At 73.0% G+C, this 109,323-nt stretch carries 106 protein-coding genes and 9 pseudogenes (2 of these 115 only partly in view); 54 read left to right on the forward strand and 61 right to left on the reverse strand.

The window, feature by feature from the left end; translation table 11 throughout:
- A protein-coding gene (gene rho / locus ACX25U_RS33635; RefSeq protein ID WP_454385656.1) for a transcription termination factor Rho crosses the window boundary here: on the reverse strand, window positions 1-26 show its 5' end (the start). The gene continues 1,234 nt to the left of window position 1, outside the view; only the first 26 of its 1,260 coding nucleotides appear in the window; its start codon is at window positions 24-26; the stop codon falls past the left edge of the window.
- 229 nt (window positions 27-255) lie between these two features.
- On the opposite strand from rho, the gene ACX25U_RS33640 reads away from it, so the two are divergent.
- Window positions 256-981: a class I SAM-dependent methyltransferase gene (locus ACX25U_RS33640; protein ID WP_454385658.1), complete on the forward strand. Its 726-nt coding sequence runs from the start codon at window positions 256-258 to the stop codon at window positions 979-981.
- Between the two features lie 31 nt (window positions 982-1,012).
- Here the strand turns inward: ACX25U_RS33640 and ACX25U_RS33645 are convergent.
- From ACX25U_RS33645 to ACX25U_RS33660, 4 genes and pseudogenes are all read right to left on the reverse strand, one after another.
- A pseudogene (locus ACX25U_RS33645) lies at window positions 1,013-1,796 on the reverse strand (winged helix-turn-helix domain-containing protein).
- A gap of 130 nt (window positions 1,797-1,926) precedes the next feature.
- A pseudogene (locus tag ACX25U_RS33650) lies at window positions 1,927-2,704 on the reverse strand (serine hydrolase domain-containing protein); the annotation flags it as partial.
- Window positions 2,705-2,773: 69 nt separating this feature from the next.
- Window positions 2,774-3,742 (reverse strand): acetylxylan esterase, encoded by a 969-nt coding sequence (locus ACX25U_RS33655; protein ID WP_454385660.1) that lies wholly within the window; start codon window positions 3,740-3,742, stop codon window positions 2,774-2,776.
- Between the two features lie 135 nt (window positions 3,743-3,877).
- Complete coding sequence (locus ACX25U_RS33660; RefSeq protein WP_454385662.1) at window positions 3,878-4,456, reverse strand: Rv1733c family protein; 579 nt, start codon at window positions 4,454-4,456, stop codon at window positions 3,878-3,880.
- 310 nt (window positions 4,457-4,766) lie between these two features.
- On the opposite strand from ACX25U_RS33660, the gene ACX25U_RS33665 reads away from it, so the two are divergent.
- Window positions 4,767-5,612, forward strand: coding sequence for a universal stress protein (locus tag ACX25U_RS33665; RefSeq protein WP_454385664.1), 846 nt, complete (start codon window positions 4,767-4,769; stop codon window positions 5,610-5,612).
- A 32-nt stretch (window positions 5,613-5,644) separates the two neighbouring features.
- Here ACX25U_RS33665 and ACX25U_RS33670 read toward each other — a convergent pair whose 3' ends face one another.
- Window positions 5,645-6,148 (reverse strand): MarR family winged helix-turn-helix transcriptional regulator, encoded by a 504-nt coding sequence (locus ACX25U_RS33670; protein WP_454385666.1) that lies wholly within the window; start codon window positions 6,146-6,148, stop codon window positions 5,645-5,647.
- A 312-nt stretch (window positions 6,149-6,460) separates the two neighbouring features.
- On the opposite strand from ACX25U_RS33670, the gene ACX25U_RS33675 reads away from it, so the two are divergent.
- Window positions 6,461-7,231, forward strand: coding sequence for a putative protein N(5)-glutamine methyltransferase (locus ACX25U_RS33675; protein ID WP_454385668.1), 771 nt, complete (start codon window positions 6,461-6,463; stop codon window positions 7,229-7,231).
- 685 nt (window positions 7,232-7,916) lie between these two features.
- Here the strand turns inward: ACX25U_RS33675 and ACX25U_RS33680 are convergent.
- Window positions 7,917-8,288, reverse strand: a complete 372-nt coding sequence (locus ACX25U_RS33680) for a hypothetical protein (protein WP_454385670.1) — start codon at window positions 8,286-8,288, stop codon at window positions 7,917-7,919.
- A 277-nt stretch (window positions 8,289-8,565) separates the two neighbouring features.
- Here ACX25U_RS33680 and ACX25U_RS33685 point away from each other — a divergent pair, with 277 nt between their 5' ends.
- The 3 genes from ACX25U_RS33685 (at window position 8,566) to ACX25U_RS33695 (ending at window position 13,446) form a co-directional block, all read left to right on the forward strand.
- Window positions 8,566-10,644 (forward strand): SpoIIE family protein phosphatase, encoded by a 2,079-nt coding sequence (locus ACX25U_RS33685; protein ID WP_454385672.1) that lies wholly within the window; start codon window positions 8,566-8,568, stop codon window positions 10,642-10,644.
- A 183-nt stretch (window positions 10,645-10,827) separates the two neighbouring features.
- A complete protein-coding gene (locus tag ACX25U_RS33690) occupies window positions 10,828-12,843 on the forward strand; it encodes an NADPH-dependent 2,4-dienoyl-CoA reductase (RefSeq protein ID WP_454385674.1) in 2,016 nt (671 codons plus the stop codon).
- 51 nt (window positions 12,844-12,894) lie between these two features.
- A complete protein-coding gene (locus ACX25U_RS33695) occupies window positions 12,895-13,446 on the forward strand; it encodes a PadR family transcriptional regulator (protein WP_454385676.1) in 552 nt (183 codons plus the stop codon).
- A 145-nt stretch (window positions 13,447-13,591) separates the two neighbouring features.
- Here ACX25U_RS33695 and ACX25U_RS33700 read toward each other — a convergent pair whose 3' ends face one another.
- Both ACX25U_RS33700 and ACX25U_RS33705 read right to left on the reverse strand, forming a co-directional pair.
- Window positions 13,592-14,134 carry a hypothetical protein gene (locus ACX25U_RS33700; protein ID WP_454385677.1) on the reverse strand — a complete coding sequence of 181 codons (543 nt, stop codon included), beginning with the start codon at window positions 14,132-14,134 and terminating at the stop codon, window positions 13,592-13,594.
- Window positions 14,135-14,278: 144 nt separating this feature from the next.
- Window positions 14,279-15,286: a fibronectin type III domain-containing protein gene (locus ACX25U_RS33705; protein ID WP_454385679.1), complete on the reverse strand. Its 1,008-nt coding sequence runs from the start codon at window positions 15,284-15,286 to the stop codon at window positions 14,279-14,281.
- A 407-nt stretch (window positions 15,287-15,693) separates the two neighbouring features.
- Here ACX25U_RS33705 and ACX25U_RS33710 point away from each other — a divergent pair, with 407 nt between their 5' ends.
- On the forward strand, window positions 15,694-16,491 hold the full coding sequence (locus tag ACX25U_RS33710; protein WP_454385681.1) for a glycoside hydrolase family 75 protein: 798 nt from the start codon (window positions 15,694-15,696) through the stop codon (window positions 16,489-16,491).
- Between the two features lie 33 nt (window positions 16,492-16,524).
- Here ACX25U_RS33710 and ACX25U_RS33715 read toward each other — a convergent pair whose 3' ends face one another.
- From ACX25U_RS33715 to ACX25U_RS33740, 6 genes are all read right to left on the reverse strand, one after another.
- Entirely contained in the window at window positions 16,525-16,950 is a 426-nt protein-coding gene (locus tag ACX25U_RS33715) for a PTS-dependent dihydroxyacetone kinase phosphotransferase subunit DhaM (RefSeq protein ID WP_454385683.1), read from the reverse strand.
- 1 nt (window position 16,951) lies between these two features.
- Window positions 16,952-17,557 carry a dihydroxyacetone kinase subunit DhaL gene (dhaL, locus tag ACX25U_RS33720; protein WP_454385685.1) on the reverse strand — a complete coding sequence of 202 codons (606 nt, stop codon included), beginning with the start codon at window positions 17,555-17,557 and terminating at the stop codon, window positions 16,952-16,954.
- Window positions 17,558-17,604: 47 nt separating this feature from the next.
- Window positions 17,605-18,597: a dihydroxyacetone kinase subunit DhaK gene (gene dhaK, locus ACX25U_RS33725; RefSeq protein WP_454385687.1), complete on the reverse strand. Its 993-nt coding sequence runs from the start codon at window positions 18,595-18,597 to the stop codon at window positions 17,605-17,607.
- Between the two features lie 269 nt (window positions 18,598-18,866).
- Window positions 18,867-19,103: a hypothetical protein gene (locus tag ACX25U_RS33730; protein WP_454394839.1), complete on the reverse strand. Its 237-nt coding sequence runs from the start codon at window positions 19,101-19,103 to the stop codon at window positions 18,867-18,869.
- Complete coding sequence (locus ACX25U_RS33735; RefSeq protein ID WP_454385689.1) at window positions 19,021-19,335, reverse strand: MgtC/SapB family protein; 315 nt, start codon at window positions 19,333-19,335, stop codon at window positions 19,021-19,023. Before ACX25U_RS33735 ends, ACX25U_RS33730 begins: the two co-directional genes overlap by 83 nt.
- Before the next feature lie 333 nt (window positions 19,336-19,668).
- Entirely contained in the window at window positions 19,669-20,346 is a 678-nt protein-coding gene (locus ACX25U_RS33740; RefSeq protein ID WP_454385691.1) for an HdeD family acid-resistance protein, read from the reverse strand.
- Window positions 20,347-20,829: 483 nt separating this feature from the next.
- Between ACX25U_RS33740 and ACX25U_RS33745 the strand changes: the two genes are divergently transcribed.
- The gene (locus ACX25U_RS33745; RefSeq protein ID WP_454385693.1) at window positions 20,830-21,057 is read left to right on the forward strand and encodes a hypothetical protein; all 228 of its coding nucleotides are present in this window, start codon (window positions 20,830-20,832) and stop codon (window positions 21,055-21,057) included.
- 116 nt (window positions 21,058-21,173) lie between these two features.
- Here the strand turns inward: ACX25U_RS33745 and ACX25U_RS33750 are convergent, their stop codons facing one another.
- The 5 genes and pseudogenes from ACX25U_RS33750 to ACX25U_RS33770 all read right to left on the reverse strand — a co-directional run.
- Window positions 21,174-22,358, reverse strand: coding sequence for a cytochrome P450 (locus ACX25U_RS33750; protein WP_454385695.1), 1,185 nt, complete (start codon window positions 22,356-22,358; stop codon window positions 21,174-21,176).
- A 42-nt stretch (window positions 22,359-22,400) separates the two neighbouring features.
- Complete coding sequence (locus tag ACX25U_RS33755; protein ID WP_454385697.1) at window positions 22,401-23,759, reverse strand: NAD(P)/FAD-dependent oxidoreductase; 1,359 nt, start codon at window positions 23,757-23,759, stop codon at window positions 22,401-22,403.
- Complete coding sequence (locus ACX25U_RS33760) at window positions 23,746-23,958, reverse strand: ferredoxin (protein WP_454385699.1); 213 nt, start codon at window positions 23,956-23,958, stop codon at window positions 23,746-23,748. The genes ACX25U_RS33755 and ACX25U_RS33760 overlap by 14 nt, the downstream gene beginning before the upstream one ends.
- A 99-nt stretch (window positions 23,959-24,057) precedes the next feature.
- A pseudogene (locus ACX25U_RS33765) lies at window positions 24,058-24,294 on the reverse strand (glycoside hydrolase family 15 protein); the annotation flags it as partial.
- 1,252 nt (window positions 24,295-25,546) lie between these two features.
- Window positions 25,547-26,100 (reverse strand): annotated as a pseudogene (locus tag ACX25U_RS33770) (aldo/keto reductase); the annotation flags it as partial.
- Window positions 26,101-26,230: 130 nt separating this feature from the next.
- On the opposite strand from ACX25U_RS33770, the gene ACX25U_RS33775 reads away from it, so the two are divergent.
- Window positions 26,231-26,755: a DUF4396 domain-containing protein gene (locus ACX25U_RS33775; RefSeq protein WP_454385701.1), complete on the forward strand. Its 525-nt coding sequence runs from the start codon at window positions 26,231-26,233 to the stop codon at window positions 26,753-26,755.
- Between the two features lie 153 nt (window positions 26,756-26,908).
- Here ACX25U_RS33775 and hpnR read toward each other — a convergent pair.
- The 3 genes and pseudogenes from hpnR to ACX25U_RS33790 all read right to left on the reverse strand — a co-directional run bounded on the left by hpnR (window position 26,909) and on the right by ACX25U_RS33790 (window position 31,218).
- A pseudogene (hpnR, locus tag ACX25U_RS33780) lies at window positions 26,909-28,393 on the reverse strand (hopanoid C-3 methylase HpnR).
- A gap of 417 nt (window positions 28,394-28,810) precedes the next feature.
- On the reverse strand, window positions 28,811-30,319 hold the full coding sequence (locus ACX25U_RS33785) for an MFS transporter (protein ID WP_454385703.1): 1,509 nt from the start codon (window positions 30,317-30,319) through the stop codon (window positions 28,811-28,813).
- The gene (locus ACX25U_RS33790; RefSeq protein ID WP_454385704.1) at window positions 30,316-31,218 is read right to left on the reverse strand and encodes a DMT family transporter; all 903 of its coding nucleotides are present in this window, start codon (window positions 31,216-31,218) and stop codon (window positions 30,316-30,318) included. The genes ACX25U_RS33785 and ACX25U_RS33790 overlap by 4 nt, the downstream gene beginning before the upstream one ends.
- Before the next feature lie 477 nt (window positions 31,219-31,695).
- On the opposite strand from ACX25U_RS33790, the gene ACX25U_RS33795 reads away from it, so the two are divergent.
- Entirely contained in the window at window positions 31,696-32,322 is a 627-nt protein-coding gene (locus ACX25U_RS33795; protein WP_454385706.1) for a hypothetical protein, read from the forward strand.
- An 80-nt stretch (window positions 32,323-32,402) separates the two neighbouring features.
- On the opposite strand, the gene ACX25U_RS33800 is transcribed toward ACX25U_RS33795, so the two are convergent.
- The gene (locus ACX25U_RS33800; protein WP_454394630.1) at window positions 32,403-32,753 is read right to left on the reverse strand and encodes an ArsR/SmtB family transcription factor; all 351 of its coding nucleotides are present in this window, start codon (window positions 32,751-32,753) and stop codon (window positions 32,403-32,405) included.
- Window positions 32,754-32,801: 48 nt separating this feature from the next.
- Window positions 32,802-34,568 carry a SulP family inorganic anion transporter gene (locus ACX25U_RS33805; protein WP_454385708.1) on the reverse strand — a complete coding sequence of 589 codons (1,767 nt, stop codon included), beginning with the start codon at window positions 34,566-34,568 and terminating at the stop codon, window positions 32,802-32,804.
- Window positions 34,569-34,767: 199 nt separating this feature from the next.
- On the opposite strand from ACX25U_RS33805, the gene ACX25U_RS33810 reads away from it, so the two are divergent.
- Window positions 34,768-36,501, forward strand: coding sequence for a sensor histidine kinase (locus ACX25U_RS33810; RefSeq protein WP_454385709.1), 1,734 nt, complete (start codon window positions 34,768-34,770; stop codon window positions 36,499-36,501).
- A 32-nt stretch (window positions 36,502-36,533) separates the two neighbouring features.
- Here the strand turns inward: ACX25U_RS33810 and ACX25U_RS33815 are convergent, their stop codons facing one another.
- Entirely contained in the window at window positions 36,534-36,986 is a 453-nt protein-coding gene (locus tag ACX25U_RS33815) for a universal stress protein (RefSeq protein WP_454385711.1), read from the reverse strand.
- 192 nt (window positions 36,987-37,178) lie between these two features.
- Here ACX25U_RS33815 and ACX25U_RS33820 point away from each other — a divergent pair, with 192 nt between their 5' ends.
- Together ACX25U_RS33820 and ACX25U_RS33825 are read left to right on the forward strand one after the other, a co-directional pair.
- Window positions 37,179-38,084, forward strand: coding sequence for a universal stress protein (locus tag ACX25U_RS33820; protein WP_454385713.1), 906 nt, complete (start codon window positions 37,179-37,181; stop codon window positions 38,082-38,084).
- 27 nt (window positions 38,085-38,111) lie between these two features.
- Window positions 38,112-38,276 (forward strand): annotated as a pseudogene (locus ACX25U_RS33825) (zinc-dependent alcohol dehydrogenase); the annotation flags it as partial.
- 87 nt (window positions 38,277-38,363) lie between these two features.
- Here ACX25U_RS33825 and ACX25U_RS33830 read toward each other — a convergent pair.
- Window positions 38,364-38,606 (reverse strand): STAS domain-containing protein, encoded by a 243-nt coding sequence (locus ACX25U_RS33830; RefSeq protein WP_454394632.1) that lies wholly within the window; start codon window positions 38,604-38,606, stop codon window positions 38,364-38,366.
- 472 nt (window positions 38,607-39,078) lie between these two features.
- On the opposite strand from ACX25U_RS33830, the gene ACX25U_RS33835 reads away from it, so the two are divergent.
- From ACX25U_RS33835 to ACX25U_RS33860, 6 genes are all read left to right on the forward strand, one after another.
- Window positions 39,079-40,149 carry a zinc-dependent alcohol dehydrogenase family protein gene (locus ACX25U_RS33835; RefSeq protein ID WP_454385715.1) on the forward strand — a complete coding sequence of 357 codons (1,071 nt, stop codon included), beginning with the start codon at window positions 39,079-39,081 and terminating at the stop codon, window positions 40,147-40,149.
- 122 nt (window positions 40,150-40,271) lie between these two features.
- Complete coding sequence (locus tag ACX25U_RS33840) at window positions 40,272-40,712, forward strand: pyridoxamine 5'-phosphate oxidase family protein (RefSeq protein WP_454385426.1); 441 nt, start codon at window positions 40,272-40,274, stop codon at window positions 40,710-40,712.
- A 29-nt stretch (window positions 40,713-40,741) separates the two neighbouring features.
- Window positions 40,742-41,431: a CBS domain-containing protein gene (locus ACX25U_RS33845; RefSeq protein ID WP_454385717.1), complete on the forward strand. Its 690-nt coding sequence runs from the start codon at window positions 40,742-40,744 to the stop codon at window positions 41,429-41,431.
- Window positions 41,432-41,713: 282 nt separating this feature from the next.
- A complete protein-coding gene (locus tag ACX25U_RS33850) occupies window positions 41,714-42,607 on the forward strand; it encodes a universal stress protein (protein ID WP_454385719.1) in 894 nt (297 codons plus the stop codon).
- A gap of 184 nt (window positions 42,608-42,791) precedes the next feature.
- Complete coding sequence (locus ACX25U_RS33855; RefSeq protein ID WP_454385721.1) at window positions 42,792-43,778, forward strand: Acg family FMN-binding oxidoreductase; 987 nt, start codon at window positions 42,792-42,794, stop codon at window positions 43,776-43,778.
- A gap of 71 nt (window positions 43,779-43,849) precedes the next feature.
- A complete protein-coding gene (locus tag ACX25U_RS33860) occupies window positions 43,850-44,326 on the forward strand; it encodes a hemerythrin domain-containing protein (RefSeq protein WP_454385723.1) in 477 nt (158 codons plus the stop codon).
- 10 nt (window positions 44,327-44,336) lie between these two features.
- On the opposite strand, the pseudogene ACX25U_RS33865 reads toward ACX25U_RS33860, so the two are convergent.
- Both ACX25U_RS33865 and ACX25U_RS33870 read right to left on the reverse strand, forming a co-directional pair.
- Window positions 44,337-44,828, reverse strand: a pseudogene (locus tag ACX25U_RS33865) (DUF1360 domain-containing protein).
- A gap of 72 nt (window positions 44,829-44,900) precedes the next feature.
- Entirely contained in the window at window positions 44,901-45,707 is an 807-nt protein-coding gene (locus ACX25U_RS33870; RefSeq protein WP_454385725.1) for a ribonuclease BN, read from the reverse strand.
- A 221-nt stretch (window positions 45,708-45,928) separates the two neighbouring features.
- On the opposite strand from ACX25U_RS33870, the gene ctaD reads away from it, so the two are divergent.
- Window positions 45,929-47,611, forward strand: coding sequence for an aa3-type cytochrome oxidase subunit I (gene ctaD, locus ACX25U_RS33875; RefSeq protein ID WP_454385727.1), 1,683 nt, complete (start codon window positions 45,929-45,931; stop codon window positions 47,609-47,611).
- Window positions 47,612-47,630: 19 nt separating this feature from the next.
- Window positions 47,631-48,131 carry an aa3-type cytochrome oxidase subunit IV gene (ctaF, locus tag ACX25U_RS33880; RefSeq protein WP_454385728.1) on the forward strand — a complete coding sequence of 167 codons (501 nt, stop codon included), beginning with the start codon at window positions 47,631-47,633 and terminating at the stop codon, window positions 48,129-48,131.
- Here the strand turns inward: ctaF and qcrB are convergent.
- From qcrB to ACX25U_RS33900, 4 genes are all read right to left on the reverse strand, one after another.
- On the reverse strand, window positions 48,065-49,675 hold the full coding sequence (gene qcrB / locus ACX25U_RS33885) for a cytochrome bc1 complex cytochrome b subunit (protein ID WP_454385730.1): 1,611 nt from the start codon (window positions 49,673-49,675) through the stop codon (window positions 48,065-48,067). The genes ctaF and qcrB overlap by 67 nt on opposite strands.
- Before the next feature lie 73 nt (window positions 49,676-49,748).
- Entirely contained in the window at window positions 49,749-50,099 is a 351-nt protein-coding gene (locus tag ACX25U_RS33890) for a hypothetical protein (RefSeq protein WP_454385732.1), read from the reverse strand.
- A gap of 47 nt (window positions 50,100-50,146) precedes the next feature.
- Window positions 50,147-50,515 (reverse strand): DUF6479 family protein, encoded by a 369-nt coding sequence (locus tag ACX25U_RS33895; RefSeq protein WP_454385734.1) that lies wholly within the window; start codon window positions 50,513-50,515, stop codon window positions 50,147-50,149.
- 38 nt (window positions 50,516-50,553) lie between these two features.
- A complete protein-coding gene (locus tag ACX25U_RS33900; protein ID WP_454385736.1) occupies window positions 50,554-50,958 on the reverse strand; it encodes a ChaB family protein in 405 nt (134 codons plus the stop codon).
- A gap of 122 nt (window positions 50,959-51,080) precedes the next feature.
- On the opposite strand from ACX25U_RS33900, the gene ACX25U_RS33905 reads away from it, so the two are divergent.
- From ACX25U_RS33905 to ACX25U_RS33925, 5 genes are all read left to right on the forward strand, one after another.
- Window positions 51,081-51,467: a ferredoxin gene (locus ACX25U_RS33905; RefSeq protein WP_454385738.1), complete on the forward strand. Its 387-nt coding sequence runs from the start codon at window positions 51,081-51,083 to the stop codon at window positions 51,465-51,467.
- A gap of 78 nt (window positions 51,468-51,545) precedes the next feature.
- On the forward strand, window positions 51,546-52,343 hold the full coding sequence (locus ACX25U_RS33910; protein WP_454394634.1) for an oxygenase MpaB family protein: 798 nt from the start codon (window positions 51,546-51,548) through the stop codon (window positions 52,341-52,343).
- A 130-nt stretch (window positions 52,344-52,473) separates the two neighbouring features.
- Window positions 52,474-54,705, forward strand: coding sequence for a tetratricopeptide repeat protein (locus ACX25U_RS33915; protein ID WP_454385740.1), 2,232 nt, complete (start codon window positions 52,474-52,476; stop codon window positions 54,703-54,705).
- 72 nt (window positions 54,706-54,777) lie between these two features.
- Entirely contained in the window at window positions 54,778-56,346 is a 1,569-nt protein-coding gene (locus ACX25U_RS33920; RefSeq protein WP_454385742.1) for a phytoene desaturase family protein, read from the forward strand.
- Between the two features lie 98 nt (window positions 56,347-56,444).
- Window positions 56,445-56,636 carry a DUF2795 domain-containing protein gene (locus ACX25U_RS33925; RefSeq protein ID WP_454385743.1) on the forward strand — a complete coding sequence of 64 codons (192 nt, stop codon included), beginning with the start codon at window positions 56,445-56,447 and terminating at the stop codon, window positions 56,634-56,636.
- Window positions 56,637-57,035: 399 nt separating this feature from the next.
- Here the strand turns inward: ACX25U_RS33925 and ACX25U_RS33930 are convergent, their stop codons facing one another.
- Window positions 57,036-58,838, reverse strand: a complete 1,803-nt coding sequence (locus ACX25U_RS33930; RefSeq protein WP_454385745.1) for a serine hydrolase — start codon at window positions 58,836-58,838, stop codon at window positions 57,036-57,038.
- Between the two features lie 199 nt (window positions 58,839-59,037).
- Between ACX25U_RS33930 and ACX25U_RS33935 the strand changes: the two genes are divergently transcribed.
- The 6 genes from ACX25U_RS33935 to ACX25U_RS33960 all read left to right on the forward strand — a co-directional run bounded on the left by ACX25U_RS33935 (window position 59,038) and on the right by ACX25U_RS33960 (window position 64,084).
- Window positions 59,038-60,537 (forward strand): acyl-CoA synthetase, encoded by a 1,500-nt coding sequence (locus tag ACX25U_RS33935; RefSeq protein ID WP_454385747.1) that lies wholly within the window; start codon window positions 59,038-59,040, stop codon window positions 60,535-60,537.
- A complete protein-coding gene (locus ACX25U_RS33940) occupies window positions 60,534-61,115 on the forward strand; it encodes a GNAT family N-acetyltransferase (protein WP_454385749.1) in 582 nt (193 codons plus the stop codon). Before ACX25U_RS33935 ends, ACX25U_RS33940 begins: the two co-directional genes overlap by 4 nt.
- 82 nt (window positions 61,116-61,197) lie before the next feature.
- The gene (locus ACX25U_RS33945) at window positions 61,198-62,055 is read left to right on the forward strand and encodes an alpha/beta fold hydrolase (protein WP_454385751.1); all 858 of its coding nucleotides are present in this window, start codon (window positions 61,198-61,200) and stop codon (window positions 62,053-62,055) included.
- A 111-nt stretch (window positions 62,056-62,166) separates the two neighbouring features.
- Window positions 62,167-62,409, forward strand: a complete 243-nt coding sequence (locus ACX25U_RS33950; RefSeq protein WP_454385753.1) for a DUF397 domain-containing protein — start codon at window positions 62,167-62,169, stop codon at window positions 62,407-62,409.
- 135 nt (window positions 62,410-62,544) lie between these two features.
- Window positions 62,545-63,447 (forward strand): universal stress protein, encoded by a 903-nt coding sequence (locus ACX25U_RS33955; protein ID WP_454385754.1) that lies wholly within the window; start codon window positions 62,545-62,547, stop codon window positions 63,445-63,447.
- A 139-nt stretch (window positions 63,448-63,586) separates the two neighbouring features.
- Window positions 63,587-64,084, forward strand: a complete 498-nt coding sequence (locus tag ACX25U_RS33960) for a hypothetical protein (protein ID WP_454385756.1) — start codon at window positions 63,587-63,589, stop codon at window positions 64,082-64,084.
- Window positions 64,085-64,144: 60 nt separating this feature from the next.
- Here the strand turns inward: ACX25U_RS33960 and ACX25U_RS33965 are convergent, their stop codons facing one another.
- Both ACX25U_RS33965 and ACX25U_RS33970 read right to left on the reverse strand, forming a co-directional pair.
- On the reverse strand, window positions 64,145-66,124 hold the full coding sequence (locus ACX25U_RS33965) for an N-acetylmuramoyl-L-alanine amidase (RefSeq protein ID WP_454385758.1): 1,980 nt from the start codon (window positions 66,122-66,124) through the stop codon (window positions 64,145-64,147).
- Window positions 66,125-66,412: 288 nt separating this feature from the next.
- Entirely contained in the window at window positions 66,413-67,531 is a 1,119-nt protein-coding gene (locus ACX25U_RS33970; RefSeq protein ID WP_454385760.1) for an aminoglycoside phosphotransferase family protein, read from the reverse strand.
- A gap of 235 nt (window positions 67,532-67,766) precedes the next feature.
- Here ACX25U_RS33970 and ACX25U_RS33975 point away from each other — a divergent pair, with 235 nt between their 5' ends.
- Window positions 67,767-69,260 (forward strand): DNA-binding protein NsdB, encoded by a 1,494-nt coding sequence (locus tag ACX25U_RS33975; protein ID WP_454385762.1) that lies wholly within the window; start codon window positions 67,767-67,769, stop codon window positions 69,258-69,260.
- Window positions 69,261-69,281: 21 nt separating this feature from the next.
- On the opposite strand, the gene ACX25U_RS33980 is transcribed toward ACX25U_RS33975, so the two are convergent.
- Window positions 69,282-70,691 (reverse strand): PP2C family protein-serine/threonine phosphatase, encoded by a 1,410-nt coding sequence (locus ACX25U_RS33980; RefSeq protein ID WP_454385764.1) that lies wholly within the window; start codon window positions 70,689-70,691, stop codon window positions 69,282-69,284.
- A gap of 401 nt (window positions 70,692-71,092) precedes the next feature.
- On the opposite strand from ACX25U_RS33980, the gene ACX25U_RS33985 reads away from it, so the two are divergent.
- Entirely contained in the window at window positions 71,093-71,506 is a 414-nt protein-coding gene (locus tag ACX25U_RS33985; RefSeq protein ID WP_454385766.1) for an SsgA family sporulation/cell division regulator, read from the forward strand.
- Window positions 71,507-71,519: 13 nt separating this feature from the next.
- Here the strand turns inward: ACX25U_RS33985 and ACX25U_RS33990 are convergent, their stop codons facing one another.
- On the reverse strand, window positions 71,520-72,620 hold the full coding sequence (locus ACX25U_RS33990) for a baeRF3 domain-containing protein (RefSeq protein WP_454385767.1): 1,101 nt from the start codon (window positions 72,618-72,620) through the stop codon (window positions 71,520-71,522).
- Window positions 72,621-72,723: 103 nt separating this feature from the next.
- Window positions 72,724-74,313, reverse strand: a complete 1,590-nt coding sequence (locus ACX25U_RS33995) for an alpha/beta hydrolase (RefSeq protein ID WP_454385769.1) — start codon at window positions 74,311-74,313, stop codon at window positions 72,724-72,726.
- Between the two features lie 266 nt (window positions 74,314-74,579).
- Here ACX25U_RS33995 and ACX25U_RS34000 point away from each other — a divergent pair, with 266 nt between their 5' ends.
- Both ACX25U_RS34000 and ACX25U_RS34005 read left to right on the forward strand, forming a co-directional pair.
- Window positions 74,580-75,305: a chaplin gene (locus ACX25U_RS34000; protein WP_454385771.1), complete on the forward strand. Its 726-nt coding sequence runs from the start codon at window positions 74,580-74,582 to the stop codon at window positions 75,303-75,305.
- Window positions 75,306-75,410: 105 nt separating this feature from the next.
- Window positions 75,411-76,187 (forward strand): GNAT family N-acetyltransferase, encoded by a 777-nt coding sequence (locus tag ACX25U_RS34005; protein ID WP_454385773.1) that lies wholly within the window; start codon window positions 75,411-75,413, stop codon window positions 76,185-76,187.
- A 45-nt stretch (window positions 76,188-76,232) separates the two neighbouring features.
- Here ACX25U_RS34005 and ACX25U_RS34010 read toward each other — a convergent pair whose 3' ends face one another.
- Window positions 76,233-76,499, reverse strand: a complete 267-nt coding sequence (locus ACX25U_RS34010; RefSeq protein ID WP_454385774.1) for a GlsB/YeaQ/YmgE family stress response membrane protein — start codon at window positions 76,497-76,499, stop codon at window positions 76,233-76,235.
- Between the two features lie 61 nt (window positions 76,500-76,560).
- Between ACX25U_RS34010 and ACX25U_RS34015 the strand changes: the two are divergent.
- Window positions 76,561-77,025 (forward strand): annotated as a pseudogene (locus ACX25U_RS34015) (SRPBCC family protein); the annotation flags it as partial.
- Between the two features lie 46 nt (window positions 77,026-77,071).
- Here the strand turns inward: ACX25U_RS34015 and ACX25U_RS34020 are convergent.
- The 3 genes and pseudogenes from ACX25U_RS34020 to ACX25U_RS34030 all read right to left on the reverse strand — a co-directional run.
- On the reverse strand, window positions 77,072-77,512 hold the full coding sequence (locus ACX25U_RS34020; RefSeq protein WP_454385776.1) for an SPW repeat protein: 441 nt from the start codon (window positions 77,510-77,512) through the stop codon (window positions 77,072-77,074).
- Between the two features lie 79 nt (window positions 77,513-77,591).
- The gene (locus ACX25U_RS34025) at window positions 77,592-77,822 is read right to left on the reverse strand and encodes a DUF2867 domain-containing protein (protein ID WP_454394636.1); all 231 of its coding nucleotides are present in this window, start codon (window positions 77,820-77,822) and stop codon (window positions 77,592-77,594) included.
- A pseudogene (locus ACX25U_RS34030) lies at window positions 77,796-78,283 on the reverse strand (NAD(P)H-binding protein); the annotation flags it as partial. The gene ACX25U_RS34025 and the pseudogene ACX25U_RS34030, both read right to left, overlap by 27 nt.
- A 179-nt stretch (window positions 78,284-78,462) precedes the next feature.
- Between ACX25U_RS34030 and ACX25U_RS34035 the strand changes: the two are divergent.
- Entirely contained in the window at window positions 78,463-78,630 is a 168-nt protein-coding gene (locus ACX25U_RS34035) for a hypothetical protein (RefSeq protein ID WP_454385778.1), read from the forward strand.
- Between the two features lie 282 nt (window positions 78,631-78,912).
- On the opposite strand, the gene ACX25U_RS34040 is transcribed toward ACX25U_RS34035, so the two are convergent.
- The gene (locus tag ACX25U_RS34040) at window positions 78,913-79,959 is read right to left on the reverse strand and encodes an acyl-CoA dehydrogenase family protein (protein WP_454385779.1); all 1,047 of its coding nucleotides are present in this window, start codon (window positions 79,957-79,959) and stop codon (window positions 78,913-78,915) included.
- Window positions 79,960-80,057: 98 nt separating this feature from the next.
- Here ACX25U_RS34040 and ACX25U_RS34045 point away from each other — a divergent pair, with 98 nt between their 5' ends.
- From ACX25U_RS34045 to ACX25U_RS34060, 4 genes are all read left to right on the forward strand, one after another.
- On the forward strand, window positions 80,058-80,414 hold the full coding sequence (locus ACX25U_RS34045; RefSeq protein ID WP_454385781.1) for a YciI family protein: 357 nt from the start codon (window positions 80,058-80,060) through the stop codon (window positions 80,412-80,414).
- 220 nt (window positions 80,415-80,634) lie between these two features.
- The gene (locus ACX25U_RS34050) at window positions 80,635-81,345 is read left to right on the forward strand and encodes a chitinase (RefSeq protein WP_454385783.1); all 711 of its coding nucleotides are present in this window, start codon (window positions 80,635-80,637) and stop codon (window positions 81,343-81,345) included.
- Between the two features lie 111 nt (window positions 81,346-81,456).
- Window positions 81,457-82,827, forward strand: a complete 1,371-nt coding sequence (locus ACX25U_RS34055) for an RICIN domain-containing protein (protein ID WP_454385785.1) — start codon at window positions 81,457-81,459, stop codon at window positions 82,825-82,827.
- A 44-nt stretch (window positions 82,828-82,871) separates the two neighbouring features.
- Complete coding sequence (locus tag ACX25U_RS34060) at window positions 82,872-83,780, forward strand: aldo/keto reductase (RefSeq protein WP_454385786.1); 909 nt, start codon at window positions 82,872-82,874, stop codon at window positions 83,778-83,780.
- A 45-nt stretch (window positions 83,781-83,825) separates the two neighbouring features.
- Here the strand turns inward: ACX25U_RS34060 and ACX25U_RS34065 are convergent, their stop codons facing one another.
- Window positions 83,826-84,533: a dienelactone hydrolase family protein gene (locus tag ACX25U_RS34065; protein WP_454394638.1), complete on the reverse strand. Its 708-nt coding sequence runs from the start codon at window positions 84,531-84,533 to the stop codon at window positions 83,826-83,828.
- Window positions 84,534-84,688: 155 nt separating this feature from the next.
- On the opposite strand from ACX25U_RS34065, the gene ACX25U_RS34070 reads away from it, so the two are divergent.
- From ACX25U_RS34070 to ACX25U_RS34085, 4 genes are all read left to right on the forward strand, one after another.
- Complete coding sequence (locus ACX25U_RS34070) at window positions 84,689-85,060, forward strand: BlaI/MecI/CopY family transcriptional regulator (protein ID WP_454385788.1); 372 nt, start codon at window positions 84,689-84,691, stop codon at window positions 85,058-85,060.
- Window positions 85,057-85,986 carry a M48 family metalloprotease gene (locus ACX25U_RS34075; protein ID WP_454385790.1) on the forward strand — a complete coding sequence of 310 codons (930 nt, stop codon included), beginning with the start codon at window positions 85,057-85,059 and terminating at the stop codon, window positions 85,984-85,986. The genes ACX25U_RS34070 and ACX25U_RS34075 overlap by 4 nt, the downstream gene beginning before the upstream one ends.
- 89 nt (window positions 85,987-86,075) lie before the next feature.
- Entirely contained in the window at window positions 86,076-86,471 is a 396-nt protein-coding gene (locus ACX25U_RS34080) for a VOC family protein (RefSeq protein WP_454385792.1), read from the forward strand.
- Between the two features lie 28 nt (window positions 86,472-86,499).
- Entirely contained in the window at window positions 86,500-87,588 is a 1,089-nt protein-coding gene (locus ACX25U_RS34085) for an adenosine deaminase (protein WP_454385793.1), read from the forward strand.
- Here the strand turns inward: ACX25U_RS34085 and ACX25U_RS34090 are convergent.
- Both ACX25U_RS34090 and ACX25U_RS34095 read right to left on the reverse strand, forming a co-directional pair.
- Window positions 87,552-88,067, reverse strand: a complete 516-nt coding sequence (locus ACX25U_RS34090; RefSeq protein ID WP_454385795.1) for a mycothiol transferase — start codon at window positions 88,065-88,067, stop codon at window positions 87,552-87,554. The two genes, ACX25U_RS34085 and ACX25U_RS34090, sit on opposite strands and share 37 nt — an antisense overlap.
- A gap of 27 nt (window positions 88,068-88,094) precedes the next feature.
- On the reverse strand, window positions 88,095-89,003 hold the full coding sequence (locus tag ACX25U_RS34095) for a LysR family transcriptional regulator (protein WP_454385796.1): 909 nt from the start codon (window positions 89,001-89,003) through the stop codon (window positions 88,095-88,097).
- Between the two features lie 128 nt (window positions 89,004-89,131).
- On the opposite strand from ACX25U_RS34095, the gene mgrA reads away from it, so the two are divergent.
- Together mgrA and ACX25U_RS34105 are read left to right on the forward strand one after the other, a co-directional pair.
- Window positions 89,132-90,124 carry an L-glyceraldehyde 3-phosphate reductase gene (gene mgrA, locus ACX25U_RS34100; RefSeq protein ID WP_454385798.1) on the forward strand — a complete coding sequence of 331 codons (993 nt, stop codon included), beginning with the start codon at window positions 89,132-89,134 and terminating at the stop codon, window positions 90,122-90,124.
- Window positions 90,125-90,392: 268 nt separating this feature from the next.
- A complete protein-coding gene (locus ACX25U_RS34105; RefSeq protein ID WP_454385800.1) occupies window positions 90,393-90,803 on the forward strand; it encodes a hypothetical protein in 411 nt (136 codons plus the stop codon).
- Between the two features lie 12 nt (window positions 90,804-90,815).
- Here ACX25U_RS34105 and ACX25U_RS34110 read toward each other — a convergent pair whose 3' ends face one another.
- Window positions 90,816-91,997: a streptophobe family protein gene (locus tag ACX25U_RS34110; protein WP_454394640.1), complete on the reverse strand. Its 1,182-nt coding sequence runs from the start codon at window positions 91,995-91,997 to the stop codon at window positions 90,816-90,818.
- 220 nt (window positions 91,998-92,217) lie between these two features.
- On the opposite strand from ACX25U_RS34110, the gene ACX25U_RS34115 reads away from it, so the two are divergent.
- Window positions 92,218-92,673, forward strand: coding sequence for an ATP-binding protein (locus ACX25U_RS34115; protein ID WP_454385801.1), 456 nt, complete (start codon window positions 92,218-92,220; stop codon window positions 92,671-92,673).
- A gap of 46 nt (window positions 92,674-92,719) precedes the next feature.
- Here the strand turns inward: ACX25U_RS34115 and ACX25U_RS34120 are convergent, their stop codons facing one another.
- On the reverse strand, window positions 92,720-93,604 hold the full coding sequence (locus ACX25U_RS34120) for an RNA polymerase sigma factor SigF (RefSeq protein ID WP_454394642.1): 885 nt from the start codon (window positions 93,602-93,604) through the stop codon (window positions 92,720-92,722).
- A gap of 344 nt (window positions 93,605-93,948) precedes the next feature.
- Between ACX25U_RS34120 and ACX25U_RS34125 the strand changes: the two genes are divergently transcribed.
- On the forward strand, window positions 93,949-94,356 hold the full coding sequence (locus tag ACX25U_RS34125) for a helix-turn-helix domain-containing protein (RefSeq protein ID WP_454385802.1): 408 nt from the start codon (window positions 93,949-93,951) through the stop codon (window positions 94,354-94,356).
- 36 nt (window positions 94,357-94,392) lie between these two features.
- On the opposite strand, the gene ACX25U_RS34130 is transcribed toward ACX25U_RS34125, so the two are convergent.
- Both ACX25U_RS34130 and ACX25U_RS34135 read right to left on the reverse strand, forming a co-directional pair.
- Window positions 94,393-94,995: a ClpP family protease gene (locus tag ACX25U_RS34130; protein ID WP_454385804.1), complete on the reverse strand. Its 603-nt coding sequence runs from the start codon at window positions 94,993-94,995 to the stop codon at window positions 94,393-94,395.
- Between the two features lies 1 nt (window position 94,996).
- Complete coding sequence (locus ACX25U_RS34135; RefSeq protein WP_454385805.1) at window positions 94,997-95,653, reverse strand: ATP-dependent Clp protease proteolytic subunit; 657 nt, start codon at window positions 95,651-95,653, stop codon at window positions 94,997-94,999.
- 255 nt (window positions 95,654-95,908) lie between these two features.
- On the opposite strand from ACX25U_RS34135, the gene ACX25U_RS34140 reads away from it, so the two are divergent.
- Window positions 95,909-96,391 (forward strand): VOC family protein, encoded by a 483-nt coding sequence (locus ACX25U_RS34140; protein WP_454385807.1) that lies wholly within the window; start codon window positions 95,909-95,911, stop codon window positions 96,389-96,391.
- 62 nt (window positions 96,392-96,453) lie between these two features.
- On the opposite strand, the gene ACX25U_RS34145 is transcribed toward ACX25U_RS34140, so the two are convergent.
- Window positions 96,454-97,461, reverse strand: coding sequence for a zinc-binding alcohol dehydrogenase family protein (locus ACX25U_RS34145; RefSeq protein WP_454394643.1), 1,008 nt, complete (start codon window positions 97,459-97,461; stop codon window positions 96,454-96,456).
- A gap of 134 nt (window positions 97,462-97,595) precedes the next feature.
- Here ACX25U_RS34145 and ACX25U_RS34150 point away from each other — a divergent pair, with 134 nt between their 5' ends.
- Window positions 97,596-98,306 carry a ribonuclease H family protein gene (locus ACX25U_RS34150; protein ID WP_454385809.1) on the forward strand — a complete coding sequence of 237 codons (711 nt, stop codon included), beginning with the start codon at window positions 97,596-97,598 and terminating at the stop codon, window positions 98,304-98,306.
- 197 nt (window positions 98,307-98,503) lie between these two features.
- Complete coding sequence (locus tag ACX25U_RS34155) at window positions 98,504-99,487, forward strand: aldo/keto reductase (RefSeq protein WP_454385811.1); 984 nt, start codon at window positions 98,504-98,506, stop codon at window positions 99,485-99,487.
- A gap of 27 nt (window positions 99,488-99,514) precedes the next feature.
- Here ACX25U_RS34155 and ACX25U_RS34160 read toward each other — a convergent pair whose 3' ends face one another.
- A complete protein-coding gene (locus ACX25U_RS34160) occupies window positions 99,515-99,865 on the reverse strand; it encodes a hypothetical protein (RefSeq protein WP_454385812.1) in 351 nt (116 codons plus the stop codon).
- Between the two features lie 164 nt (window positions 99,866-100,029).
- On the opposite strand from ACX25U_RS34160, the gene ACX25U_RS34165 reads away from it, so the two are divergent.
- Window positions 100,030-100,527 carry a DUF6328 family protein gene (locus ACX25U_RS34165; RefSeq protein ID WP_454385813.1) on the forward strand — a complete coding sequence of 166 codons (498 nt, stop codon included), beginning with the start codon at window positions 100,030-100,032 and terminating at the stop codon, window positions 100,525-100,527.
- Between the two features lie 33 nt (window positions 100,528-100,560).
- Here the strand turns inward: ACX25U_RS34165 and ACX25U_RS34170 are convergent, their stop codons facing one another.
- From ACX25U_RS34170 to ACX25U_RS34205, 8 genes are all read right to left on the reverse strand, one after another.
- Window positions 100,561-100,986 (reverse strand): SsgA family sporulation/cell division regulator, encoded by a 426-nt coding sequence (locus ACX25U_RS34170; RefSeq protein WP_454385815.1) that lies wholly within the window; start codon window positions 100,984-100,986, stop codon window positions 100,561-100,563.
- A gap of 106 nt (window positions 100,987-101,092) precedes the next feature.
- Window positions 101,093-102,064, reverse strand: a complete 972-nt coding sequence (locus ACX25U_RS34175; RefSeq protein ID WP_454385816.1) for an LLM class F420-dependent oxidoreductase — start codon at window positions 102,062-102,064, stop codon at window positions 101,093-101,095.
- A 41-nt stretch (window positions 102,065-102,105) separates the two neighbouring features.
- Complete coding sequence (locus ACX25U_RS34180) at window positions 102,106-103,704, reverse strand: serine/threonine protein kinase (RefSeq protein WP_454385817.1); 1,599 nt, start codon at window positions 103,702-103,704, stop codon at window positions 102,106-102,108.
- Window positions 103,705-104,102: 398 nt separating this feature from the next.
- Entirely contained in the window at window positions 104,103-105,062 is a 960-nt protein-coding gene (locus tag ACX25U_RS34185) for a threonine/serine dehydratase (RefSeq protein ID WP_454385818.1), read from the reverse strand.
- 119 nt (window positions 105,063-105,181) lie between these two features.
- A complete protein-coding gene (locus tag ACX25U_RS34190; protein WP_454385819.1) occupies window positions 105,182-106,219 on the reverse strand; it encodes a polyprenyl synthetase family protein in 1,038 nt (345 codons plus the stop codon).
- Complete coding sequence (locus ACX25U_RS34195; RefSeq protein WP_454385820.1) at window positions 106,216-107,280, reverse strand: tetratricopeptide repeat protein; 1,065 nt, start codon at window positions 107,278-107,280, stop codon at window positions 106,216-106,218. The genes ACX25U_RS34190 and ACX25U_RS34195 overlap by 4 nt, the downstream gene beginning before the upstream one ends.
- 166 nt (window positions 107,281-107,446) lie before the next feature.
- Window positions 107,447-108,124 carry an AIM24 family protein gene (locus tag ACX25U_RS34200; protein WP_454385821.1) on the reverse strand — a complete coding sequence of 226 codons (678 nt, stop codon included), beginning with the start codon at window positions 108,122-108,124 and terminating at the stop codon, window positions 107,447-107,449.
- Between the two features lie 38 nt (window positions 108,125-108,162).
- On the reverse strand, window positions 108,163-109,323 hold the 3' portion of the coding sequence (locus ACX25U_RS34205; protein ID WP_454385822.1) for a serine hydrolase domain-containing protein. It continues 75 nt past the right edge of the window; only the last 1,161 of its 1,236 coding nucleotides appear in the window; the start codon falls outside the window, past its right edge — the gene reads right to left on this strand; its stop codon occupies window positions 108,163-108,165.

The following is a 109,323-nucleotide window of genomic DNA, read 5'->3' on the forward strand; positions in this document are numbered from 1 at the left end:
GCGACGGGGAGGCGTGAGGTACGCATCCGAGGCGGCGGAAGACACCGGCCCGGCCACGGCGCGAAGCGCCGCTCACGAGGCAGTGGAAGAAACCGGCGCGCCGACCCGAACGGTGGGCGGCTGGGCGCACTGGAGAAGAACCGCACCGACGCCCGCGACGGGGCGTACACAGGTGCTCACTGCAGTGTACCACCCAGAGGGGCGCCGACGCTCCACCTGAACGGCCCTCGCCCACAGGTGTCTAAGCTGACACGGGTGTTCACTCCCGAAGGTCCCACCCTGCGTGAGCTCGCCGTTCAGGCGCTGTCCTCCGTCGAGCGCGGCTACGACCTGCTCGCGCCGAAGTTCGACCACACCCCGTTCCGGACGCCGGATTCGGTGCTGGACGCCGTCGCGTCGGCTCTGGAGAGGATGGGGCCGTTCAGGGACGGACTCGATCTGTGCTGCGGCACGGGTGCCGGTGCCGAGGTGCTGGCCCGGGTGTGCCGGGAGAGTGTCACGGGGGTGGACTTCAGCGCCGGGATGCTGGCCGTGGCCCAGGAGCGCGCACCGGTCGCGGGTCCTCGGCTCGGCTGGGTGCGCGGGGACGCCCGGGCGCTGCCCTTCGCCGCCGCGTTCGATCTGGTCGTCAGCTTCGGCGCGCTCGGGCACTTTCTGCCGGAGGAGCTGCCCGGGCTGTTCGACCGGGTTCACTCGGTGCTGCGGCCCGGCGGCCTGTTCGCCTTTCCGGTGTCCGCTCCGCCGAGCCCCCGCTCGACGGCGTTCTGGACGCTGCTCGGCTTCGACGCGGTGATGCGGGTGCGCAACGCCGTGTGGCGGCCGCCGTTCGTCATGTACTACCGCGCCTTCCGGTTCGGCGACGTGCGGCGGGAGCTGGAGCGGGCCGGCTTCCGGGTGGAGCTGTACGCGCTGGAGGAGTTCGGCCGGCGCGCCGACGGCAGCCCGCGGGCCCGGATGATCGCGGCCCGCAGGCTGCCCTGACGGCCCGGCCCTTCGCCCGAAGGGCAGCGGTTCAGACGGCCGCCGGCAGGGTGAACTCGTAGACGAGCGCGTCCTGTCCGGCGTCCGCGAGCAGGTCGGTGACCTCCAGGGAGCGTGCGTACTGGTCGTGGACGCGCCGGGTCACGCGTACGGAGGGGGCGTCCGCGAGCCGGGTGATCGTGTCGCGGTGGTGCAGGCTCAGCCCGGCCTGCCGCATCCAGTCGTAGGTCCGCCGCAGCTGAGCGGCGCCGGAGCTGTCGGCGCGGTCGCGGATGGGGGCCCCACGCCGTTGAGGCAGTGGGGGAGGGCCAGCTCCGCCACCTCGGCGAGGGCCACGGCGGAGAAGGATGTCACCGCCGTGCGCAGGCCGGTGCCGTCGGCCGCCACGGACTGCCGGCGGTGCACCAGGGTCGGCCGGTGCGGGGCGAGCCCCAGGGCCGTGACGTGTTCCTCCGGGGGCGCCTCCCAGGTCACCGTGGCCCGGTCGCGGGCGTCCGGGGCGGCGGCGCGGGCGCCGGCCGGGAAGGTCAGGCAGGAGGGCGCCTCGACCGGCGGCCCGGTCAGCGCGGCGTGGCTGCCCCGCCGGTCGGTGGCGACCAGTCCGTCACGGCGCAGCACCTCCAGCGCCTGCCGCACGGTCTCCCGGCTGGCCCGGAAGCGTGCGGCCAACTGCCGTTCGCCCGGCAGCCGTCCACCGGGCGAAATGGTGCCGTCGCGCAGCTCGCCGAGCAGTTCGGTGGCGATTCTCCGGTACAGCGGCCGTTCCTCGGTCGTCCCTTTCGTCGTCGGGTGCTCGTGGGGGTGGTGCGGGCCATGCCGCGCCTCCTGTTGGTGACGTAAGGTAGCCGCATGGACTCATTGCGCCACCACATCTAGCATTGGTCTAAACCAGCAGGGAAGGGCGGCCCGGCGGTTCGGCCGAAACCCGCCCGCCCCCATCACCGGTCACAGCGCGCTGTACAGAGCCTCCACCGGGGCCGTCTTCCGCGGATCGTCGGCGATATGAGGCCCCATCCGGTTCATCGCACAGCCCGGCGACACCCCTGCCTCCGGGTCCGCCGGTCCGCAGGAGCCGCCGGAGCCGTCGTGTCCGAAAGCCCGCGGGTTGGGGTCGTAGGAGCCGTTCGGGCCGCTGAGCCGCAGGCCGAGCCCGGCCTCGGTCTCCCGCTCGCACCCGGCGCCGAGCACCAGATCGCGGCAGCTGCCCGGCCCCTCGCGGACCCGCTCGGCCGCCTCGGGCGACAGCGTGCGGCGGCCGTCGTGCGTCCCGCGCCCGGCGAGGGCGCCGTACAGCGCGGCGACGGCCCGCGCGGTGCCGTGACCGTTCGCGGCGGGGATCTCGGCGGCCCGCCGGCCGGGGGTGTTCGCCTGGGCGGCGCCCACGACCGGATCGGCCGGCGCCGCGATGGCCGCGGGCGCCAACCGGGCGAGGACGGCCGCCTGTTCGCTGCTCCTCGCGGCCGGCCGCGCACAGGTCGGCTCCCAGTCGTAGAGGTCGGCGAGCGAGTGCGGCTGACGCGGACCGGACAGCCCCGCCCGGTGCGACAGCAGGTGCCGGATCGGGACCTTCCCCTGCCCGCCGCGGCGAACTCCGGCCAGTACGCGGCGACCGGCGCGTCGAAGCCGGCAAGTCCCCGGTCGGCGAGGATGGGCGCGCCGCGTCGGCCCGGCCGCCCCGCAGGTCCACCACCGTCTCGCCGTCCACGGTGACGGCCGCCGCGGCGCGGTCCGGACCCCCTGAACATGCCGACTGGTCGGGCTGGAGGGAAGGCGCCCGGCGCGTCCGGCTCCCTCAGGCGTACGACCGCAGCCAGCGCAGCTTGACCGCCTCCTGGTAGGGGCCGCCGCCCTCGTGGTCGTTGAAGTCGTACACCTCGATCGTCTTGTCGCCGTGCGCCCAGGCGTTGAACGCCGCGAACACGGTGGAGGGCGGGCAGGTCTGGTCCTCCAGGGCCGCCGAGAACAGGGCCGGGGCGCGGCCGCGGGCGGCGAAGTGCACCCCGTCGAAGTACGACAGCGTGCGCAGCGTCTCCTCGGTGCGGCCGCGGTGGGTCCTGAGGTAGAGGCCGATCTCCCGGTACGGGTGGCGGTCGGTCAGCGTCGCCGCGCGCGGGTAGTCGCACAGGAACGGCACGTCCGGCGCGATCGCGACCAGGTCCGGCACCAGGCCGCCCACGGCGATCGTGATGCCGCCGCCCTGGCTCGCGCCGATCGCCGCGGTGCGGCCCGCGTCGGTCAACGGGTGCGAGCGCGCCGCCTCGACGGCCCGTACCGCGTCGGTGAACACCCGGCGGTAGTAGTAGTTCTCCGGCGCGTCCAGGCCACGGGTCATGAAGCCGGGGTACGCCGGCGCGCCGCCCACCGGGTCGGGGGTGCCGCCCCCGCCGCCCCAGGCGCTGCCCTGCCCGCGCGTGTCCATCACGAAGTGCGCCCGGCCCGTCGACGCCCACAGCAGGTGCTCGTGCGGCAGTCCGCGCCCGCCGCCGTAGCCGACGAACTCCACGACCAGCGGCAGCGGCGCGTCGACCTGGGCGGGCAGGGTCAGCCAGCCCTTGACCGGGTGGCCGCCGAACCCGGCGAAGGTCACGTCGTACACCTTCACCGTCGTCAGTCCCGTGTCCACCAGGTCGAACCGGGTGTCCGGATCGTGCTCGCGGGCTTCCTGAAGGGTCTTGGACCAGAAGGCGTCGAAGTCCTCCGGCTCGGCGGACGCGCTGCGGTACTCACGGAGTTCGTCGAGCGGAAGGTCGAACAGGGCCATCAACTACCGCCTTTGCGGAGAGACTGCGGACGAACAGACCGTACGGCTGCGGTCGAACGCTCCGCCAGAGCCTCTCGCCGGCGGTGGGCGCGTCCGAGTCCCCGGCCCCGGCACCTGTGTCACCGGCCGGCCGTGTCATGCCCGGCCGCGGGTCCACTGCGGGCCGGTGCGGGCCCATTCCCGCCCCCACTCCTCCATCCGGCGGCGCAGGCAGACCCTGCGGACGACGAAGCGGGTGAGGAGGACGGCGGTGGCGGCGACTGCCGCGGCACAGGCGCCCAAGGCGACGGTGTGCTGCCAGACCGTGGTCTCGTCCGGCGGCGCGGAAACCGCGTGGCCACGGGAGTCGACCCACACGGGGACGGTGTCACCGCGCCGTGTTCCGGTCGGCACGAGGGCCACGTCGGTGCGCGGCGCCCGGCCCGGCTCGGTCCAGCGGACCGTCACCGGACAGGTGTGCCGCCCGCCGTTTGGTACGGCGGGCGGCCTCTGGGGCGGCCGGCCGACGACCTCGGCGTGCACGCGGTGGCGGTCGGCACGCTGGGCCGTCTGGGCCGCGCGCGTCTCGTCGTGGGCCCACCGGGCGGTGAACGCCCCGAGCAGGGGCGCCCCCAGGAACAGCAGGACCGCGAAGAGCACCGCCGTCCACGTCTCCACGACGTCCGACCTGCGCCGCAGCGGATTGTGGCGCCGCCCGCGCACCCGGGTTCGCATGCCGACCTCCCTGTGAGCGTCCGAGCCGCTCTTCTACCCGCCGGCAGGCATCGCTCACCCGGCAGCCGACGGCGAGCGTGCGCCGGGTGACTGATCCGTAAGCCCTGTGGAACCCGTCCTCCACGCCGCCCGGCAGCGGGGCGGTCCCGCGCCCGGCACCACCGAGGAGCCCCATGACGAAGGACCCGGTCGCAGCGCGACACGCCGACCGTGGGGGAGTGGGCGTTCCCTGGCCAAGCCCCCGGGCCGGCCGCGGTGAAACAGGCCGGCGGGCGCGGGTGGCGGCCACCGGCGCCCGGAGGCGGTGGCCGTGAACCAGTGCACCCGCAGCGTCACCGCGGGCGTCGACGGCTCCCGGGCCGGGCAGGACGCCGCCGCCTGGGCCGCCCGCGAGGCCCGGCGCCGCGGACTGCCGCTGCGCCTGCTGTACGCCGGGGCGGACCTCGTCCTGGAGCGGGCCGCCGAGGAACTGGCGTGCGCGTACCCGCACGTGGAGATCATCGGCACCCGTGCGCGTGAACCCGCGGTCGCGGCGCTGCTCGCCGCGGCGGCCGAGACCGAGCTGCTGGTGCTGGGCACCCGGGGCTTCACCGGGTTCGCCGGGTTCCCGGTCGGCTCGGTCGCACTCGCCGCGGCGGCCCGCGCGCCCTGCCCGGTGGTACTGGTCCGCTCGGGGGAGCGGCCCGAGGACGAACGCGACCTCGTCCCCGGTACCCCGCCCGGCGAGACGCCCTACCTGCCCGTCGTGCTGGGCATCGACCTGGAGCGGCCGGCCGAGGCACTCGTCGGCCACGCCTTCCTCGCTGCCACCGCCCGCCCCGCCACGCTGCGCGTCGTGCACACCTGGACGCTGCCGTATCCGGACCAGGACGCACCGGCCGGACTCGCCTCCCCCGTGGAAACCGCCACCGAGGAGAAGACCCGCAAGCGCCTGCTCGCCGCGTGGCTGCGGCCGTGGCAGCGCAGGTTTCCCAAGGTCGCGGTCGAGATCGAGGTCGTCCTGGGCCGTCCCGTGCAGCAACTCCTCAAGACGTGCACCCGGGCCGGTCTGCTGGTCATCGGACGCGGCAGCGGCCCCGACCGGGGCCTGGGCGAGGTCGCCCACTCCCTGCTCCACCACGCCACCTGCCCGGTGGCAGTGGTCCCGCACGAGTGACCGTGGACGACGGGCGTGGTCACCGGGGTGCGTCAGGCGTTGTCCTGGTTCCGTCCGTGCCAGGCGTTGTAACGGGTGAGGTAGGCGGCGAAGCGCTGCAGGTCGTCCTCGGGCCAGTCCGCCAGACGCTCGCGGAAGGCCGCGCGGCGGCTCTCGGTGACCTGGGCGAGGATCCGCCGGCCGGCGGCCGTCAGGTGGAGCACCTGGACGCGGAGGTCGTCGGGGTCGGGGCGTCGCTCGATCAGGCCAACCCGTTCCAGGGCGGACACCTGCCGGCTGACCGTGGACTTGTCCAGCGCGTAGTGCGCGGCCAGGTCGGTGGCCCGGCAGCGGCCGCTCTCCTCCAGGTGCCCGAGCAGCGTGTACGACACCAGCGACAGCTCCGGGTGCATGCGTCCCGCCGAGGCCCGGGCCCGGCGGGCGAAGATCGTCATCTCGCGCTGGATGGTCTCGACGGCCGCGTCCTCGACGGCCGCGTCCTCGACGGTACGGTCCCGGATGGCACCGGTCTCGTGCGGCTCTGCGGCTGCGGTCACGGACACACCTCCCCTGCTCTCCTGGTTGCATAATACAACTGGATGCGGGAGGGGGCCGCCGAGGAGGGGGGCCGAAGAGACCGTCGGGGTCCGAAGAGACCGTCGGGGTCCGGACGTTGGGGTAGGGTGGCCCGCGGCCGTGGACGGTCCCGGTCGCAGGAAGCCGAGGAGGTGAGACCCATTACCGCAGTGTCAGGTCGGGTGCTCCCACCTCGAAACGGCGCGGATCGCCGTCGGTAGGTGACCGCGGGAGCGCCCTTCGGCTCCCGAAAGGTCTCGGCCTCCGTGCCCGTATCTCCCGTATCTCCCGCCTTGCCCTCGCGTGCCCAGGTCGTCGCCGCGCTGCGCGCCGCCGGCTGCGTATTCGCCGAGGAGGAAGCCGAGTTGCTCCTCGCCGGCGCCCGGGCACCGGACGAGCTCGCCGCCCTGGTGGACCGGCGCGTCGCCGGACTGCCCCTCGAACAGGTCCTGGGCTGGGCGGAGTTCCACGGCCTGCGGATCGCCGTGGAACCGGGCGTCTTCGTACCGCGGCGCCGGACCGAGTTCCTGGTCGACCAGGCGGTGGCCCAGGCTCCGGACGCGTCCGTCGTCGTGGACCTGTGCTGCGGCTCGGGCGCGGTGGGCGCGGCGCTGGCCGCCGCGCTCGGCCCGCTGGAACTGCACGCCGCCGACATCGACCCGGCCGCGGTGCGCTGCGCCCGGCGCAACGTCACCCTCGTGAACGGCGCGGTCCACACCGGCGACCTGTTCGCGGCGCTCCCCGGGAAACTGCGTGGCCGCATCGACATCCTCGCCGCCAACGTCCCCTACGTCCCCACCCGCGAGGTCGGCCTCCTCCCGCCCGAGGCCCGCGACCACGAATCGCTCGTCGCCCTCGACGGCGGCGCCGACGGCCTCGACGTCCTGCGCCGCGTAGCCGCCGAGGCCCCCGCCTGGCTCGCCCCCGGCGGCTGCCTCCTCGCCGAGACGAGTGAACGCCAGGCCCCGGAAGCCCTGGCCGTCTTCACTCGAGCCGGCCTGACGGCACGCCTGGCGGTCTCGGAGGACCTCTGCGCGAACGTCGTCGTGGGGACCAGGCGGTAGACCGCGCCGCAGAGGCGGTTCGAGGCCGTCGTGCCGCTTCCCGGCGGGCTGGGGCGGGGCAGCCGGGGGGTGCCGTCGGCCGAACCCCGGGCCGTGCCCGTGCCGGGCACCGGGACCGCCCGGCGACAGCGGCGCGGACGCTGAACCAGCGGTCGCGGCTCCCGAGCCGCCCGACCCCGCCGCACAGGCGACGGTGCCGCCCGGCGCCAGGACGACCGCCGCGGCCGTCGTCGGCGCGGCGACGCGGCGGTGCCGGGCCCGCCGTGCCGGGCCCGCCGTGCCGGGCCCGCCGTGCCGGGCCCGCCGTGCCGGGCCCGCCGTGCCGGGCCCGCCGTGCCGGGCCCGCCGTGCCGGGCCCGCCGTGCCGGGCCCGCCGTGCCGGGCTCCCGAGCGGGGCGCCCGGCGCGACGTCGCCCTCGACCCGCGCTGCCGGCAGGAGAGCCGCACCGCACCGCACCGCACCGGCCGTCCGGCGCGACGTCGCCCTCGACCCGCGCTGCCGGCAGGAGAGCCGCACCGCACCGCACCGGCCGTCCGGCGCAGCCGCAGAAGCGGCCGACGGCCGGCCGCTGCCTGTTCCCGCTCGCGGGCGGCGTGGGCCGGGTCGCCGCGCCGCGCTCCGCTTCGGCGGCGCCGGCCGCGTCACTCCGGTGGGCGGAGGGGCGGTGCCGAGCCGGGCGCGGCGTCAGCGGCTTTCCAGGCGTACGTGGAGTTCTCGTTCCTGGTCGCCGGAGGCCGTGCACAGGTCCTGGACGGTGAACAGGGAGTCCAGGGTCGTACGGAATCGGTCGATCGCCCAGTAGCCGCCCTGCACGTCGGCCGTGACGGACGCCCCGAGCCGGGTGGGGCCGCAGCCGGTCCCGTGGCCCTCGGCCACGTCGAAGGTTCCGAGCCACACCGTCGGGCGCACCTCGTGGTAGTCGCGGGGCACATCGTCCGCGCACCGGTCGGACGAGAAGCAGGCGCACAGGGCGTCGAACACGATCCGGGCGTCTTCCTTGGTGCATCCGCTCAGCTCCACCGAGACGGATTCGGGGTACGCTCGCTCGCTGTCCATCGTGATCGCTCCTCTCGTGGCCGCGCCGCGTACCGCACTCGGCGCTCCACCCCCGGTCCTCAGCAAAGCACCATCTCCCAGGAGAACACCACCGGCGGTCCCCCACACCTTGCGACGGCGGTCCGTCCGGCCGATTCGGCGGGACGGCTCCCGTTGTATTGAGGGAGGGTGGAAAGAGGCGACGGACCGTCGGAGAGGTGAGTGTGGGCGCGGTACAACAGGGTGAGTCGGCACCGGGGACGGCGGGCCGCGTGAACGGGCGAAGGCGGTGGGCGGGATGACTGCAGCGGGGGCTCCTCCGGCCGAGGGCGACGAGCCGGCGGGCGGGACCGTACGGCCCAGCGGGCTGCTCGACGTACTGGGCGTGGCCTCGGTGGTCCTCGACGCCCAGGGACGCATCGTGCTGTGGAGCCCCCAGGCCGCGGAACTCTTCGGCTACTCGGCGCAGGAGGCGCTGGGCCGGTACGCCGCCCAGCTGATGGTCCACGAGCAGCACCTCGACCTGGTCGTCAAGCTGTTCACCGACGTCCTGCGGACCGGCCAGGGCTGGGCCGGCGCCTTCCCCGTCCGGCACAAGGACGGCAGCACCCGACTGGTGGAGTTCCGCAACATGCGCCTCCTCGACGACCGCGGGGACGCCTACGCGCTGGGACTCGCCGCCGACCAGTCGACCGTACGGCGGCTGGAGCGGGACGTGGCGCTGTCCGCGCGGATCGTCTCGCAGTCCCCGATCGGGCTTGCCGTACTGGACAACCGACTGAGATACGTCTCGGTCAACCCGGCCCTGGAGCGGATCAACGGCATACCCGCCGAGCAGCACGTGGGCCGGACGGTCCGCGAGCTGCTGCCCGAGTGGGGCTGCGACGCCCTGGAGGCCGGCGCGCGCCGTGTGCTGGAGACCGGGCAGCCGCTGGTCGACCAGTCCATGGTCGGCCGGACCCCGGCCGACCCGGACGAGGACCACGCCTGGTCGTATTCGCTGTACCGGCTGGAGGACGCCGCCGGCGCGGTGCTGGGAGTGGCCGTGTCGGTCGTGGACATCACCGAGCAGTACCGGGCGGGCATCGCGGCGGAGACCGCGCGCCGGCGCCTGGCCCTCATCGCCGACGCCTCGGCCCGGATCGGCACCACCCTGGATCTGGACCGCACGGCCCGCGAGCTGGCCGACGTCGCCGTCCCCGAGCTGGCCGACGTGGCCGCGGTGGACCTGCTCGAGTCCGTTGCCGCGGGCCGCCGCAGCAGCCTCGGACCGGCCGAGCCGGCGGTGATCCGCGCCCTGGCCGTACGGGCGGACCACGCCGCGGACGCCCTGGAGGCGGCCGACCCGCCCGGTGAGACCGCCAGCTACGGCCCCGACCGCCTGGTCACGCGCTGTGTACGCACCGGGCGCCCGGTGCTGGTGGCGCAGGTCAAGGACGATGACCTGCCCGTGATCGCCCGCTCCCCGGAGGCCGCCGTGCTGCTGGGCCGCGCGGGCGTGCACTCGTATCTGGCCGTGCCGCTGATCGCGCGCGGCGAGGTGCTGGGCGCGCTGGACCTCAAACGCACCCGCAATCCGCGGCCGTTCAGCGCGGACGACGTCCTGCTGGCCCGGGAGCTGGCCGCCCGCGCGGCCGTGCAGATCGACAACGCCCGCTGGTACCAGAACGCCCGCGACACCGCCCTCACCCTGCAGCGCAGTTTGCTGCCCCGTCACCCGTCCGTCACCGGAGGACTCGAGGTCGCCTCCCGCTACCAGCCGGCGGGCGCCACCGTGGAGGTGGGCGGCGACTGGTTCGACGTGATCCCGCTGGAGGGCGACAAGACGGCGCTCGTCGTGGGCGACGTGATGGGCAGCGGCATCAGCGCGGCGGCCACGATGGGGCGGCTGCGCACCGCGACGAAGGCGCTGGCCTCGCTCGACCTCGATCCCGCGCAGCTGCTCGATCACCTCGACCGGATCACCGACGGCCTGGACCACTCCATCGCCACCTGTCTCTACGCCGTCCACGACCCGCACAAGGGGCAGTGCCGGATCGCCAACGCCGGGCACCTGCCTCCGGCCCGGATCCCCGTGGGCCGCGACCCGGAGCTGCTGGACCTGCCCACCGGGGTTCCACTGGGCGTGGGGGGCGTCGCGTTCTCCACCACGACGGTGGACCTGGAGCCCGGCGACCAGCTGGTGCTCTACACCGACGGGCTCGTCGAGACGCGCCGGGACTCGCTGGACGAGCGCCTGGCGATGCTGCTGACGCTGCTGGACGGCCCGCCGCGGCCCCTGGAGGAGCTGTGCGACCTCCTGCTGCGCACGCTGCACCAGCCGGACAACCACGACGACGTGGCCCTGCTCGTCGCCCGCGCGCAAGGGTTGCCGTAGCGCCGGCCGGCTCTTCGGCCACCGTCACCCGTTCCTCACCGGCCGCATTCCACCCGACGCCTGTCGCGCGCCTGCTCGCCGCTGCGGCGGGGAGCAGGGCGCGCGTTGTTTTGCAACTAGTTGCATAAAGCCCTTCGTGTCCTTTACAACTGAACAGGCACGACACCGCCTACGGAGGGGCCGATGAGCCGTTACCCGCATTTGCTGAGCCCGCTCGAGCTGGGGTTCACCACGTTGCCCAACCGCGTGCTCATGGGCTCCATGCACGTGGGCCTGGAGGAGGCCGAGCGGGGGTTCGAGCGGATGGCGGAGTTCTACGCCGCCCGGGCCCGCGGGGGAGTGGGGCTCATCGTCACCGGCGGTATCGCACCCAATGAGGAGGGGCGGCCGTACGAGGGCGGGGCGAAGCTCACCACCGAGGAGGAGGCCACGCGGCACGCGGTCGTGACCGAGGCCGTGCACCGCGAGGGCGGACGGATCGCCCTGCAGATCCTGCACTTCGGCCGCTACGCCTACCACCGCGACCTGGTCGCGCCCAGCCCCCTGAAGGCCCCCATCAGCCCCTTCGTCCCGCGCGAACTCACCGACGCCGACGTCGAGCGGACCATCGACGACTACGTCCGCACCGCCTGCCTCGCCCGCCGGGCCGGCTACGACGGCGTGGAGATCATGGGCTCCGAGGGCTACCTCGTCAACGAGTTCATCGCCGCGCAGACCAACCACCGCACCGACCGCTGGGGCGGCCCGTACGAGAACCGGATGCGCTTCCCGGTCGAGATCGTGCGCCGGGTGCGCGAGGCCGTCGGCGAGGACTTCATCGTCGTCTACCGGCTGTCCATGCTGGACCTCGTGCCCGGTGGCTCGACCCTGGACGAGGTCGTCACGCTCGCCAAAGCCGTCGAGGCCGCCGGGGCGACCATCATCAACACCGGCATCGGCTGGCACGAGGCCCGCATCCCCACCATCGCCACCTCCGTGCCGCGCGGCGCCTACGCGTTCGTCACCAGGAAGCTGATGGGCCAGGTCTCCGTCCCCCTCGTCACCACCAACCGCATCAACACCCCGGACGTGGCCGAGCGGTTGCTCGCCGACGGTTACGCCGACATGGTCTCCATGGCCCGCCCGATGCTCGCCGACCCGGACTTCGTCAACAAGGCCGCCGCCGGCCGCCCCGAGGCCATCAACACCTGCATCGGATGCAACCAGGCCTGCCTGGACCACACCTTCGGCGGACAGATCACCTCCTGCCTGGTCAACCCGCGCGCCTGCCACGAGACCGAACTGGTCCTGTCCCCGACCCGGCGGCGCAAGCGCGTCGCCGTCGTCGGCGCCGGGCCCGCCGGGCTCGCCTGTGCGGCCGGCGCCGCCGAACGCGGCCACCAGGTCACCCTGTTCGACGCCGCGAGCGAGATCGGCGGCCAGCTCGACGTCGCCCGCAAGGTCCCCGGCAAGCAGGAGTTCGACGAGACCCTGCGCTACTTCCGCCACCAGCTCGACGCGCACGGCGTCGACGTACGCCTGAACACCCGGGTGGACGTCGGCGACCTCGACGGCTACGACGAGGTCGTCGTCGCCACCGGCGTCACCCCCCGCACCCCCGAGATCCCCGGCATCGACCACCCGCGCGTCCTCGGCTACCTCGACGTGCTGCGGGACGGTGCCCCCGTCGGCGACCGGGTGGCGATCCTCGGTGCCGGCGGCATCGGCTTCGACGTGGCCGAGTACCTCACCGACAGCGGTGACAAGGCGAGCGAGGATCCGGCGACGTACTTCCGCCACTGGGGCGTCGACATGGACCACCGCTCGCCCGGCGGACTCGCCGTGCCCGAGCGGCCGGCACCGCCGCGCACCGTGCACCTGCTGCAGCGCAAGACCACCAAGGTCGGCGCCGGACTGGGCAAGACCACCGGCTGGATCCACCGCACCGAGCTCAAGCACCGCGGCGTCACCATGGTCCCGGGCGTCCGCTACGACCGCATCGACGACGCCGGGCTGCACATCACCGTCGACGGGGCGAGCACCGTCCTGGAGGTGGACACGATCGTGCTGTGCACCGGACAGGAGCCCAGGCGCGAGCTGTACGAGGAGCTTCTCGCCGCCGGGCGCCGTCCGCACCTCATCGGCGGGGCGGACGTGGCCGCCGAGCTGGACGCCAAGCGCGCCATCAAGCAGGGCACGGAGCTGGCGGCGGCCCTGTAGCCGAACTCCAAGGCGGCGGCGGGCGTACGGCCCGTCCCTAGGATGACCCCCATGTCACTCCCGCACGCGATCCTCACCGCCCTGCTCGAAAAGCCGTCGTCGGGGCTCGAGCTGACGCGCCGCTTCGACAAGTCCATCGGCTACTTCTGGTCGGCGACGCATCAGCAGATCTATCGCGAGCTGGGGAAACTGGAGGCGGACGGCCTGATCCGCACCCTGCCGTCCGAGCAGCCGGCCCGCGGGCAGAAGAAGAGCTACGAGGTCCTGCCAGCGGGCCGCGCCGAACTGGCCCGCTGGACCGCCGCCGCCCAGGAGCCGAAGCCGCACCGCGACGCCCTGCTGCTGCGGCTGCGCGCCGCGGCCGTGGTGGGCACCGCGGGTCTGGAGGCCGACCTCAGGCGTCATCTGGATCTGCACGAGCGGCAGTTGGCGGAGTACCGGGAGATCGAGCGGCGCGACTTCCCGCCCGGCGGGGACAGTCCGGAGGACCGGTTGCGGCATCTGGTGCTGCGAGCCGGTATCGACCTGGAGACCTTCTGGACCCAGTGGCTCCGGCACGCGCTGGAGGAGTTCCCCGAACTGCCCGGCCACGGGCCCCGGTGACGGCGGCCCGGCCGCTCAGAGCCTGTCGTCGAACTCCCGTCGTCCGCCCGAAGGTCGGGCCCGGCGGCGTCATGGGCCCCTGCTCGAAGAGCTCGGGGGAGCGTGCCAGACGCCGCCGGACGGGCGGGAGTTCGAGGACAGGCCCTCAGAGCCGATACGGCTTCGAACGTCGGCGCAGCGCCCAGCCCGTGGCGATCAGCGCGGCCCCGACCAGTGCCCCGCCCACCGCGAACGTGACGGGTCCGTAGTCCTTGGTGCCCCCTCCCAGACCGCCCGCCACACCACGGGGCGGCGCGGACGTGGCCGAGATCGTCGGGGGGGTGCGGACGGCGCCGGAGACGGCGATGGACTGGGTGCCCGCGGTGATGTTGTTGGAGCACACGACGATCACGGTGTAGCTGCCCGGGCTCACGCTCTGCCAGGCGGCGGTCTGGCTGGTCCTCGTCCCGGTCAGAGCCACCTGGCGCCCCTGGGTGAAGTTCGTCTGGCTGCTGGTGAGCAGCGAGGCCGTGCCCCAACTGCCGTCGACCTGGGTGCACGTGCTGGTCGTGACGGTCACGGTCGAGCCGCTGGCTCTGACGGAGATCCCCGGCGCGGCGGCGGCGGGCCCGGCGGCGAGACCGGCCGCGAGCGCGGCGGCGGCCGCCGTGACCGGGCCGGAGCGCAGGAGTGGCTGAGTGTGGCGCATGGGACCGTCCTCCGGCGGCACGGTCGGCGGACCATCCCGTGTGCCGCCGGAGATAGGGAATCGCCCGTGCTGCCTCGCAGCCAGCCAACCTCCCGCGCCCGTGCAAGGCACGCGGGACGCGTCCGTTCGGGTGACCCGCAGGCCCTACGGCTGCCCCGTTGTCACCGTCCGTTCGGGTGAGAAGCCGCCCCAGGTGCCGTCCGGCAGCATCGCCCGGATCCGCACCCGGTGGGTGACCCCGGCCTCGCGCCCGACGTAGAAGCTGTACGACGCCTTCTCGCGTGGGGCGGTGCCGCCCCAGACGAGGGAGGTGGCCGGCTGTCCGTCGAGCTGGACCTGGTACTGGGTCACCACCCCGTCGGTGCGCGGCGGAACCCAGCTCAGATCGAGGTAGTGGGAACCGTCCGCCCGGTGTGTCGTGGCACGGAAGGCGGAGGGCGCGGTGGCCCGGCCGTCGTCGGAGCCCGGCGCGGTGGTGAGCCGGACGGCGGCACTGGCGGGGGAGAGGTTGTCGGCGGCGTCGCGGGCCCGCACGGTGAAGGAGTAACGGGTGCCCGGCCGCAGGCCCGTGACCACGGTCGCCGTCTGGTTTCCGCCCACACTGTGGATCTTCGTGCCGGCCTGATGGACCTCGTAGGAGACCACGCCCCGGTCGTCCGTCGACGGCGACCAGGACAGCTGGACGGCCCGGCTGCCCACCGCCCGGCCGTGCGCGTCGAGCGGGCGGGACGGGGCCGAGCGGTCCGCGACGGCGGCCGGAGTCGTCGCCCGCACCGATCGGCTGCGCGGGCCGAGCCGGCCGTCGGTGTCCCGGGCCCGCACGGCGAAGGCGTACGTGGTCGAGGGGCTGAGCCGGGTGATGTCCACCATGTGCTCGGACGCCGGCACGTCCTTCACCTTCGTGGTGCCCCGGTACACCTCGTACCCGGCGACGCCCGAGGCCGCGGGCGCCGCGTTCCACATGACGTGCACGCTGGTCGCGCTCCCGGCCGCCGCGGTGACGCCGGTCGGCGCCCCGGGCATCCGGCCGCTCTCGCCGTCGTCGGCGACGCTCCGGCCGCAGGCGGCCAGCAGCACCGGCACGACGCACAAGGCCACGACACGCCCGAGTGCGCGGTGAGAGCGGGAAGCGGGGACGGGAACGCGTCGCACGAGGTGGGTCTCCCCTTTTCAGCAGCGGCGTAGACGACCCGGGCGCCGCACGGGCAATGGTCCGGACCAATATGGCGCCTCGACGGGGCCGCAGCAAGAGGGTCGCCGTCCAAGGGGGCTGCGGGACGTTACGTGTGCTGGAGCCTCTTCCGGGCCGAATTTCCCTGGAGCGCAGGGGAGTTCACGCTGCGGTGCGGATCGCTGCCGTCGTTGGTCCCGCGCCGGCACGGGCGATCGGGGGCCGGGCCGACCGCGGGTCGCGGTCCCCCGGCCGCCCGGAGGGCGTTACGGGCCATGCGTCGTCCGGTCACCTAACGTGGGGCGCGTGATCGAATTCATCACCTATGAGGTGACTGTCCGTAATGCCATCAATGTCGTCAATGTCCTCGAGGAGAGGGTTCCTCATCGTGCGTGCCAAGTCGCTGACCCTCGTCGCGGCGAGCAGCGTCCTGCTCGCTCCGACGACGCTGCCCGCCCCCGCCCCCACCGTGCCCCATCGCCCCCGCCAGGAGCCGGCGCCGGTGGCCCGGAGCGACGGCGCCGGCCCTGTCCGTGCCGCCGACCTGCTGGCCATGGTGCGGCGCTGCAGCCCGGTCTCCCGCGGCCGTTACCGGCTCGACGCCGGCGCGCCCGCCACCGTCCCGATCTGCGGGCTGCGCGGTGCCGTCTTCTGGAAGGCCGACATGGACATCGACTGCGACGGACGCCCCACCGCCCGCTGCAACCGCCGCACCGACCCGCACTTCTCTCCGGGCGCGGCTTATACGCAGTCCAACGGACGCCGCCTCAACGCCGAGCGGCTGCCGTACATCGTCCTGCCCGCCGCGAGCCGCATCTGGGACCACTGCGCCCACGGCGTGGGCGGGGGGTCGGTCGCGGCCGTCGTCTACGGGGACCGCGTGGAGTACGCGGTCGTGGGCGACATCGGGCCGCGCGACATCATCGGCGAGGCCTCGTACGCCACCGCCCGGCGCCTGGGCATCCCCGCCGACCCCAGCACCGGCGGCGTGGGCTCGGGCGTGACCTACATCGTCTTCAAGCACTCCCGGATCGACGCCATCGAGGACCACGCGGCCGCCGTGGCGACCGGCGAGCGGCTGGCGCGCCGGCTGCTCGCCGACCGGACGGGGCGGGAGGACGGCGAGACGGCACGGGAGGGCGACGGGACGGCGCAGGAGAGCGGCGAGACGGCGCAGGAGCGATGACCCGTGCCGCCGTCGTACGCCCCCGGCCGCCACTCACACCTTCCGGTAGCCGTATGCCTCCGTCGCCGCCGCCTCCACCGCGTCGAGGTCGGCTCCCGCCGCCGCCGTGACCACAGCGGCCACCGCGCCCTCCACGAACGGGGCGTCCAGCAGGCGGGTGTTGCCCGGCAGTTCGTCGCCCTCGGCGAGCAGCGTCTTCACGGTGAGCACCGCACTGCCGAGGTCGGTGAGGACGGCCACCCCGGCACCCCGGTCCACGGACGCGGCCGCCGCGGAGACCAGCTCGGCGCTGGTGCCCAGCCCGCCGCCCTCCCGGCCGCCGGCCGGAGCCACCGGCACCCCCGCGGCCCCGCCGGCCAGCCCCTTCGCCAGCTCGGCCACCGACGCCGCCACCTCGGCACTGTGCGAGACCAGCACGATCCCGACCGTCTTGTCGTCACTCGTCCTGCCGTCACTCATGTCAGGCCTCCACCGCGGCGGCTTCGGCGAGTGCCGCGACCAGCAGGGCGGACGACGTCGCACCCGGGTCCTGGTGCCCGATGCTGCGTTCGCCCAGATAGCTCGCCCGGCCCTTGCGGGCCTGCAGGGGCGTGGTCGCCTCGGCACCCTCCTCGGCGGCGGCACGCGCCGCCGCGAAGCCGTCACCGAGCGCGTCCACGGCCGGCACCAGCGCGTCCACCATGGTCTTGTCGCCCGGTGCCGCCCCGCCCAGCGTCATGACCCCGTCCACACCGGCCCTGAACGCCTCGGCCAGCTGTTCCTCGCTCACCTCGGCGGCGTCCCCGAGCGCCTTGCCGGTACGGCGCAGCAGCGTCCCGTACAGCGGCCCCGACGCACCGCCGACCGTCGAGATCAGCCGGCGCCCGGCGAGGACCAGGATCGCGCCGGGCGTGTCGGGCGCCTCCTTCTCCAACGTGGCCCGCACGGCCGTGAACCCGCGCTGCATATTGGTGCCGTGGTCGGCGTCCCCGATGGGCGAGTCGAGGGCGGTGAGCCGTTCCGCCTCGCGGTCCACGGACGCGGCGGTCGCCGTCATCCAACGGCGGAAGAAGTCGGCGTCGAGCACTGGATCTCCCTTGCGTGGTAGGTGGGGGTGGAGACGCTCTCCAGGGATCACATGCCCCAGCGCAGGCCCGGCGTACTCACGGGTGCGTCCCACAGGCGCAGCAGCTCCTCGTCGATCTGGCAGAGGGTGACCGAGGCACCCGCCATGTCCAGCGAGGTGACGTAGTCGCCCACCAGCGTGCGGGCGACGGCCACACCCCGCTCGGCGAGCACCCGGTGCACCTCGGCGTTGAAGCCGTACAGCTCGAGCAGCGGGGTCGCACCCATGCCGTTGACCAGCAGCAGCACGGGGTTGCTCGGGTGCAGGTCCTCCAGGATCGCGTGCACCGCGAAGTCGGCGATCTCGCTCGAGGTCATCATCGGCCGCCGCTCCCGGCCCGGCTCGCCGTGGATGCCGATGCCCAACTCCAGCTCCCCGGAGGGCAGATCGAAGGTGGGGCTGCCCTTGGCCGGGGTGGTGCACGCGCTCAGGGCGACGCCGAAGCTGCGGGAGTTCTCGTTGACCTGCCGGGCGATCGCCTCCACCCGCTCCAGCGGCTGCCCCTCGTCGGCCGCCGCGCCCGCGATCTTCTCCACGAACAGGGTCGCGCCGGTGCCGCGCCGCCCCGCCGTGTACAGGCTGTCGGTCACCGCCACGTCGTCGTTGACCAGGACCTTCGCCACCTGGATGCCCTCGTCCTCGGCGAGCTCGGCCGCCATGTCGAAGTTGAGCACGTCCCCGGTGTAGTTCTTCACGATGAACAGCACACCCGCCCCGCTGTCCACGGCCGCCGCGGCCCGCAGCATCTGGTCGGGCACCGGCGAGGTGAAGACCTCCCCCGGACAGGCCGCCGAGAGCATCCCGGGCCCCACGAACCCGCCGTGCAGCGGCTCGTGCCCCGACCCGCCGCCGGAGACGAGGGCGACCTTCCCGGCCACGGGCGCGTCCCGTCGTACCACCACCCGGTTCTCCACGTCGACCGTCAGCTCGGGATGGGCGGCCGCCATACCCCGCAGCGCGTCCGCGACCACGGTCTCGGCGACGTTGATGAGCATCTTCATCGATACCTCCTACGGAGCTTGGCGGGCAAGGATCCAGCCTGCGTTTTGGCTGGTCAGAATGCGTAAGGGCGGTTGTTGATGTTGGCGGTCCACGGCGGTCGAAAGCGGTCTCCGGCGGTACTGATGCCGACTGAACGCTGACTTGCTCGACGGGGCGTCAGGTGCATGGGGCGGGGACGCGGGGCGGCCGTAACGCTCCTATCGGCAGTATCGGCCTTGCGGCAGCGAAGGTCACGTGCGGCGACCACTCAGGCGAATGAGGGAACGGTTCAGTGACCGGAACCCGTGTCTTCCGACGTTCTCCCGGAAGTCCGGGCCAGTATCACTTCGTCGTCGTTGAACCGGTGTGCCCACCGCCGGCCGTCAAGCAATCGAAGCATCGACAGATGCCGGGTTTCCAGAGCCGGCAGCGCCAGGACGGTGTCAGGGACGGCCAGTGCGATCCTGCCCTGACCCGCGGCGGCTCCGATGCCTGCCGCTGCGAAGACCACTGCCGCGGTGGTCACACCGTGGACGACTTCTTCGCCCCCCCTGGCTCGGGCGGAACGTGAGCGCGGCTCCGAGGAAGCCGATCCCCGTGACCACCCCGGCCGGCGCGTTGGGCGCACCCCGCAACGCCAGGATCGCCACCAGGGCCGCCCCCACTCCGATGAGGGAGAAGGTCCGGTCGCCGGCCGATGATCCGCGCAGGTTGCGCTCGAAGCCGAGCGCATACGTCGAAAGGAAGGCCACCAGCACATGACCAGGGCGGGCAGGTCGGACATCATGCGATATCCAGGCGCGCCTACGCCCGAAACCAGGCCATCGCCTCGCAGGGGTGGCGTGGTGGCCTCTTCGGCCCGATCGGCCGGGAGACGGCGCAGCGGCTCATCGCGTGCGCGGGTCCAGGTCGCCGAGCTCCCTACCGACCTGTCCACCGCAGCCGCGACCGTGGCGGACGGCGGTGATGCCGAGCGGGCGGCGGACGCCGGAGCGATCGTTGCCCCGGCCTCAGCGCCGGCCGAGGTGTCCGCCCAGCCGGGCGAGCGGCCCTTCGCCGCTCGCCCGTGGCCGGCCGTCCGGCTCCGGCGATCAGTGCTGTGGGTGCGGACGGGAGTGGAACAGGGGTCGCCGCCGGGCGGCAGTGGCCGGAGCGAGACGGCCGACTTCGACGCGCATCCTGATGGCGCGGACCACCTCGGTCAGGCCCAGAACTATGGCCATGATGCCCACCACCAGGGTGAGTGCGGTGATCGAGGCGAACGGCGAGACGATCAGCACGATGCCCGCCAGAGCGCTGATGATCCCGAAGGCCACCTGCCAGCCCCGGGCCGGCATGTCCTGGGCGGAGGCCGCCGCAGCCGTCACCATGATGCCGCGCAGCAACCAGCTGAAGCCGATCCACAGGGCGAGCAGCAGGGTCGACTCAAGGACGCCCCGGAAGCAGATCAACCCCAGCAGGATGGAGAGCGCACCCGTGATGAAATGCAGCACCCGAAGATGCCGGGGCACGTGCGTGCCGAAGGCGCCGGCCAGCTCGAAGACACCGGTGACCAGCAGATAGACGCCGAAGAGCACGCCGACGACCCGCAGCGTCGGGCCCGGCCAGACCAGGGCGATGACGCCCAGGGCGGTGGTGGCCAGGCCCATGGTGAGCAGGATCTGCCAGCCCATGTTCGCCAGGACAGCCGTGCCTTCGGCCAGGGGATCGTCTTGTGGCTCGGTGCCGCGTGGGGGAGCGGGGCCCGAGGAACCGGAAGGGGATGTCATGACGTCGGCCTCCTTCCAGAAACAGCGTGGTCACGTCAGTACACGTCCATCGTCACCCGACCGGCCCCGTGTCGCTCGGCGGAGACGGGGATCGCGGCAGTGACCCGGTGCGGGAAGCGGTGGGTCCGTCCGCGAGTGCGGTAGGGGTTCTTCGTCGCGCGCGGGAAGTGCGGACGGCAGTCCGGCACGGCCGGGACCCGGCAGCTCCCATTCGGGCGTCGGGGGGACGGCGGCCACCGGACAGGGTGCATGGTGCGGAACCGCACGGGTGGCCGGGCCGAGGTGCCCATGCCGTCTGTGGGATCCGACGATCACAAGGTCCACGTCGGCTAAGGCACTCACGATCTCGCCGAGCGCTCGCCGGGGCGTGCGGCTCAGTGCACGCATGGCGGACTCGCACCCGGAGATCATGCGGATCTGCGCCACAGCGAGCTCGGCCGCACGTGCGCCGGCCACGGACCGGCTCCGCGCGCGAAGCGCGACGTGGAGAAGGACATGGCCTCGGGCCGCTTCACCCTGGTCGACCCGGTGATCGCCCTGGCGGTGCTGAACGGCAACCTGCCGGCGCTCCTGCAGTTGTGGTTCAGCCGGCCCGAGGCCGACAGCGACCAAGTCGCAGGCACAATGGCCGAGACGCTCCTGCACATGCTCGGCCTCTTTGCGGGCGAGGTCCGCGACCTCGCCCGGCGGATCCTTCCCGCTGCGGCCTGAAGCGGACCCCGCTGTCCCGCCGTACACACCGACCTGTCGGCGCCGGCTGCGCACGGGTTCTTGCAATCTGGTGGTCCGTCACTCCTGCCGGCTGTCCTGCGTGCCGCCAGACGGCCTCACAGTTGGACGGGCAGGTGGCGCGGCCCGCGGAGCATGGCGTTCTGCCGGTAGGGGGGCGGGTCCTGGACCAGGCGTGCCGTGCCGAGGTGGGGGAGCAGTGCGCCGAGGGCGGCGTGGGCCTCGATGCGGGCCAGTGGTGCGCCGTAGCACAGGTGGATGCCGCTGCCGAAGCCGAGGTGCTGGTTGTCCGGGCGGGTGGGGTCGAACCGGTCGGGCTCGTGGAACCGCATGGGGTCGCGGTTGCCCGAGGCCAGCACCAGGATGACGGATGCGCCTTGGTGGATCTTGGAGCCGGCGACGTCGATGTCGGCGTGCGGAATGCGCTCACGCATGTGGACCGGGGGTTCGTAGCGCAGCAGTTCCTCCACCGCTCGCGGCAGCAGGTCGGATTCGCGGCGCAGCAGGTCCAGATGCTCCGGATGGCGCAGGAGGGTGAGCACCCCGTTGGTGATCAGGTTGACCGTGGTCTCGTGTCCGGCGATGAGGAGCAGCACGGCGGTCTCGGCGAGTTCCTCCTGGGTGAGTCGCAGGGCGGGGTCCGGCTCGTTGACGAGGGCGGAGAGCATGTCGTCGCTCGGATTGTCACGGCGCTGCTCGGCGAGGTTCACCAGGTACCCGCCCATCTCGATCCGCGCCTGGTCGCCCGCCTTGCCGGTCTCGGTGGCGTCCGCGTCGGGCCTGACGTCGGCGGCTGTGACCAGAGCGTCGGACCAGGCCCGGAACAGCGGCTCGTCCTCGCGCGGCACGCCGAGCAGGCGGCAGATCACGGTGACGGGCAGTGGGTAGGCGAAGTCGTCGACGACGTCGATCTGCCGGCCCGCCTCGAAGGGCCCCATCAGCTCCTTGGTGATCCGGTCGATCTCACCGCGCATGGCGTCGACCCGGCCGGGGCTGTGCGGCGGGCCGAACGGCCGCATGGCCAGGGTGCGCAGCCTGTGGTGCTCGGGGTCGTCGAGCCGCAGGAACGGCGGCTTGTGGGTCACCTCGCCGCGAGTGCGGGGATCGGCACTCATCCGCGGATCGTGGAGCAGGGCGGCGATCTCGTGGTAGGTGCCGACCAGGTAGCCGCCGTCCGCCTGCCGCACCACGGGACCGGCCTCGCGGAGTTCCGCGTACACCGGGTAGGGGTTGGGGCGGTTGGCGTAGTCGGTGATCCGTGCCAGCAAGGTCTCGGAGTCCATGGTGGCTCCTCGTCGTTGGACGGGACGTGCGTCGGCCCGTGGCTACACCACGGTCAGTCGGCGGTCGGGGAGGTACCCGGTGAGCGCCACGGTGGGGCCGTGGGAGAGCCCCTTCGGATCCGGCACGTCGGACGGAATCGGGACGTCGGCCGCGATCGCACGGTCCTGCGCGCCGGGCGGGGGCGGGAACGGAGCGGCCGTCTCGATCAGGTGCCGGTAGTAGTCGAGCGACTTGGCCATGTCGACGGTGACCGCGGCGGTGACCCGGCCCTGGTAGCCGTAGACCATCGCCAGACGGCGTGCCTCCAGGGAGCCCTGGGCGATGACCACGTGGTCGGAGAAGGTGGGCACGCCCACGGACTTGATGTTGAGCCCGAACTGGGTCGACCAGAACGTCGGGATGGCCAGGTGCGGGCGTCGCAGGGGCCCCGGATTGACCATGTTGTGGGCCGCCACCTCGGCCTGCTCGACCGCGTTTCCCCAGTGTTCCAGGGAGAGCATCTGGTAGCCGAACAGCGGGTGGGGGAAGCGGGAGACGTCGCCGGCCACGAAGATGTCGTCGGTGACGATTCCGTACATGTTGAAGGCGCGGCATCCGGCGTCGCAGGCGATGCCGCGCGGGCCCGCCGCCAGTCCGGAGTCCGCGAGCCATTCGACGTTGCGGATCGCCCCCAGTGCCGCGACGCACACGTCGGCGTCGACGCGGCTGCCGTCGGACAGCTCCGCGCCGGTGAAACCGCCGTTCCCGCGCAGGGCGTTGACCGTCACCCCGGTGCGCAGGTCCACGCCGTGGTTGCGCTGCATGACGGCCGCGAGCTTCGACAGGGTGCCGCCGAGGGCGCCCACCAGGGGTGCGGGGCCGCGTTCGGTGACCGTGACGTCCAGCCCCAGTTCCCGGCAGGCCGAGGCGATCTCCGAGCCGGTGAAGCCGCCGCCGATCACCAGCACCCGCCGGGGCCCGGCGGCCATCCGCTCGGCCAGCCCCGCGGCGTCCTCGCGCGTGCGCAGGGTGAACACCCCGTCCAGGGCGGCCTCCTCCGGGTTGGGCCAGGGCCGCGCGCGTGTCCCGGTGGCGATCAGCAGCCGGTCGTACGGCAGCGACTCGCCGTCGTCCAGCATCACTCGTTTCGCGAGAGGGTCCAGGCCGGTGGCGCGTACTCCCAGCCGCCAGTCGGCGTCCGGGTCCCGGCGCATCGGGAGCTCGGTGGTGTCCGCCGTCGCCCGGCCGAGCAGCACCTGCTTGGACAGCGGCGGCCGGTCGTAGGGCGGGTGGGGCTCGTCCCCGACCACGGTCAGTGAGCCGGTGAAGCCCTTCTCACGCAGCGCCTCCGCGGCTCGCAGCCCGGCCAGTGACGCGCCCACGATGACGACGCGGCCTTCCCGGAGATCATCGGCGGCCATCGGCGTGCACCTCCTCACCGAGGAGGATGGCCTGGACCGGGCACGCCGCCGCGGCCTGGCGCACGCGCTCCACCTGATCGTCGGGCACGGCCGTGGCGTACAGCAGTCCCTCCTCCCCGTGCAGCTCGAACACCTCGGGCGCGAGGAACACGCACTGCGCATAGCCCTGGCAGCGCGTGAGGTCCACAACGGTTCGCATCCCCACCACTCCCTCAGTCGCCTCACCCCCCGTTCCAGCATGAGCCGGGAATCGGAGGCTCGCACGGCGACTGCTCGAGGGACGCCGCCGGGTCGGCCGTCAGCCCAGGGCGCGACCGAGGTCGAACGCGGCGTTGATGAGGGCGAGGTGGGTGAACGCCTGTGGAAAACTATCCAGTTGCTCACTGGTGTGGCCGATCTCCTCGGCGTACAGGCCGAGACGGTCGGCGTAGGTGAGCATCTCCTCGGAAGCCAGGCGGGCTTCGTCCAACCGTCCGGTGCGGGTGAGGGCCTCGACGTACCAGAAGGAGCAGACGGAGACGGTGCCTTCGTCGCCGACGCCTTCACCGCGGCGTTCGTCGAGGGGGTGGAACGTCTGCAGATCGGAGACCCGAGCCCGCGTGCCACGCAGGTCGGCCCGCCGGTCCGCGACGACCTGCGGATGCGATCGCCCGCCAGGTGGAGGAGTCCGTGGCCGCGGGCGCACGGTTGCTGACCGGCGGCAGGCCGCTGCCCGGGTGTGAGGCGGCGCAGCCGGGCGGCGTGGCAGGTGAGGTGGTGGCCCGGCGTGCCCGGCCGCCGCTGAGCGGGCGCCTCCCTGCGCGATCGGGCCCGTGACGTCCGTGGCGGGGATGTCCTGGCCGGGCAAGGGGACGATGACGCGGTAGCCCTCGGCGGCCAGCAGCGGGGCGACGTCCACGTAGCTGCGGATGTCGTACGGCCGGCCCTGCGGCAGGACGACCACCGGGCCGTGCGCGGGGCCGACCAGCCGTCGCTGGTGCGCTCGAGAACCAGTGGAACATGGACGCGAGCCTTCCAGCCCTTCGGGTCGCGGAAGGCGACGTCGCCCCGGCCGCCGGCGACCTCTTCGCCGATGGCGTAAGTATGAAGGACGGTGACGTCCGTCGCACTTCGGTGCTCCGGCACCGCCTCGTAGTACTTCCGGACCGCATCGCGGCCCACAAGGGCCTCCGGGCCGAAGCCCCGGGATCCGAGTCCAAGGAGGCCTCGCCCTGGCCGCCCTCGACGCGCCGGGCTCCGCTCGACTGCCCGGTGCCGCTGGTCCGGCGAGACTCCCAGCCTGAACTCCCCGGCCGGCCAAGCGTCCTGGATGTCGCCACCGTGACCCGCATCGCCCAGGCCGCCACCATGGCCCACGGACGACTCCGACAGATCCAGGCCCTACGACCGCCTCGGCGTGGCCCTGCACCGATCCTTCGCCGGGAGTCGAGCCACCCAGGTGGCTTCCTCGAGTTCGGGACCTGTTCACATGCAAAGCCGCGGCATCCGGTGCAGGCTGGCAGTGGAGGAGACGTGCTCCACGGGGGCGCTGACGTGTACGACTGCCTGTCCGCCCGGCATCGCCCGGAACATGGCCGAGAAATCCAGACCCAGCCCCTGGGCAAGGGGTTCCCCACTGCGCACGGTGCGCATGGGCACCGGCGTGTCCAACGCGGTGCGAGCCGAGCCGATCGCGGGAGCATCACTTGTCCCCGGCGCCTGCCGGGCACGGCAGGCGCCGGCAGGAAGGAAGCGCGATGGAGATCGAAGGATCGGTCGCCCTGGTGACGGGGGCCAATCGCGGCATCGGCCGCGACGTTCTGCTCGAGGTGAGCGACTCGCGAGGTACCGGGGACGGGAAGCATCACCGGGGAGCGGCGCAGCAGCCAGGCGAGCGCGAGCTGTGACGGGTTCGCGCCGGGCTGCTTGGCCGCGCTGTCCAACGGACCGCAGGACGGGCGAGCTCCCCCGTGGCCATGGGGAACCACGGGATGAAGGCCGGGTTCTCACGCTCGGTGTGGTCCAGCACGTCCTCCGCGCTGCGGTTGGCGATGTCGTACAGGTTCTGCACCGAGACGATGTCCGCGGTCTCGCGTGCCTGGTTGATCTGCTCGACGGCGACCTCGGACAGGCCGATGTGCCGGATCTTGCCCTCCTGTTGCAGAAGTACCGGTTCGCCGAGCTGCTCGGGCAGCGGCACTTCGGGGTCGATACGGTGCAGCTGGAAGAGGTCGATGCGTTCCACACCGAGGTGACGCGGACTCAGCTCCGCCTGTTGGCGCAGGTACTCAGGCCTGCCCGGAGGACGCCGGTCGTCCGGCCCCGAGCGCGACAGTCCCGCCTTGGTGACGATGACGAGGTCGCCCGTATCCCTCCCCTCGTAGCGTGGAGTCCGTGATTGCAGGGGAGGTTGACTCGGCGTCGCTTCCGCGAGCGCGCTGGTCGTCGCTTCCGACATCTTCGGGCAGGGCTACCGCCAGAAGACGTGGATCATGAACGTGGTCTTTCCGGTCACCGCGCTGTGCTGGGGTCCGGTCGCCCTGCGTTTCTGCTTCGCTCACGGCCGGCGCGACTCCGTGCCGGTGATCGAGGAACGGGGACAGCCCGATCCGGAGAAGACGCCGGGCTGGATCGTGCGGTCGAAGGCGATCAGTCACTGTGGTGCGGGATGCACGCTCGGGGAGATCCTCGGCGAGTGGCTGGTGTACGCCTCCGGCCTCGCGATCGCGGGCAAGGCCCTGTATGCGGACTTCGTGCTCGATTTCGTCCTCGCCTGGATGCTCGGCCTCGTCTTCCAGTACTTCACGATCGTGCCGATGCGCGACGTCGCCAGGATGCGGGGGATCCGGCTCGCGATCAAGGCCGACACCCTGTCGATCCTCGCCTTCCAGGCAGGACTCTTCCTCGGCATGTGGATCTACCAGGGGGTGGTCTTCTCGCCGGGGCTGCCCAGGACGACGGCCGCCTACTGGATGCTGATGCAGGTGTCGATGGTGCTGGGCTTCTTCACGGCGTGACCGGTGAACGCCCGGCTGGTCCGCGCCGGCTGGAAGGAGGGAATGTGACGCCGTCCCGGGCGTCGTTGGATTCAACAGCAACCCGCCGGCCGCCGGCAGCCTGTGGACGGTGCGGCACGGTGTCCGGGGCCACGGCCAGGACGGCACCCCCGCTCAGGTTTCCGTGTCGCGTGCGGTCGGCCGGGTGTGGATGTAGAGCCGGCGTCGGTCGCCGACGTCGACGCGCTGGGGGAGGGGCAGCTCGTAGGAGACGGGGCGCCGGTGATCGGCCGGCTGCCGCCGGGGGTTGTAGACACGGTTGAACTTCCACAGCATCCGGGCGAAGTTCGTCTGCCCGCGCAGCAGGTGCCCGCCGAGCAGGCGGGCGGCGCCGAGGGCGGTGCGCCAGCCGAGGTGCTTGGCGTTGATGACGGCTTGCGTCCGGACGAGTTCGCGGTAGAACTCGGCGAGGGGGAGCGTGGTGGGGACGACGGCGTGCTGGATGTCGAAGAGGCGGTAGTCGCGGGTGGTGAGGCGCCGGGCCTCGGTGTGCCAGATCTCGGTGCCCGGGTAGGGGGTCATGACCGTGAGGTGGACGATCTCCGGGACGGTCAGCGCGAACTCGCGTACGATCCGGAAGCGTTCGGCGTCCCAGGCCGGGTCGACGATGAGGTTGATCGCCACGTCGATGCCCAGCCTGCGGGCCGTCTCCAGGGCGCGGAAGTTGTCGTCGGGGCTGACGCGCTTGCGGTAGAGGTCGAGTCCCTCGGAGTCGATCGCCTCCATGCCCAGGAACATGTACCGCAGCCCCAGACGGGTCCACCTCTCGAAGACCTCGGTGTTGCGCAGCAGCACGTCGCTGCGCGTCTCCAGGTAGTACTGCTTGCGGATGCGCCGGCGTTCCAGCTCGGCGGCGATGGCGTCACCGTGCTCGGGGCGGATGAAGGAGACGTCGTCGACGATGAAGACGTCGGGCTCGCGGATGCTCCCGAGCTCTTCGGCGGCCGCTTGTGGGGAGGCCTTGCGGTAGCTGCGGCCGTAGAAGGTCCAGGCGGAGCAGAAGGAGCAGTCCCACGGGCAGCCGCGGGTGAACTCGATGGAGGCGCAGGGATCGAGTTCACCGATGAAGTAGCGGCGGCGGTGGCGCATGAGGTCCCGGGCGGGGCGGGGACCGTCGATCGTGTGGAGCATGACCGGGGCGGGCCAGCGCCCGCGGGGCGTGACGATGCCCGGCACGTCGTCCAGGCCGCCGTCGCGCACGGCCGCCAGCAGCGCAGCCATGGCCGGTTCGCCCTCTCCGCGGACCACCGCGTCCACAGCGCCCTCCGCCTGCCGCAGGACGTCCTCGGCGACGAAGGAGACGCTGTGTCCGCCGAAGAGCACGAAGCAGCCGGGCAGCGTCTGCTTGATGCCTCAAGCCAGATCGATGGCCTCCGGGATGTTCGCCAGGTAGTTCGGCGAGAACCCGACCGCCTCGGGCCGGAACTCCGCCACGGTCCTTTCCAGATCCCTGCTCCGCAGCACCTGCAGGTCCACCGCCCGCACCTCGTGACCGGCCTCCTGTGCCGCCGCGGCGACGCGTTCCAGTCCGAGTGGCTCGAGCCGGAGGAAGATCTCCGAGTACATCAGGGCGCTGGGGTGGACGAGCAGCAGACGCATGGGTCACCTCGGGTGCGCGGCGGAGAGCGTGAAGGTAACCCGCGGCAGGCTCAGGAAAACGGCAGACGGCCGAATGGGCCAAGGCTTCGCCCCGTTCAGGTGGCAGGGCGCGCAGCCGTTGAGCCGTCTCAGACCGGCGGAGACCCCTGCGCGACCGTCGGTTCCGCTGTTTCGGACGTGCCCCGGTGGGTCACCCCGGACAGCATCCCGGCCGCCGGGCAGGGCGACACGGGCGGCGGTGCCCGGCGGCGACTCGGCGACGTGGTGGACCTTACCGCCCGGCACGAGCACGGCCTTCTCCGTGCCGAGTGGGTGACCGGGGCCGCGGATCACCGGAAGATGCCGGGGCCTGTCGGCTCGGAGACCTCACGGGAGCGCGAAAGGGCCGGCCCGGGCTGGTGCCGTCGCCATCTGTGATCAGCTTGTGTCCGCCGCGACCGCCTCTGCGGAGGCGGTGGCCGTCGCGACGTCGCGCGGATACGTCCGCATGGCCACCAGCCCCAGTGCCCCGGCTGCGACGAGAGGCAGGAGGAACAGCAGCAGCGTGTACTGCAGAGCTTCCGGGCCGCCGAAGACCTGCCCGGAGACCCAGCCGAACAGGGTGGGTGCCACGGCTTCGCTCAGGGTGCGCAGCATGGTGCGGACGCCCTCGGCCCTGCCCCACAGACAGGGGTGCATGATGTCCAGCCGGGCGGCGTCCAGCGGCGGGTTGGCGGCCCCGAGCAGCGCCGTGCCGCAGACGAGCAGCGGCAGCGCGAGGGCGAGGCTGGTGGTGTGGACGGCGGGCGCGACCAGGAGGGGCAGGATCAGCAGGCACACCGTGGGCACGAGAATCCTGGCGTTCGTCCGGTTCCGGCTGAGCAGCCGGTCCGCGACACGGCCGCCGAGCAGCACGCCCGCGATGGAGCCGACGCCGACGACCAGGATCAGGGTGCTCGCGACCGCCGTGCTCACACCGTAGTGATGGGTGGTGAACAAGGTGGCGAAGGAGCGCAGTCCGGCGAAGAAGAAGTAGCCGAGTGCGGAAGCGACGATCAGGACGACGTTGGTGCGTACCCGCAGGACGTACCGGATGGCCCGACTCAGCGGCAGGGTGCGCGGGTCACCGTGCAGGATCAGGTTCTCGTACGGTGGAACACCGCCGGCCTCCACGGCCCGTACCGCGGGGTTGTACTCGGCGGCCGGCGTTCGGGCGTCCCCGGCTTCACGGTCGTCGCCGTCGCCGTCCGTGGCGGGCGCCCGCTCGCCGGCGGCGTCGCTCCCACGGACCTCGGGGATGCCGTCCTGACCGGGGCGGAGACGGCCCTGGCCTCCGCGCGCCGGTTCCGGCAGCCGGACCACCGCCCACACCAGCAGCACCCCGGGGACGACCAGCCACCAGAAAGCGAAGCGCCAGCCGAGCACGGAGCCGACCGTTCCGGAGATCGCGAACCCCACTCCGGTGCCGACCAGCTCACCGGCCAGGACCGGTCCGTACATCCGTGCCCGCTCCCCGACGGGGAAGAAGTCGCCGACGAGGGAGGCCACGGTCGGCCCGGCGGTGGCGGTGACCGCGCCGAGCGCGGCTCGCGAGACAAGCAGCCAGGTGTAGGACGGGGACACGGCGGACAGCGCGGTGGCCGCCACCCACAGGGAGGTGCTCAGGGCGAGCAGGCGCGTGCGGGTCACCCGGTCGGTGAGGACACCGACCGGGATGGTGAACACCGCGGAGACCAGCGACACCACCGACGCCAGGAGCCCGATCTTTGTGTTCCCCACCTGGAAGGCCGTCTTGATCGGTCCGGCCATGGCCGAAACCGTGCCCTTGTCGGCTCCGTCCAGGCCCAGCACCGCGCCGAGAACGAGGACCGCCCGGGCGCGGGCCGCGCCGCCCAGGGCGTGCAGCATTCGCTGTCCGGCCCGGTTGATCGCGGCAGGGTGTTTCACGAAGCCGCCCCGGCGCGGGCGCCGCCGGAGCCTGTCCGCTCCTCCCGGTCACTGGCACCGGCGAGCAACGGGGAGCGCGTCAGCAGGATGACGCCGGTGGCCACGACGGCTGCCGCCACGACCGACATGAGGATGTAGAAACCGCCACGCACCGTCTCGCCGAAGACGAAAACGCCCCACATGATCGCGACGACCGGGTCGGACATGGTCATGCCGGGCTGGCTGAGCAGCAGGCGTCCGGCCTGCAGCGCGGCCTGCAGCAGCAACATGGCACCGGCACCGGCCGCGATCATGGCGTAGAGCTGCCAGCTGGTGAACAGCGTGGCGAAGCCGTGGGCGTACGCCTCCGTGACGTCTTTGATCAGTGCGGCGGTGAAGCCGAAGGCGCATCCGGTCGCCACACCCAGCAGCGCTGTTCTGCGGGCGCCGGGACCGGCGAGGCGGGCCCAGACGGTCAAGGTGGCGATCAATGCGATGTTCAGCCCCGAGGCGACCGCCCACTTCAGGCCGCCGGCGTGGGGGGCGGGGACGCCGGAGGGGGACAGGGAGAACAGCAGCCAGGCCAGACCGGCGGCCATCGCCGCCGAGGCGCCCCACTCCCGGGCACCGAGCCGGCTCTTGAACACCAACGACGACAGCAGGAGGGTGGCCGGCAGTTCCATCACCAGCACCGGCTGCACCACCGAGATCCGGCCGAAGCTCAGCGCCGTGGCCTGCAGGAGGAACCCGGCGATGATCGCGAGCACGCCGCACAGCCACACGGGGCGGTGCAGTAGCTGCAGCACCAGCCGCAGGCTCACATCGCCCTTCCGCGGAGCGTCGCGCGCGGCCTTGCGCTGCAGCACGGAGGACAGCGCGTTCGCGACCGCCGCGAGTACGGCGAGCAGCACACTCAGCACGGCGCCGGGGCACGGTCCGGGGACCGGGGGGACACGTTGCGGGGCCAAGCAGCGGGGGCGGCTCGAATCACGCGTGCTCCTCCGCGGCGGTCGACAGGACGGCGGGATGACGGGCGTCCTATTTCCTTCAGTACAGGGCGCCGGTGAGGCCCCTGCAACCCGAGGTGTCCGCATCCCGCGTCCGCATGCGGGCGGCTCGGCGTGGGGGATGCGGCGGCGCCGGCCGCGGATGACCCCGCGGGCGTCATGGGTGCCGCCGGATCCGGCGTGGACGGATGCGGTCCGCGCCGCGGACAACTGCTCGCGGACGGCTGAACGGACCCTGGAGGCAAGGACGTTCGGCCCTGAGAGTGGGGCCCCGCAGCCCCTGCGGGCCCGGCCGCGACGGCGGGACATTGGTGGTGCACCGAGAGCGACCGACATTCCGTGACCGTCCCGCGGACACCCGGCGGGATTCCCTTGGAGGAGATGGACATCATGGCCGTGCACAACCACTCCCAGCACCGCGTCGGCCTGCGCCTTCCGTTCCCGCGCAAGCCGCGAACGGCTTCCGCGGCCACCGCGGCGCCCGGGGCCGGCGCGACGACCGCGTTCGGCGCCCACGCCCTGGCGGGGCTTCGGATGCTGCTCGGGTTCGTCTTCCTGTGGGCTTTCCTCGACAAGACGTTCGGCTTCGGCTACGCGACCCCGTCCGGCAAGGGCTGGATCGACGGCGGCTCGCCGACGAAGGGCTTCCTCGGCTCGGTCGCCACCGGGCCCATGGAGTCCGTCTTCCACTCCTGGGCCGGCGCGGTGTGGGCCGACTGGCTGTTCATGCTCGGCCTGCTGGGCATCGGCGTCGCGCTGATCGCGGGGATCGGGCTACGGCTCGCCGCGGTGGCCGGCACCGCGATGATGGCGCTGATGTGGATGGCCGAATGGCCACCCGCCCAGCACCTGTCCGACGGTTCGCCGAGCATGTCGACGAACCCGTTCGCCGACTACCACCTCCTCTACGCCGTCGCCCTGATCGCCCTCGCGGCAGCGGGCGCCGGCGCCACCTGGGGGCTCGGCCGGCTGTGGGCGCGCCTGCCCTTCGTCAGCCGGAACCGCTGGCTGCTCTGACGGCCACCTCGCCCGGTCCCGGGGCCCCACCGCCACCCGCGGTGGGGCCCCGGCCGTATGCCGCCGGGCCGGTTCGCCGGTCAGCCGGACGGCGGGCCCTCGCCCTGCGACGCGCGCAGATCGGCCAGCATCTCCGCCTGGCCCGCCAGGACTCCGGACAGGATCGTCCGCGCCACCCGCAGCAGTTCGGCCACGTGCGGGTCGGTCAGCGAGTAGTGGACGGTCGAGCCCTGCTTGCGGGAGACGACCAGTCCGGCCCGGCGCAACACGGCCAACTGCTGGGAGAGGGCGGCGGGTTCGATGCCCACCTCGGGCAGCATCTCGGCCACCGCGTGCTCGCGCTCGCTGAGCAGCTCCAGGACGCGGATGCGCGCGGGATGGCCGAGCGTCTTGAAGAACTCGGCCTTGAGTTGGTACAGCGGCGTGGTCACCATTGCTTCGTCCTGGCTCTGCTGTGCGTCGCGACGGCGGTAACAACATCAAGAATTGCGCAGCTGTGCAATTCCGTGCGCGGGCCGGGGAGCGTCCACCGGCCGCAGCACGCCTGCCGTCTCCAGATGTTCGCGCGCGGCCCGGATCGCCTCGGGCGTGGTGGCGTACTCCCCGCCCTCGCGGCGCAGCAGGTCCAGCGCGCCGACGGAGTCGAGGACCTGACGCTGGCCGGGGCGGATCCCGGAGGCCAGGACGACGATGCCGCGCCGGTTCAGTTTCTCCACGGCGTCCTTGAGCACCAGGGCGCCGGTGGCGTCCATGGTGGAGATGCGGGACATGCGCAGGATCACCACGCGTACGTCGGCCACCTCGCTCAGCTCCAGCAGGAAGCGGTGGGCGCCGGCGAAGAACAGCGGCCCGTCGATGCGGTAGGCGACGATGTGCTCGGCGAGCAGGGCGTGCTCCTCACCGCTTGGGGTCTCCCCTGCTCGAGCGCAGCCGAGAGCTTGGGGAAGGTCGCCGCGCTCCAGCGGCACCTGGTCGAGGCGGGCCTGGCGGGCCACGGCGCGCAGCGCCAGGGCGCCGGCCACGAGGAGGCCGATGACGACGGCCTGGACCAGGTCCAGGGCCAGTGTGGCGAGGGCGGTCAGCGCGAGGATCACCGCGTCCGAGCGGGTGGCCTTCATCATGGCCCGCAGCGAGCCGACCTCGACCATGCGGACCGCCGTCGCCAGCAGTACGCCCGCCAGGGCCGCCAGCGGGATGCGGGACACCAGCGGGGCGGCGGCGAAGACGATGATCGCGAGGACCGCGGCATGGCTGAGGGAGGAGAGCCGGGAGCCGGCGCCGGTGCGGACGTTGACGGCCGTCCGGGCGATCGCGCCGGTCGCGGGCACCCCGCCGAACAGAGGGGCGGCGATGTTGGCCAGTCCCTGCCCGAACAGCTCCCGGTCCGGGTCGTGCTGCCGACCCACCGTCATGCCGTCGGCGACCGAGGCGGACAGCAGGGACTCCAGCGCGGCCAGCGCGGCGACCGCCACCGCCGGGGCGAGCAGCGAACCGAGCGCGCCCGGATCGAGGAAGGCCAGCGACGGCGCGGGCAGCCCGGAGGGCAGGTCGCCGATCGGCCGCGCCCCGTCCAGACCGGCCACCTGGACGACGACGGTCGCCGCGGTCACGGCGAGGATGGAGACCGGCACGGTCGGCCGCCACCGCGCCCCCACGAGCATGACCGCGGCGACCGCGGCGGCGCAGCCGAGCGCCGTCCAGTTCGGGTGCCGTACGAACTCCTCCAGCGCCCGCCAGGCGACGACGAGCACCCGGTCGCCCTCGGGCTGGGCCACCCCGAGCGCGTTCGGGATCTGCTGCAGGCCGATCACGCAGGCGATGCCCAGGGTGAAGCCCTCCACCACGGGAGCGGGCACGTACCGCATGTACTTCCCGGCCCGCAGCACGGCCAGGGCGACCAGCATCAGCCCGGCCATCAGCCCGACCGTGAGCACCCCGGAGGCGCCGTACCGGGCGACGATCGGCACCAGCACCACCGTCATGGCGCCGGTGGGCCCGGACACCTGGAGATCGGAACCGCCGAACAGCGCGGCGAGCGCGCCCGCAATCACCGCGGTGGCCAGCCCCGCTTCGGCCCCGAGCCCGGAGGAGACGCCGAAGCCGAGGGCGAGCGGCAGGGCGACGATCGCCACGGTCAGGCCGGCGAGCAGGTCGCGGCGGGGACTGCGGCCCATGCCGGCCAGATCGGCCCGCGACGGCAGCAGGGACACGATCCGGGACCGGCCCCGGCTGAGCACGGACGTCATCGAGCGGCGACCTCGGCTTTCTCTCTGCGGACAGGGGAAATCATAGGATCTATGAAATTGCAGAAATTTGCAATTGCGCGAGTCGCTTGGATCATGTCGATCGCTGTGATGATCTCGTGTTCCGCCCGTGTCGCAGCCGCTACTGTGTCAGGTGAGCGGAACGGGACGCGTCACTTCGTGGGGGCTTGGAGGGTCAGCGGTGGGAAGCTCCGAGGAGTCCGGGGAGGCCCGTGTGCGGCTGCCGCAGTTGCGGCTGGACGAGCTGCTGGAGGAGTTGCAGGCGCGCCTGGACGCCGCTCGCGGGACCCGGGACCGGGTGCACAGTCTGCTGGAGGCGGTGCTCTCCGTCGGCCGGGAGCTGGAGCTGGAGCAGGTGCTGCACAGCATCGTGGAGGCGGCGGCGGCCCTGGTGGACGCGGAGTACGCGGCGCTGGGTGTGATCGGTCCGGACGGCAGGCGGCTGTCGGCGTTCCACACCGTCGGGGTCGGCGAGGAGGTCATCGCCCGGATCGGCCCGTATCCGGAGGGGCACGGGATCCTCGGTGAGCTGATCCGCCGTCCGCAGCCGCTGCGGCTGCCGAGGCTGTCGGAGCATCCGGCCTCGTACGGCTTCCCGGCGCACCACCCGCCGATGAACACCTTCCTGGGTGTCCCGATCCGGGTGCGGGAGCAGGTGTTCGGCAATCTGTACCTGACCGAGAAGCGGGGCGGGCTGGAGTTCGACGAGGAGGACGAGTCGGTGCTGGCCACGCTCGCGGTGGCGGCGGGGGTGGCGATCGACAATGCGCGGCTGTACGAGGAGTCGCGGCTGCGGGAGCGCTGGCTGCGGGCCACCGCGGAGATCACCCACAGTCTGATGTCGGGTGCCGCCCAGGCGGAGGTGCTCAAGCTGATCGCCGAGCGCGCGCGTGAGATCACGGGTGCGGCGCTGGTGGTGATGTCGACGCCGGTGAGGGGCACCGGCACGCTCACGGTGGAACTGGCGGTCGGTCTGCGGGCGGAGGCGCACCGCGGCCTGGTGCTGCCCGTCGAGGGCACCCTGGCCGGGGAGGCGTTCGCCGGCGGGGCGCCGGTGAGCAGCCGGGACGTCGCGCATGATCCGCGGGTCTCGGCCGGCCCGCCGCGGTTCGCCGGCCTGGGGCCGGCCGTGGCCGTGCCCGTCGGGGCCTCGGACGGGCATGTCCAGGGGGTGGTTCTGCTGGCCCGGGAGGCCGGTGCGACCGCCTTCTCGCAGAAGGAGCTGGAGCCGTTGCGGGGTTTTGCCGCGCAGGCCTCCCTGGCCATGGAGCTGGCCGAGCGGCGGCAGGACGCGGAGCAGATCGCTCTGCTGGAGGACCGCGACCGCATCGCCCGGGACCTGCACGACCTGGCGATCCAGCGGCTGTTCGCCACCGGCATGACGCTGCAGAGCGCCGGCCGGTTCATCGACCATGCCGGGGCCAAGGAGCGTGTGCTGCGGGCGGTGGACGACCTGGACGAGACCATCAGGATCATCCGGTCGACGATCTTCGGTCTGCGTATGCGCGGTGGTGAGGAGGCCCCCGGCCTGCGGGCGCGTGCGGTGCGTGTGGTCGGGGAGGCCACGCCGGTGCTGGGCTTCGCGCCCAGTGTGCGGATGGAGGGGCTGCTCGACACCCATGTGCCCAGGGAGAGCGCCGACCACGTGGTGGCCGTCCTGTCCGAGTCGCTGGCCAACATCGCCCGGCACGCGCACGCCGACCGCGCGGAGGTGGTGCTGGAGACCGACGGCAGGACGGTACGCGTCACGGTCACCGACAACGGCGTGGGCATTCCGTCCGGGGGCCGCCGCAGCGGTCTGGCCAACATGGCCGAGCGGGCCCAGAAACTGGGCGGCGACCTGGAGTGGACCACGCCCGACGGCGGCGGGACCAGACTGGTGTGGCACGCGCCGGTGAACTCGCCCGAAGGGTGATCGCGGCGGCCCCGGCGAGCGGGGCCGCCGGGTCAGTGGCGCTCCTCGTCGTCCGGGTGCACCACGACCACCGGACAGGCCGCGTGCTGGACGCAGCGCTGGCTGACCGAGCCGAGCATCGCGCGGGCGAAGCACCCAAGGCCCCGGCTGCCCACGACGAGGGCCTCCGCGTCTTCCGAGGCGCGGATCAGCACCTCCGACGGGTCGCCCTCCACGAGACGCGTCTCCAGGGAGGCCGGGCGGTCGTCCCCGAAGACGCCGTGCAACGCCTCCCCGAAGCGCTCCCGGGCCTGCTGCAGGTCGAAGTCGGGGTCGACCACCGGTCCGCTCCGGCCGACGAACGACGGTGTGTCCCAGGCGCGGATCGCCTCCACGCTCCCGTCGACGAGCCGGGCGTATCCCGCCGCCCAGCGCAGCGCCGCGTACGACGACGGCGAACCGTCCACACCCACGACCACCCGGCGTCGCGGTTCCGAGGGTTGCATGGCCACCCCACTCAGCAGTCGCTGTTCCTACGACCACGCTGCCCGGCGCGGCACGACTGCGCCAGCCGGAGCCCGCGGGCACCCGCGCCCATGGGGCCGGTCGGCCCCGGCGCGGGACCTGCGGTCCCTGGGCGGCGTGCGCGGCGGTAGGAATTCTCTTAGGTGGAACACTCGTTGCAGAAGGAGGAGATCATGCCCCGCACCGTCACCGTCGGTCTCGACGGTTCCCCCGAGAGCCGGGCCGCCGCCGAATGGGCGGCGCGGGAGGCGAAGCTGCTCGGTGTGCCGGTGAAGCTCGTGCACGTGTGGGAGCCCGTGCCGGACCCCATGGCACAGGCGCCGCTGCTCGGTGCGGAGACGCACCGGCACTGGACGGAGAGGGTGCCCCGTGAGGCCGCCGAGGGCCTGCGGCTGCGTCACCCCGGAGTCGAGGTCTTCACCGAGCAACTGCCCGGCCGTCCCGCCGAGTTGCTTGCCAAGCTCGCCAAGGAGGCCGACCTGCTCGTGCTGGGCTCGCGTGCCCTGGGCGGGGTCGGCGGCTTCATGGTCGGCTCCGTCGGGCTGTCCGTCGTCGCGCACGCCGAGCGGCCCGTCGTCCTGGTCCGCGCCGGTGAACAGGCCGCGGACGAGCACGAGATGGACCCCGTGGGCGTCCCCTCCGCCGCGACCGGCTTCCGGCCCGTCGTGCTGGGCCTGGACACCGCCGTCCAGGACGAGGACCTGATCCGCTTCGCCTTCGAGGCGGCCCTGCGCCGCGGCGCCTCGCTGCGCGTCGTGCACGGCTGGTACCCACCGCCGTACTACGGGTACGGCGTGCCCGCCGACGCCGAACTGTACGGGTCGCTCGCGGTCACCGAGGCCACCGCGCTGACCGACGCGCTGCGCCCGTGGCGGCAGAAGTATCCGGACGTCGAGGTCACGGAGGTCTCCCGCCCCGGCAGCGCGGCCCAACTGCTCGTCACCGCCTCCCGGAACGCCTCCCTGGTCGTCGTCGGCCGGCGCGTGCGCCGCAACCCGTTCGGCGCCCACATCGGTCACGTCACCCACGCCGTCCTGCACCACTCCACCGCCCCCGTCGCGGTCGTCGCACACGACTGAACACCCCACAGCCGAGGAGCGAGAAGCGTGAAGGCAGCGGTCGTACGGAGCTTCGGCGAGCCCCTGGTCATCAAGGAACGCCCGGACCCCGAGCCGGGCCCCGGCCAGGTCCGCATCCGCGTCGAGGCGTGCGGGCTGTGCCACACCGACATCCACGCCGCCCACCGCCACAGCCGCCTTCGGACGCGCCCCTTGCGCTTCCCGCCGCTCATCGGCCGCCACCTCCTCGTTCCGTACTTTCGGACATGGCAGTGGTGACCGTGGTGGGGGAGGGGCCGGTCAGCCCTGTCCTACGGGGGCCATCGGCCCCTGCCGGGAGACCGGCCCGGCAGCCGGGGCCGTCCCGAACTCCGGCAGCAGCACGAAGAAACCGTCCAGACCGGTGCGGCGCAGGATCCGCCGGAAGGACGCGCTGCCGCTGACCAGCCGCAGCCGGCCCCCGCGGGCGGCGACCCGGTTGCGTGCCCGGCACGGCAGACCCAGTCCGGCGCAGTCGATGAAGGCCGCGGGCCGCAGGTCGATCGAGTACGAGGTCCGGCCGGGGCCCGGCGGTGAGCGCGTCGAGGCGCGGGGCGAGGGACAGCCTCGTGACGAGGTCGACCTCGCCGCTGAGGGTCACGACGGTGGTGGCGCCGACGGTGCGTTCCGTGTGGCTCCGGACGGGCCTGGCGTGGCTCTCGGACATGCTGCCGGCAAAGCCGGTCCGGCAGGATGCGCGGGAGGGGCCGTTCGGTCCCTTCTCGAAGGCCCGAAGAGCCCCGGCCGAAGGCCTGGACAGCCCCGGGCCGCCGGCCGCCCCGTACGAGCGTGCCCCGGTCGGCCGGCCGGTGGGGCCGGCCGGCCCAAGCGCGACGCCGAACCGTCGGACAAGCTGGAGCTGTGGGGCAATCCCGGCGGCACACGTCGGCGTCCGGGCCGCGCCCGCCCACCGCGGACCGCCGGGTCCCGCCCACCGTCCGAGAACCCGTCCGAGCAGAAGAGGGTGAGGGTCGGTATGAAGGGCTACGTCTTCCACGGTCCCGGGCAGTCCGCCTGGGAGGAGGTCCCCGATCCGGACGTCATGGAGCCCACCGACGCCGTCGTCCGCGTCGACATCGTCACCATCTGCGGCACCGACCTGCACATCCTCAGGGGCGACGTGCCCGAGGTCCGCCCCGGCACGGTGCTGGGGCACGAGGCCGTCGGCGAGGTCGTCGAGATCGGTGCCGACGTGCGCACGGTACGGCCGGGGGACCGGGTCCTGGTCTCCTGCATCACCGCCTGCGGCCGGTGCCGCTACTGCCGCGAGGCCGTGTACGGCCAGTGCCTGGGCGGCGGGGGCTGGATCCTCGGCCACCGCGTCGACGGCACCCAGGCGGAGTTCGTCCGCGTGCCCTTCGCCGACCTGTCCGTGCATCCGCTGCCCGCGGCGGTGGCCGGCGAGGACGCCGTGCTGCTGGCCGACGTCTTCCCCACCGCCTACGAGGTCGGCGTGCTCAACGGGCGGGTGGGGCCCGGGGACACCGTCGCCGTGGTCGGCGCCGGGCCCGTCGGGCTGGCGGCGATCGCCACCGCCCGGCTGTTCGCGCCCGAGCGCGTCATCGCCGTGGACATGGCCCCGGCCCGGCTGGAGGCCGCGCGCAAGCTCGGCGCCGAGGCGGTGGCCGACGCCCGCGAGGCCCCCGAGCAGCTGGTCGCCGACCTCACCGGCGGGCTCGGCGCGGACGTGGTGGTCGAGGCGGTGGGGGTGCCGGAGACCTTCGAGGTGTGCATGCGCATGGTGCGGCCCGGCGGCCACGTCGCCAACGTCGGCGTGCACGGCAAGCCGGCGACCCTGCACCTGGAAGAGCTGTGGATCAAGAACGTGACCATCACCACGGGCCTGGTGGACACCTGCTCCACGCCCGTCCTGCTGAAGATGGCGGCCGCCGGCCGGCTGCCCGCCTCCCAGCTGGTCACGCACATCTTCCCGCTGGAACGCATGGAGGAGGCGTACGACGTCTTCGCGCACGCCGCCGAGACCGGGGCGCTCAAGGTCGTCCTCGGCGGGCCGCAGCACGAGGTCGTCCCCGTGACCCCGGCCTGACCGGGCCCTTCTTCTCGGCGACCCGGGACCGACGGCCCTCGTCCTGCGGTCCGGGCCGTCGGAGGATGGGGGTACGTGCCACGGCTGTGCCGGCCGTACCGGGCGGAAGGACGGGATGGCTGATGTATCGCAACGACGGGTTCCGTGAGCTCGACCGGCAGGAGTGTCTGCGGCTGTTGGGCAAGGTGCCGGTGGGGCGTGTCGTCCATACGCGGCACGCGCTGCCCGCGGTGCTTCCGGTGAACTTCGCCCTGGACGACGGCGGTGCGGTGCTGCTGCGTACCTCGGCCGACTCCGAGCTGGTCCGTTCGGTCGACGGTGCGGTGGTGGCCTTCGAGGCGGACGAGGTGGACGTGGTGGCCCGGTCGGGGTGGAGTGTGGTCGTCACCGGTCCCGCCTCGGTGGTGACCGATCCGGCCGAGCGGCGGCGGCTGGCCGTGAGCGGTCCGCGTTCCTGGGTGCCCTGGCCCCGGGAGGTCTTCGTCCGTATCGAGCCGGAACTGGTCACGGGCCGCGAACTGGTCGGCGGGCGCAGCATGTACGGCCTCGACCCACTCCCCTGACCTTTCGACCGGACCCACAGGAGGGCGCCATGCAGGATTACCGGTACACCGTCGGTGACGTGATGACCCGTACCGTCGTCGCCCTGGCCGGTGGTGCGATGTTCAAGGAGATCGTGCGGACGATGGAGCGGTGGGGCGTCAGCGCGATGCCCGTGCTGGACGGCGGCGGCCGGGTGATCGGCGTCGTCTCGGAGGCCGACCTGCTGCGCAAGGAGGAGTTCCGTGCCGGTGACCCGGACCTGCCCGGCCAGGTGTGGCGTCCGGTGGACGAGGCCAAGGCGGGGGCCGCGACCGCCGAGGAGCTGATGACCACCCCGGCCGTCACCGTCCACCCCGACGCCGGCCTGGGCCGGGCGGCCCGCCTCATGGCCCGTCGCGGCGTCAAGCGCCTGCCGGTCGTCGACGACGACGGCGTGCTCACCGGCATCGTCAGCCGCTCCGACCTGCTCAAGGTCTTCCTGCGCAGCGACGAGGACATCGCCGAGGAGGTCCGCCACCGGCTTGCCGCCGCCCCGTTCCCGGCCCCGCCGGAGTCGATACGCGTGACCGTGCGCGAGGGCGTCGTCACCCTCACCGGCCGCGTCCAGGACACCTCCCTGACACCTCTCGCCATACGCCTGACGCGCTCCGTCGAGGGCGTGGTGGACGTCCACAGCGCCCTCGCGGGACCGCCCCGCCGCCCCCTGCTCGAACCCGACCTGGCCGACGAGCAACCCTAGGACCTGCCCGGTGGACCATGCCGCAGACGCGGGGTCCGGCACTCCCCCGAGCTCTTCGAGCAGGGGGGACCCCCACCCCGAGCTCTTCGAGCAGGGGGGACCCCATCGCCCCCGCTCACCTGGGCTGACAGGCCCCGTGGCCTGGAGCGGGCCTGATCCGCCGGACAGGCCCTGGTAAGACCACCGAGCGGCCGATCGGCTCCCCTGCCGGGGACCTTGGGCCCTCCTGCGGCAGGGCGTCGACGACGAGAGTGGAGTCGTCCACTCAAGGAGGCCGCTGCCATGTCGACCATTCCTGTCCGTCCCGTCGTCGTCGGCCTTGACGGCAGCCGCGCCGGCCTCGCCGCGGCCGACTGGGCCGCCCGCGAGGCCCTGCTGCGCGGTGTGCCGCTGCGGCTCGTGCACGCCTGGGAACAGCTGATCGTCCCGTACGCGTCCCTCGCGGGCGTGGCCATCCCGCCGGACCCCAAGAGGTCCGCGCGCCTGCTCACCGACGCCCGGGCCCACCTGTCGCGCCGTCACCCCGGCCTCGAGGTCATCACCGACCGCCTTCCCGGGGATCCCGCGACGGCCCTCGTGGCCGCGGGGACGGACGGCGAGATGCTGGTGCTCGGCTCGCGCGGTCTGGGCAGGACCGCCGGTTTCCTGCTCGGTTCCGTGGCCCGGACGGTGGTGGCGCGGGCGGAAGGACCGGTCGTACTGGTCCGCGCCGCCGACGCCGGAAAGCCGGAGGGCCACATTCAGGAGCCGGCAGCGGGCGGTGGCGCCGGCGGCGATGTGGTCGTCGGTGTGGACCTGGACGGCCCCGACGACACCGTACTCGCGTTCGCCTTCGAGGCCGCCGCGCGGCGCGGCACCGCCCTCCGCGTCGTTCACGGCCGCGGCCCGGCGGACGGGCCCGCCGACGGCGCCGACCTCGCGGAGACGGACTCCGTGACCGCTCCGTTCGGGGACGTGCTCCGTCCCTGGCAGGAGAAGTTCCCCGGCGTGCCGGTGACCGCCCAGGCCGCGATCGGCCAGGCCGGCGCCCACCTGGTCGACGCCTCGAGGGACGCCGCGCTGCTGGTCGTCGGGCGGACGGTCCGGCAGGGCGCGCTCGGCACGCACATCGGACCGGTCACCGACGCGGTGCTGCGCCACGCGATGCCGCCGGTCGCGGTGATCCCCCACACCTGACCGCGACCCACGCGGCAGGGCGGCCGACCGCCCGGAAGACGGGACGAACGGGCCGAAAGGCCCCATCGCCGGTCCCGGCCCGGGCCGGTCGGCTCATGCGACGAGGGCCCGGGCAGGAGTTCACTGGGCCGCAGAACGAGCGGAATCCCGGCAGCCGTAAGGCGCCCGGCCCGAGGAGGTTGCGATGGCCACGCGACAGCTCGACACCACGACGGTGACCGCGCTGGTCGCCGAGGCCACGGCCGCCCCGTCCATGCACAACGCCCAGCCCTGGAGGTTCCGCCTCGTCCCGGACGAGGCCCTGCTCCTGCTGTACGCCGACCTCCAGCGGGCCATGCACCGGACCGACCCCGGCCACCGGGCCCTGCACATCGGATGCGGAGCGGCGCTGTTCAACCTGCGGGTCGCCGCCGCGCACGCCGGTCTCAGCCCCGAGGTCCGGCTGCTGCCCGATCCGGCGGACCCGCTGCTGCTCGCCGCGGTGCGCCTGGCGGAACCCGCGACGAACGACGACGATCTACGACGGCTGCACCCGGCGATCTCCAGGCGGCACACCAGCCGCTACCCGTTCGCCGAGCGGGACGTCCCGGAGGACGTCCGCGCCGCGCTGCGGGCGGCGGCGGCCCGGGAGGGCGCCGAGCTGCTCTTTCCCGGGCGCTGGCACACCGAGGCCGTACTGGAGCTGGTCCGCGACGCGGAGGGCCGGGAAACCCTGGACCCCGTCACCAGGGAGGATCTGACGCGCTGGACCCGGCTCGGCCCGGAGGCCGACGCCGCCACCGACGGCGTCCCCGAGTACGCCTTCGGACCCCGCCGCCGCGACGGAAGGGCCCCGTTGCGCGACTTCGCCGGCCGCCGGCCGGTGGCCGGCCGCGGTGCCGCCGACTTCGAACGCAACCCGCAGCTGGCCCTGTTGAGCACCCGCGGCGACACACCGGCCGACTGGCTGCTCGCCGGCCAGGCGCTGGAGCGGGTTCTGCTGGAGGCGACCTCGGCGGGCCTCGCCACCTCCCTGACCTCCCACCCGCTGGAGAGCCCGGACCTGCGCCTGCTGGCCCGCGACCCGGTGTCGGGCAGCGGCCACGTCCAGATGGTGCTGCGCCTCGGCTACGGACCCGGCGGGCCCGCCAGCCCCCGCCGCCCGGTCCGCGAGGTCCTCGAATTCACCTGAGACCGCACCGACCGGACGCACCGGTCAGACCGCACAGACCAGACCGCACCGATCAGGAGGAGAACAAACCGATGTGCGAACACTGCGGCTGCCGGAGTCTGGCATCGATCGACGAGCCGACCCGCGAGCACGAGACAGTGGTGAACCTCATCGGCCAGGTGCGACAGGCCCACCGGGACGGCGACATCGCCCGCATGGCGGACCTGGCCCGGCAGATCGCTTCCGTGCTCGGTTCGCACCCCGAGGTGGAGGAACACGGCCTGTTCCCCGCCCCCGCCCCGGAGTTTCCCGAGAAGATCGCCGCACCGGAGGCGGAGCACCGCCGCATCGAGCGGGTGCTCGCCGAGGCGGACACCGGTGTCCCGGCGGACCCCGGATGGCCCGCACGCCTCACCGACGCACTCGCACTCCTGCGTGAACACATCCTCAGGGAGCAGGACGGAGTCCTCCCCGCCGCTCTGGCCTTCCTGACCACCGAACAGTGGGAGACCGCCGAAGCGGCACGCCCCCGGGCGGCCTCCCGCGCACCCCAGCCTTCGGTCCCGTGAGTGCGAGCTCTCAGCCCTCGGCCTTCTGTTCCGTGAAGCTCCAGGCGTACTGGAGCCAGTCGGCGACGGTGACGGCGCCCAGGCCGGCGCAGACGAGGCGGGCGGCGCGGGGGGCGCAGGCGTAGCCGGCGGTCAGGGTGGCGGCGACCCAGACGGAGGTGCAGAAGGGGCAGGACACCAGGTCGCCGACGGCGCGGCGGACGCCGGTGCCGCGGGGTTCGTCCATCACCTCACCGGCCGGGATGTCGTCCGTACGGCGGGTGAAGGGGGCGCGCAGGAAGCTGGTGACCTTGTCCTTGGTCAGCAGCCGGGAAGCCTTGAACGTCGCCCCGCCCAGCAGGGCGACGTCCCACGGCGGAACCCGGTCGGGCAGGCGTACGCCCCGGCGACGGGCCGTCACGGCGAACAGCGCCGCGCCCGCCGTGAACGCCGCCGCCAGCGCGGCTTACCCGCCGAGAGGCACCTCGCCCTGTTCGTCGTAGGACCGCTCCGCGGCTGCCATGACAGCCTCCCTGGTCGGTGTCGTGTCGTGAGGATCATGTGGCCCGGCACGGGTGCCCCGCCGGGCGCGGGCTCATTCGTAGCCGGCTTCCTCGTGCTGCAGCAGGTGCCCCATCCGGTCGCAGAACAGATGGCCGACCAGCGCGCCGCCGTAGACGACGAACCCCACGCCGATCAGCCAGGACTCCACCACCAGGATGGTGCCGATGGCGCCGTAGCTGACCGCGTTGGTCACGATCAGCGGGGTGAACACCAGGTACGAGAAGGCCCGCAGGCCCACCAGGCCCACCATGGTGGCGACGGCGCCGGGGAACAGCAGCCGCCAGCGCACCTGGTGACCGAGGAAGAAGTGCGGACCCCACCAGAAGAACAGCACGCCCACGCCCACGCTCATCAGCATCCGGTGCGTCCCCTCGAGCACGGTGCGGGTGACCACCTGCACGTACAGGTACGCCATCAGCGCGATCAGCCAGACGACCTGGCGCCAGATCCGGTGCCACGGGCCGGAGGGCAGCCGCCAGATCCGCTCGTAGGCGTTCTGCACGCTCGACGCGAAGGACACGCCGAACACGACGAGCAGCACCAGACCCCACACGCTGGTGGCGGCGGCCACCTTGACCGGCGGATTGAAGACCTCCGTGAGCACGCGGGAGGAGCGGCCGGACAGGTCCATGCCGTCCACCAGCCACAGCGCGAACCCGGAATGGTGCAGGGGATCGAGCGCGGCCACCACGATCAGCAGGGGCGCCAGGGTGACCAGGCAGAGCGTGGCGAATCCCATCGCCCGGTGCATGAGCTCCAGCCGTTTGCCGCGCCGGTAGAGCTCAACGACCCACCCGAGGTGCGTCGTCGGGCGTTCGCTGGATCCCCGCTCGCTCAACGCGGCCGCCGTGGGCGTCCGTCTCCGGGAGCGGCGCCGTGCGACGCCGCCGGACAGAACCGAGTCGGACGTGACATGGCGACGACGCCTCCTCTCCGAGCGCGGGTGGCCGGCACGCGGCCGCGCAAACCCAATCATCGCGATCCGGTCCGCCCGGCGCACCCGGGCGGCGCCCGGAAACGGGCGGCGTGAGAGCGGCCGGCCCGGGTACCCACGGCCCCATGGCGGTGGACAGCAGGACCGCGCGGCGGGGGCGCCGGGCGCCGCGGCAGCGGACGAACCCGGGACTCGGACGGGCCCTGACGCGCTGGGCCACCACGACCGATCACAAGGTGATCGGCAACCTCTACATGACGACGGCGTTCTCGTTCTTCCTCTTCGGCGGCGTCCTCGCCCTGCTGATGCGGGCCGAACTCGCCCGTCCGGGACTGCAGTTGTTCAGCACCGAGCAGTACAACCAGCTGTTCACGATCCACGGCACGGTGATGATGCTGCTGTTCGCGACCCCCTTGTTCGTGGGGTTCGCCAACGCCGTCATGCCGTTGCAGATAGGCGCCCCGGACGTCGCCTTCCCCCGGCTCAACGCGCTGTCGTACTGGCTGTACCTGTTCGGCGGACTGATGGTGGTCTCCGGGTTCCTGGTGCCCGGGGGAGCGGCCGGCTTCGGCTGGTTCGCCTACGCGCCGCTCAACAGCGCCGTCCACAGCCCCGGCGCGGGCGGCGACCTGTGGGTCATGGGACTGGTGGTCACCGGCGTGTCCACGACGCTCGGCGCGGTCAACCTCATCACCACGATCCTGTGCCTGCGCGCCCCCGGCATGACCATGTTCCGGATGCCGATCTTCACCTGGAACGTGCTGTTCACCTCGATCCTCGTCCTGCCCGCGTTCCCCGTCCTGACCGCCGCCCTGCTGGCGCTGGAGGCGGACCGGAAGTTCGGCGCGCGGATCTTCGAGGCAGGCGACGGCGGCGCGCTGCTGTGGCAGCACCTGTTCTGGTTCTTCGGCCATCCCGAGGTCTACATCGTCGCCCTGCCGTTCTTCGGCATCGTCTCCGAGATCATCCCGGTCTTCAGCCGCAAACCGATCTTCGGCTACATCAGCCTGATCGGCGCCACCGTCGCGATCACCATGCTCTCGGCGGTGGTGTGGGCCCACCACATGTTCGCCACCGGGGCGGTGCTGCTGCCGTTCTTCTCCCTGACGTCGTTCCTCATCGCCGTGCCGACGGGGGTGAAGTTCTTCAACTGGATCGGCACCATGATCAAGGGCTCGCTGTCCTTCGAGACCCCCATGCTGTGGTCGCTCGGCTTCCTGGTGACGTTCCTGCTCGGCGGCATGAGCGGCGTGCTGATCGCCTCACCGCCGCTGGACTTCCACCTCACCGACAGCTACTTCATCGTGGCCCACCTGCACTACGTGCTCTTCGGCACCGTGGTGTTCGCGATGTTCGCAGGCTTCTACTTCTGGTGGCCGAAGTTCACCGGCCGCCGCCTCGACGAACGCCTGGGCAGGATCCACTTCTGGACCCTGTTCACCGGCTTCCAGACCACCTTTCTCGTCCAGCACTGGCTCGGCGAGTCGGGCATGCCGCGCCGTTACGCCGACTACCTGGCCGCCGACGGCTTCACCCTGCTCAACACCATCAGCTCCGTCGGAGCCTTCCTGCTGGGCCTGTCCACCCTGCCGTTCCTCTACAACGTGTGGCGGTCGACCCGGTACGGGACGAAGGTGCGGACCGACGATCCCTGGGGCTACGGCCGCTCCCTGGAGTGGGCCACCTCCTGCCCGCCGCCGCGGCACAACTTCACCGCGCTGCCCCGCATCCGCTCCGAGTCCCCGGCGTTCGACCTGCACCACCCCGACATCGTTCAGTCCGACACCGTCCAGCACGACCAGCGGTGACCGAAGAGAGGCATTCCCTGTGAGAACCGAGGCCCGGCTCTTCATCGGCGTGGCGGTCTTCTTCGGCGTGGCGGCCGTCGGCCACGGCTGGTGGAGCCGTACGGAACCCGCCGGCACCGCCGCCCTGGCGGTGACCGGCCTGATGGCCGCGCTGGTCGCGTTCTTCCTGTACGCGCAGGCCCGCAGGCGCGGCCCGCGGGCCCAGGACCGGTCCGACACCGAGGTGGTGGACACCGCGGGACCGCTGGACTTCTTCTCCCCGCACAGCCCCTGGCCGATCACCGTGGCGTCCGGCGCCGTCCTGCTGGCCCTCGGCGTCGTCTTCGGCCTGTGGCTCGCTCTCATCGGCTTCGGCCTGCTCGGGTACGGGGTGCTCGGCCTGGTGTTCCAGCACGCGGGCCGGGACGACCCGAACAGCGCGCCGACCGGCCCGGACGTCGCCGTCCGGCCCTCTCAGCCCTCCAGTTCGCGCTCCGACTCCGGCCCGTCCTCGCCCCGACCCTCCACGCGGTCGCCGTAGTACCAGGAGCTCAGCGTCGCCCGCAGCCGCTGCACCTGCGATACGCCCCCGTCGCCGCCCTCCGGCGACTCCAGCGGTCGCGGCAGCTCCCGCGCCGACAGCACGTACCTCGTCTCCTTGTCCACCGGAGTGCGGCTCCCGGTGTAGCCGCCGGCCACCGTCTGACGCACCTCGCCGGTCTCCTCGCCCTCGGCCAGCCGCTCCAGCTCCGCCTCCCGCAGTGCCAGGCACACCCGTTTGGTGACCATGAGGGCCAGCGGCGGCAGGACGACCAGCAGGATCCGGAAGGTCCAGGTCAAGGTGTTGAGGGAGACCTTGAAGGTGTGCGCGAGGATGTCGTTGCCGCCCGCGGCGAGCAGCACGCCGTAGAAGCAGATCGCGGCCACCCCCAGCCCGGTGCGTACGGGCCTGTCGCGCGGCCGGTCGCACAGGTGGTGCTCCCGCTGGTCCCCGGTGGTCCACGCCTCGAAGAACGGATAGGCGTACAGCACCGCGAACAGCGCCAGCGGCAGCACGACGGCGGGCAGGAAGACGTTCCACATGACGGTGTGCCCGGCCACCGTCGTCTCCCACGGCGGCACCAGCCGCAGCGCGCCCTCCAGGAAGCCGACGTACCAGTCCGGCTGCGAGCCGGTCGACACCGCCTCGGGGCGGTAGGGGCCGTACACCCAGACCGGGTTGATCTGCGCCACGCCCGCGAGCAGGGTCAGCACCCCGGACACCATGAAGAACAGCCCGGCCGAGCCCCCCATGAACTGCGGGAACAGGGGCTTGCCCACCGCGTTGCCGTTGGTGCGGCCCCGGCCGGCCCACTGGGTGTGCTTGAGGTGGAACACCAGGATCAGGTGGGCGGTTATGAGGGCGAGCAGCAGCCCGGGGATCAGCAGGATGTGCAACGGGTACAGCCGCGAGACCAGCTCGTGCCCGGGGAACTCGCCGCCGAAGGCGAAGAAGGCGAGGTACGTCCCCACGACCGGGACGGACAGCATGATGCCCTCGGCGATGCGCAGGCCCGTCCCCGACAGCAGGTCGTCCGGCAGCGAGTAGCCGGCGAAGCCCTCGGCGAGAGCGAGCAGGAACAGGGTGACGCCGATCATCCAGTTGATCTCGCGGGGCCGGCGGAACGCGCCGGTGAAGAACACGCGCAGCATGTGCACACCGAGCGCCGCGATGAACACCAGCGCCGCCCAGTGGTGCAGCTGCCGGATCAGCAGCCCGCCGCGGATGTCGAAGCTGATGTGCAGGGTCGAGCGGTACGCCTCCGACATCCGCATCCCGTCCAGCGGCCGGTAGGAGCCGTGGTAGACGACCTCGGTCATCGACGGATGGAAGAACAGGGTCAGCCACACGCCCGTCAGCAGCAGTACGACGAAGCTGTAGAGGGCGATCTCGCCCAGCAGGAACGACCAGTGGTCGGGGAAGGCCTTCCGCAGCAGGCCGCCCCCTTCGGACACCGGCAGCCGCCCGTCGAGCCAGTCGGTGCCCCGCTCCGCCGCATGGCGGGCCCGGGCGGAGGCCCGGGCCCTTCTCTTCCGCAACAGCACGGCGCACGGGTGCCCGCGCGCCGTTGCCGGAAACCAGGCGTGACGTCCGCTCCGCAGGCGGTCCGTGCGCCGTCTATGCGCGGCGGTCGCCCTTCGGCTTGCCCCGCTGGTCCGGGGTGCCGTGCGGCGGCGGGCCGAACGGCTCCGGCGAGGTCGCGGGGGTCACCGGGGAGCCGGCGCGGCCCTCGCCCTGCTCGGGGCGCAGGGCGGTGGGGTCGCCCTGGGTCGGCCGGCCGCCCGACTGGAGCTGCTCCAGGCGTGCGGTCAGCACCTCGGTCACCGGCAGCCGGTCGGCGTGGGTGCGCTCGTGGGCGAGCAGCTCCTCGACCTGCTCGGCGGTCAGTGAGCGCACGCGGCTCTCCAGGGCGCCGAGGGGCAGGTGGTCGTAGTCGGGCAGGGGCAGGGTCTCGCGGTCGTCGGCCATGGATCTCACTCTCTCTGTGCGACGGCCTCGTCTGCGGGCCGGCGGGGTCAGTGGCCGCCCGGCCCGCCGCTGCCGAACGAGCCGCTGCTGCCCTCGTCCCAGCGCGGACGCGTCTGCGTCGGGCTCGTGCGGGACCCGAGGTTGCCGTGCTCCTTGAGCCGGTGCGGGGTCAGCCGGTCACGGCTCCTGGGCATCTCGTCGGGCTCGCGGTTCTCCAGGACCTCACCCACCGGGCCGCCCTCCGGCAGCCGCGGCTGCTCCTCCGGGCGCGGTGGGGCGGGCTCGCGGCGGCGGATGCGTGCGCCCAGCCAGAAGGCGCCGATCAGCAGGACCAGCAGGCCGAGGGCGACGACGAACGGCCAGATGCCGACCGTGTAGCCCCGGGCCGCGGCGATGTCCAGCATTGCGGTACTCATGCCCCCGTGAGTACCCCTGGTCCCCGCCGCGAACCCGCTCACCCGGAGCGTGCCTGCCGGGTCCTCGAGCGGTTCTCCTTGCGGATCGCGTCCAGCAGCTCACCCCTGGACATCCTCGAGCGCCCCTCGACGCCGAGGCGCTTGGCCACGTCGTACAGGTGCTCCTTGGACGCACTCTCGTCGACGCCCTCGCCGCTGCGGCCGCCCTGCCCGCGGGGCCGGGCCGACCGCGGGTCCGAGGGGCCCTTGCGGCCGCCCTCCTTGCGCTCCCAGTGGTCGCCGACCTTCTCGTACTTGTGCTTGAGCGCGCCGTACGCCACCCGGTGCGCCCGCTCGCCCTCGCCGTACTCCTCCACCGCGGAGTCGTGGGCCTTGATCCAGGTCCGCTGAGCGTCCTCGGGGGAGCGCTCCGGCGTCGACGGCAGTTCCTGTCGTCCGGGCACGGATCCACCTCCGTATCTCGTCGCTCTCGGGCCGCACGAGTGCCCGGTGGGGGAGGCGGAAAACGGCCGGAACCCTTGCCGTCAGCGCGTTTGGCGGCCGCGGCCCCGGCTACCCGCGCGGTGTGACTACGCCATCTTCGACGACTTCGCAACAGCGGGAACTCATCCAGTTCCTGGAGGACCGTTTCGCCTGCGCACAGGCGTGCACGGAGTGCGCCCGGGCGTGCGCGTTGCGCGCGAGCCTGGTGGATCCGGGCGGAAGCGAGGAGCAGGAACTCCTGCGGCGCAAGGGCATCATGTGCGCGGAGGTCTGCGACGCCACCTGCCGGATGCTGTCCGAGCAGAACAGCCAGGACGAGTCCGGCATCCGCGTCCAGCTGGAGTGGTGCCGGGCCGTCTGCCTGGAGAGCGCGCACGTCTTCGACCGGCACCCGGGCGCCGAGCGGACCGCCGACGCCTGCCGGGCCACGGCCCGCGCCTGCTCGGACTTCATGGCGACACTGGGCTGACCCACGGGCACAGAGACGTGGGAGCCTGGAGGCGTGGGTGATCCCGGGCTGTTCGGTCCAAGATCCGTGACATGGCAGATGCATGGCGACCCGATGATGTGGGTCGCCGGCATCCGGGCGCTGTATCTGCAGGCCCTTCATCCGCGCACGGTGCGCGGCGTGATGCAGAACTCCGACTTCCGGCGCGACGCCTGGGGTCGGCTGCTGCGCACGGCCGACTTCGTCGGGACGACGACGTACGGGACGACCGAGGCCGCCGAGAAGGCCGGCGCCCGGGTGCGGAAGATCCACAGCATGCTCTCGGCGACCGACCCGGAGACGGGGGAGAACTACCGGATCGACGCCCCCGAACTGCTGCTGTGGGTGCACTGCGCCGAGATCGACTCCTATCTGCACGTGCTGCGTCGCTCCGGCTTCCCGCTCACCGACGCCCAGGCCGACCGCTACGTCGCCGAACACCGCGAAAGCGCCCGCCTGGTGGGCCTGGACCCGGACACCGTGCCCGCCGACCGGGCGGAGCTCGCGGCCTACTTCGACAAGGCGCGCCCCGAACTGGCCGCCGGAGCCGACGCACGGGAAGTCGACGACTTCCTGCTCCGGCCGCCGGCGCACCCGCTGCTCGTACCGGCGCGGGAGGTGCTGTGGCGGCGCGTGGCACATCTGGCGTACGCCTGCCTGCCGCCGTACGCCCACGAGCTGTACGGCAGACCGGCCCCCGCACCCGCCACCGTCACCCGCCGGCTGCGCGCCACCGGCACCCTGCTGCGCTGTGTTCCCTCAGGTCTGCGCTGGCAACTCCCGCCGAAACACATCCTCCGCGCCATGGCCAGGCTCGGGCCTCAGGCCCGTCCCGCACCGTACAAAGTCGGGCAGTAGCTCGCCATACTGGACGGGGCCTCCCCGCGGACCGGGCCGGCACCGGGACGGGGCCGGGGGCGGCCCGCACGACACGGCCCAGGGGAGGACAGGGGCAGGACATACGGGGCGACGGGGGCGGCGGCGCGAGATGTCGGAGACCAGGCTGATCCAGGGCCGTTACCGGCTGCTCGACCCGATCGGGCGGGGCGGCATGGGCGAGGTGTGGCGGGCACGGGACGAGTCGCTGGGCCGCCAGGTCGCGGTGAAGTGCCTCAAGCCGCTCGGCCCGCACCACGACCCGTCCTTCACCCGGGTGCTGCGTGAGCGCTTCCGGCGCGAGGCCCGGGTGGCCGCCGCGCTGCAGCACCGCGGGGTGACCGTGGTCCACGACTTCGGCGAGTCCGACGGCGTGCTCTACCTCGTCATGGAACTGCTCGACGGCCGTGACCTCAGCCGGCTGCTGGACGACAACGAGCACCGGCCGCTGGCCGTCCCGGACATCGTCGAGATCGCCGAACAGGTCGCCGCCGCCCTCGCCTACACCCACCGACAGGGCATCGTGCACCGCGACTTGAAACCGGCGAACATCATGCGTCTGGCCGACGGCACGGTGAAGATCTGCGACTTCGGCATCGCCCGGCTCGGCCATGACATCGGCTTCACCGCCCGGCTGACCGGTACCGGCATCGCCATGGGCACCCCGCACTACATGTCGCCCGAGCAGATCGGCGGAACCGAGGTCGACCAGCGCAGCGACCTGTACTCGCTGGGCTGCGTGCTGTACGAGATCGCCACCGGAGCACCGCCGTTCGACCTCGGCGACACCTGGGCGATCCTGGTCGGCCATCGCGACACCCCGCCCGCGCCGCCACGCCGCCACCGCGCCGAACTCCCCGAGTACCTGGAGCGGATCATCCTCGACCTGCTCGCCAAACACCCCGAGCAACGGCCGCGGGACGCCCACGAGTTGTGCCGCCGCATCATCGCGGGCCGCACCGCGCCCGCCCATGTGCCCACGGCGGTCACCCCGCGGCCGCGCCCGCCCGCGCCGGCCGGACGCGAGACCCGCCTGCCGTCCTGGACGCGCGGCATGACCACCGGCCCCAAGGCGACCGGGGCCGCACTGCGTGCCACACCCCCGGACCCGGCCGCCGGCCTCACCGGGGAGTGGACCACGCGCCCCTTCACGGCCGACCCAGGTGAGCCCGCCCCCGGCGCCCGGCCCGGCCCGCCTCCGACGACCGTCGGGGCCCTCTCCGACCGGCACCACGCGGGCCTGCGGCTCGGGCGCCTCGGCCGCTGGGCGGAGGCCGGCGAGGTGCACCGCGCGGTCGCCGGCGAGCGCGCCCGCCTCCTCGGACCCGACCACCCCGACACCCTCGCCAGCCGCTACGAGGTGGCGTTCGCCCTCAGCCGCACCGGGCGCGCCGCCGACGCGCTGCGCGCGTACAAGCAGGTGACCGCGGCCCGCATCCGGGTACTGGGCGCCGACCACCCGGACACGCTCGCCGCGCGCCAGGAAATGGCGTACGTGCTGGGCCGGCTGGGCCGCCACTCCGACGCGCACCAGGTCTATGCGGCGGTGCTCGCCGCCCGCGAGCGCACCATGGGTCCGGACCACCCCGACACCCTGCGCTGCCGCCACAACCTGGCCTTCAGCCTCAGCCGGCTCGGCCGACTGGACGACTCCTACCGCGTGGCCTGCCAGGTCGCCGCCGACCGCGCCCGGGTGCTCGGCCCGCTGCACCCCGACACCCTGGTCACCCGTTACGAGGTCGCCTACCTGCTCGGCCAGTCGGGACGCTGGGCCGAGGCCCTGCAGACCTACCGCGAGGTCGCCGCCGCCCGCGAGCGCGTCCTCGGCGCCGACCACCCCGACACCCTCGCCGCCCGCCACGAGGCCGGCATCAGCCTGGGCCGGCTCGGCCGCGGCGCGGAGGCGCTCCAGCTCTACCACGGCCTGATCGAGGACCGCACCCGCGTGCAGGGCCCGGCCCACCCCGAGACCCTGCGCGCCCGCCACGGCCTCGGCGTCAACCTCGGCCGCCTCGGCCGCTGGGAGGAGGCGCTCGCCGAGTCCCGCGACGTGTGCGCGATCCGCGAGCGCGTCCTCGGCCCCGACCATCCCGACACCTTGGTCAGCCGCCGCGAGGTCGCCGTGAGCCTCGGCTGGCTCGGCCGCTGGGTCGACGCACTCACCGAGTACCGGCAGGTGGCCGCCGCCCGCGAGCGCGTCCTCGGCGCCGGCCACCCCGACACGCTCACCAGCCGCGACGACGAGGCCCACTGCCTTCAGCAGCTCGGCCGCGGCGCGGAAGCCGCCGAGCTCCACCGCAGGGTGGCCGTGCTGCGCCGGCAGCGGGCGGCCGACGGCCCCTGAGCCCGCCCCTGTCCCGCACGCACGGCGGACGGCGTCCTGGCCGAAGTGGATCACCGCGTGTTACCAAGAACCATGAGCGCACACGAGGCACACGGGACGTACGACGCCGTCATCGTCGGCGGCGGGCACAACGGGCTGGTCGCCGCCGCCTACCTGGCCCGGGCCGGCCGTTCGGTGCTCGTGCTGGAACGGCTGGACCACACCGGCGGCGCCGCCGTCTCCACCCGCCCCTTCGCCGGCGTGGACGCCCGGCTGTCCCGCTACTCCTACCTGGTCAGCCTACTGCCGCGGAAGATCGTCCAGGACCTGGGCCTGGACTTCCGGCTGCGCACCCGCACCATCTCCTCGTACACGCCCGTCGAACGGAGCGGTGTGCCCACCGGGCTGCTCGTGGGTGGGGGAGAGGAGCGCACCCGCGAGGCGTTCGCCCGGCTGACCGGTTCCGACCGCGAGTGGGAGGCCTGGCAGCGCTTCTACGGCATGACCGGTCGCCTCGCCCGGCGGGTCTTCCCCACGCTCACCGAGCCGCTGCCCACCCGCGAGGAGCTGCGCCGCCGCGTCGACGACGAGGACGCCTGGCGGATCCTGTTCGAGGAGCCGATCGGCGTCGCCGTCGAGGACCGCTTCGCCGACGACCTGGTCCGCGGCGTGGTCCTCACCGACGCCCTCATCGGCACCTTCGCCGACGCCCACGATCCGTCCCTGGTACAGAACCGCTGCTTCCTGTACCACGTGATCGGCGGCGGCACCGGCGACTGGGACGTGCCGGTCGGCGGCATGGGCGCCCTGACCGACGCCCTCGCGGCCGCCGCACGCCGGGCGGGCGCCGTCATCGCCACCGGCCACGAGGCGGTACGGGTGGCGAGCGACGGCAAAAGCGCCGAGGTCACCTACCGCACCCGGAACGGCGAGGGCACCGTCGGCGCCCGGCACGTCCTGGTGGGCGCCTCCCCGCAGGCCCTGGCCACGCTGACCGGCGACACCCCGCCCGAGCCCGCCGAGGGCGCCCAGCTGAAGGTGAACATGCTGCTCAAGCGGCTGCCCCGGCTCCGCGACACCTCCGTCGACCCGCGCGAGGCCTTCTCCGGCACCTTCCACATCGCCGAGGGCTACGAGCAGCTGGCCACCGCCCACGCCCGGGCCGCCGCCGGCGAGCTGCCCGCCGCGCCGCCCTCCGAGATCTACTGCCACTCCCTGACCGACCCCACGATCCTCGGCCCCGACCTGGTCGAACGCGGTTACCAGACGCTCACCCTGTTCGGCCTGCACACCCCCGCCCGGCTCTTCGCCCGCGACAACGACGCCGTCCGCGAGGAACTGCTGAAGTCCACGCTCGCGCAGCTCGACGCCCACCTCGCCGAGCCGCTCGCCGACTGCCTGGCGACCGACGCCGAGGGCCTCCCCTGCATCGAGGCGAAGACCCCGCTGGACCTGGAGCGGGACCTGCGCCTGCCCGGCGGCAACATCTTCCACCGGGCGCTGAGCTGGCCGTACGCCCAGGAGGGCACCGGCCGCTGGGGTGTGGAGACCCGGCACGCCAACGTGCTGCTGTGCGGCGCGGGCGCGGTGCGCGGCGGCGGGGTCAGCGGGGTGCCCGGGCACAACGCGGCCATGGCGGTCCTCGAAGGACAGGGCGGCTGAATGCCTCCGCCCGGGAGGGGCACTCCGACAGGTCGAAGGTATCCGTACGACCCGGCCGTCCCCACGGACGGCCGCACCACCCCCCACGGGAGGCTTCCATGGCCGACCTCAGCCCGATCGACCTGCAGAAGGCCCTCAGCGGCATGGACTACCCGACGGACAAACAGCACCTGGTGGAACGTGCCCGCGAGAACAAGGCCAACGAGAAGATCGTCAGCCGTCTCGACGGACTGAAACAGGACCACTTCGACGGACCGAACGAGGTGCAGAAGGCCGTCTTCAACGAGTGACGGTCCCCCTTTCGCCCGCGAACCGTCCGCGAGCCCGCCGCCCCCCGGACGGCAGGCTCGCGGCACGCTTGACGGGCTGCCCGCCCCGCCAGGGCCTGCCCGGCGGATCATGCCGCAGACGCGGGGTCCGGCACTCCCCCAAGCTCTTCGAGCAGGGGGGACCCCCACCCCGAGCTCTCCGAGCAGGGGGACCTCAGCGGCGTTGTCGTCGGTTGCCGACTCCCCCGAGCTCTCGGCTTCGCTCGAGCAGGGGACCCCCATCGCGTCGACGCCCTCCTCCGCCTTGCACCTGCACGCTCCCCCAAGCTCTTGGGGAACAGGGAGGACCCCCATCGCCCCCGCCCACCCGGGCCGACGGCCGACCGCCGGTTTCCGGCGACTTGATCCGCCGGACAGACCCTAGTCCGCGGCGGCGGTCCAGCCCTTCGGCTCGATGAGGGCCGCGTGCGCCGGGCGTGCCTCGTCGAACAGGACGTGGTGGCCGGCCTCGACGCGCTGGGCGTCGACATAGGCCCCGCGGCCCACGTACAGGCGGTCCGTCGTGTACCGCCAGCGCAGGGTCAGCTGCCGGGCCGCCGGGAGGCCGGCCGCGAGTTCGTGCCAGCGGCGGCCCGAGAAGCCGGTGGCGGTGCCGGTGGGATGCTGCTGCGGCTCCTCGCCTCGACGCGTGGTGGTGAACGGCACCGGCTGCCAGGTGGCGCCCCCGTCCGTCGAGGACTCCAGGACGAGTACGTCCGCCGGGGGCTCGGTGTCCCACCACAGCGCGCACCGCAGTCGTGCGGCACCGGCCGAGGTGTCGAGTGCGGGCAGCGCAAGGGTCGCCGTCGTAGCGCTCGCCATTCCGGAGAACCAGGCTGTACGGCCCCGTGCCGGCCGGACCGGCACGGCCCGCGCCAGGTTGTTGCCGGCGGCGACGCGGGGAGCGGAGCCGGAGCGCCAGTTGCGCACCGGGTGCACGGAGTTGCCGAGGACCACCAGGAAGGAGTCGGTCGTCGGGTCGAGGACCAGCGCGGTGCCGGTGAAGCCGGTGTGCCCGGCGGTGCGCGGGGTGGCCATCGCACCCATGTACCAGTGCTGGTGGAGCTCGAAGCCGAGGCCGTGCTCGTTGCCGGGGAAGGTGGTGTTGAAGTCGGTGAACATCAGCTCCACCGACTCCGGGGCGAGGATGCGCGTACGTCCGTAGGCGCCGCCGTTGAGCAGGGTGCGGCCCAGCACCGCGAGGTCCCAGGCGCAGGAGAACACGCCCGCGTGCCCGGCCACGCCGCCGAGGCTGTAGGCGTTCTCGTCGTGCACCTCCCCCCACACCAGGCCGCGGTCCAGCCCGGACCACGGCTTTCGGGCGTCCTCGGTGGCCGCGATCCCCGGCTTCCAGGAGGCGGGCGGGTTGTACCGGGTGCGGTCGAGGCCGAGCGGGCCGGTGACCTTCTCCCGCAGCAGCACGTCCAGCGCGCGGCCCGTGATCCTCTCCAGGACGAGCTGCAGGGAGATCATGTTCAGGTCGGAGTACAGATACACGGTGCCGGGCGGGTCGAGCGGCGCCTCGTTCCAGATCAGCTCCAGCTTCCCCTCGCGCGTCGGGGCGTTGTAGAGCGGGATCCAGGCCCGGAAGCCCGAGGTGTGCGTCAGGAGCTGACGCATCGTCACGTCCTGTTTGCCCGCCCGTCCGAACTCCGGGAGGTAGGAGGCGACCTTCGCCTCCAGCTCCAGCGTGCCCCGCTCGATCTGCTGCACGGCCAGGATCGAGGTGAACAGCTTGGAGACCGAGGCGAGGTCGAAGACGGTGTCCGGGGTCATCGGGATCTGCCGGTCGGGCGGGAACTCCACGCCGGTGTCGGTCTTCTCGTCGTACGCCGCGTAGCGCACCGCCATGCCGATCGGCTCGTGCAGCGCCACGGTGCCGCCGCGCCCGGCGAGCAGGACGGCGCCCGCGTACCAGGGGTGCGTGGGGGAGGGACCGAGGAACGTCTCCGCGTCGGTGACCAGTTGACGCAGATGGGCCGCGAGCAGCCCGGCCTGCTCGGGTGAACCGTGCCGCAGCGTGGGACGACCGCCCGCCGCGCCCGCCCCTGCCGCTCCGGCCGCGACAGCCGGACCCGTCGGAAGCGAGGCGAGACCCAGGGCGCCGCCCAGGACCAGTGAGGCCCTGCCGAGTTGACGCCGAGTCGGTCCGCGCCCGTCTCTGTCCGCCGCGCCGTCGATCATCGTGAGGCCTCCCGTCGTACCGCCGCTTGAAAATATCTTTCGGGACGTGCCTTGCGGAGTGAAACTTTCCTGTCAGGTGGTGGCCGTGTCAACGGGGCGTGCGTGACGGAGGTGCGCTTCGATTCGATCGAGGTCGCGCTCGAGGCCGTTGGGGCCGGACGCTTGACCTCCTCCCCCCACGGGCCGAGGATCAAGTGTCATGACGGCTGGACACGGGAGCACGGTAGACGGAATCCTGCGGCGCAGTGCCCGGCGCACCCCGGCGCGGGTCGCCGTCGAGTACGGCGGGCGTTCGTGGACGTACGCCGAACTCGACGACGCCGTCTCCCGCGCGGCGAGCGTCCTGCTCGGCCAGGGCCTCGGCCCCGGCGACCGGGTCGGCGCCTACGGCCACAACTCCGACGCCTATCTGATCGCCTTCCTCGCCTGCGCCCGCGCGGGCCTGGTGCATGTGCCGGTCAACCAGAACCTCACCGGCGACGACCTCGCGTACATCGTCGGCCAGTCGGGCAGCACGCTGGTCCTCACCGACCCGGACCTGGCCGGACGACTGCCCACTGGTGTACGGACGTTGGCGCTGCGCGAGGCCGACGACTCGCTGCTGGCCCGGCTGCCCTCCGCAGCGCCGCACGACGGCCCCGAGCCGCACACCGACGACCTGGTGCAGCTGCTCTACACCTCCGGCACCACCGCCCTGCCCAAGGGCGCGATGATGACCCACCGGGCGCTGGTCCACGAATACCTGAGCGCGATCACGGCCCTCGACCTCAGCGCGGGGGACCGCCCCGTCCACTCGCTGCCGCTCTACCACTCGGCGCAGATGCACGTGTTCCTGCTGCCGTACCTGGCCGTGGGCGCCACGAACATCATCCTGGACGCGCCCGACGGCGACCGTATCCTCGACCTCGTCGAGGCCGGGCGCGCGGACAGCCTCTTCGCCCCGCCCACGGTGTGGATCGGCCTCGCGGGCCGCCCCGACTTCGCCACCCGGAACCTCGACGGCCTGCGCAAGGCGTACTACGGCGCGTCGATCATGCCGGTGCCGGTCCTGGAACGCCTCCGCGAACGCCTGCCGGAGCTCGCCTTCTACAACTGCTTCGGCCAGAGCGAGATCGGCCCGCTGGCCATGGTGCTGGGCCCCGACGAGCACAAGGGCCGGATGGACTCCTGCGGGCGGCCGGTGCTCTTCGTGGACGCCCGGGTCGTCGACGAGGACGGCAAGGACGTGCCCGACGGCACGCCCGGCGAAGTCGTCTACAGCTCCCCGCAGTTGTGCGAGGGCTACTGGGACAAGCCCGAGGAGACCGCGGAGGCCTTCCGCGACGGCTGGTTCCACTCCGGCGACCTCGCCGTCCGCGACCCGCACGGCTACTACACGGTCGTCGACCGGGTGAAGGACGTCATCAACTCCGGTGGAGTACTGGTCGCTTCCCGCCAGGTCGAGGACGCCCTGTACACGCACCCCCAGGTCGCCGAGGTCGCCGTGGTCGGCCTCCCCGACGACCACTGGATCGAGGCCGTCACCGCCTTCGTCGTCCCCCGCGGCGAGGTCACCGAGTCCGACCTCATCACCCACGCCCGCGAGAAACTGGCCCACTTCAAGGCTCCCAAGAAGATCCTCTTCGTGCCCGAACTGCCCCGCAACGCCAGCGGAAAGATCCTCAAGCGCGAACTGCGGGACAGGTTCGACGGCAATTGACCACCCGTCTGCCGGCCGAGGCCACCCCGTCCGCCCCCGGCCTGATCCTGCGCCCATGGTCCGAGGCGGACGCCGCCGAGCTGATCGAGACGTACCGGGACGACGCCCTGCGCCGCTGGGCGAGTCCGGCCGTGGACGACGAGGCGGGCGCGGCTCGGTGGATCCGGGAGCGACAGCGGGACCGGGAGGACGGCAATCGCCTCGCGTTCGCGGTCCTGGAGCCCCACGGGCCCGCGGGAGGGGAGCGGTTGGTGGGCAATGCCGTCGTCAAGGGCATCGGCCCGGGAGCTGTTTCCGCCGAGGTCGGCTACTGGACCGCGGCCCATGCGCGTGGCCGCGGCGTGGCACCCCGGGCACTGCGGGCGTTGACCGACTGGGCCTTCGACGCGTTCGGCGACGAAGGACTGACGCGCCTGGAACTCCTGCACCAGGTGGACAACACGGCGTCCTGCCACGTCGCCCGGAAGTGCGGGTACGAGCTGACCGGGACCCTGCCCGCGGCGCCACCCGCCTTCCCGCTCGACGGCCACCTCCACATCCGCACACGGCTCACCGACGCGGACCCACGGTCCGCCTGATCCCGCCCACCGGCTCCGCGAGTCCCGATCCCCGGCGGAAATTCCCTGGCGCCCGCCGTCCCCGGCGGCCAGGATCGACACCATGCCGTTCTTCGCCGCGCCCGACGGAACCCGGCTCGCCTACCACCTGCGTGGGCAGGGCGACCCCCTCGTCGTCCTGCCCGGGGGGCCGATGCGGGCCTCCGCGTACCTCGGGGACCTCGGCGGGCTCACCGCGCACCGCCGCCTGGTCCTGCTCGACCTGCGCGGCACCGGCGACTCGGCAAAGCCCGCGGACCCCTCGACGTACCGCTGCGACCGGCAGGTCGACGACGTGGAGGCGCTGCGCGCGCACCTGGGGCTGGAGCGGATGGACCTGCTCGGGCACTCGGCGGGCGGCAGCCTCGCCGCGCTGTACGCGGCCCGCCGTCCCCGGCGGGTGGCACGGCTGGCGCTGATCACCACCGCCCTGCGCCCGCTCGGTCTGCGCGCGACGGCCGAGGACCGGCTGACGGCGGCCCGGCTGCGACGCGACGAGCCGTGGTTCGAGCAGGCGTATCCGGCGCTGGAGGCATGGCTGGCGGGGGAGAGCGAGTACGGTCCCGCGCTCGCCCCGTTCTTCTACGGCCGCTGGAACGAGACCGCCCGCGTCCACGCCGAGGCCGACGAGGAGCAGACCAACGGGGAGGCCGCCGACCGTTGCTTCGCCGAGGCCGCGTTCGACCCGCCCGCGACACGCGCCGCCCTCGCCGGACTGACCGCCCCGGTCCTCGTCCTCGCCGGCGGCCTGGACGGCGGACCCCGCCCCGACCTCGCCCGCCGCGCCGCCGAGGCCTTCCCGCATGCCCGGCTCGCGGTGCAGCCGGGGGCCGGGCACTACCCGTGGCTGGACGACCCGGAGTGGTTCGTACAGCACGTCACCGCCTTCTTCGCGGAGGCCCCGCCGCCTCCGGCGGACTGACCCCGGCGGTGGGGAGCGGGCCCGTGAAAGCTCCCCTTCGCGTGGCCTGTCGGCGGCTTGATGCGATCGCTAGGCTGGCTCGCGGACGACGGAATCGGGAGGAGCACGGACGTGGCCGAGAGCACTGTCCAGCAGCACCCGCTCGCGGGATGGGACAAGCCGGAGCTGGATCTCAGCAACGCCGAGTGGCGGTCCAGCAGCCGTGGCCTGGGGGATGTCCAGATCGCCTTTGTCGAGGGGTTCATCGCGATGCGCAACAGCGGTCGCCCGGAAAACCCCTCCCTGATCTTCACCCCCGCGGAGTGGGGCGCGTTCGTGTCGGGGGCCCGGGAGGGGGAGTTCGACCTCACCTGAGGCGGCGCCGAGCCGGGGCGCCGATCCGGGGTGTTCCCCTCGCTTTTTCGGACACGCGACCTTGAAAGCCCCGCCCGGGCCGGCAGCCGAGTCGGTCCGGCCCGCGGGAAGGCCGCCGTCCGAGGAGAGGAACCCATGAACACCCCACCGGTCGTCGCCGCGGTCGACGGCTCCGACGACAGCCTGCGCGCCCTGGACTGGGCCCTCGACGCCGCCCGGAGGCGCGGTGCGCGGCTGCGAGCTGTCCATGTGCGGCAGTACGCGGCCTGGGCCCAGCCCGACGTCCTGGTCGCCGGAGAGCCCCGGGGCGACGACGACCCGGTGCTCGACCAGGCGCGCGCCCACCTCGAAGGCCGCGCCGGGGGGACCGAGGTGGAGTACGCCGGGCCGGCCGGGCTGCCCGGCGCCCTGCTGCCCGAACTCGGCGCCACCGCCCAGCTGCTGGTGCTCGGCTCGCGCGGGCGCGGCGGCTTCGCCAGCCTGCTGCTCGGCTCCAACGGCCTGGCCGCCGCCCGCGACGCCGACTGCCCGGTCGTCGTGGTGCCCCGGCCCGGCCGCGAGGTCCACGGCGAGGCGCCGGGCGGGCCCGGGCCCCGCGTGGTCGTCGGCGTGAACGCCGACAGCCCCGACGGGGCCACGCTAGCCTTCGCCTTCACCGAGGCCGCTCTGCGCGAGGCCCGGCTCCAGGTGGTCACCGCCTACGCGTGGCCGGGCCCGACCTGGATGGCGCCCGGCGAGCTCGCCCCGCCCGTGATCGACCAGGAGGCCGTGGAGAGCGAGACCCGGGCCCTGATCGACGGCCTCCTCGCCCCGCACCGCACCCGCCACCCCGACGTGCGGACGGAGTCCTGGGTCGCACCCGGCGACGCGGCCGGCCTCCTGGTCACCGCCTCCCGCGACGCGGACCTGGTCGTGGTCGGCCGCCACCGCCGACGCCTGCTGGCACCGGCCCGCATGATGGGCTCGGTCACCCAGGCCGTCCTGCTGCACGCGGCGAGCCCCGTCGCGGTGGTGCCGCCGTCACCCCCGGAGGAGTGACGGCGGCGACCGGGCCGGCGGCAGCCGTACCGCCCTCTTCCCCGCCGCACGGGACCGCTCGGCCGGCCCGGGTGATTCCACCGCCGTTCCAGGGCCGCCCGCACGTCGCACGGCAGGCCGGGGCACGTACCATGGCGGCATGTCGTTCCTCCGTCGCCGCAGTGCCACGCCCGCCGGGCCCGACTTCGACGTACTGGCCATGGACCCGGGCGACTGGCCCGGCAACCTCGGTGCCGGGCTGCTGCCCGCGCCCGACGGCACCTGCCAGGGTGTGTTCCTGCGCTACGACCTGTTCGGCGGCCGCGGCACCGCGATGATCATCGGCAACCTGCCCGAGGGCTCGCCCGCCCGCGAGGTCGCCGAGGGCGAGGTGCCCTTCGAGGTCGCCCAGCTGCTGCTGGCCCTGGAGAACGACGAGGAGGTCAACGTCGTCGGCAGTGAGGACATGCCGGTGCTGCTGGGCGACAACCTGCTGATCGTGCGCCGGCTGAAGCTGTCGGAGAGCCGGATCTCCTGCGTGCAGTTCGACCGCAGCGACGGCGTCCTGGTGACCATCGCCGCCTGGGACCGCCCGATCACCGACGACCTGTACGCCCTGCTCAAGCCGCTGCCCGCCGAGCTGTTCCAGCAGGGCTGACCGGAAGCGGCGCGAGGGGCCGGCCCCCACGGGGCCGGCCCCTCGCGCTCCCCGGCGCCGCTACGGAATCACTGACGGCTGCACCTGCACGTCGGCCGCCCGCACGAACGCCACCCGGTGGCCGAACTGGATCTCGTAGTACAGATCCTTGCCGATCACCACCCGGTGCGAGTCCGTGGTGAAGGTGGCCGAGTAGTCGTACTCGCCCCGCAGCAGATCCCCCACCACGTACTTCTGGCCCGCGAGCAGCCTGTACGGCAGCGGCGACACCGGCTGGACGGGCACGCCCGCCGGGTAGGCCTCCTTCTCCGGGTACGCCCTCCCGTACACCGGCACGCTGGCCGGCCCGGCCTTCGGCGTCACCACGAATCCGGCCGCGTCCACCGCCGCCGGCTGCTTCGCCGGGTTCCGGAACCAGGCCTTCTGGCCCAGGTACCAGATCGCCGTCCAGTCGCCCTGCCGGCCGGCGACCGCGTACTGCTGGCCTGTCTCCACCCGGGAGGCGATGTCGTTCACGTCGATCGTCGAGCCGCTGCCGTCCGGCCTCAGGCCGATGTCCTTGATCAGCGGCGAGGAGGTGTCGGGCTGCGAGTACAACCGCACCGCGCTGGAGCCGTGCACGGCGCACGGCTGGCCGCGGGTGACGCAGCCCGTGTACTCGGGCCGGTTCGCGGCGTAGTCGGGGCGGATCGTCACCATGCCGCCGTTCTTGCCCGCGGTCGGTTCGAAGGGGCGGCCCAGCAGCTCGAAGTAGTGCCGCCAGTCCCAGTACGGCCCCGGGTCGGTGTGCATGCCCGGGACGGTCCCGGCCGTCGGCCCCGGCACGGTGTCGTGGCCGAGGATGTGCTGCCGGTCCAGCGGGATGCCGTACTGCCCGGCGAGGTACTTCACCAGCCGCGCCGAGGCACGGTACATCGCCTCCGTGTACCAGGCGTCCGGCGAGGCGAGGAAGCCCTCGTGCTCCAGGCCGATCGACTTGGCGTTGACGTACCAGTTCCCCGCGTGCCAGGCCACGTCCTTGGCCTTCACATGCTGGGCGATGTGCCCGTCGGTGGAGCGCAGCGTGTAGTTCCACGACACATAGGTGGGGTCCTGGACGAGGTTGATGACCCCGTCCCAGCGGCCTTCCGTGTCGTGGATGACGATGTACCGGATGGACTGCGACTTCGGCCGGTCGCCCAGGTCGTGGTTGCCGTAGTCGTCGCCGAACTCCTCGTACGGCGCCGGGATCCACTCGCAGGACACCGAGGCCGGGCACTCCGTACCGGCCGCGGAGACATGGCGCAGACCCGCCCGGGCCAGCTGGGCGGTGTCGGGGGCGAGGCGGGGCAGCGCGGCCAGGACGACCCGCTGTCCGGCGTCGGTGACGCGTTGCTCACCGGAGCGGATCACGTCGTAGACGTCGTTGGCGTACGCCGCCGCCGTCGCGCTGTCGTCCGCGCCGGAGAACTGGGCCACCGCGCCGTACCAGTCGGCCGGGTCCTCGCTCAGCGGCTCGCCGAGCTTCTTCTGGGCGGCCGCGAGCAGGGCCGCGCCGCCCTCGATGTTCGCCGACTCCTCGGCGCGCAGCCGCCGAGCGGGGATCCCGGTCAGCTCGGCCGCCTTCGTCAGGGTCTTCAGCCGGGCGGGCAGCGCGGAGTTCTCCGGCACCTTCGCGTCCGGGTGCAGGGCCGCACGCGAGCCGTCCCCGCGCGGGTCCTCCGTGCCCTCGCTGTGGTGCGGGGTCCCGGCGAGCGCGGTGTGCGCGTCGGTGAGGTGCATCGGCCCGTAGCCGCCGGTCACACTCGGCGCGCCGCCGTGCCCGTCCCACCGGGACTGCAGATACGACACGCCCATCAGCACGCTGAGCGGCACGTGGTACTCGGCCGCCGCGGAAGCGAACGCCCGCTGCAGCCGCCCGGTGTCGTCCACGGCCGCGCCCGCGGACGGCGCGGTACCCAGCAGCGGCAGCAACAACGCCGCCGAGGCGACGACACCCGCCGCGCCGCGCGCGCGTCTGCGTCCCGGCACGGGGCTGGGGTCGATGGCGGATCCTCGCAAGGCAGCCTCCTGGTGCGCTCGGGCGTGACGGGGCGTGCGGGGCCGGCGTGGATCAGTGGTACCGGCTGTCCGACGATCCGTCAATCATGCGCGCAGGAAGGAGAATCACCACGTCAACGGCCTCCCCGGCGAGTTTCACCCGGACACCCGTGAGGCCTGCGCGGCGTCAGTGGCGTACACCAATGGCCCCGGGAGGCACTGCTCCGAAAAGGAGGGGCGGGAGCGGGTCGGGTGTGTGGAGACGGCCGCGGGCGTCCGGGGAGGAGGACGCGCCGCGGGCCGTGGTCGTCAGCGGGTGCCTACGGCCGCGCGTACCGCTCGGCGGGCCAGTTGGCAGTCGTCGTGCAGGCGTCGCAGGAGCAGGCGCTGCTCCTCGCCGGACTGGGCGGCACCCGGGTGGGTGGTGTCGTGCATCGTGCGCTGCACGGCCGTCTCGTAGGTGCGGATCTCACGGGTGAGCACCAGCATCAGGTTCACCAGGAACGCGTCCCGCGCGGCCGGGCCGGCCGACTGGGCGAGCTGGCTGATCTGCCGGCGCGCCACCGGCGCGTCCCCGAGGACCGACCACAGTGTCGCCAGGTCGTAGCCCGGCAGGTACCAGCCCGCGTGCTCCCAGTCCACCAGCACCGGACCGGTCGGTGAGAGCAGGACGTTCGCGAGCAGCGCGTCGCCGTGGCAGAACTGACCCATGCCCTGCCGGCCCGCGGCGTGCGCGATGCCGTGCAGCAGCTTCTGCAGGTCGCCCAGGTCCCGGTCGGTGAGCAGCCCCAGTTCGTGGTACCGGGAGATTCGGGCGGCGTAGTCCAGCGGGGCGTCGAACGTGCCTGCCGGCGGCCGCCAGGCGTTCAGCCGGCAGATCGCGCCCAGCACCGCTCTGAGGTCCGCCTGCGGCGGCGCCTGGGCCGGATGCCGCTGGAGCGCGGCCACCCGGCCCGGCATGCGCTCGATCACCAGCGTGCAGTTGTCCGGGTCCGCCGCGATCAGCCGGGGCACCCGCACAGGCGGCCGGTGCCGGACGAACGAGCGGTATGCGGCTATCTCGTGCCGGTAGCGCTCCGCCCACGCGGGGGAGTGGTCCAGTAAACACTTGGCGACGGCCGTACTGCGCCCGGTCGTGCCGACCAGCAGCACGGACCGCCCACTGCGGCGCAGCACCTGCACCGGAGCGAACTCCGGGCAGATCCGGTGCACCGAGGCGAGCGCCGTGCGCAGCTGGGCGCCCTGAGAGCCGGACAAGTCGAGTCTCCCGCTGAGCGGTTGCGTGCCGAGTCCCGCGGCGCGCCGCGTACGGGCCGCACCGGGCACGGGGGCCGCCGGACGCGCGGGGTCGAGGTAGGGGCCGCCGGCGCCCGGACGGGGACGCGGCGACCGGGGCGGGGCGGACACGGAGGACGATGCTGCGTACATGGGCGAGACAGATCCCTTCGTGTGCCTGCTGCTTCACGCGCGCTGCCCGGCCCGGACGCCCGGGTGCACCCTGGGGAATGTCCCTCGGCGACCGGGCCGGGTTGGCGCGTTCCTACCTGACACCCGGTGTGCACTGGCACACCATCTGGCGCACCCTGGCGAACCCTGGCGAATAGTCGCCCGGCAAGTCTCGCCGGGTCTACTGTCAACTCAGCCGAGTACCTGGGGGCTTGACGTGACAGGACAATCCAACACCCGTCTCGCGGACCTGTTCGGCCTGGCCGGCTGGTCCAAAGGGGAACTCGCGAGGCTCGTCAACCGGCAGGCGGCGGCCATGGGCCACCCCCAGCTGGCGACCGACACCTCCCGGGTGCGGCGCTGGATCGACACGGGAGAGATCCCGCGCGATCCCGTGCCACGGGTGCTGGCGGCCCTGTTCACCGAGCGTCTCGGCCGTGTCGTGACCATCGAGGACCTCGGTCTGGTACGGCACGGGCGTACGGGGAGACGGCAGGGCGACGGGAACGTGGAACATCCCGACGGAGTGCCGTGGGCGCCCGAGCGAACCGCCGCGGTCCTCACCGAATTCACGGGAATGGACCTCATGCTCAACCGACGCGGCTTGGTGGGCGCGGGCGCCGCGCTCGCCGCGGGATCCGCACTCAGCAGCGCCATGCACGACTGGCTGCGCACCGATCCGACACTCAAGGCCGACGCTCCCGGCCTCGACCATCCCCTGCACGCCGACCCCGCTGGGTTCGACCGCTACGACGCCGCCCCCATCGGGTCGCAGGAGATCGAGGAACTGGAACGCTCGGTGGAGGTGTTCCGAGCCTGGGACGCGGCCCGTGGCGGCGGGCTGCAGCGCAAGGCGGTGGTCGGCCAGCTCAACGAGGTGGGCGGCATGCTCGCCTACCGTCACCCACCCCACCTCCAGCGGCGCCTGTGGGGCGTCGCCGCCAACCTCGCCGTCCTGGCCGGCTGGATGTCGCACGACGTCGGCCTGGAACCCACCGCCCAGAAGTACTTCGTCATCGCCGCCCACGCCGCGCGGGAGGGCGGCGACCGGCCCCGCGCCGGCGAGGCGCTGTCCCGCGCGGCACGCCAGATGGTGCACCTGGGCCGGCCCGACGACGCGCTGGACCTGATGAAGCTCGCCCAGTCCGGCTCCGGCGACCAGGTCCTGCCGCGCACCAGGGCCATGCTCCACACCATCGAGGCCTGGGCACAGGCGTCGATGGGCCAGGGCCAGGCCATGCGCCGCACCCTCGGCCAGGCGGAGGACCTCTTCGTCTCCGACAGGGGCGACGTGCCGCCGCCGAGCTGGATGCAGACCTTCAAGGAGGAGGACCTCTACGGCATGCAGGCCCTGGCCTACCGCACCCTGGCGGAGCACGAGCCGGACGCGGCCGTGCACGCCCAGCACTTCGCGGAGAAGGCCCTGGCCCTGCGCAACGACGGCCGGCAGCGGTCGAAGATCTTCGACTTCCTGTCGATGGCCTCCGCCTGCTTCATCGCCGACGACCCCGAACAGGCGGACCGGTACGCGCGGCTGGCCCTGGTGTCGATGGGATCCAACTCCTCCCACCGCACCTGGGACCGGCTGCGCCAGATGTACCGGCTCACCGCCGAGTACGCCACCTATCCGAGGATCAACGAGTTGCGGGAGGAGATCCGGCTGGCGCTGCCCAAGGCGAAGGGCAGGAGTCCGGGCAGCGCATCGGCGTAGGACTGCCGGTCCGTACGCCGGTCACACCGTCACCCGGGCGATCAGTACGCAGGCGTCGTCCTCGCGCTCGCGCTCGCCGAACTCCTCCACGACCGCCCGTACACAGTCCTGCGCACCGCGCGCCGCGGCGAACCGCGGGGCCAGGCCGAGCAGGCGCTGCACGGCGGTCCTCCGGCTGCGCCGTGGCACCAGCCCGTCGGTGTGCAGCAGGAGGAGGTCGCCCACCTCCAGGGTCTCCTCGGCCTGTCCGTAGCAGGCTCCCGGGGTGGCGCCGAGCAGGATGCCGTCCGGGATGTCCGGCATCCACCCCGTCCCGTCGCGGAACAGCAGCGGGGCGGGGTGTCCTGCCTGCGCCCACGTCAGGGTGCGGGTGGCGGGGCGGTAGCGGCAGCAGACGGTGCTGCCCAGGGCCGGCTGGACGGCGGTGTCCAGCAGCTGGTTGAGCCAGGCCATCAGCTGTCCGGGCCCGGCGTCGGCCATCGCCATGCCGCGCACGGCGCCCAGCAGCATCGCCATGCCGGAGGTGACGCTGGGCCCGTGTCCGGTGAGGTCGCCGACGCTGAGCAGGGTGTCGCCGTCGGCCAGTTCCAGCGCGTCGTACCAGTCGCCCCCGATCAGCGTGCTGGTCGAGGACGGCAGGTAGCGGGCGGCCAGGTCGAGTGCCGGGCGGCCCCGGTGCGGGAGCCGCAGGGAGCCGCGCCACGGCGGCAGCACGGCTTCCTGCAGCTCGACCGCGAGCCGGTGCTCGGTCTGCGCGCGGTGCCGGTGGTGCTGCAGCGAGTCACGGGTCTCGCGCACCGCCGACTGGCTGCGGCGCAGCTCGCTGACGTCCCGCAGCACCGCCCACATCGAGGCGGTGCCGCCGTCGGCGTCGAGCATGGGCTCGCCCATCATGTGCACCGTGCGGACGGCGCCGTCGGGCCGCACGATGCGGAACTCCCCGTCGATGGGCCTGGCGTCGACCAGGCAGTCGGTGACCATCGCGGTCAGCCGGGGCCGGTCCTCCTCCAGCGCCACGGAGGGCAGTTCGTCGAGGGTGAGCGGGGGTACGGCCGGATCGCGGCCGAGGATCTGGAACAGCTCGCCCGACCAGCCGGCCTCGCCCGTCAGCAGGTCCCACTCGGCGCTGCCGACCCGGCTGAGCAGCGAGCCGGGCAGCGCCGCGGGGGCCGCGGCGGGGGCGGCGGTCACCGGTGGCGGGCCGTCCCTCAGCTGCGCCAAGTGCCCGTCCAGCTCGGCGAGCTGATGCAGCGCCAGGTCGCACAGCGCGCGCTCCCAGCGGACCTGCGGATCCGATGCGTCGCCCTGCGCGTCCCGCCGCACGGCGTCCACCTCGCCCTTGAGCCGGCGCGCCTGGGATATCAGCGCGTCGAGCGGGCCGCGCCCTGGCGGCTGGGCGGGTGAGCGGTCCGCGGAGAGATGGGGCGGCATGACGCACTCCGATGCGGGACGGTACGGCCGGGGCGGCGGGAGGGACCGTTACGACTGTTGCACAGCCGAGGACGGGCCGTAAGGGATTTGGCAAGACACGGCACGAGGGTGCATCCGGCATATGCCACAGTCTTCCGGGCGTGACTCCGCGGCATCCTCGGTGTACGCGTTGGTCGGGGCAAGTCGTAGACGTCATAGGCGAATTGAGACCTCGTCGGGCGTACGGCACGGTTTTTCAAGCGCTTGTTCGACGGCCGCGCGCTCCCCCGAGACCCATAACCGGGAAAGTGACGCAGGTCACATGAATTGGTGGCCGGTCAAGCGTAATGCGAACGGCCCCTGCGGGCTCCTAACAACAACGGCACCACGGCCGACCTGACGATCCGCAGGGGAGACCGACCATGGACATCACCCTAGAGCAGCCCGCCCGCGCCCACCTGATCACCGCGGACGGGAAGGAACTCCCCGTGCCCGCCACCCTGCGCTACGCCTCCGCGGACCCGCTGGCCGTGCACCTGGACTTCCCGCCCGAGGTCGCCCTCGACGGCAAGGACGTCACATGGACCTTCTCCCGTGCCCTGCTGGAGGAGGGGCTCCAGCGGCAGGCCGGGGCCGGAGACGTGCACCTGTGGCCGTGCGGCACCTCCCGTACGGTGCTGGAGCTGCACTCGCCCTCGGGCCTCGCCCTGCTCCGGTTCGAGACCCCGCCGCTGCGCCGCTTCCTGCAGCGGAGCTACGCCGTGGTGCCGCCCGGCCGGGAGGACGTCACCGCGGCCGTCGAGCGCGGCCTGAACACCCTGTTCGGCACGGTCTGACCCCGTCCGGCGGTCAGTAGCGCAGCACTCCCGCGATGCCCTGGGCCTCGTCCAGGGTGCCGTCCGGGACGAAGCGGACGTCGGCGCCGGTTTCGAGGCACTGCTCGACGATCTCGTCCACGATGTCCTCGCGGGCGCCGAGGTCGCCGCTCTCGGCCGGCACCAGGTGGTCGCCGGCGTCGTCGCGTACCGTCACCCGGTAGTTCTCCTCCACGGCCAGCAGCCGGATGCGGCCCTCCCGGGCGCTGCGCCACACCTCGTCGACCCCGGCCGCGAAGGACTTGCGGCCGCGAGCGGTCTCCAGCTCCCGGGTCACCGCGGCCGTGCCCTTGCGCATCTCCGCCTCCTGCACCGGCCGGATCACGCGCCACACGGCCTCGGGCGTGCCGTGCGCCAGCCCGCCGTGCTGCACGTGCACCGCGGACTTGGCGACCGTGCCGACCTCGTCGAGGGCGGACAGCGCGGCCCGCTCGCCCGTGACGCACAGCGGGCGCGGCTGCTCGCGCAGCACGGTGCTCATCGCGGTGTCGGCGTCGCGCAGGAACTGGCGGGTGCGCTCGTCGCGGAACGTGCTCGGCGAGTCGCCGATGCGCTGCTGACGCTCGGCGTCGAAGTTCTCGGCGAGGTCCCTGGTCAGCGGGAAGCCGCCGATGCGCTCCTCCACGACGCGGTCGACGCCGCCGCTCCACAGGGTGACGCGGTCGGCGGAGACGGACAGCACCCAGAACGGGCGCTCGGCGGTGTGCGCGGAGACCAGGTTGCGGGTGAGGAAGGTGTTGGACAGCACCACACGCTCGGGGACGGTACGGGCCACCGACCACACCTGGTGCTCGCCCGGCGCGGCGTAGATCACCAGGCCGTCCTCGGCATGCGTGAGGTCCACCTCGGCGAGGGCCTGGTCGAGCTGCCGTACGACATCGGCGCGCCGCTCCCGGCTGACCGCCGGGTCGGTCTCCAGTTGCTTCTTGGCCTCGGTCACGACCTTGCGCAGCCGGACCGGGTCCTGGGTGTTGTCGGGCTCGCGGCGGTGCGTCGGCGTCAGCACGGACACGGCCGGGTAGCTGCGCGGACGCCGCAGTTCGGCGAGGGTCGTGGGACTCAGATCGTGCTCCATGACAGCACCATAGGGCCGATTCGCATATCGGGCATTCGGAGTAATCGGACCCCTTGTGCGGGCGCGCCTGCCGCCCGCCCATCGCCACCGGCTGAGCGGACTGTCATCGGCCCCCGGGCGGTTCCGGGTCCTCCCCGCACGAGCTGCCGCCGGCCGGCAGGGAGCCGTACAGCAGGAAGTCGTTCACCTTCCGGTGCACGCACCGGGAGGAGAGGTAACCCGTGTGTCCGCCGGCCCGGTTGTCGAGCACCACGGCGGACGAACCGAGCCGCCGCGCCGTCTCCACGGTCCAGCGGTACGGCGTCGCCGGGTCGCCTCGGGTGCCGACCAGCAGCATCCTCTCCGTGTCGACGTTCTTCACCCTGTCGCGGATGAAATCGGTGCCCTTGGGGCGGCCGTAGCACATCAGCAGCTCGTTCAGCCGGTAGCGGCCGAAGACCGGGGAGGCGTGTTCGTACTCGGCGCTCAGCCGGCCGAGTTCCCTGGCGAGCTGATCGGCTCCGGGCCGGTCGGGGGCGTCCGCGCAGTCGACCGCCATCAGCGCGGCGGACAGGTTGTCCGGCGGGATCTCCGCGGTGCCGGCCGGCCCGTCACCCCGCCGGTCCGGCAGGGTGACGCCACCGGAGGAGAAGGCCTCGACGCCGCGCGTGTCGCCGTCCTGCACCAGCGAGGCGACCGCCCGTTCCAGGGAGGGCCACAGCCGCTTGCCGTAGAGGCCCTGTCCGAGCGCTCTCACCAGGTCCTGGCCGGTCAGCCGGCCGCCGGACCCGTTCGGCACCGGATTCTCGTCGAGCGAGCGGACGAGCTGGACGACCTCGCTGCCGGCCGCGCGGCGGTCGTCGCCGAACGGGCAGGCGAGGTCCTGCACGCACCAGTCGAGGAAGCCGTCGAGCGCCGTCTGCTGCCCCTCGACGGCCACCAGCCCCTCCTCCGCCGGTGATTCGGTCAGCGTGTCCACCCCGTCGAGGGCCATCCGCCCGACCTTGCCGGGGAACCGCGCCGCGTACACCGCGCCGAGCCGGGTGCCGTAGGAGAAGCCCAGGTAGTTGAGCTTGTCGTCGCCGAGCGCCTGACGTATCACATCGAGGTCCCGGGCCGCGTCGACGGTGCCCATGTGCGCCAGGACCGGGCCGGAGTGCTTCACGCAGGCGGCAGCCAGCTGCCGCCACGCCGCGAGCCGCTCGCGCACGATCCGCGGGTCGCGCAGATCGCCGGCCGCGCTGATCGCCCGCGCGTTCGCTTCGTCCGTGCCGAGGCCGCAGCTGACCGGCGAGGACCTGCCGACGCCCCGCGGGTCGAAGGCGACCACGTCGTAGCCGTTGGTCAGGTCCATGAAGCGCTTGCCGTCGACGGCCAGTTCGGACACGCCGGCGGCGCCGGGACCGCCGAAGTTCAGCAGCACCGAGCCGCGTGAGGGCCCGGTGGCCCGGTAGCGGGCCAGGGCCAGGTCGAGGGCGCCCGCGCCTGGGCGCGCGTAGTCGAGGGGGACGGTGACCTTCCCGCACTGCAGGTCCTCGGGGGTGCCCGCCTCGCACGCCGACCACGTCACCTTCTGGCCGTAGAACCGGCCCAGGCCGGGCTTCCCGCCGTCGTCGGCCGCCGCGGGCAGCCCCGCGCCGAGCAGCGTCAGCGTGACGGCCCCGGCGCACGCGAGGCGCCGGGCCGCGTGCCGCACGGACAGCTTGGCCGGCATCGATGCCTCCAGCGACGCTCGGCTGCGGTTCGGCAACGGCGTCCTCGATCACGATAAGCGGCGCCCGTGGGCGGCGCCCGTCGGCGAGCGCCCCGCTCGGTGCCGTACCCGGGACCCGTCGTCGGTCGTACGAGGCGTTACACCGCGTTCGATAACCGGACCCCTCGATGGGGTGAAAGGCCGCCAAGCCATAACCCGGATCCTTCACCAGCGTTTTACCCGGTGCGGGCGAGCGCCCGCGACCATGTGTGGAAGGCAGGGAACCGATGAAACGGGTTACCCGGAACAGTGTGATCGCCCTCGCCGCCGCCTCCGGCGCGATGGCGATGACCGTGCCGGTGTCCGCCGCCTTCGCGGCGGACGGCGGCGCCGCGGCGGAGGGTGCCGCGGTCGGCTCGCCCGGTGCGATCTCCGGCAACACCATTCAGGTGCCGGTGCACGCTCCGGTGAACGTGTGCGGGAACACGGTGAACGTGGTGGGGCTCCTCAACCCCGCGGCGGACAACCACTGTGCCAACGCGTCCGCCTGGAGGGACCGGGCGCCGTCGGACGGCGAGGCGGTGACGCACGAGAGGGCCGGCACGGCGGTGGGACACGAAAGCGGCGGGGCGGTGGCACACGCGGGCGGAAAGGATTCGCCCGGTGTGCTCTCCGGCAACGAGATCCAACTGCCGGTGCACGCCCCGGTGAACGTCAGCGGCAACAGTGTGAACGTGGGGGGCGTCGGCAACCCGGCCGTCGGCAACTCCTCCACGAACGGCTCCCACGAGGAGATCGGCGAGCCCGTGCCCGAGGCGCCCGAGCCGCCCGCACGGGCCGTGCCGCACCCGATGCCGAGGCCCGTGACGCACCCCGCGTCCGAGCCGCGGACGCACGAGTCGCTGGCCCACACCGGCGCGGACCAGACCGTGCCGGTGGCCGCCGCGAGCGCGGCGCTGCTGCTCGGCGGGGCCGCCCTGTACCGGCGCCACCGGCCCGGCGCGACGCGCTGACGCATCAGGCGCCACCACGGCGGAAGGCCCACCGGATCCCCTGACCGGTGGGCCGCGCCCGTAATCCCGTTGCCCCCCGCCCACGCGGTTTGCTGGAGTGGGCGCATGGATCACACCGCGGTACTCGCCCTCTACGACCGGGACCTGCGCGAAGGTGCCCGCCCCGACGGCCCCGGCACGCGCGTGGAGCGAGCGGGAGGCGTGGTGCGCCAGGTGGGCTCCCGGCAGGACTGGAACGGTGTGCTGTGGACGGACCTGGACGCCGAGGGCGCGGATGCGGCGATCGCCGAACAGGTGGCGTTCTTCCGCGAGTCGGGGCACGGCTTCGAGTGGAAGCTGTACGGGCACGACCGGCCGGCGGACCTCGGCCGACGGCTCCTGGCGGCCGGCTTCAGGCCCGAGCCCGAGGAGACGCTGATGGTCGCCGAGGCCGCCGATCCGGACCTCGACGCCGAACCGCCCGCGGGCGTACGCCTTCGTGAGGTCATCGACGCGGCAGGCGTCGACCTCCTGATCGACGTGCACGAGAAGGCGTTCGGCACGGACGGCTCCGCTCTGCGTCACCGCCTCCTCGCCCGCCTCGCCGCCGACCCGGACACGGTCGTCGCCGTCGTCGCCCTCGCCGGCGGCGTTCCGGTGAGCTCGGCCCGCATGGAACTGGTGCCCGGTACGAACTTCGCGGGCCTGTGGGGCGGCGGCACGGTGGCGGGCTGGCGCGGACGGGGCCTCTACCGTGCCCTCGTCACCCACCGCGCCCGCCTCGCCGCCGGCCACGGCTACCGCTACCTCCAGGTCGACGCCTCCAGCCGGAGCCGTCCCATCCTCGAACGCCTCGGCTTCACCCCACTGACCACCACGACGCCGTACGTCTACGAGCCGTAGAAGCCCTGCGTGTGCCCACCGCCGAGGAGGCGCGCCGGCGGTGGCTCAGCGGTGGCCCGCCTTCGCGCGGTCCAGGGCGGCGACGCCCAGGGCCGCCAGGGCGATCTGGATGAGCCACTCGATCCAGTCGACGCCCCTGGTTTCGGCGACGCCGAGTGCGGAGGCGATCGCCGCGCCGATCAGCGCGGCCACGATGCCGATGAGGATCGTCCAGAGAACGCCGATACGCTGGCGGCCGGGGACGACGAGCCGCCCCAGGACACCGATGATGATGCCGATGACGATGGCACTGATGATGCCGGTGATCTCCATCTTCGCCCCTCTGCGTCGTAGTCCCCGCGCCCATTCTGATGCCCGCTGAAACCGGAGGCACGCCGTGACCGGCAAGCCGAGCTATATGTACGTCACGTACATCGGGAGCACACCCGAGGCGGTGTGGGACGCCCTCACGGACGCCGACCTGACCGCCGCCTACTGGGGGCACGGCAACGTGTCCGACTGGCAGCAGGGCTCCCGCTGGGAGCACGTCCGTACGGACGGTTCCGGCATCGCGGACGTGGTCGGGAAGGTCGTGGTGGCCGAACGCCCGACCCGGCTCGTGACCACCTGGGCCGCGCCCGAGGACGAGGACCGCCCGGACCGGCACTCCAGGGTCACCTTCGACATCCGGCTGCACGGCGACATCGTCCGCCTGACCGTCACCCACGAGGACCTCGGCGACGAGGGAGAGCTCGCCGAGGTCTCGGACGGCTGGCCCGCCGTGCTGTCCAACCTGAAGTCCCTCATCGAGACCGGCAGTCCGCTCCCGCAGGAGCCGTGGCTGATGCCGGGCCGCTGACCAGGCGGGGCCGGTCCGCCGCGCGCGTACCGGCCCTTGACACCTCCTACGTCCGCGGGGCGCTCCTCGCCGCGGTGGCGGCGCACATCAGCCCGAGGATCACGGCCAGGGCGCCGATCACGACGTTGTTGACCACCACGCCGGCGTCCGGGTGGCTGCCGACGATCCACGGCGAGATGATCATCCAGACCCCCAGGGCGCACATGGCCCAGCTGAGGCCGTACATCCGTGCCGGGGCGGTGGTGAACCCCAGGGCCAGCAGGCCCAGGGCGATCCCCATGATCAGGTTGTGGATCACGAGCGGCGGCTGGCTCGTGGTGTAGTGGAGGATCCACGGGGACGCGGCGCAGTAGAGGCCGAGCAGGAACACCGGGCCGTCCACGAGCGCCACATCACGACCACCGACCACGCGGGCGTAGCGTGCCCGCATTTCCGAGACATCGGGGTGGGTGGTGATATCACCTCTGCCGTGCGAGACGTTGGCCATGATCGTCTCCTTCTGACTGTGCGGGCCCGACCGCGTCCGGGGCGGTGTGCGGTAAGCACCGCGCAGCCATATTTTGCACTTATTTCCCCTTTATGTGTAGAGATGAGAGCTCCGGGCGGGCGACGGCCCACGCCGACGCGACCGCGGCCTGCGCGATGTTGCGGGCCATGCCGCCGAACACGACGGCGTGGAAGGGCGAGACGCCCCACCGGTAGGCGTGGCCCAGCAGCCCGTGCGGATGGAACAGGGCACGCCGGCGGTAGCGGGTGCGGCCCCCGGCGTCCGATCCGAGGATGACGGCGGCCCGCACGACGGTGGTGGGCACCCCGGAGTCCAGCAGGATGCGGCCGATCTCGGCGCGCGAGCGCAGGCGCGGCGAGAGGTCCCGCTAGGGCACGCCCGTGGCGTGAGCCCGCCCAGGTGGACGATGCGCCGCACGCCCGCCGCCCGGGCCCGCTCGCCGAAGACGCGCGCGGCTCTGCGGTCGGTCGCCTCGAAGTCGCCGCCCGTGCCGATGGCGTGCGCCAGGTAGTACGCCACCTCGACGCCCCGCATCGCCTCGGCCACCGACGCCGAGTCCGTGACGTCGCCCCGTACCACCTCGGCCGCGCCCGCCCACGGATGGTCGCGCAGCTTGCCGGGGGAGCGGGCCGGACAGCGCACCCGGTACCCGGCGGCCGGCGGCTCGGGCACCAGCCGGCCGCCGATGTACCCCGTCGCCCCCGTGACCAGACTGAGCGGCCGCGCCCCCGGGCCGTCAGCGTTCGTCATGCCCGTGCCTTCCTCTCGAGGCATCCGGCACCGCTGCCCCTCCCAGGGGCGGAACCGGACGCGCTCCCTACGCCGGCCGGACGCCCACCGCATGGGCACGCCCGCAGCGGGCAGCCGGAATGTACGGATCGCACGTTGTCGGACGCGGTGAACGGTCGCATACGGAGGTGTCTGCCGGTATGGGCGCGAAGGTGATGGAGCGGTTTCCTGCGGGAGCTCCGCGCGGATCCTGGCCGGCGGAGGAGTACGCGGCACGCCTGAGGGCCGAGGGCCGGCCCGCCACGGTCGTGATGGACCTGAAGTCGGACGACTTCCTCGTGCTGGTCCCCACGCACGAGGAGGACTGAGCGGCTACCACCGCCGTCAGGGCGTGAGGGTCCCGGAAGTCGCCGCAGGCCCGCTGCTCGTGGCTCTTGCCGCCACCCGCACCTGGAGGAGGCGTACGGGTTCGGCGAGGGTGTGCTGCCGTGGCTCGCCACGCGGAGGCTGCGGAGGCACCCGGCGGGGAAGCGGGACGTCCCCGTCCCAGGTGCCGTTCGCGAGCCGGGACCCAGGCCCCAAAGGACGCCGGCCGGGCGACGGACCCCCGGACGGCCGGGCGACGGACCCCCGGACGGCCGGGCGGGGCCTCAGTCGCCCAGATGGCCGAGGTGGGCCCGGCGCACCTCGGCCGTCTGGCCCTGGACCAGCAGGAACATCCCCTCCCGGAACAGCCGCTGGGCCCGGCTGCCCAGGTCCAGCGACCGGCCGCCCCCGGCCACGACCGCCGCGGTCGTCGCGGCACGCATCACGTCGTACGACCGTGTCTTCAGCACGAGCCGCTCCTCGATCCGCTCCCGCGGCACCGGGTGGTCCCACAGGGCGTACGCCCGCTCACGCGTCTCGTCCAGGCGGGCGTGCAGGGAACGCGCCGTCTCCTCCGCCTCGGGGACGCCGTCCAGCAGGGCGAGCGCCGCTTCGGCCACGCCGAAGACGGCCGGGGAGGCGTTGGTGTTGCGGGGGCGGTCGACCACGGCGAACTTCTTCTGCGGGGTGCGCAGGACGACCGCCTCCCCGGGGAGCCACAGGCCGTCCAGGCGCAGCGACACCGTGCGGGAGGCGGTGAGCGCCGCGAGCCGCATGGGCGGCGACGGGCGCAGACCCGGCTGCTCGCGCGCCTCGGCGAACGCGAACACCACCTCGGCCGCCTCGGTCACCCCGGCCAGCAGCATCACGTCGTTCAGCCCCCACCCCGTGTACCAGGGCACGGTGCCGTCGAAGCGCCAGCCGCCGCGCTCGGGCACGGCACGCACGGGCACCCGGGGGAAGGCGCGGACGTGCGCGTAGGCGATCCCCGCGAGCAGCTCTCCGGACGCCAGCGGACGCAGCAGCCGCTCGCGAACCGGGAGTTCGCTCGCCGCCAGCAGTTTCACCGGCGTGTGGTGCTGCGTCGTCACGAACCACGTCGAGCAGCAGGCCCCGGCCAGGATCTCCGCCGTCCGTCGGGCCACGGCGGCGGGCGCCGCCGCCCCGCCGTACTCCGCCGGCGCGCTGACCCCCAGCAGGCCCGACCGCTTCACCGCATCGATGTGACTCACGGGCACGCCCTCCTGGTCGACCCGCTCGGCGCGCGGGGCGAGCAGATCGTCCGCGAGCAGGCGGGCACGGGCGACGAGGGGATGCGTTGCGACGGTCATGGAAATGATTCTCCCGGCCCCGTCGGGCGAGGTGCCGATCCGGGGAGGTGTCGTTCGTGTAGGAGGTGGGACAACGGCACGACGACAAGGAGGGCGCCATGAAGTACTACCTGCTCAGCGTGATCCAGCCCAGCGAGGGCACCCCGCCCTCGGCCGAGGCGCTCGCGGAGGTCATGGCCAGGGTCGAGGCCTTCCACCAGGAGTTGCGCGAGGCCGGGGTCTGGGTCTTCGCCGGCGGGCTGTACGGTCCGGAGACGGCCAGGGTGCTGCGCCCCGAGGGCGAGGACGTGCTGATCGCGGACGGGCCCTATGCCGAGGGCAAGGAGTGCCTGGGCGGGCTCTGCCTGATCAAGGCGCCCGACCAGGACGCCGCCCTGGAGTGGGGGCGCAAGGCGACCCGGGCCACCACCCTGCCCGTCGAGGTACGCCCGTTCCTGCACCCGGCCGGGGACTGATGCCCGGTCGCCGGCGGGCGAGCATCCTCGGTGCGGGCGCGGGCGGTTGACCGGTCTCTGCCCTTGACTGGTACAGACCAAACACGGTTGAGTGTGCCTCCACACCCCCCACCACGGCCGCCCCCACCCTGTGGCCGGTGCCACCGGCGCGTGCGTACGAGGCCGGGCCCCGCCCTGCCCTCGTACGGGTGCGGCCGTGCCGCACAAAGGAGTTGATCCTGTGTCGAGGCGCCGTATCGCCGCCGTCCTGACCTCGCTCGCCGTCTCGGGTGCCGCCCTGGTGCTCCAGTCGGCCCCCACCGCCTCCGCCGCCGGATTCGTCGTGAGCGAGGCGCAGTTCAACCAGATGTTCCCGAACCGGAACTCGTTCTACACCTACAGCGGGCTCACCGCCGCCCTCGGCGCGTACCCCGGATTCGCCAACACCGGCGGCGACACCGTGAAGAAGCAGGAGGCCGCGGCGTTCCTCGCCAACGTCAGCCACGAGACCGGCGGGCTGGTGCACGTGGTCGAGCAGAACACCGCCAACTACCCGCACTACTGCGACTGGAGCCAGTGGTACGGCTGTCCGGCAGGCCAGGCGGCGTACTACGGACGCGGCCCGATCCAGCTCAGCTGGAACTTCAACTACAAGGCCGCGGGCGACGCGCTCGGCATCGACCTGCTCAACAACCCCTACCGGGTGCAGAACGACGCCGCCGTCGCCTGGAAGACCGGCCTGTGGTACTGGAACACCCAGTCCGGACCCGGCTCCATGACCGGCCACAACGCCATGGTCGGCGGGGCGGGTTTCGGTCAGACCATCCGCAGCATCAACGGCTCCCTGGAGTGCGACGGCCGCAACCCCGCCCAGGTGCAGAGCCGCGTCGACGCGTACCAGAGGTTCACGCAGATCCTCGGAGTTTCCCCGGGTGCCAACCTGTATTGCTGACGTGCGGGTGCGCCGCATGGTGTCATGCCCCTGACCATCCATACGACCGGGTCGCGGCCATCGCCTCACGGCCATGCGCCACGACCACGTCCGGACGAAGGGCACACCGTCATGCGCACCCCCCACGCCCTGCTCGCCACGACCGCGGCACTGGCCGCCGCGGTCGTGGCACCCCCAGCCTCCGCCGGCGCCACGGCGGACGTTCCACCCGGCGGGGCGTACTACGTCCAGAGCGCCACGACCGGCCTCAACGCCGCCGCCAACGGAAGCGCCGTGGAACAGCACAACCCCAAGGGCAACGAGGACCACCAGCAGTGGAACCTCCGAGTGAGCGGAGCGTCGTACGTCCTGGAGAACGCCGACACGCCGGGCAGCTGCCTCGGCCGGTCCGGCGACCAGGCGCGCACCGTCGCCTGTACGAGTGCCGACGCGGCCTGGGAGGTCGCGCCGGCCGGAGACGACCAGTACACCCTCAAGGCCCCCGGCACCGACCGTCACCTGACCGTCGCCGCCAAGCCGGCCGGCGCCAACCACCCGGCCCAGCTGGCCGTCGGCTCCGCGGGCGACCTTGCCCGCTGGTACCTCACTCCGGTGAGACCGGCCACCCGGCCCATGCCGCCGGCCGACCAGCGCACCCTCGACCAGGTCACCTTCCTGACCGCCCACAACGCCTACGCCAACGGAGTCGACGGCGGCTTCGCCCCTCCGTTCGTCAACCTCGTGCCCAACCAGACCCGCGGCATCGACCGGCAACTCGCCGACGGCGTACGAGGGTTCATGCTGGACATCCACCAGACCCGGGACGGCGCGATCCTCTGCCACAACAGCTGCACGCTGGTCAGCAAGCCGGTCGCCCTGTGGGTGGACCTGCAGCGCATGGTCGACTTCCTCAAGGCACACCCCGATCAGTTCGTCACCGTCTTCCTCGAGGACTACGTCGACCCCGGCGTCCTGCGCGGTGAACTCGCCCGCGTCGACGGCCTGTCCGACGTCCTCTACCGGCCCGACCGGACCGGCGTGCGCCAGAACGGCTGGCCGAGGATGGCCGATCTGATCGCGGCGAACCAGCGGCTGCTGATCCTCACCGACCACAGCCGCTCCGCCGACGAGGCCGCGGGCCTGACCCGGGACAGCTTCGGCGTGATGTACCAGCGCGAGTGGACGGTCGAGAACCACTGGTCGATGGGGTCCGGCCTCGGCTCCTCCGACTGGTCCTGCTACAGCCGCTGGTACGGCGCCGACCTCAACATTCCGCTGACCCGCACCGAGCCCGGCTTCCGCCCGCTGTTCGTGATGAACCACTTCCGCGACACCACGCTCTCCGGCACGGCGCAGACCGACAACGGCAAACTCGCCGACCGCGCCGAGCGGTTCTGCGGGCCCGCCGCGCGCAAGAAGCCCAACTTCCTCGCCGTGGACCGCTACGACCTGGGCAACCCGGCGGCCGCCGTCGACTCCCTGAACACCTACACGTATCCGTGAGGGAAGGACCGCCCGCGGCGCACGGGGTGTGCGAGACTCCGGCGATGAGCTCCGGAACGATCACCGCGGACGCCGCGGGCACCTTCGAACTCGGCGACCTGACCGTCAACCGCGTCGGCCTGGGCGCGATGCGGCTGACGGGCAGCGCCGCCTTCCACCTCGGCGCACCGAGCGACCGGGAGCGCTCGATCGCCGTACTGCGCAAGGCCGTTGAACTCGGCGTCAACCACATCGACACGGCGGCCTTCTACTTCTCCGCGCGCCGCTCCGCCAACGAGCTGATCAACAGCGCGCTGTCCCCGTACCCGGAGGATCTGGTCGTCGTCACCAAGGTCGGCCCCTTCCGGAACTACTCGGGAGAGTGGGGTGCCTCCGCGCGCCCCGACGACCTGCGCGGCCACGTCGAGGAGAATCTGCGCCAGCTCGGCCGCGACCACCTCGACGTGGTCAACCTGCGCCGGATGCGGCAGGACTCGATCGCCGAGCACTTCGGCGCGCTCGCCGAACTGCGCGAGGAGGGTCTGATCCGGCACCTCGGCATCTCCGACGTCGAGCCGCGCCACCTGGCCGAGGCCCGGGCCATCGCACCGGTGGTGTGTGTGCAGAACCGCTTCGGACTCGACTTCCACGACCCGGCGGCCGACGAACTGCTGCGCATCTGCGGCGAGGAGGCCATCGCCTTCGTGCCGTTCTTCGCGATCGCCGGCGAGGGCGGCTCGCAGGGTGCGAAGAGTGCTGACGACGACGAGGAGGTCACGGCCGTCGTACGGGCCCACGGCGCGACGCCCGCCCAGGTCCGGATCGCCTGGACCCTGCGGCAGGGACCGCACGTGCTGGCCATTCCCGGCACCGGCAACCCCGACCACCTGGTGGAGAACGTGGCCGCGGGCGCGCTGCGTCTCACCGACGAGGAGATGGCCCGTCTCGACGCGCTGCACGCCAGGAGCGAGTGAGAAACCTTCGTCACGCTTTCCGAGGCACCCGGCTGCCGCTCCCGGTCAGCCCAGCCGCTGGTGCAGGAACGCGACGGTGCTCTCCCAGGCCCGGGCGGCGGAGTCGGGGTGGTGGCTGGGGCGGCGGTCGTTGAAGAAGGCGTGGCCGGCCGGGTACAGGCGGAAGTCCGGGGTGGTGCCGGACTGCCGCCGGATCGTCTGGGCCAGTTCCTCCACCTGCTGCGGCGGAATGCTCCGGTCCTGCTCCCCGTAGTGGCCGAGGATCCGGGCACGCAGCCCGGAGAAGTCGGGCGGCTCGTCCCGGATCGCGCCGTAGAACGGCACGGCCGCGCTCACCCGTGGCTCGACCGCGGCCAGGTGCAGCACGAAGCCGCCGCCCATGCAGAAGCCGACCGCGCCGACCGTGTCCGAGGTGACCTCGGGCAGGCTCAGCAGGTGGTCGACGGCGCCGGAGAGCAGGTCGACGCCCCGGGCGACCGGAAGGGCCTTCGCCATCCGCAGGGCCTCGTCGCTGTCGTGCGCCACACTCCCGCCGTACAGGTCGGGCGCCAGGACGACGAATCCCTCGGCGGCGAGCCGGTCGGCGACGTCGGCGATGTGGTCCGTCAGCCCCCACCACTCCTGGATGACCAGGACGCCCGGGCCCCGTCCGGACGGCGGCAGCGCGAGATAGCCGTGAGCGGTGGCTCCCGCGCTCGGGAAGGTGGTGTTCTGGCGGGCGGGCGTCTCGGCGGGCCTGGGCCGCTCGGGCATGGCGCTGAACTCCTGTCCGGTCGTCTCCACTCCTTTCATAATGGCTGGGCGGCGCAGCCGCGAGCGGGCCGTGGCATTCGGCTGACTACAATCATGTAGACGATCTGGATCGGATCCACTGGACTGCGGGCGATGACGGGGTGAAGGACGTTCCCATGACCGACGCGAAGGACGAACGCCGGCCGGCCGGTGAGCTCGAAGCGGGCGTCATGGCCGTCCTGTGGGCCGCCGACGCGCCACGGACGCCCGGCCAGGTCCAGCTCGGCCTCGGCAACGGCCTGGCCCGCACCACGGTCACCACGATCCTGACCCGGCTGTACGAGAAGGGGGTCGTCGAGCGCCGCCGCCAGGGGCGGGGCTACGCCTACTACCCCGTCCAGGACGCGCACGGGCTCACCGCCCGCCGCATGCACTCCGAGCTCGACCGCGACACCGACCGCGAGACGGTTCTCGCCCGCTTCGTCGCCCAGCTCAGCCCCGACGACGAGCGCATCCTGCGCGATCTGCTCGAACCCGGTGAGCGATGATCGCGACCCTGCTCCTGCCCCTGCTGCTGCCGTTCGCCGCGCCGGCACTGGCCCGGCGCGCGCTCGACCGCCTCGCCCCCGTCACCGCGCTGTGGATGATCACCCTCTCCGCAGTCGTGCTCGCCGGGTGCTCCCTGGCCGCGCTCGGCGCCTTCGTGCTCACCGGACTGCTCGAGCTGCCGGTGTTCGCGGCGCTGGGAGAACTCGTACACCCCCTGCCCACGGCGTCCGGCCTGGTGGTCTTCCCGGCGGCGGCCGTCTCCGTCGGGGCGCTCGCCGTGTGCGCGGGCACGCTCGGGCGTGCGGTGCTCAAGGAGTTCCGCGCCTTTCGCAGCGCGCACACCGATGCCGGACGCAGGCCCGCGGCGGGTGACCTGTGCGTGATCGACTCACCGCGGCCCGACGCGTACGCCCTGCCCGGCCGCCCGCACCGCATCGTCGTCACCACCGCGATGCTGCGCAGCCTCGACGCGGCCGAGAGGGAGGCGCTGTTCGCGCACGAGCGGGCGCACAACAGGGGCGGCCACCACTACTTCCTGGCCGCCGCCGAACTCGCCGCCCACTGCCACCCCGCGCTGCGGCCGGTCCGCCGGGCGATCCGTCTCGCGGCCGAGCGCGCCGCCGACGAGGCCGCGGCCGCGGCCGTCGGCGACCGCCGTCTGACCGCCCGGGCCATCGCCCGCGCCGCCCTGGCCGGCCAGGAGGCCCGGTCCGCGCGCCCGGATCTCGCCCCCGCCGCCACCTCCGGCCCGGTCCCGCACCGCGTCAAGGCGCTCCTTACCGCCCCGCACGTCACACGCCGCGCCGCGACCTGCGTCGCCGCACTGCTGCTTGCCTGTGCCACGGCCTCCTTCACCTCCTCGGTCACCGGCCTGATCGACTTCCACCACCGGGTCGAGATCGCCCAGGGCGAAGAGTCCCGCTGACCACCTGCCGCACCTGTTCCGACAGAACTGGCGCCCATGTAGTTTTACGTATAACCTCACTCGGCGCCCGCCCGTCCCGAAAGGCCCCGATGAGACGCACCGCCCTGGTCACCCTCGTCGTCGACGACTACGACGAGGCGATCCGCCGCTACACCGAGGCGCTCGGCTTCCGCCTCGCCGAGGACACCCCGCGCCCGGACGGCTCGCGCTGGGTCGTCGTCGAACCGGACGGGAACGACGCCGGTACCGCTCTGCTGCTCGCCCGTGCCAGGACCGAGCGCCGGCAGGCCCGAGTGGGCGACCGGACCGGCGGGCGCGTCGGGTTCTTCCTGCACACCGACGACTTCGTCCGCGACCACGCCCGGATGCGGGCGGCGGGCGTGACCTTCCCGGAGGAGCCGCGGCACGAGCCTTACGGCACCGTCGCCGTCTTCGAGGACCTGTACGGCAACCGCCGGGACCTGCTCCAGCCCGCCACCCCGTGACACCCACCACCTGCCCGAGGAAACACCCATGACCGCGCCCCGCGTCGACACCGACACCCTCCGCCGGCTGCCCAAGGCCGTGCTGCACGACCACCTCGACGGCGGGCTGCGCCCGGCCACCGTCGTCGAGCTCGCGGACGCGGTCGGCCACACGCTGCCCACCACCGACCCCGACGAGCTCGCCGCCTGGTACTACGACGCGGCCAACTCCGGGGACCTGGTGCGGTACATAGCCACCTTCGAGCACACCCTCGCCGTGATGCAGACCCGTGAGGGCCTGCTGCGCACCGCCGAGGAGTACGTCCTCGACCTGGCCGGGGACGGCGTCGTCTACGGAGAGGTCCGGTACGCCCCCGAGCTCATGGTGAAGGGCGGGCTGACGTTGAACGAGGTCGTCGAGACCGTCCAGGAGGGCCTGGCCGCCGGTATGGCCAGGGCGGCCGCCGCCGGTACGCCCGTCCGGGTGGGCACGCTGCTGTGCGGAATGCGGATGTTCGACCGCAGCCGCGAGATCGCCGGTCTGGCGGTCGCCCATCGCGACGCCGGTGTCGTCGGCTTCGACATCGCCGGCGCCGAGGACGGCTTCCCGCCCGCCGACCACCTGGCCGCCTTCGAGTACCTGCGCCGCGAGAACGTGCCGTTCACCATCCACGCCGGAGAGGCCCACGGCCTGCCCAGCGTCCACCAGGCGCTGCAGGTCTGCGGCGCCCAGCGCATCGGGCACGGCGTGCGCATCACCGACGACATCGTCGACGGCAAGCTGGGCCGACTGGCCGGCTGGGTGCGTGACCGCCGGACCGCCCTGGAGATGTGCCCCACCTCCAACCTGCAGACCGGCGCCGCCCGTTCGATCGCCGAGCACCCCATCACCATCCTGAAGGACCTCGGCTTCCGGGTCACCCTCAACACCGACAACCGCCTGGTGTCCGGTACGACGATGACCCGCGAGATGTCCCTGCTGGTCGAGCACGCGGGCTGGACGGTCGAGGACCTGCGCACGGTCACGGTGAACGCGGTCAAGAGCGCGTTCATCCCCTTCGACGAGCGCAATGCCCTGCTCAGGGACGTGGTCCTGCCGGGCTACGAGTCCGCGCTCCGAAGCAGTCCCCTGACGTAGGCGGCCTGTCCGACGTGCTGCAGATCGTCGGACAGAACGCTGACCAGGCGGACCCTCAGGCCGACCGGCGGATCCCAGCGCTCGTCGACGATGCGCTCGAGGTCCTTGGCAGCCAGTGAGCGCAGGGCCTTCAGGGTCTGCTCGTGCACGGCGTCGTAGTAGCCGGTCAGCAGCTCACCGGAGCCGACCCGCACCTTGGCGACCTGCGCCGGGCTGTGCCCGTACCCGGTGTCGTGGCGCTTCAGGCCGAGCCCGAAGCGCTCCTCCCAGCCCTGCGAGAGCCACACCTGCTCCAAGCCGAACGCGTCGGCGATGTGGTCGTCCTGGATCCGCGTGAGGTGCCAGACGAGCCAGGAGACGGAGTTGGCGTCGGCACTGGGACGGGCGTTGAGCCGCTCGCCCGGCAGGCCGTCGACGACGGCGTGGACTTCTTCCCGGATACGGCCGTAACCGTCGATGAGGATGTCCTTCGCATGCATACGCCCACCATCGCGCATCCGCTCCTGTCACGCGCCCGGGACACCGCCGGGCGCCGGGCCTCGTGACTCCAGCAGGGCGATCAGGGCACGGGCGGCGGGACTGGTGGCCTGTTCGGGCGGCAGCAGGGCGACGGTCTCGTACTCCGTCTCGGCGGCGCCCTTCAGCGGCAGCGCGGTCAGCGAGGGCCGCTTGTGCCGGAAGTGGCGGGGCACGACCGCGACACCGAGGTTCTCGTCGACCAGGTCGAGCAGGCTGTGCACGTCGTTGACCTCCAGGGCCACCGTGCGCCTCACGCCCGCCGCGGCGAAGGCCGCGTCGGTGGTCCGGCGCGGCCCCCAGTCCGGGTGGAAGTCGACGAAGACCTCGCCGTCCACGTCCTGCGGCGCGAGGACGGCGCCGGACGCCGCGAGCCGGTGGTCGGGGTGGCACAGCACGGTCATCGGCTCGCTGGTCAGCGACACCGAACGCAGCTGGTCGGTGTCCGCGCGGGTGCGGTAGGCGAACGCCAGGTCGAGCCGGCCGGCCGCGACCTCTTCCGCCAGTGCGCCCGAGCCCGCCTGCCGCAGCCGTATCTCCACATCCGGATGGAGCCGCCGGAACGCGGCGAGCAGCCCGGCCACATGCACCCCGGCGATGCACTGCTCGGTGCCCAGCGACAGCGTGCCGCGCAGCACGCCCTGCACCGCCGCCACCGCCTCGTGCGCCGCCCGTACCTGCGCCAGGATCCGCTCCGCCTCACCGAGCAGCGCGCGCCCGGCCTCCGTGAGCGTCACCCGGCGCGTGGTGCGCACGAACAACGGAGTCTGCAACTCCCGCTCCAGCGCCCGGATCGACGCCGACAGCCCCGACTGGGACACCATCAGCCGCTCCGCCGCCCGGGTGAAGTGCTGGTCCTCGGCGACGGCGACGAAGTGCTGGAGGTGGCGCAGTTCCATGATTGAGAAGCCTAGCCGTTGAATCGCATCGGATTCTTCTGTTGGACCAATGCCCGCAGGTGGGGCGAGAGTGGGACACCGGTTCCACGGAACCGGTCATCCCCGAGCCAACCTTTCCTGGAGTCGCGTTGTACACCGCCCACCCCGACCGCTACGCGGACATGCCCTACCGGCGCACCGGACGCAGCGGTCTGAAACTCCCCGCGCTGTCGCTCGGTCTGTGGCACAACTTCGGCCCCGACCGCCCGGCCGAGACCCAGCGCGCCATCCTGCGCCGCGCCTTCGACCTCGGCGTCACCCACTTCGACCTGGCCAACAACTACGGCCCGCCGCCCGGCGCCGCCGAGTCCGCCCTCGGTGAGGCGCTGAGGGCGGACTTCGCGCCGTACCGGGACGAATTGGTGATCTCCACCAAGGCCGGCTATCTGATGTGGCCCGGCCCGTACGGCGAATGGGGCTCGCGCAAGTACCTGCTGTCCTCCCTGGACCAGAGCCTGAGGCGGATGGGCCTGGAGTACGTCGACATCTTCTACTCGCACCGCCCCGACCCCGGGACTCCGCTGGAGGAGACGATGGGCGCCCTGCACTCGGCGGTCCAGCAGGGCAAGGCGCTCTACGTCGGCGTCTCCAACTACTCCCCGGAGCAGACCCGCGAGGCCGCCCGCATCCTGGGCGAACTGGGCACCCCGCTGCTCATCCACCAGCCGCGCTACTCGATGCTCGACCGGCGCCCCGAGGAACAGGGCCTGCTGGACACCCTCGACGAGCTCCAGGTCGGCTCCATCGCCTACTCACCGCTGGAGCAGGGCCTGCTCACCGCACGCTACCTCGACGGCATCCCCGAGGACTCGCGCGCGGCGAGCGACAGCCCCTTCCTCGGCTCCGACGCGGTGACCGAGGACCTGGTGGGCAGGCTGCGCGCCCTGGACGAGATCGCCAAGTCCCGCGGTCAGTCCCTGGCCCAGCTGGCCCTGGCCTGGGTACTGCGCGGCGGCCGGGTCACCTCGGCCCTGGTCGGCGCGAGCAGCCCGCAGCAGCTCCAGGACAGCGTCGAGGCGACCCGCGACCTGGACTTCGACGCGGAGGAACTGGCCCGCATCGACGCGATCGTCCGGCCGTAGGGGCCTGCCTCACGCCCCGGCGCGCTGCCGCGTGGATCGATCACCGCCGGGGCAATGGCCGCGTGGCCGGGGACCGTCACGGTTTCGGCCACGCGGCGCGCTGAATATGCCAGGAGACTGGCCGGAAAGTCGTAGTGACAGTGTTTCAGCAGTGAACATACTCGGGTTTCAGGGCAGTCCACCGCAGAACAACCATGCTTCACCGCACGGCAGCCGCACGGAGAGCGAGGCAGTACCGGCAGGGCGACGGCGCGACGGGGGAGGAGCAGTGCACGACGAATTCCTGTGCCATGTCACCGCGTACGGCATGTGCGACGGACGCCGCATCGGCGTCCCGCTCGGCACCTACCGCGCGCCCACCCTGGCCCTGGCCCTGTGGTGGCTGCGCGACCGCGCCTCCTGGATCGCCGAACGGCTCGACCCCGTCCCCGACAGCCCGCACTTCCCGCCCGGCGCGCTCGTCCTGGTGCCGGACACCGTGCCCGACGTACCGCGCATCCTGCGCGCCTGGTGCGCCGACATGGCACAACAGGAGCTAGTCGCCGACGAGTTGGCCGACGGGCGGCTGGTGCGGATCGCCGCGAGCGACGACACCACGGAGTACGAACTGCTCGCCGAGTCGGTGGACGCCCTGCGCATGCACCGCACCCTTCCGGCCCTCGTCCTGCCGATGGCCTGACCGGAGACGTCCTCAGGCGGAGGGACCCTCGCCCCGGCGGCGTACCCGTGCGGCCGGCAGGGCTCCCAGGAAGCCGGTGACCAGGCCCCACAGGGCGGCCAGGCCCAGCGCACTCCACAGCCGAGGGATGAGCAGGAGCTCTCCGGACAGGTTGCCGCCCACGTTCCCGATGCCGAGGAGGGACAGGCCGTAGTGGGCGGAGATCCGGCCCACGGCACAGATCGTCAGCACCGTCAGCACCAGCGCGACGGCCATGCGCAGGGCGTGCCGCCAGGCCGGCATCCGCGCCGGGGAGCGCGCCGCCATCAGGAACGCGGCGCCCAGCAGCAGTACGGCGTCCACGACCACCAGCCACCACACCCGACCGTCGTGCTCGGCGAGCGTGCCCAGGTCGAGCGTGGAGACGTCCGGGGTGCGCAGCACCTGGTCGAGCAGGTGCGGCACGGGCAGCCCGAACGGGCCGTCGACCCTGCCGTGCCAGGTGGCGCCCAGGCCGATCGTGAAGGCGAGCCAGGTCAGGTTCGGCAGCCCGAGCAGGATCACCGCGAAGTGGTCCGCCGGATGCCCGCGGGTCGCCGCCGTCACGAGCGCGACGACGAGGCCCACGACGACACACGCGAGCAGCAGGACGACCATGGCGTACGCCGCCGGACGCACCGGCTCCCGGAACCGCAGCAGCCGCGCCGGCAGCGGCGCCCCGGGCGCCACCAGCAGAGCCAGTACCAGTACGCCGGCCAGCCACAGCAGCCCGAAGAGCACGGTCAGCGGCACCTGTGCGGTGAAGCCGACCTCCGGCTCGACGCCGAACAGGCCGCCGATGGCGCCGAGTACACCGTTGCCGAGGTCGACGGCGAAGGTCTGCCGGGCGCCGAGCGCCAGGCCGATCAGGGCGAGCAGCCACAGTACGGCGATCCGGGCGGCCCACCCGGCCAGTTCCCGTGCCCCGGCCACCGCACGGTGCCGCAGCGGCCGCAGGAATCCCCTGGCGACGACGAGCGCGCCGGCGAGCGTGACCGACAGCGGGAACACCGTGATGCCGGCGTGCGTCTCGGCGAGGACGCCCGCGTTCCCCGACAGCTCCACGCTCCCGCCGACCGCCGTCACCACGGTCGCGGCGACCACCCGGGGGAAGGCGTTGCCGGGAAGTCCCGTGGCACCGGCCGCCCACAGTCCCAGCGCGGCGACGACGCCCATGGCGAGCAGGGCGGCCAGTACCGTGGCGACGGCCTGCACCCAGCCGTGGCGGGTGTCCGGCGGTGCGGTGGGGCTCGGCGGGCTCACACCGCCACGCTAAGCAGCCCGGCCGCGGCGCGCCCGCCGGGAGGTCCGTGCGCGGGGACTGCCGGGCGCGGCTCGGGGTAACAGGACAGGTGCAGCAGTGTCCGGCCGGGCCGGCTTGGCGAGAGAGACATGCATGACCGAGGACCTGGACGGGGCAGTGATACCGACTGGTTTCGACGTTCCCGTGGATCCGCTCCGGCGGGCGGCGCACTACACCGGTGAACCGGGTTGCATCGCCGCGGCGCGGTCCTTCGCCGCGCACTTCCTGGACCAGCTCAGGACCGAGTGGTGCGCCGAGATCGGCCGCCGCTCCGGCGACGCGCTCCTGCTGGTGGTCAGCGAGCTGGTCACCAACGCCGACCGGCACAGCAACGGCCCGTACATCCTGGAACTCGAGGGAACGGACGTCTCCGTCGACGTACGTGTCTACGACAGCAGCGCCGCGCTGCCCCGTCGCTTCTCCCGGGACCCGCGGCGCGTCGGCCGGCACGGCCTGGAGATCGTGCACGCGCTGGCCTCCGAGGTGACCGTGGAGCGGGTACCGGTCGGCAAGCGCGTGCGCGCGGTGGTCGATCTCGGCCGTGACTGAACCTCAGGCCACGTCAGGCGCAGCCCAAACTGAACCTCAGGCCGCGTCAGGCGCAGCCCAACTCGCCCAGCATTCCCTGGCGCAGCTGTGTGATGATCCGCTTGATCAGCCGGGAGACATGCATCTGCGAGCAGCCGAGCCGTTCGCCGATCTCCGCCTGGGTGGCCTCCTCCACGAACCGCAGATGGATGATCTGCCGGTCGCGTTCACTGAGCCCGGCCACCAGCGGCGCGAGGGAGTGGAAGTCCTCGACGAGCCCGATCCCGGCCTCCTCGACCCCGATGAAGTCGGCGAGCACCGCCTCGCCGTCCTCGGCGCCGTCACCGGTGAGGGCGGCGTCCAGCGACGCGGAGTTGTAGCCGTTGGAGGCGATCTGGGCCTCGACCACCTGGTCCTCGGAGAGGTTCATCAGCGTGGCGAGTTCGGCGACCGTCGGGTCCCGGTCCAGGCGGCTGGAGAGCTCCTCGCGGGCCCGGGCCAGCTCCACCCGCAGCTCCTGCAGCCGCCGCGGCACGTGCACCGCCCAGGTGGTGTCGCGGAAGAACCGCTTGATCTCACCGACGATGTACGGCAGGGCGAAGGAGGTGAACTCCACCTCGCGCGACAGCTCGAACCGGTCGATGGCCTTGATCAGGCCGATCATCCCGGTCTGGACGATGTCCTCCATGTCGTCGCCGCGGTTGCGGAACCGGCCGGCCGCGAACCGCACCAGCGACATGTTCATCTCGATGAGCGTGTTGCGCGCGTACTGGTATTCGTGCGTGCCCTCCTCCAGCTCCGTCAGCCGCCGGAAGAAGTGACGGGACAGCTCTCTCGCGTCTCGCGGAGCGACCGCCCTCGGGTTCACCACCCCCGGCAGCGGCTCGCCACCCGTCACGGTCTCCCGGGTCTTCTCGACCGCTGCCTCGGACCGGATCACGGCGGTGTCCATTGCCTCTCCCACGAAAGTCACGGTGCGACTTCTGCCTTTCGGCCTGTCTTCGTCTGTCCCGGTGTTCGGACCGGTGTCCCGGTGTTCGGACCGGACGGCTGCGCGACCCCCGGGTTTCCCGCCCACGGCGATCTATGCGCCTCGGCCTCCCCCGGGAGTTCCGCTCATGTCCCACCTGCAAGGCCGTACGGGCTGCGAATACCCGGAGTCACCCCGCGCATGCCCCTCGTGTTCCGGGCGGCGCGAAATCGACCGTGCGCGCGGGCGGCGGGCGCGGCCGGTGATTCACCCAGGGCGGAACGCCGCTCCCTTCCGTCCGCGTGCCCCGTCCCTAGGCTGAAGGGATGAGCAGCCAAGCGCCGAACCAAGCCCGCGTCATCCCCCTGCGCCCGCCGGCCGCGCGCCCGGGGACGGCCCGCCCAGCGTCCGACCGCCCGGCCCAGGGGGGCCCGGCCGCGGCTCCCCGTGAACCGCTCTGGCGTGATCTCGTCGGTGACGTCCTGCGCCGGGAGCGGCTCGCGCAGGAGCGCACGCTCAAGGACGTCGCCGACGCGGCGCGGATCTCGATGCCGTATCTGTCGGAGATCGAACGCGGCCGCAAGGAAGCCTCCTCGGAGGTCCTCGCGGCCGCGGCACAGGCGCTCGGCCTGGGCCTGGGCGACCTGCTGTCACTGGCGCAGGGGGAGCTGGCGCGGGCCGCCCGCCGCACCACGTCCGCCCCCCGTTACGACGGACTGTGCCTGGCCGCTTGACGGCGACGACGCCCGGACCGGCGCCTCACACCTGTCTCAGACGGGTGCGAGGCGCCGGCTCAGCACCTCGTCGGCCAGCCCGTAGGCCACCGCCTCCTCGGCGGTGAACACCTTGTCGCGGTCCATGTCCGCGCGCAGGGTGGCGACGTCGTGACCGGTGTGCCGGGACAGCACCTCCTCCACCTGGGCACGGATCCGGACCATCTCCTTGGCCTGCAGCGCGAGATCGGAGACCGTGCCCTGCCGGCCGCCGCTGGCCGGCTGCCCGAGCAGCACACGCGCGTGCTCCAGCACGAACCTCCGCCCCGGGTCCCCGCCCGCCAGCAGCACCGCCGCCGTGGAGGCCGCCTGCCCCACGCAGAACGTGGAGATCGGCGCCTGTACGAACGCCATCGTGTCGTAGATCGCCATCAGCGAAGTGAACGAGCCGCCGGGCGAGTTGAGATAGACCGCGATCTCGTGCTCGGGGTTCGCCGACTCCAGGTGGAGGAGCTGGGCGATGACGACGTTGGCCACGCCGTCGTCGATCTCGGTGCCCAGAAAGACGATCCGCTCGTTCAGCAGCCGGCTGAACACGTCGTACGACCGCTCGCCCTGAGCGGTCCGCTCGATCACGTACGGAACCGTGTACGACCCCATGTCACAACCCCATCCGCCGGCGCGTGGAGGCCGGGCGGATGTCGGCGAACGACTCCACCACCCGGTCCACCATCCCGTACCCCCTGGCCTGTTCGGCCGTGAACCAGCGGTCCCGGTCGCCGTCCCGAGCGATCGTCTCCTCGCTCTGCCCGGTGTGCTCGGCGGTGATCCGCTCGATGGTCCGCTTGGTGTGCTCCAGGTTCTCCGCCTGGATCTCGATGTCCGCGGTGGTGCCGCCGATGCCCGCCGACGGCTGGTGCATCATGATCCGCGCGTTCGGCAGCGCGAACCGCTTGCCGCGGGTGCCCACGGTCAGCAGGAACTGGCCCATGCTGGCCGCGAACCCCATCGCCAGCGTCGACACGTCGTTCGGGATGAGCCGCATCGTGTCGTGGATGGCGAGGCCCGCGGTGACGGATCCGCCGGGGCTGTTGATGCACAGGCTGATGTCGGTACGCGGGTCCTCGGCCGACAGCAGGAGCAGCTGGGCGCACACGCGGTTGGCCGACACCTCGTCGACCTGGGTGCCCAGGAACACGATCCGCTGCGCGAGCAGCCCGGCCGCGAGGTGGTCGTCGAACCGGCTGGGCGAGGTGTCACCCGCCTCGGCGCGCGGCGAGAGCGCGGTGAGCGGGGGCAGTGCGGTCGGTGGAACCATCGGATCTCCTTCAGGTGGCAGGGATGCCGTCGAACTCCACTGTCACCCCGGCGAGTTGACCGCAGACGATTCCTCTGCCCGCAGCAGATCCGCCACGAGCAGAGCCGCCCCGCCCGCCCTCCTCGCGCACCTGCCGGGAGAGCGCCCGTACGTCCCGGCCACCGCACCTCCTGAACTTCTCCGGGCGCGCCGATGAGTTTCGCCGTGCGGACCGGTCGATACACATGTCCAAGTCGCACACTCCAGGAGGAACCCGTGACCACAGAAGGATTCACCACCTGTCTCTGGTTCGACGGCCAGGCCGAGGAAGCCGTCCACCACTACGTCTCGGTCTTCAAGAACTCCAGCATCGGACGGGTCGGCCGCTACACCGAGGCCGGACCGGGCCCGGCCGGCTCCGTGGTCGCCGTCGACTTCGTGGCCAACGGTCAGAAGTTCGTCGCGGTCAACGGCGGTCCCGAGTTCAAGTTCAACGAGTCGATCTCCTTTCAGATCCACTGCGCCGACCAGGAGGAGGTCGACCACTACTGGACCAAGCTCACCGAGGACGGCGGCGAGCCCGGCCCCTGCGGCTGGCTCAAGGACAAGTACGGCGTCTCCTGGCAGGTCATCCCGGACCGGCTCATGGACATGCTCGGCGACCCCGACGCCGAGAAGGCGGCCCGCACCACGCGGGCGATGCACGCCATGGGCAAGCTCGACATCGCCGCGCTGGAGAAGGCGTACGCCGGCGAGTGACGGCGTGCCGCGGGGCCGGCCCACCCGTGCGGGGGAGTGGACCGGCCCCGGCAGGCCCCGGCTCAGGACAGGTCGTTCACCAGCACCGCCGCCCCGTCGAAGCGGCCGGCCTTGAGGTCCCGCAGGGCCTGCTGGGCCTCGGAGAGCGGGTAGGTGTGCGTCGTGGCGCGCACGCCGTGCCGGGCGGCCAGTGCCAGGAACTCCCGGCCGTCCTCGCGCGTGTTCGAGGTGACGCTGCGCAGCTCCTTCTCGTAGAACAGCTCGCTCGCGTAGTGCAGCGGAGGCGTGTCGCTCAGATGGATCCCGGCGACGGACAGGACGCCGCCGCGGTCGAGGGCCCGCAGCGCCACCGGGACCAGGTCGCCCACCGGGGCGAACAGGATCGCGCTGTCCAGCGGCTCGGGCGGCGACGCGTACGCGTCCTGGGCCGAGGCGGCGCCCAGCTCCACCGCGAGCCGCCGCGAGGCCTCCCCGCGGGTCATGACGTGCACGGTGGCACCCTGGGCGAGCGCCACCTGGGCGCACAGGTGCGCGCTGCCCCCGAACCCGTACAGGCCGAGCCGCCCGCCCGGCGGCAGCGAGGCCCGGCGCAGCGCCCGGTAGCCGATGATGCCCGCGCACAGCAGCGGCGCGAGCGCCACGTCGTCGACCCCGCCGGGCAGCGGGTAGGCGAAGGCGGCCGGGACGGTGGTGTACTCGGCGTAGCCGCCGTCGGCGTCCCAGCCGGTGTACCGGGAGGCCGGGCACAGGTTCTCCGCGCCGCGCGCACAGTACGCGCAGGTGCCGTCGGTACGGCGCAGCCAGGCCACGCCCACCCGGTCGCCGGGCTCGAAGCCGCTCACCGCCCGTCCCCGGCCCGCCACCACGCCCACGACCTCGTGGCCCGGCGTGACCCCGGGCCGGTGCACCGGCAGGTCGCCCTCGGCGACGTGCAGATCGGTGCGGCACACCCCGCACGCGCGCACGTGCACGAGCAACTCGTCGTCCCCGGGTACGGGAACCGGCTTCTCCACGAACCGCAGCGGCCCCTCCTCCACCGGCCGCGGCCCGGTCACCGTCCACGCCCGCATCGTGCCGTCCGTCATCTCCTGCCCCGTCCCGCCGAAGGCCGTCCCCGGTCCACCCCCGGTGTGAAACCCAGTGTGGAACAAACAAGCCCGTTCGGCGCGCGACCCGGCCCGAGAAGGCCCCGTCGGAGCGTGGCATGATCGAGCCCATGCGTGAACGTGTGGTGGCCGCCTGCGACGGGGCGTCGAAGGGAAATCCGGGTCCTGCGGGCTGGGCGTGGGTCGTCTCGGACGACGCGGAGACCCCGGTCCGCTGGGAGGCGGGAGCGCTCGGCACGGCGACCAACAACATCGCCGAACTCACGGCGCTGGAACGGCTGCTGACGGCGACCGACCCGGACGTGCCGCTCGAGGTGCGGATGGACTCGCAGTACGCGATGAAGGCCGTCACCACCTGGCTGCCCGGCTGGAAGCGCAACGGCTGGAGGACGGCCGCCGGGAAGCCGGTCGCCAACCAGGAGCTGGTCGTGCGGATCGACGAACTGCTCCAGGGCCGCTCGGTCGACTTCCGCTACGTGCCAGCCCACCAGGTCGACGGCGACCCGCTCAACGACTTCGCCGACCGCGCCGCCAGCCAGGCCGCGACCGCACAGCAGGCGGCGGGCAGCGCCCTCGGCTCGCCCGAACCGCCGCCCTCGCCCGTCGCCCCGGCGTCCGCCTCCCCGCGCCGCCGCGCCAACGGCACCAAGGCGGCCCGGCAGCGCGGCGGCGGATCGTCCTCCCGCACGCTCAAGGCGAAGTTCCCCGGCCGCTGTGCGTGCGGCCGCTCCTACGCGGCCGGCGAACCGATCGCCAAGAACGACCAGGGCTGGGGCCACCCGGAGTGCCGCACGGCGGCCGCCGGGTAGCCCGGCGGGCCGACGGGCGGGCGTGATGACAGACTGACGCCGTGGCTCCGCTCCCCCACCTGAAGGAGGGGGGCTTCCAACCCGGAGGTTGCGGTCCGGCCCGAACCGGTCCCTTGGGGGACGAGCGGAAACCACCACACGCCAGGGAAGCGATTCCCCCACTGGCTGAAGCCGGTGGTCCCCTCGCTAGGAGACTGATGGACGAACGTGAATTCGGCAGGTCGCACCAGCACGCGTCGGTCGTCGGGCTCGGCACCTGGCAGCTGGGCGCCGACTGGGGCGACGTGGACGACAAGGAAGCCCTCTCCGTACTGGAGGCGGCCGCCGAGTCGGGGGTGACCTTCTTCGACACCGCCGACGTCTACGGCGACGGACGCAGCGAGTCGACCATCGCGACGTTCCTCAGCTCCCGGCCCGACCTGCACGTGCTGGTCGCCACCAAGATGGGCAGGCGCGTCGAGCAGATCCCGCAGAACTACGTCCTGGACAACTTCCGCGCCTGGAACGACCGCTCCCGGCGCAACCTCGGCGTCGACCGCGTCGACCTGGTGCAGCTGCACTGCCCGCCGACGCCCGTGTACTCCAGCGACGAGGTGTTCGACGCCCTCGACACGCTCGTGGAGGAGGAGCGGATCGCCGCCTACGGCGTGAGCGTGGAGACCTGCGCCGAGGCGTTGACGGCGATCGCCCGGCCGAACCTGGCCAGTGTGCAGATCATCCTCAACCCGTTCCGCATGAAGCCGCTGCGCGAGGTGCTGCCCGCCGCGCGGGAGGCGGGCGTCGGCATCATCGCCCGGGTCCCGCTCGCCTCCGGGCTGCTGTCCGGCAAGTACACCAAGGACACGGTCTTCCCCGCCAACGACCACCGCACCTTCAACCGGCACGGCGAGTCCTTCGACCAGGGCGAGACCTTCTCCGGCGTCGACTACGCCACGGGCGTGGAGGCCGCCGCCGAGTTCGCCGCGCTCGCCCCCGAGGGATACACCACGGCCCAGCTCGCGCTGCGCTGGATCGTCCAGCAGCCCGGCGTCACCACCGTCATCCCGGGCGCCCGCTCACCGGAGCAGGCACGCGCCAACGCCGCCGCCGCGAAGCTGCCGCCGCTGGGCGAGGAGACCCTCGCGGCGATCCGGGACCTGTACGAGCGCCGGATCAAGGGCCAGGTGGAGTCCCGCTGGTAGGCGCCGTCGACGCCGCCGAGGGCGCGCTCACGGCTCCAGGCGCAGCTGCCGCTCCTGCTCCTGGTCGCCGGCCGCCGCGCCCTCGTCGTGCGCCGTGAAGGCGTGGGTCAGCGTCTCGCTCGCCTTCCGTACGGCCTGAGGGGTGCCCTGGACGGTGACGGTCACCGGCGTGGACAGCCGGCCCGCGTCCCGCGGGGCGGCTGGGGCGCCTTGGTCGGTGCCGGTGTCGGCGGAGAAGGTGGCCGTGTGCACGGTCGCGTTCTCGTCGGTGGGGAGCTCGTCCGGCGCCCCGAAGGCCCCCTCCAGGGCCCTGACCACCGTCTGGGCGTCGGCGACCTCGCCGCCGCTGAGCGTCACCGTGAGCTGCGTGCCGGACATCGGCCGGGACCTCCTCGACTGGTCTGGCTGCGTCACGGCTCCGGGTAACCGCCGGCCGGCCGCCCAAACGGCACGGCCGGCCCGGCAGCTTTCCCGCTCCCCGGGGAACCCGTGGAGGGACAGGGGCCGGCCCGGGCCGAGGGCCGTGGGAACCGGGAGGCGGTATGGCGGTGCCGGAGGAAGCCGCGGGCAGGCGCAGGGGGCGCGACGAGACCGAGGAGGAGAGGGCCGACCGCAGGTGGGTCGAGCTCATCCAGGAGGTGCGGGTGGCCCAGACGGGCGTGCAGATCCTCTTCGGTTTCCTGCTCACGGTGGTGTTCCAGCCGACGTACGAGCACCTCAGCCACACCAACCAGGTCATCTACATCGTCACGGTGGTCCTGGGCGCCGCGGCGACCGGCGCGCTCATCGGCCCCGTCTCCCTGCACCGCCTCGTCTCCGGCCGCCGGGTCAAGCCGGAGGCGGTGCGCTGGGCGTCCCGGCTGACCTTCGTCGGCCTCCTCCTGCTGCTGGCCACCATGACTTCCGCACTGCTGCTGATCCTCAGGGTGGCGACGCACGGCGGCTTCGTGCCCTGGCTGGTCGCGGTGGTGGTCGCCTGGTATCTCCTGTGCTGGTTCGCCCTGCCCCTGTGGGCCCGTCACCGCCACACCTCCCGGTGAGCTCCCGGTGGGCCGAGGGCCACGCGGGGGCGCTCAGCCCCCCGCGATGACCTCCGCCAGGAAGTCGTCGACGCCGAGTTCCTCCTCGCCCGGTGCCACCAGGTCATGGGTCTGGCGCAGGAAGGCCGCGACGGCGGGCGCCCACACGAAGACCGCCGCGTGGTGCCGTCCCCCGTCGGGGTGGGCGTTGCCGTAGAACTCCATGCACAGCTCCTCCCACGGGCCGCTCGACACGGGGCGGAAGCGGACGTCCCCGATGCCCACCGGCCCTTCCAGGCCGTCGCCGAGCATCTCCCGGTCCAGCTTCCACCGGGCGAGCACCCGCCCATCGTGGCTGAAGACGGCGGTGACGGCGAACGGGTCGTCGGCGTCGTAACTCAGGTGCGCCAGCACGGGGAAACGTTCCGTGCCGTTCGCCTGCAGCTGCACGACCAGACTCTTGTGCACGAAGGAGTTCACGGGATGGGACCTCCGAGGACATCAGGACGTAGAGCCCTCTAGTACCCCGCAAACGCGTAAGATGCTCGGACGCTCGGGTGAATCCGCACGCGGCGGGCCGCGCCGGTCAGGCGTAGGCCTCGCGCAGCGCGGGCAGCAGCGTCTTCGCCGACCAGTCGAAGAACGGCTCCTGCGACTCGCCGCCGATCTGCACCAGCGCGATCTCCGTGAACCCGGCCTCGGCGTAGGGGCGTACGGCCTCCGCGAAGACCTCCGGGTCGTCGCCGCACGGGATCGACTGGGCCACGTCGTCGGGGGTGACGAACTGCGTGGCCCCCTCGAACGCGTCCGGGTGCGGCAGCTCGGAGTTCACCTTCCAGCCGCTGCCGAACCAGCGGAACTGCGCGTGCGCCCGCTTGACCGCCGCGTCGCGGTCGGAGTCGTAGCAGACCGGGAGCTGGCCCACGCGCGGCTTGCCCTCGCCGCCGTGCCGGTCGAAGGCCTCCAGCAGCCCCGCCTCGGGCTCGGTGGCGATCACCAGGTCGGCGAGATGGCCGGCGAGCCTGCAGGACTGCTCGCCGGAGACGGCGATGCCGATGGGCGGCAGCTGGTCCGGCAGGTCCCACAGCCGGGCCGACTCCACGTCGAAGTGCGCGCCGTGCCGGGTGACATGGCCGCCCTCGAACAGGGCCCGGATGATCTCGACGGCCTCCTCCAGCAGTTCGTGGCGTACGTCGACGGACGGCCAGCCGCCGCCCACGACGTGCTCGTTGAGGTTCTCGCCGGAGCCCAGGCCCAGCCGGAACCTGCCCTGCGACAGCAACTGCATCGTCGCCGCCTTCTGCGCCACGACCGCCGGGTGGTAGCGGAAGGTCGGGCAGGTCACGTACGTCATCAGCGGAATGCGCGAGGTCGCGTGGGCGGCGGCCCCGAGGACGCTCCAGGCGTACGGTGCGTGCCCCTGCGAGCGCAGCCACGGGAAGTAGTGGTCGGAGGTCACCGAGAAGTCGAAGCCGACCTCCTCGGCCCGCACCACGTGGTCGACCAACTCCCGGGGACCGGCCTGCTCGGTCATCATCGTGTATCCGATTTGCACCATGACCGCCGAGTCCCCGGGCGCGGTGGCCCGGAAACGGGCGATCAGTCCGAGCCCGGCCGGAAGGTCTGGAGGAAGACCTTCAGCGTCTGCTTGTTCACCGGCGCGGCGAAGTCGCCGGCGGGGGTCGTCCAGCGCAGCGAGAAGCTGCGCCGGTCGCCGAGGAGGAAGCCGCGGCCGAAGGTGCGCACCTGCCGGCTCCCGGTGCCGGACAGCCATTCCATGTCGGCCGCCTCGCGTCCCTGGTACGTCGTCGCGCGGATGTCGCCGATCCGCCGGTACGCCCCCTGCCGCTCCAGCGACGGCTCGACGTCGTCCCGCCAGACCACGACCGGGTCCGGGCCGGCCTGCGTGCTGTAGGTGACCGCGAGGGTGCGCGCGTCCCCGTCCGTGCCGAAGACCACCCGGTACGCCAGGTCGGAGGCGCGGGTGGTGCTCACCCGCTGCCACCCCTCGGGCAGGGCGAGGGAGAAGCCCTCCGGTGCGTTGAAGACGCGGAAGCCGGCCGGCAGGCCGGTCGCCGTGGCCGACGGGGAGGCGTCGGGCGGGGCGGACGGCGGCGGAGTGCTGTCCCCGGTCCGGCCGCCGGTCCCGGTGGGGGAGGGGGAGGGCGGCTCGGTGGCGCCGGAGGCGGCGGTGGAGCCCGGACCGCCGGTGCCCGGCAGCAGGTGGCCGGCGGTCAGTACGGCGACCGTGACGGTGACGACGGCCAGCGTGGTGCCCAGGACCATGGTCCGTCTGCTCCAGGTCCGGCCCGCGGCGCAGGCCGCCGCGTACACACCGCGCAAGCGGGGCCGGGGGACCGCGCGCGTGACCGTACCGGGGTCCTCGCTCATGATCCGGGTGAGCGCCTCCCGGACCACCGGACGGGTCAGGCGGTCCCGGGAGTTCTTGCGCAGCAGGCCCTGCACGGCCTGGCCGAGCGGCCCGGCCCGCAGCGGCGAGCGCAGCGGCAGCCGGTCCACGCCCTTCAGCGTGGCCTCGGGCCGGCCCCGGTCGCGGAACGGCGGGCGCCCCTCGGCCATCGTGTAGAGCAGCGCGCCGAGCGCCCACAGGTCGGCCGCCGGACCGATCCGCTCGTCGCGGGCCTGCTCCGGGGAGGCGTACGACGGTGCGGTGATCCGGGGCACGAGAGTCGCGCCCGCGAGGCCGAAGCCGGTCACCACGACTGCGCCCCGGTCCCGCACGAAGACCTGGCCGGGGCCGAGTTCGCCGTGCGTGATGCCCTCGGCGTGCGCGGCCTCCAGCACGTCGAGCAGCTCCAGTCCGATCCGGGCCGTCCGCACGTAGTTGAACGCCCCTTCCCGGGCGAGGAGTTCGCCCAGGGGCGTGCCGTCGATCCACTCGGTGACCGTCCACAGCGTCCCCGCCTCCACCACGGCGTCGACCACCGTGGCGATCCGGCCCGGCCGCAGCAGCCCCATGGTCTCGGACATCCGCATGACGCGGGCGGTGATGCGCCGGGCGTCGTCCTGGTCGGTGCCCTCCGGGAGCCCGGTCTGCGTCAGCAGGCGGGGGCGCTCCGCCTCGACGTCCTCGCCGTACCAGCAGATGTGGTTCGTCTCGCGGTGGACGGCCTCGAGGAGCCGGTACCGTCCGGCGACCAACTCGTGTGCGGACGCGTGCCCCTGGACCATGGTCATCCCTCGCTGAACCCCTGGCTCTCACCTTTCCCAGTGGATACGACGGAGAACACCGGGTGTGTTCAAAGGGATCGCGGTCCGTCGGCTGTTCTTGCCCTTTATCAGCTGTTGCCGAGCACGTGTGCGATGAAATCCGTCCAGATGCCGTGTCCGACGGTGTTCGCAGTACCGAACGCGGCCGGAGGTGCGTCGATGTGCTGCTCTGACTGGGGACGGACGTGACCGAATGTGTATCGAGAAGTTTCGTTCACGCCTTCGCGGAGCGCCCGCGCAATTCCCGCGGAGTGGTCCTCCGGTCGAATGCGCGGGCGTCGACCTGTGGTAACCGCCGGTAAATTCGCCCAGCGGCCGAATTCGGTCCCGCTGATGCTTTTCGAGCGGGTTCGGCGTGCGTCGCCTCAGCGCAGTGCGAACCGGTCCGCCCAGGACATGACGTCGGCGGTCGTCGCGTTGCCCCCGCACACCACCAGCCCGAGCCGGACGTCCGGGCCGACCCGCTCCCGTACGCGCCGTGCGGCCGGCAGCAGACAGCCCGCGGCGGGCTCGGCCCAGACCTTGGCGTGCGCGGCGAGGTCGAGGCAGCCGCGTACGGCCTCGCGGTCGGGCACCACGAGCACCTCTTCGACCGAGGCGGAGACATGGTCGTACGTCAGCTGGGACACGGCCGGCGCACTGAGCGTGGTCACGATCGAGGACAGGGCCACGGGCACCGGACCGCCGGCCGCCAGCGCCTCGGACATGGCCTGGGCGCCCTCGGTCTCCACGCCCCAGACCCGAACCCCGGGCCGCAGCGCGCGCAGGGCCGCGGCGACGCCCGCGATCAGCCCGCCGCCCCCGATGCTGACGAGCACGTCGGTGAGCTCACCGGCGTCCTGGGCCAGCTCCAGGCCGACGGTGCCCTGTCCGGCGATCACCACGGGGTCGTCGAAGGGGTGGACCAGGGTGAGGCCCTCGTCCCGCAGCCGCCTCGCCGTGGCGAACGCCTCGTCCATGCCGTCGGTCAGCCGCACCGAGGCCCCGGCCTCCTCCGCGATCGCGACGGACCGCGCGGGCGCGGAGCGCGGCATGACCACCGTGGCCTTCACCTGAAGAGCGGCGGCCATCACCGCGAGCGCGATCCCGTGGTTCCCCCCGCTGACCGCGACCACCCCCGCGTCCCGCTCCGCCTCCTTGAGCGACAGCAGCTTCGCCGTCGCCCCCCGCGCCTTGAAGGAGCCGGTCCGCTGCAGCAACTCCAGCTTCGCGGTCACGGGGGCACCGAGCAGCGCGGACAATCCGGGACTCGCCACGGTCGGCGTCCGCACGACGTACCCACCGATCCGCTCGCCCGCGGCTTCGATCTCCGAGATACCGATCAAGGCAGTCCACCCTTCCGGCGCGTGGGATGACGGTCCGCGCCGCATAGACACTCACCCGGTGGGGCGGCGCAGGTCAACACGTCGCCCGTCCGATGACGGCGGCGGGCCGGGAGGCGGGGTCAGAGGGTGCGGTCTAGGAGGAAGGCCGGCAGGGCGTGCAGTCGGGCCGCGGCTGCCCGCCGCAAGGGTGCCTCGGAGAGCGCTGTCCTGGCGGCGGTGATGTGGCGGTGGGCCTCGGCCAGGGCAGCTGTGCGGCCGCCTGCCGCTTCGATCAGGGTCGCGGCTTCGGCGGGGTCCCCGTTCGATGCCAGCCGTGCGGCCAGGTGCCGGGCCGCCGGGCCCGCTGTGTCCAGGGCTGCCAGGACCGGGAACGTCTTCTTGCGCTCCCGCAGGTCCGCGTGGACGGGTTTGCCCGTCACGGCCGGGTCGCCCCACAGGCCCAGGATGTCGTCCACGATCTGGAAGGCGATCCCGAGGTGCCGTCCGGCCCGGTCCAGGGCGTCGGCCGTCGCCGGGGGTGCCCCGCCGAGGACGGCGCCGAGCGCGGCGGCGCAGCCCAGCAGCGCGCCCGTCTTCCGCTCCGCCATCGCCCGGTACGCTTCCGGCCGCACCCGCTCGGGTCCCGTCCAGGGACGCGCGGCGAACAGCAGGTCGTCCGCCTGCCCGTGCAGCAGGTCGACGAGCGCCGTGGACAGCCGGGGCAGCGCCCTCGCGCCGCCGGGGGCCGCGGCGAGCGTCTCGACGGCCAGTGCGAACAGGGCGTCGCCGGCCAGGACGGCCGGGCCGGTGCCGTACGCCTTCCACACCGCGGGCCTGCCCCGCCGGGTCCCGTCGCCGTCCATGATGTCGTCGTGCAGCAGGGAGAAGGTGTGCACCAGCTCCACGGCGGCGGCCGCGGCCACCCCGTCCCGCCCGTCGGCCCCGGCCGCCTCCGCCCCGAGCACCGCCAGCGCCTGCCGCAGCCCCTTGCCGCCCGGCGCGATCACCGGAGCCCCACCGGCCTCGCACCACCCGAACGCGTACCCGGCCATCTCCCCGACCCACGGATGCAGCCGTCCGACCGCCTCCGCGAGCGCAGGCCGCACCAACTCCCGGCAGCGCTCCAGCACTTCGGGCACACCCGCCGCGGCCGGCTCCGCCGAGGACACCACCGTCATCGCACGGCCTCCCGGACCACCGGGGCCTGACCGGCCTGCGTGAGGCCGAACTCCTCCTGCGCCCGGCGCACCATCTCCTCCGCGTGCCGCAGGCCGATCCGGGCCATCGTGCGGGCCAGGGCGCCCAGTTCGGCCGCCGTCTCCGCGCGGTCGCGGCCCAGGTGGGCCAGGGACTTGGCCAGGCCCAGACGGGACAGCGCCTCGCCGCGCGGTTCGGTGATGGCACGGAACTCCGCGAGCGCCTGCTCGTACCACTCCCGCGCCTCGGCGTAACGGCCCGCGCGGTAGAGGACGTTGCCGCGCATCTTGTGGTTGTACGCCAGCGCACTGGTCAGGTTCATCGCGCGGCAGGTCACCTCCGCCTCACTGAGCAGCGCGAGCGCCCGCCCGGTGTCACCGTCGCGGGCGGACACCACGTCGGCGAGCCCGCGCAACGCCCAGGCGTGGCCACGCCGGTCGTCGGCGCGCGCGGCTGTCCGGGCCGCCTCCTCGAACATCGCGTACGCGGTGTCGTACGACCCGGTGTTGCGGTGCATCTGCGCGATGCCCTCCAGCGCCCACACCGTGTGCCGCGCCTCGCCTCGCCGCCGCGCCTCGGCGAGCAGTTGCTCGTGCAGCCGGCCGACGGCCTCGTAGTCGCCCTGGATACGGCCGGTCTCCGCGAGCCCGGCCAGCGAGTAGCCGCGTGCGACGACGTCCCCGCCGCGCTCGCCGAGTTCCGCCGCGAGCCCGAGCAGCCGCCGGGCCAGTGCGAACGCCCCGCGCTGCCGGGCCAGCGTGCCGCCGCTCCACAGCGCCCAGGCCATCGCGGCCGTGTCCCCGGCCTCCCGGGCGGCCCGGTAGCTGGCCTTCCAGGCCAGGTCCGCCTCCCGGACCTGCCCGAGCCGCCGGTGCGCCTCCGCGACCGCCAGCCCGGAACGCGCCGCCTCACCCGGCCGCCCGGCCCGTTCGGCGGCCGCCAACTGCTCTCTCCCGGCGGCCAGGACCTCGGTCAGCGAGGAGTTCACGGACAGGGAGGTGAGGGCGCCCTGGTACTCCGGGGCCAATGCCTTGCCGTACATGCGTACCTTTCTATACACTATGTGTATACGTGGTGTGTATAGCGCGTCGGAAACCAGCCCCGGTCCGCACGGACCGGGGCGGTCGGCTGTCACCGGTCAAGACGCGGGCACACGCGGCGGGGTTGCCCGTGCGGCGCAGATCACCTTCCGGGAACGCCCAACTCCTTTAGTGTTGTTGGGGGTTGTGCGCCTTCGCCTCGCTCGGCCGGACGACGACGTACCCCTCGCCCCGCAGCATCAGCTGCACCACCTCGCCGGACCCGCCGCGCAGCATCGAGCCGATCGACTGCACGCGGTGCAGCGACGGCTGCAGATGGGCAGTCCAGCCGACCACCGCGTCCTTGTCGACGTGCACCGGCTGCTCCGGCGTGACCGGTATGACCAGCGGGCTGCCCTCGCACACCAGGCCGAGGAGGCCCTGCCCGGTGAACACGCTGTTGAACAGCCCGCCGCCGACGACCCCCGACCCCTTGACCGTCGTGATCCGGTACGACAACGTCGCGTCGAAGCACAGGACGTTGCGGCCGTTGACGGTGAACTCGTCACCGGGCGCGACCTCGACGATGAAACAGTTCTCCGCCTCCTGCGCGAACCAGGCCTCGCCCCGCCCGCGCACCGTCATCAGCGGCAGCCCCTCCCCGGTGACCGCACGCTTGAGCATGCCGCCCACGCCCTGGCCCTTGCGCTCGAACCGCAGGTCGCCGCGGAAGGCCACCATCGAGCCCTGACGGGCGAGCATCTCGCCGTTCACCGTGTACTTGAGGCACTTGGCGTTCTCGACCGACATGCCCGGCGCGGTCGCGGGCCGCACCACGTGCTCACTGGAAAAGAGGTCACCCTTCATGCGGGCATCCTGGCCCGGAGGCGCCGGTTCCGCCAAGATCACTGAACGAGGTCGTCCTCCTCGGCCGGGAACGGGAGCACGGCCGCGCCGCGCACCTTCGTCTGCTTGCCGCAGAACGCCGACTCCAGCGTGCGCAGCATCGTCAGGTGCACCGCGCCGTTGTTGGAGGCGTTGGCGAGCGCGGTGAGGCTGCGCTTGCCGTCCTTGCTGGTGAACGCGTAGGTGTAGTAGCCCTGTACGGCGCCCGTGTGCCCGTACACCGACACTCCGCACGACAGGTCGCGGCGGCGCAGGCCGAGCCCGTACGCCTGGCCGGTGCCCGCCGGGATCCACCGCTGCATCTGCGCCAGTTGGGCGGTGGGCAGCAGCCGCCCGCCCAGCAGCGCCGAGAGAAAGGTGTTCAGGTCGCGCGCGCCGGAGATGAGCGCGCCCGCACTCTGCGCCCAGGACACCGTCTGCTCGGTGGCGTCCACCAGTGGGGCCTTCGCCTCGTCCGGGGTGAGATAGCCGTGCGCGTGCCGGCCGGGGATCTTCGTGTCGGGGTGGACGTAGAAGGTGTCGCTCAACTTCAGAGGCTTGGTGATCCGGTTCTCGTACTCGGTCCGCACCGGGTGGCCGGTCAGCTTCTCGATGAGCAGGCCGGCCACCACGAAGTTGGTGTTGGAGTAGGCGTAGCCGGCACCGGGCGCCTGGGTGCGCGGGTGCCGCAGCGACAGGTCGAGGAGCCGGCGGTAGGTGAACACCTCGGTGCGTACGGCCTCGAAGCCGGCCACCGTACGGGCGAACATCTCGTAGCTGTAGTCGTACAGGCCGCTGCTGTGGCTGAGCACGTGCCGCACCGTGATCCGGTCGTCCGGCAGCAGCCCCGGCAGGTAGTGGTTGACCGGGTTGTCGAGCTTCACCCGGCCCTCGGCCGCCAGTTGCAGCAGCACGACCGCGGAGAACGTCTTGGTGACGCTGCCGATGCGGAACCGGTCGGCGGTGTTCATCGCCTCCTTCGTCCCGCGGTCGGCGACCCCCTCCGTGGCCGTGTGGACCGTGGCGTGGTCGTCGTGGGAGAGGCGGTGGTCGTCGATCCGCGCCATCGCGCCCGGCGCGCCCTGGGCGAGCGCCGTGCGCAGCTGACCGCCGAGCGCCGCCGGGTCCGGTGCGGGAAGGGCGGCGGCGGAGGTTCCGGTGTCCGGCCTGCTGTCCGCCGC

The sequence above is a fragment of the Streptomyces sp. JNUCC 63 genome, from assembly GCF_054366325.1.

What these genes read in the sequence shown, in the direction of transcription:
- ACX25U_RS33655 (WP_454385660.1), bottom strand. Translation starts at nt 3,742, where the DNA reads ATGGCCCTGTTCGACCTTCCGCTCGACGAACTCCGTGAGTACCGCAGC.
- ACX25U_RS33660 (WP_454385662.1), bottom strand. Translation starts at nt 4,456, where the DNA reads ATGCGAACCCGGGTGCGCGGGCGGCGCCACAATCCGCTGCGGCGCAGG.
- ACX25U_RS33680 (WP_454385670.1), bottom strand. Translation starts at nt 8,288, where the DNA reads ATGGACAGCGAGCGAGCGTACCCCGAATCCGTCTCGGTGGAGCTGAGC.
- ACX25U_RS33685 (WP_454385672.1), top strand. Translation starts at nt 8,566, where the DNA reads ATGACTGCAGCGGGGGCTCCTCCGGCCGAGGGCGACGAGCCGGCGGGC.
- ACX25U_RS33690 (WP_454385674.1), top strand. Translation starts at nt 10,828, where the DNA reads ATGAGCCGTTACCCGCATTTGCTGAGCCCGCTCGAGCTGGGGTTCACC.
- ACX25U_RS33695 (WP_454385676.1), top strand. Translation starts at nt 12,895, where the DNA reads ATGTCACTCCCGCACGCGATCCTCACCGCCCTGCTCGAAAAGCCGTCG.
- ACX25U_RS33700 (WP_454385677.1), bottom strand. Translation starts at nt 14,134, where the DNA reads ATGCGCCACACTCAGCCACTCCTGCGCTCCGGCCCGGTCACGGCGGCC.
- ACX25U_RS33715 (WP_454385683.1), bottom strand. Translation starts at nt 16,950, where the DNA reads ATGAGTGACGGCAGGACGAGTGACGACAAGACGGTCGGGATCGTGCTG.
- dhaK (WP_454385687.1), bottom strand. Translation starts at nt 18,597, where the DNA reads ATGAAGATGCTCATCAACGTCGCCGAGACCGTGGTCGCGGACGCGCTG.
- ACX25U_RS33740 (WP_454385691.1), bottom strand. Translation starts at nt 20,346, where the DNA reads ATGACATCCCCTTCCGGTTCCTCGGGCCCCGCTCCCCCACGCGGCACC.
- ACX25U_RS33750 (WP_454385695.1), bottom strand. Translation starts at nt 22,358, where the DNA reads ATGGACTCCGAGACCTTGCTGGCACGGATCACCGACTACGCCAACCGC.
- ACX25U_RS33755 (WP_454385697.1), bottom strand. Translation starts at nt 23,759, where the DNA reads ATGGCCGCCGATGATCTCCGGGAAGGCCGCGTCGTCATCGTGGGCGCG.
- ACX25U_RS33760 (WP_454385699.1), bottom strand. Translation starts at nt 23,958, where the DNA reads ATGCGAACCGTTGTGGACCTCACGCGCTGCCAGGGCTATGCGCAGTGC.
- ACX25U_RS33775 (WP_454385701.1), top strand. Translation starts at nt 26,231, where the DNA reads ATGAACGTGGTCTTTCCGGTCACCGCGCTGTGCTGGGGTCCGGTCGCC.
- ACX25U_RS33795 (WP_454385706.1), top strand. Translation starts at nt 31,696, where the DNA reads ATGGCCGTGCACAACCACTCCCAGCACCGCGTCGGCCTGCGCCTTCCG.
- ACX25U_RS33805 (WP_454385708.1), bottom strand. Translation starts at nt 34,568, where the DNA reads ATGACGTCCGTGCTCAGCCGGGGCCGGTCCCGGATCGTGTCCCTGCTG.
- ACX25U_RS33815 (WP_454385711.1), bottom strand. Translation starts at nt 36,986, where the DNA reads ATGCAACCCTCGGAACCGCGACGCCGGGTGGTCGTGGGTGTGGACGGT.
- ACX25U_RS33820 (WP_454385713.1), top strand. Translation starts at nt 37,179, where the DNA reads ATGCCCCGCACCGTCACCGTCGGTCTCGACGGTTCCCCCGAGAGCCGG.
- ACX25U_RS33835 (WP_454385715.1), top strand. Translation starts at nt 39,079, where the DNA reads ATGAAGGGCTACGTCTTCCACGGTCCCGGGCAGTCCGCCTGGGAGGAG.
- ACX25U_RS33840 (WP_454385426.1), top strand. Translation starts at nt 40,272, where the DNA reads ATGTATCGCAACGACGGGTTCCGTGAGCTCGACCGGCAGGAGTGTCTG.
- ACX25U_RS33845 (WP_454385717.1), top strand. Translation starts at nt 40,742, where the DNA reads ATGCAGGATTACCGGTACACCGTCGGTGACGTGATGACCCGTACCGTC.
- ACX25U_RS33850 (WP_454385719.1), top strand. Translation starts at nt 41,714, where the DNA reads ATGTCGACCATTCCTGTCCGTCCCGTCGTCGTCGGCCTTGACGGCAGC.
- ACX25U_RS33855 (WP_454385721.1), top strand. Translation starts at nt 42,792, where the DNA reads ATGGCCACGCGACAGCTCGACACCACGACGGTGACCGCGCTGGTCGCC.
- ACX25U_RS33860 (WP_454385723.1), top strand. Translation starts at nt 43,850, where the DNA reads ATGTGCGAACACTGCGGCTGCCGGAGTCTGGCATCGATCGACGAGCCG.
- ctaD (WP_454385727.1), top strand. Translation starts at nt 45,929, where the DNA reads ATGGCGGTGGACAGCAGGACCGCGCGGCGGGGGCGCCGGGCGCCGCGG.
- ACX25U_RS33890 (WP_454385732.1), bottom strand. Translation starts at nt 50,099, where the DNA reads ATGGCCGACGACCGCGAGACCCTGCCCCTGCCCGACTACGACCACCTG.
- ACX25U_RS33895 (WP_454385734.1), bottom strand. Translation starts at nt 50,515, where the DNA reads ATGAGTACCGCAATGCTGGACATCGCCGCGGCCCGGGGCTACACGGTC.
- ACX25U_RS33910 (WP_454394634.1), top strand. Translation starts at nt 51,546, where the DNA reads ATGCATGGCGACCCGATGATGTGGGTCGCCGGCATCCGGGCGCTGTAT.
- ACX25U_RS33915 (WP_454385740.1), top strand. Translation starts at nt 52,474, where the DNA reads ATGTCGGAGACCAGGCTGATCCAGGGCCGTTACCGGCTGCTCGACCCG.
- ACX25U_RS33920 (WP_454385742.1), top strand. Translation starts at nt 54,778, where the DNA reads ATGAGCGCACACGAGGCACACGGGACGTACGACGCCGTCATCGTCGGC.
- ACX25U_RS33925 (WP_454385743.1), top strand. Translation starts at nt 56,445, where the DNA reads ATGGCCGACCTCAGCCCGATCGACCTGCAGAAGGCCCTCAGCGGCATG.
- ACX25U_RS33930 (WP_454385745.1), bottom strand. Translation starts at nt 58,838, where the DNA reads ATGATCGACGGCGCGGCGGACAGAGACGGGCGCGGACCGACTCGGCGT.
- ACX25U_RS33935 (WP_454385747.1), top strand. Translation starts at nt 59,038, where the DNA reads ATGACGGCTGGACACGGGAGCACGGTAGACGGAATCCTGCGGCGCAGT.
- ACX25U_RS33945 (WP_454385751.1), top strand. Translation starts at nt 61,198, where the DNA reads ATGCCGTTCTTCGCCGCGCCCGACGGAACCCGGCTCGCCTACCACCTG.
- ACX25U_RS33955 (WP_454385754.1), top strand. Translation starts at nt 62,545, where the DNA reads ATGAACACCCCACCGGTCGTCGCCGCGGTCGACGGCTCCGACGACAGC.
- ACX25U_RS33960 (WP_454385756.1), top strand. Translation starts at nt 63,587, where the DNA reads ATGTCGTTCCTCCGTCGCCGCAGTGCCACGCCCGCCGGGCCCGACTTC.
- ACX25U_RS33970 (WP_454385760.1), bottom strand. Translation starts at nt 67,531, where the DNA reads ATGTACGCAGCATCGTCCTCCGTGTCCGCCCCGCCCCGGTCGCCGCGT.
- ACX25U_RS33980 (WP_454385764.1), bottom strand. Translation starts at nt 70,691, where the DNA reads ATGCCGCCCCATCTCTCCGCGGACCGCTCACCCGCCCAGCCGCCAGGG.
- ACX25U_RS33985 (WP_454385766.1), top strand. Translation starts at nt 71,093, where the DNA reads ATGGACATCACCCTAGAGCAGCCCGCCCGCGCCCACCTGATCACCGCG.
- ACX25U_RS33990 (WP_454385767.1), bottom strand. Translation starts at nt 72,620, where the DNA reads ATGGAGCACGATCTGAGTCCCACGACCCTCGCCGAACTGCGGCGTCCG.
- ACX25U_RS33995 (WP_454385769.1), bottom strand. Translation starts at nt 74,313, where the DNA reads ATGCCGGCCAAGCTGTCCGTGCGGCACGCGGCCCGGCGCCTCGCGTGC.
- ACX25U_RS34000 (WP_454385771.1), top strand. Translation starts at nt 74,580, where the DNA reads ATGAAACGGGTTACCCGGAACAGTGTGATCGCCCTCGCCGCCGCCTCC.
- ACX25U_RS34005 (WP_454385773.1), top strand. Translation starts at nt 75,411, where the DNA reads ATGGATCACACCGCGGTACTCGCCCTCTACGACCGGGACCTGCGCGAA.
- ACX25U_RS34010 (WP_454385774.1), bottom strand. Translation starts at nt 76,499, where the DNA reads ATGGAGATCACCGGCATCATCAGTGCCATCGTCATCGGCATCATCATC.
- ACX25U_RS34020 (WP_454385776.1), bottom strand. Translation starts at nt 77,512, where the DNA reads ATGGCCAACGTCTCGCACGGCAGAGGTGATATCACCACCCACCCCGAT.
- ACX25U_RS34035 (WP_454385778.1), top strand. Translation starts at nt 78,463, where the DNA reads ATGGGCGCGAAGGTGATGGAGCGGTTTCCTGCGGGAGCTCCGCGCGGA.
- ACX25U_RS34040 (WP_454385779.1), bottom strand. Translation starts at nt 79,959, where the DNA reads ATGACCGTCGCAACGCATCCCCTCGTCGCCCGTGCCCGCCTGCTCGCG.
- ACX25U_RS34045 (WP_454385781.1), top strand. Translation starts at nt 80,058, where the DNA reads ATGAAGTACTACCTGCTCAGCGTGATCCAGCCCAGCGAGGGCACCCCG.
- ACX25U_RS34055 (WP_454385785.1), top strand. Translation starts at nt 81,457, where the DNA reads ATGCGCACCCCCCACGCCCTGCTCGCCACGACCGCGGCACTGGCCGCC.
- ACX25U_RS34060 (WP_454385786.1), top strand. Translation starts at nt 82,872, where the DNA reads ATGAGCTCCGGAACGATCACCGCGGACGCCGCGGGCACCTTCGAACTC.
- ACX25U_RS34065 (WP_454394638.1), bottom strand. Translation starts at nt 84,533, where the DNA reads ATGCCCGAGCGGCCCAGGCCCGCCGAGACGCCCGCCCGCCAGAACACC.
- ACX25U_RS34070 (WP_454385788.1), top strand. Translation starts at nt 84,689, where the DNA reads ATGACCGACGCGAAGGACGAACGCCGGCCGGCCGGTGAGCTCGAAGCG.
- ACX25U_RS34075 (WP_454385790.1), top strand. Translation starts at nt 85,057, where the DNA reads ATGATCGCGACCCTGCTCCTGCCCCTGCTGCTGCCGTTCGCCGCGCCG.
- ACX25U_RS34080 (WP_454385792.1), top strand. Translation starts at nt 86,076, where the DNA reads ATGAGACGCACCGCCCTGGTCACCCTCGTCGTCGACGACTACGACGAG.
- ACX25U_RS34085 (WP_454385793.1), top strand. Translation starts at nt 86,500, where the DNA reads ATGACCGCGCCCCGCGTCGACACCGACACCCTCCGCCGGCTGCCCAAG.
- ACX25U_RS34090 (WP_454385795.1), bottom strand. Translation starts at nt 88,067, where the DNA reads ATGCATGCGAAGGACATCCTCATCGACGGTTACGGCCGTATCCGGGAA.
- ACX25U_RS34095 (WP_454385796.1), bottom strand. Translation starts at nt 89,003, where the DNA reads ATGGAACTGCGCCACCTCCAGCACTTCGTCGCCGTCGCCGAGGACCAG.
- ACX25U_RS34110 (WP_454394640.1), bottom strand. Translation starts at nt 91,997, where the DNA reads ATGGGCGTCGTCGCCGCGCTGGGACTGTGGGCGGCCGGTGCCACGGGA.
- ACX25U_RS34115 (WP_454385801.1), top strand. Translation starts at nt 92,218, where the DNA reads ATGACCGAGGACCTGGACGGGGCAGTGATACCGACTGGTTTCGACGTT.
- ACX25U_RS34120 (WP_454394642.1), bottom strand. Translation starts at nt 93,604, where the DNA reads ATGGACACCGCCGTGATCCGGTCCGAGGCAGCGGTCGAGAAGACCCGG.
- ACX25U_RS34125 (WP_454385802.1), top strand. Translation starts at nt 93,949, where the DNA reads ATGAGCAGCCAAGCGCCGAACCAAGCCCGCGTCATCCCCCTGCGCCCG.
- ACX25U_RS34130 (WP_454385804.1), bottom strand. Translation starts at nt 94,995, where the DNA reads ATGGGGTCGTACACGGTTCCGTACGTGATCGAGCGGACCGCTCAGGGC.
- ACX25U_RS34135 (WP_454385805.1), bottom strand. Translation starts at nt 95,653, where the DNA reads ATGGTTCCACCGACCGCACTGCCCCCGCTCACCGCGCTCTCGCCGCGC.
- ACX25U_RS34145 (WP_454394643.1), bottom strand. Translation starts at nt 97,461, where the DNA reads ATGCGGGCGTGGACGGTGACCGGGCCGCGGCCGGTGGAGGAGGGGCCG.
- ACX25U_RS34150 (WP_454385809.1), top strand. Translation starts at nt 97,596, where the DNA reads ATGATCGAGCCCATGCGTGAACGTGTGGTGGCCGCCTGCGACGGGGCG.
- ACX25U_RS34155 (WP_454385811.1), top strand. Translation starts at nt 98,504, where the DNA reads ATGGACGAACGTGAATTCGGCAGGTCGCACCAGCACGCGTCGGTCGTC.
- ACX25U_RS34160 (WP_454385812.1), bottom strand. Translation starts at nt 99,865, where the DNA reads ATGTCCGGCACGCAGCTCACGGTGACGCTCAGCGGCGGCGAGGTCGCC.
- ACX25U_RS34165 (WP_454385813.1), top strand. Translation starts at nt 100,030, where the DNA reads ATGGCGGTGCCGGAGGAAGCCGCGGGCAGGCGCAGGGGGCGCGACGAG.
- ACX25U_RS34175 (WP_454385816.1), bottom strand. Translation starts at nt 102,064, where the DNA reads ATGGTGCAAATCGGATACACGATGATGACCGAGCAGGCCGGTCCCCGG.
- ACX25U_RS34180 (WP_454385817.1), bottom strand. Translation starts at nt 103,704, where the DNA reads ATGACCATGGTCCAGGGGCACGCGTCCGCACACGAGTTGGTCGCCGGA.
- ACX25U_RS34190 (WP_454385819.1), bottom strand. Translation starts at nt 106,219, where the DNA reads ATGACGGTGGTGTCCTCGGCGGAGCCGGCCGCGGCGGGTGTGCCCGAA.
- ACX25U_RS34195 (WP_454385820.1), bottom strand. Translation starts at nt 107,280, where the DNA reads ATGTACGGCAAGGCATTGGCCCCGGAGTACCAGGGCGCCCTCACCTCC.
- ACX25U_RS34200 (WP_454385821.1), bottom strand. Translation starts at nt 108,124, where the DNA reads ATGAAGGGTGACCTCTTTTCCAGTGAGCACGTGGTGCGGCCCGCGACC.